Here is a 111,742-nt window from a genome sequence, read left to right on the forward strand (position 1 = left end):
CCAGAGCACCTACCCGAAGAGGTCGGGCGACAGCAGACATTGGCCATGAGCAAAGGGCGAAACGATCTGAGTGATCTCGCGCACGCACTGGAGCAGTTCGAAGGATCACGCAGCGAGCTGGCCCGTCACCTTGGCATGAGTGAGCGAACCCTCTATCGCCGCTTGAAAACGCTTGGTTTGTAGTCCGTAGACCTTTACCGGACCTTTACCTCTGCCCTTACATTAAGCGGAAAAGTTTGTGGTCTGATCAGTTAACCGCACCAGGCAGACGTTTTACCTGCCGGGCGTCAACAGTCAGAGGTTCCGCACATGAAGAAAGCCCTAACCGTACTCTGCGCCGCGCTTGTGCTCAGCACACCCTTGGCCAGTTTTGCTCAACCAGGGCCGGACCGCCATGACGGTGGTCCGTCCCATCAGAGCGACCCGTCACGTGGCCAACCCGAGCGGCATGACCGTCATGACAACGGTCGCTACCCGGCCTACCGCAACCCGAACTTCCGACCTGAAGCCGGCATGCCGATGCCGTACCAGCAATGGCATCGTGGCTATGTGGTGGAGCCGCGTTATCGCGCAGACCGCTACTGGGTGACCGATTGGCGTGCGCGCCATCTGTACGCGCCACCTCGTGATCACCGCTGGTTGTACGTGAACGGGGACTATGTGCTGGTGGCGATTGCCTCAGGCGTGGTTGTCAGCGTTCTCTCCGGCTACTGATTCTCACAGCCACAAAAAAGCCCGCATCAGCGGGCTTTCTTGTTTCTGGCGATCTACACCGGATCAGAAGTCCAGGTTCGACACCGACAGCGCATTGCTTTCGATGAAGTCACGGCGTGGCTCCACCGCATCGCCCATCAGGGTGTTGAAGATCTGGTCGGCGGCAATCGCATCTTCGATGGTGACCTTGAGCATGCGGCGGACGGTTGGGTCCATGGTGGTTTCCCACAGCTGCTCCGGGTTCATCTCGCCCAGACCTTTGTATCGCTGAATGGTATGGCGCTTGGTGCTTTCGTTCATCAGCCAGTCCAGCGCTTCCTTGAACTCGGTGATCGCCTTGCGACGTTCACCGCGCTGCACGTAAGCACCCTCGCCGAGCAGGGTAGACAGCTTGGCACCCACGGTGGCCACCGAGCGGTAGTCGTTGCTGCCGAAGAAGTCGCGGTTGAAGGTGACGTAGCTGGCCAGACCGTGGGAGGTAACTTCCACTTCCGGCAACCAGACATTGCGTTCCTTGTCTTCGCGCAGGCTGGCCTGATAGACCAGGCCCGACTTCTGGCTGCTGTTCAAGCGCTCCTGGAACTTCACCAGCCACGCTTGCATCACGGCGTGATCGGCCAGCTGCTCCAAGGTGACTTCCGGCAGGTAAATGAAGTGCTCGGTGATGTCTTCCGGGTACAGCCGCGACAGACGCTTGAGGGTCTTCATCACGGCGCGGAATTCGTTCACCAGCGTTTCCAGTTGTACGCCGGAAACGGCTGGCGCCGATTCGTCCAGGTGCAAGCTGGCATCTTCGAGGGCCGATTGGGTCATGTATTCTTCCATGGCCTCGTCGTCCTTGATGTACTGCTCCTGCTTGCCTTTCTTGACCTTGTACAGCGGCGGCTGGGCGATATAGATGTAGCCGCGCTCGACCAGCTCCGGCAACTGACGGAAGAAGAAGGTCAGCAGCAGGGTACGGATGTGCGAACCGTCGACGTCAGCATCGGTCATGATGATGATGTTGTGATAACGCAGCTTGTCGATGTTGTACTCTTCGCGGCCGATACCACAGCCCAGTGCCGTGATGAGCGTGCCCACTTCCTGGGACGAGATCATCTTGTCGAAGCGCGCTTTCTCGACGTTGAGAATCTTGCCCTTCAGCGGCAGGATTGCCTGGGTGCGACGGTTACGGCCTTGCTTGGCCGAGCCGCCTGCGGAGTCACCCTCCACCAGGTACAGTTCGGAAAGGGCAGGGTCCTTCTCCTGGCAGTCCGCCAGTTTGCCCGGCAGGCCGGCGATATCCAGCGCGCCTTTACGGCGAGTCATTTCCCGGGCTTTACGCGCCGCCTCACGGGCACGGGCAGCGTCGATCATCTTGCCGACAACGGCCTTTGCTTCGTTCGGGTTTTCCAGCAGGAAGTCGGCGAAGTATTTGTTCATCTCTTGTTCCACGGCGGTTTTCACCTCCGAGGAGACCAGCTTGTCCTTGGTCTGTGAGCTGAACTTCGGATCCGGCACTTTCACCGAAATGATCGCCGTCAGGCCTTCACGGGCGTCGTCACCGGTGGTGGCAACTTTGTTCTTCTTGGCCAGACCTTCCTGCTCGATGTAGCTGTTCAGGCTACGGGTCAGCGAGGAGCGGAAGCCGACCAGGTGCGTACCGCCGTCACGCTGCGGAATGTTGTTGGTGAAACACAGCAGGTTTTCGTTGAAGCTGTCGTTCCACTGCAGCGCAATCTCGACACCCACGCCATCGTCACGCTGGACGTTGAAGTGGAAGACCTGCGAGTTGACCGGGGTCTTGTTGGTGTTGAGGTATTCAACGAAGGCCTTCAAGCCACCTTCATACTTGAAGAACTCTTCCTTGCCCGAGCGCTCATCCTTCAACAGAATGCCAACACCCGAATTGAGGAACGACAATTCGCGGATCCGCTTGGCCAGGATGTCCCAGCTGAAGTGGATGTTCTTGAAGGTTTCAGCCGATGGCTTGAAGTGGATGTGAGTACCGGTAGTTTCGCTGTCGCCGACAACGGCCATCGGAGCCTGCGGAACCCCGTGAACGTAGGTCTGCTCCCAGATCTTGCCACTGCGGCGAACCGTCAGCACCAGCTTCTCGGACAGGGCGTTCACGACCGACACACCTACACCGTGCAGACCGCCGGATACCTTGTAGGAGTTGTCGTCGAACTTACCGCCGGCGTGCAGCACGGTCATGATGACCTCGGCTGCCGAAACGCCTTCCTCTTTATGCACGTCAACCGGAATGCCGCGACCGTTATCGCGCACGCTGATGGATTCGTCCGGGTGGATGATGACCGTGATGTCATCGCAGTGACCGGCGAGGGCTTCGTCGATCGAGTTGTCGACCACTTCGAAGACCATGTGGTGCAGGCCGCTACCATCATCGGTGTCGCCAATGTACATGCCGGGACGCTTGCGTACGGCATCCAAACCTTTCAGCACCTTGATGCTGGAGGAGTCGTACGTTTGATTTTCGCTCATGCCTTCACTCCCGATGGTCGTGGGTCTGGGTGATACGGCCATGTTCCACGTGGAACAAGGCAACTGGCGTTTCCGTTTGCCAGCCTTCCCTCAGTAATTCGTGATCTACACAGGTGATGAATACCTGGCAGCGTAATTCTTCAAGCAAGCGGCACAGTGCGCGGCGGTGCTGGTCATCCAGCTCAGACGGCAGGTCGTCAACGAGATAAATACAGAGGCCGCGACGAGCCTGACTGACGAGGTGCCCCTGTGCGATACGCAATGCGCACACAACCAGCTTTTGCTGACCACGCGACAGGATGTCGGCTGCATTATTGGCAGCCAGACGAAGACGCAGATCTGCTCGCTGCGGGCCGGCCTGGGTGTGGCCCATCTGCTGATCGCGAAGGACAGAGGAGGCGAGTACTTCTTGCAGTTCCCGGTCCTTGTCCCAGCCTCGGTAGTAGCTCAGGGTCAACCCGTCCAGCTCGACCAGTTCGCTCAGGGTTTGCTCGAAGACGGGCTTCAAGGCCTTGATGTAGTTGCGACGGTATTCATCTATTTCCGCGCTGGCCAGGCATAACTCTCTGTCCCAGGCGGCTTGCGAAGCAGCGTCAAGTGTACCATGCCGCAACCATGAGTTCCGCTGCCGCAGCGCCTTCTGCAAGCGCTGCCAGGCAGGCAGAAAACGAGGTTCCACGTGGAACACTCCCCAATCGAGAAACTGCCGACGGATTTTCGGTGCACCCTCCAGCAACCGAAAACTGTCCGGGTTGATCAATTGCAGCGGCAACAATTCAGCCAGCTGAGCGGCGCTCCTGGCATTCTGCCCGTCAATGCGGATAGTGAACTCGCCCGCCCGCTCCCGTGAAACGCCCAGGTTGCTGGAGCCACTTTCGGCCAACTGCACCTCACCAAATACCGTACAAGCGGGCTGCTCATACTGAATGACCGGGTTCAACCGAGTACTGCGAAATGACCGGGCAAGGCCAAGCAGGTGCACGGCTTCGAGCACACTGGTCTTGCCGCTGCCATTGGCGCCGTAGAGGATATTGATGCGGGGGGACGGTGAGAGGGTCACCGGGTGCAGGTTACGCACCCCGGTGACCATGAGACGTCGAAGGGACATTTCGTCTGCTACGAGTTACAGACGCATCGGCATGACAACGTAGGAGGAATCGTCATTGCCTGCTTCCTGCAGCAGGGCACTGCTGTTGGAGTCAGACAGAATCAGACGAACTTGCTCGGTAGTCATAACGCCCAGCACGTCAAGCAGGTAACTGACGTTGAAGCCGATCTCGAGCGAGCTACCTTCGTAGTCCACACCGATCTCTTCTTCTGCTTCTTCCTGCTCAGGGTTATTGGCCTGAATTTTCAGTTGGCCTGCAGCCAGCTGCAGGCGAATGCCACGGTACTTCTCGTTGGAGAGAATCGCAGTACGGCTGAACGCTTCACGCAGCGCCTGACGGTCACCCACCACCAGCTTGTCCCCCCCCTTCGGCAGTACGCGCTCATAGTCCGGGAACTTGCCGTCGACCAGTTTCGAGGTGAAGGTGAACTCACCGGTGGTCGCACGGATGTGATGCTGGCCAAGAACGATGCTGACCATGCCTTCCGGATCGGTGAGCAGGCGCGCCAGTTCAAGGATACCCTTGCGTGGAACGATGACCTGATGGCGATCATCCTGTTCAATCGGAGCACTCATCGAGCACAGCGCCAGACGGTGACCGTCGGTGGATACCGCACGCAGGGTATTGCGCGACACTTCCAGCAGCATGCCATTGAGGTAGTAACGCACGTCCTGCTGAGCCATGGCGAAGCTGGTGCGCTCGATCAGACGGCGCAGCTTGCTTTGCTCCAGGTTGCAGGTCAGCGAGCCCGGGCCCTCTTCAACGGTGGGGAAATCGTTGGCAGGCAAGGTCGACAAGGTGAAGCGGCTACGGCCGGCTTTGACCAGCAGCTTCTGCTCGTCGACCTTGATGTCGATCAGGACATCGTTGGGCAGGCTCTTGCAGATGTCCATCAGCTTGCGCGCCGGGACAGTGATCTCGCCTGGCTCTGCCGGCTCTTCCAGTTGCACGCGGCCAACCAGTTCGACTTCCAGGTCGGTACCGGTCAACGACAGCTGCTGGCCTTGCACGACCAGCAGGACGTTGGATAGCACCGGCAAGGTCTGGCGGCGCTCGACGACACCGGCGACCAGTTGCAGGGGTTTCAACAGGGCTTCGCGTTGAATGGTGAAATGCATGGTCTAGTCCCTTGCCTTCAAATAGCTGCGCTGGCGACCATCACGTCGTCAGCGTCCGCAGCAGGTTCTTGTAGTCCTCGCGGATGTCCGCGTCGGATTCCTTCAATTCGTTGATCTTGCGGCAGGCGTGCAGCACGGTGGTGTGGTCGCGGCCGCCAAACATGTCGCCGATTTCCGGCAGACTGTGGTTGGTCAGCTCCTTCGACAGTGCCATGGCAACCTGACGGGGACGCGCAACGGAGCGCGAGCGGCGTTTGGACAACAGATCGGCAATCTTGATCTTGTAGTACTCGGCCACGGTCCGCTGGATGTTATCCACACTCACCAGCTTGTCCTGCAGCGCCAGCAAGTCCTTCAGCGACTCGCGAATCAGCTCGATCGTGATGTCACGGCCCATGAAGTGCGAGTGAGCGATCACCCGCTTCAGGGCGCCCTCGAGTTCACGTACATTGGAGCGAATACGCTGAGCGATGAAGAACGCGGCATCATGCGGCAACTCGACCTTGGCCTGGTCGGCCTTCTTCATCAAGATCGCCACACGTGTTTCCAGTTCAGGCGGCTCGACGGCAACCGTCAGTCCCCAGCCGAAGCGCGACTTCAGGCGCTCTTCCAGGCCTTCGATTTCCTTCGGGTAACGGTCGCTGGTGAGAATCACCTGCTGACCACCCTCGAGCAGCGCATTGAAGGTGTGGAAAAACTCTTCCTGGGAACGCTCTTTACGGGCGAAGAACTGGATATCGTCGATCAGCAGCGCATCGACCGAACGGTAGAAACGCTTGAATTCATTGATGGCGTTCAGCTGCAGCGCCTTGACCATATCCGCGACGAAGCGCTCGGAATGCAGGTACACGACCTTGGCATTCGGGTTCTTCTTCAGCAGGTGGTTACCCACCGCATGCATCAAGTGGGTCTTACCCAGGCCCACGCCGCCATAGAGGAACAGCGGATTGTAGCCATGCTTGGGGTTGTCGGCGACCTGCCAGGCTGCGGCGCGGGCCAACTGGTTCGACTTACCTTCCACAAAGGTCTCGAAGGTGAACGTCCGGTTCAGGTAGCTGGTGTGCTTGAGCGCGCCTTCTACCTGAACAGTGCGCTGTTCGGTACGGCTGCCGGTAGCCGCTGCCGAAGGGCTGTCCCCCATGCTGTCGAAGCTGTCACTCGAAGCCGGTTCAACCACCTCGTTCGCTTGCACCGCCTCTGTGGCTGGTGCCTGCGCCGGTTCGGCAATAGCGGTAATCGCAGACGCAGTGGCCTGTTGCGTCTGGCTTTGCGCAAGCGTGGCAGCCACTGCGGCGCTGACGGGTGCATTAGGTGCAGCACGTGGAGCAGAGCTGCGACGGCTACCTATTAATAAGGAAAGGGCAGGCGCAATACCGTCGCCGTTTTCACCCAACAGTTCGAGCAGACGGCCGAGGTACTTTTCATTCACCCAGTCGAGCACGAAACGGTTCGGCGCATAGACGCGCAACTCGTCGCCTTCGGCTTCGACCTGTAGCGGACGGATCCAGGTGTTGAATTGCTGGGCAGGCAGTTCATCGCGCAGAAGCTCCACGCACTGCTGCCAAAGTTCCACTGACACGGATATCCCCTGAGTTGAAAGCCGGATGAGGCAAAAACAAACCGCCATTGTACCGGTCGAGCGATCAGTTATCCACATGTGGAAACATTCTGAGCCACGACAAAACAGCCATTTAGCGGCAAAAACGTCCCTCAGCGACTGTGAATAAGGTCTGTGGATAACCCGTCCTGAGGGCTATGCACAACCCTGGGTCGCGGGCTGTTGATAACTCAACTGTGGATAACGGTATTTTCTATCCACAGCCTTTCAGCAGGTCCAGCACAAGCGCAGCACGTGTTACCGACAAGGTTTCAGATTCCTGTAAACCGCGTAAAACCTTGGCTGCGCTGTGTTATCCACAGAAGGTTATCCACTTAAGATTTATAAGTTCTTCAGAAAAGCTTTTTATATGTCTCTTCTTTTTTTTCATTTTGTCGTCCATCTGGTTGGCTGAGCAACCCTCCCTTGGCCGAGCAGCAATCAGGACGCCTTCTATAAGGAAAGACTGGTTGGAAATTGACCTATGGGCTTGCTTTCTCTAGAATCGCCGATCTCTTAAAAAGGGGGCCATTCCGGCCCGTAGTCGACAAACCAGGTAACAACGCCATGAAACGTACTTTCCAACCAAGCACCATCAAGCGCGCTCGCACCCACGGCTTCCGTGCCCGTATGGCTACCAAGAACGGCCGCGCTGTTCTGTCGCGTCGTCGTGCCAAAGGCCGTAAGCGTCTGGCCATTTGATTTTTCGGCACAGGTGGTGAGTCAGGACTTCAGTCGGGAAAAGCGACTGCTTACACCCCGGCACTTCAAAGCGGTCTTCGACTCCCCAACCGGCAAGGTTCCAGGGAAAAACCTGCTGATTCTTGCTCGCGAGAACGGCCTTGATCACCCACGGCTTGGCCTGGTGATCGGCAAGAAGAGCGTCAAGCTCGCCGTTCAACGCAACCGCCTCAAGCGCTTGATGCGCGATTCCTTCCGGCTCAACCAGCAATCGCTGGGTGGCCTGGATATAGTGATCGTCGCGCGCAAGGGATTGGGTGAGATAGAAAACCCGGAATTGCACCAACACTTTGGCAAGCTCTGGAAACGCCTGGCACGCAGCCGGCCAACTCCAGCGGCTAACGCCGATTCCGCAGGGGTAGACAGTCAAAATGCGTAAACTGGCCCTCGTTCCGATCCAGTTTTACCGTTACGCCATCAGTCCCCTGATGGCCAATCACTGTCGTTTTTACCCCAGTTGCTCCTGTTACGCTCTTGAAGCCATTGAAAACCATGGCCTCTTGCGTGGCGGGTGGCTAGCCGTTCGTCGCCTGGGGCGTTGTCATCCGTGGAACGACGGCGGTTTCGATCCCGTTCCCCCCGCTCCTTCCTCCCGAACTTCTTCGATAGCCGAGTAATCATGGATATTAAACGCACGATCCTGATCGTCGCCCTGGCAATCGTGTCCTACGTCATGGTCCTCAAGTGGAACGAGGACTACGGCCAGGCTGCCCTGCCGACTCAGAATACTGCTGCCAGCACTGTTGCCCCGGCCTTGCCCGATGGTGTGCCGGCCGGTACCGCCAGCGCCGATGTGCCGAGCGCCAATGCCGAATCCAGCCCTGCCGAACTGGCCCCGGTTGCAGTCAGCAAGGACCTGATCCGGATCAAGACTGATGTCCTGGACCTGGCTATCGATCCGGTCGGTGGTGACATCGTCCAGCTGAACCTGCCGAAATACCCACGCCGTCAGGACCATCCGGACATTCCGTTCCAGCTGTTCGACAACGGTGGCGAGCGCGTCTACCTGGCGCAGAGCGGCCTGACCGGCGCCAACGGCCCGGATGCCCGTTCGTCGGGTCGTCCGTTGTACGCTACCGAACAGAAGAGCTACCAGCTGGCTGATGGCCAGGACCAACTGGTCGTCGACCTCAAGTTCAGCGATAACGGCGTCAACTACATCAAGCGCTTCAGCTTCAAGCGCGGTGAGTACGACCTGAATGTCAGCTACCTGATCGACAACCAGAGCGGCCAGACCTGGAACGGCAACATGTTTGCCCAGCTCAAGCGTGACGCCAGTTCCGATCCATCGTCGAGCACCGCTACCGGCACCGCGACCTACTTGGGCGCCGCCATGTGGACTGCTTCCGAGCCTTACAAAAAGGTCTCGATGAAGGACATCGATAAAGGAAGTTTGAAAGAAAATGTGTCCGGCGGCTGGGTCGCCTGGCTGCAGCACTACTTCGTAACCGCCTGGATTCCGGCCAAGTCGGACAATAATGTTGTCCAGACCCGCAAGGACAGCCAGGGCAACTACATCATCGGCTACACCGGCCCTGTGCTCAGCGTTCCGGCTGGCGGCAAGGTTGAGACCAGCGCCATGTTGTACGCCGGTCCGAAGATCCAGTCCAAGCTGAAAGAACTGTCCCCAGGTCTGGAACTGACCGTCGACTACGGCTTCCTGTGGTTCATTGCCCAGCCAATCTTCTGGTTGCTGCAACATATCCACAGCCTGCTGGGTAACTGGGGTTGGTCGATCATCGTGCTGACCATGCTCATCAAGGGCCTGTTCTTCCCGCTCTCGGCTGCCAGCTATCGCTCGATGGCGCGCATGCGTGCCGTGGCACCGAAGCTTGCTGCATTGAAGGAACGCTTCGGTGATGATCGCCAGAAGATGTCCCAGGCGATGATGGAGCTGTACAAGAAAGAGAAGATCAACCCGCTGGGCGGCTGCCTGCCGATCCTGGTGCAAATGCCGGTGTTCCTGTCGCTGTACTGGGTACTGCTGGAAAGCGTCGAGATGCGCCAGGCCCCATGGATGCTGTGGATCACCGACCTGTCGATCAAGGATCCGTTCTTCATCCTGCCGATCATCATGGGTGCCACCATGTTCATCCAGCAGCGTCTGAACCCGACGCCTCCGGATCCGATGCAGGCCAAGGTGATGAAAATGATGCCGATCATCTTCACCTTCTTCTTCCTGTGGTTCCCGGCTGGTCTGGTGCTGTACTGGGTTGTGAACAACTGCCTGTCGATCACTCAGCAGTGGTACATCACCCGCCGTATCGAAGCAGCCACCAAAAAAGCTGCTGCTTGACGGGCTACTGCGCTAGCCTGTGAATAAAAACGCCCCTTCGGGGGCGTTTTTGCTATCTGTCGTTTTGTCGTAGAGGCTTTCGAGCATGAACACTGTGCGTGAAACCATCGCTGCCATCGCCACCGCCCAAGGCCGCGGTGGCGTCGGTATCGTCAGGCTGTCCGGGCCATTGGCAAGCAAGGCGGGCCAGTTGATCACCGGCCGGACGCTGACGCCACGCTATGCCCACTACGGGCCATTCCGCGATGAGGATGGCCTGGTGCTGGATGAAGGCATTGCGTTGTATTTCCCAGGGCCTAACTCGTTTACCGGCGAGGATGTACTCGAGTTGCAGGGGCATGGCGGCCCAGTGGTACTGGATATGCTGCTGCAGCGCTGTGTACAAGTCGGCTGCCGTCTGGCGCGGCCAGGCGAATTCAGCGAGCGGGCGTTCCTCAATGACAAGCTGGATCTGGCCCAGGCGGAAGCCATCGCTGACCTGATCGAGGCGAGCTCCAGCCAGGCTGCACGCAATGCCTTGCGCTCGCTGCAGGGCGAATTCTCCAAGCGTGTGCACAGCCTGACAGAGGCACTGATTGCCCTGCGTATCTATGTCGAGGCCGCGATCGACTTCCCGGAAGAGGAAATCGATTTCCTGGCCGATGGCCATGTCTTGTCGATGCTCGATGCTGTCCGCGCCGAGTTATCCACTGTCCAGCGCGAGGCCGGGCAGGGCGCTTTGCTGCGTGACGGCATGACAGTGGTCATCGCCGGCCGGCCGAACGCCGGCAAGTCGAGCTTGTTGAACCAGTTGGCGGGGCGTGAGGCGGCCATCGTCACCGACATCGCCGGCACCACCCGGGATATTTTGCGAGAACATATCCACATCGACGGCATGCCCCTGCACGTCGTCGATACGGCCGGCCTGCGAGATACCGACGACCACGTGGAAAAGATCGGCGTGGAACGCGCACTCAAGGCTATCGGCGAGGCCGACCGGGTACTCCTGGTCGTCGATTCCACCGCACCCGAGGCCAGTGACCCGTTCGCCTTGTGGCCCGAGTTTCTTGATCAACGCCCAGATCCGGCGAAGGTCACGCTGATTCGCAACAAAGCGGACCTCAGCGGTGAGCGGGTAGGGCTGGAGTTGTGCGACGACGGCCATGTAACCATCACCCTGAGTGCCAAAGGTGACATCCAGGGGCTGCAGTTGCTGCGCGATCACCTGAAGGCCTGCATGGGTTATGAACAGACCGCCGAGAGCGGTTTCAGCGCCCGTCGGCGCCATCTGGATGCCTTGCGCCAGGCCAGTTCGCACCTGGAGCACGGCCGCGCACAACTGACCCTGGCTGGCGCGGGTGAACTGTTGGCCGAAGACTTGCGTCAGGCCCAGCAGGCCCTGGGTGAAATCACCGGCGCGTTCAGTTCCGATGACCTGCTTGGGCGGATCTTCTCCAGTTTCTGCATCGGCAAGTAGTCCACAGCTTTCCTAATCCAAGGCCGCTCCTTCGGGAGCGGCTTTTTTTTGCCTGCGATTTATCCACTCGTCGGATCTTAGACACCCAAGCTGGCCCCTGTAGGAGCGGCTTTAGCCGCGAAGAGGCCAGTACAGATCTACATAAAATTACCCACAGACACATTTTCATGTTCAGGAGCCCTGTGGAAAACCCGACTTCAGCCCTCTTGATAAGCTGGCTTTTTTTCTGAGGACTAATCCGCTTGTGGGTAAACCATCATTTAATCCACAGACTAAAGGACGTTATCCATAACCCTCATGGTGGGTAAGTCACAGGGTTCAATTTCGCTGTAAACCACACACAGAAAGGCCTACATAACCTTATCCACAGGGGAGGCTGTGCATAAGAATAAACATAAAAACAAAGCTTTTATAAAATTTTCTTCTTTGATTTCTGTTGTCTGCCATTCATCCACAGACTGGTCAAAATTTGCTCAGACGGTTCCTTTGGAGGGGGTGAAGTCCCTATACTTGTCCGCTTACCTTCTCTATTCGCAAAAACAGGCACGAGGTGCGTGGTGGATTTCCCTTCCCGTTTTGAAGTGATCGTCATCGGCGGCGGCCATGCCGGTACCGAGGCTGCGCTTGCGTCAGCACGCATGGGTGTGAAAACCCTGCTGTTGACCCATAACGTGGAAACCCTCGGTCACATGAGCTGCAACCCGGCAATTGGTGGCATCGGCAAGAGCCATCTGGTCAAGGAGATCGATGCACTCGGCGGCGCCATGGCGCTGGCCACCGACAAGAGCGGCATCCAGTTCCGCATCCTGAACAACCGCAAGGGCCCGGCCGTACGCGCCACCCGTGCGCAGGCCGACCGCGCCATCTACAAGGCAGTAGTCCGCGAGATCCTGGAAAACCAGCCGAACCTGTGGATATTCCAGCAGTCCTGTGATGACCTGATCGTCGAACAGGACCAGGTCAAAGGCGTGGTGACCCAGATGGGCCTGCGCTTCTTCGCCGAATCCGTGGTTTTGACCACCGGCACTTTCCTCGGTGGCCTTATCCACATCGGCTTGCAGAATCATTCCGGTGGTCGCGCCGGCGATCCGCCATCGATCGCCCTGGCTCACCGCATGCGCGAACTGCCGCTGCGCGTTGGCCGCCTGAAAACCGGTACTCCGCCGCGTATCGATGGCCGTTCGGTAGACTTTTCGGTCATGACCGAGCAACCAGGCGACACGCCAATCCCGGTGATGTCGTTCATGGGCAACGCCGACATGCACCCACGCCAGGTGAGCTGCTGGATTACCCACACCAACGCCCGCACCCACGAGATCATTGCCTCGAACCTTGACCGTTCGCCGATGTACTCCGGCGTGATCGAAGGTGTCGGCCCGCGCTATTGCCCGTCGATCGAAGACAAGATCCACCGCTTCGCCGACAAGGAAAGCCACCAGGTGTTCATCGAGCCGGAAGGCCTGACCACCCACGAGTTGTACCCCAACGGTATTTCCACTTCGCTGCCATTCGATGTGCAGCTGGAACTGGTGCGCTCGATCCGCGGTATGGAAAACGCCCATATCGTCCGGCCGGGTTACGCCATCGAGTACGACTACTTCGATCCCCGTGACTTGAAGTACAGCCTGGAGACCAAAGTCATCGGCGGCCTGTTCTTCGCCGGCCAGATCAACGGCACCACCGGCTACGAAGAAGCCGGCGCCCAGGGTTTGCTGGCGGGTACCAACGCCGCGCTGCGCGCGCAGGGCCGCGAAAGCTGGTGCCCGCGCCGCGACGAGGCGTACATCGGCGTACTGGTCGATGACCTGATTACCCTGGGTACCCAGGAGCCGTACCGCATGTTCACTTCGCGTGCCGAGTACCGGCTGATCCTGCGCGAAGACAACGCTGACCTGCGCCTGACCGAGAAAGGTCGCGAGCTCGGTCTGATCGATGACGAGCGTTGGGCTGCGTTCTGCGCCAAGCGTGACGGCATCGAGCGTGAAGAGCAGCGGCTGAAATCGACCTGGGTGCGTCCGAACACCGAGCAAGGCCAAGCCATTGTGGATAAGTTCGGCACCCCGCTGGCCCACGAGTACAGCCTGCTCAACCTGCTGGCGCGGCCAGAGATCGACTATGCCGGGCTGATCGAAGCGACCGGCGGTGCAGAAATCGATCCACAGGTCGCCGAGCAGGTCGAGATCAAGACCAAGTACGCCGGTTACATCGATCGCCAGCAGGACGAGATCACCCGCCTGCGAGCCAGCGAAGATACCCGCCTGCCTGTGGATATCGACTACACCACGATTTCCGGGCTGTCGAAGGAGATCCAGGGCAAGCTCGGCCAGACCCGTCCAGAGACGCTGGGCCAGGCTTCGCGTATTCCAGGCGTCACCCCGGCGGCCATTTCCCTGTTGCTGATTCATCTGAAAAAACGCGGCGCAGGCCGCGAATTGGAGCAAAGCGCTTGAGTTCCCTGGTCACCCCGCAACACGCCGAAGAGTTGTCCACAGGTGCGCGCCAGCTTGGTGTCGAGCTGAGCGACGAGCAGCACGAAAAGCTACTGGGCTACCTGGCCCTGTTGATCAAATGGAACAAGGCCTACAACCTTACTGCCGTGCGTGATCCGGACGAGATGGTTTCCCGCCATCTGCTCGACAGCCTGAGTGTCATGGCCTTTATCCACAGCGAGCGTGACAACTGGCTGGATGTCGGCAGCGGCGGTGGCATGCCCGGCATTCCTTTGGCTATCCTGCATCCGCACAAGCAGGTGACGGTGCTGGATGCCAATGGCAAGAAGACGCGCTTCCTGACCCAGGTGAAAATGGAGCTCAAACTGGACAACCTCACGGTTATCCACAGCCGGGTCGAAGCCTTCCAGCCGTCGCAACCGTTCAGCGGCATCATCTCCCGCGCCTTCAGCAGCATGGAGAACTTCACCAACTGGACCCGCCATCTGGGCGACACCGGGACGCAATGGCTTGCAATGAAGGGGCTGCATCCTGCCGATGAACTGGTAGCATTGCCCGCAGACTTCACAGTGGAAAGCGAGCAGGCCCTGACCGTTCCAGGTTGCCAGGGCCAGCGCCATCTGCTGATACTGCGCCGCAAGGCTTGATTGGGAACACACGCAACAATGGCTAAGGTATTCGCAATCGCGAACCAGAAAGGTGGTGTCGGCAAGACCACTACCTGTATCAACCTCGCAGCATCGCTGGCCGCGACCAAGCGTCGTGTGCTGCTGATCGACCTCGATCCGCAGGGCAACGCGACCATGGGTAGCGGTGTGGACAAACACGAACTCGAGCATTCGGTCTATGACCTGCTGATCGGGGAATGCGACCTTGCCCAGGCCATGCACTACTCTGAGCACGGCGGCTTCCAGCTGCTGCCGGCCAACCGCGACCTGACCGCCGCGGAAGTGGTGCTGCTGGAAATGCAGGTCAAGGAAAGCCGCCTTCGCAACTCGCTGGCGCCGATCCGCGAAAACTACGATTTCATCCTCATCGACTGCCCGCCGTCGCTGTCGATGCTGACGCTCAATGCGCTGGTGGCCTCCGATGGTGTCATCATCCCGATGCAGTGCGAGTACTACGCACTGGAAGGCCTCAGCGACCTTGTGGATAACATCAAGCGCATCGCTGCCCGGTTGAACCCGGAGCTCAAGATCGAAGGCCTGCTGCGGACCATGTATGACCCGCGGCTGAGCCTGAACAACGATGTTTCGGCGCAGCTCAAGGAGCATTTCGGCGAGCAGCTGTACGACACGGTCATTCCGCGCAACATCCGCCTGGCCGAGGCTCCGAGCTTCGGCATGCCGGCGCTGGCCTACGACAAGCAATCGCGTGGCGCTCTGGCTTATCTGGCCTTGGCCGGTGAACTGGTACGCCGTCAACGCCGTCAATCACGCACTGCACAGACAACTTAAGGAATCCGCATGGCCGTTAAGAAACGGGGTCTCGGACGTGGGTTGGATGCACTGCTCAGTGGTCCTTCCGTCAGCGCGCTCGAAGAGCAGGCTGTGAAGATCGACCAGAAAGAACTGCAACACCTGCCCGTCGAACTGATCCAGCGCGGCAAGTACCAGCCGCGCCGCGACATGGACCCCGAGGCACTGGAAGAACTCGCACACTCGATTCGCAATCATGGGGTGATGCAACCGATCGTGGTCCGCCCGATCGACGGTAGCCGCTATGAGATCATTGCCGGTGAACGCCGCTGGCGCGCCACCCAGCAAGCCGGTCTCGACACCATCCCAGCGATGGTGCGCGAAGTGCCGGATGAAGCTGCCATCGCGATGGCGCTGATCGAGAACATTCAGCGCGAGGACCTCAACCCGCTGGAAGAAGCCCTGGCCCTGCAGCGGCTGCAGCAGGAGTTCGAGCTGACCCAGCAACAGGTGGCCGATGCCGTGGGCAAGTCGCGGGTAACCGTGGCCAACCTGCTGCGCCTGATTTCGCTGCCCGAGGCAATCAAGACCATGCTCGCCCACGGCGACCTGGAGATGGGCCACGCCCGCGCGTTGCTCGGCCTCGAGGAAGAACGTCAGGAAGAGGGGGCGCGTCATGTTGTCGCACGTGGCCTGACCGTGCGCCAAACTGAGGCACTGGTCCGTCAGTGGCTCAATGGCAAGCCTGAGCCGGTCGAACCGAGCAAACCTGATCCGGACATTGCACGCCTTGAACAGCGGCTCGCAGAGCGCCTTGGCTCCGCCGTGCAGATACGCCACGGCAACAAGGGCAAAGGCCAATTGGTTATCCGCTACAACTCGCTTGACGAGTTGCAAGGCGTGCTTGCACACATCCGCTGAAACAATTCCCGTTGTAGCGCGCAGTCGGAAATCACTACCGAAGAGTTGAATAGGGGTTAATCCACCCCTATACTCTGCGCGCATTTTGTCGGCACAAATTATGCCAAGTCATAACTGACTTGTTGGTCGACTTCCGAGGAGCAGTTGTGATGGAAATCCGCACGCCAAACCGCCTGCCTTTCCATCGCTGGGCGGTTTTTCCGGTACTGCTGGCTCAATTCGTCGTACTACTGCTGGCAACCTTGGTGTTGTGGCAGTGGAAAGGGGCGGTCAGTGGATATTCAGGCCTTTGCGGAGGTTTGATTGCCTGGCTGCCCAACGTGTATTTCGCCTGGAAGGCTTTTCGCTTCAGCGGAGCTCGGGCGGCACAAGCCATCGTCAAGTCGTTTTACGCTGGCGAGGCAGGCAAGATGATTTTGACGGCAGTGCTATTTGCACTGACCTTCGCAGGAGTGAAGCCACTGGCGCCGTTAGCAGTATTCGGCGTCTTCGTGTTGACCCTTTTGGTCAGCTGGTTCGCGCCCCTGCTGATGAATAAAAGACTTTCGAGACCTTAGGGCGTTTGAGGCAACCATGGCAGCAGAAACCGCTTCGGGCTATATCCAGCACCACTTGCAGAACCTGACCTACGGTCAACTACCAGACGGCAGCTGGGGCTTTGCCCATTCGGCTGCAGAAGCCAAGGCAATGGGCTTCTGGGCGTTCCACCTGGACACCCTGGGTTGGTCCGTCGCGCTGGGTCTGATCTTCCTGTTCATCTTCCGCATGGCGGCCAAGAAGGCGACTTCTGGTCAACCAGGCGGCCTGCAGAACTTCGTGGAAGTGATGGTGGACTTCGTCCACGGCAGCGTGAAGGACTCCTTCCACGGCCGCAGCCCGGTCATCGCTCCGCTGGCGCTGACCATCTTCGTCTGGGTATTCCTGATGAACGCCATCGACCTGGTACCGGTCGACTGGATTCCTCAGCTGGCCATGCTGATCTCCGGTGATCCGCACATTCCGTTCCGTGCCGTGTCGACCACCGACCCGAACGCGACCCTGGCCATGGCCTTCTGCGTGTTCGCCCTGATCATCTTCTACAGCATCAAGGTCAAGGGCCTGGGCGGCTTCATCGGTGAGCTCACCCTGCACCCGTTCGGCAGCAAGAACATCTTCGTTCAGATCCTGCTGATCCCGGTGAACTTCCTGCTGGAATTCGTCACCCTGATCGCCAAGCCGATCTCGCTGGCACTGCGTCTTTTCGGCAACATGTATGCCGGCGAGCTGGTGTTCATCCTGATCGCCGTGATGTTCGGCGCCGGCATCCTCTGGCTGAGCGGCCTGGGTGTCGTGCTGCAGTGGGCATGGGCTGTGTTCCACATCCTGATCATCACGCTGCAAGCTTTCATCTTCATGATGCTGACCATCGTCTACCTGTCGATGGCTCATGAAGATAACCATTAAGACCGCCTGGCGTGTCTTGTAGCCTTCCCCGCTCGTTTGGGGGGAAGGCTTTAAAAGTCCGCAAGGGCAGCTGTACCAAACGATTTGTTTTACCGCTTCAACTTAAAAACCTAACCAATACGACGTAAAAGTCGGGAGGAAAGATGGAAACTGTAGTTGGTCTGACCGCTATCGCTGTTGCTCTGCTGATCGGCCTGGGTGCTCTGGGTACCGCCATTGGTTTCGGCCTGCTGGGCGGCAAATTCCTGGAAGGCGCTGCTCGTCAACCAGAAATGGTTCCGATGCTGCAGGTGAAAATGTTCATCGTTGCCGGTCTGCTCGACGCCGTAACCATGATCGGTGTTGGTATCGCTCTGTTCTTCACCTTCGCGAATCCGTTCGTTGGTCAGATCGCCGGCTAATCACTCGTAACCACGAGTTGATGGCTGTGATGAATTAAGACCGAGCGAGGTGTTGGCGTGAACATTAATGCAACCCTGATTGGCCAATCCGTTGCCTTCCTGATTTTTGTACTCTTCTGCATGAAGTACGTATGGCCTCCGGTCATCACTGCTCTGCAGGAGCGTCAAAAGAAGATTGCCGACGGCTTGGACGCTGCCAACCGCGCAGCTCGCGACCTGGAGCTGGCCCAAGAGAAAGTGGGTCAGCAACTGCGTGAAGCTAAAGCACAGGCAGCCGAAATCATTGAGCAAAGCAAGAAGCGCGCTGCTCAGCTTGTCGAGGAAGCCCGTGAACAGGCCCGCGTCGAAGCTGACCGTGTGAAGGCTCAGGCTCTGGCCGAGATCGAACAGGAACTGAACAGCGCGAAAGACGCCCTGCGTGCCCAAGTGGGCGCCCTGGCCGTCGGCGGTGCTGAAAAGATCCTTGGCGCCACAATCGATCAAAACGCGCATGCGGAGCTGGTTAACAAACTGGCCGCTGAAATTTAAGCGAGGGCGATCATGGCAGAACTGACCACGTTGGCCCGACCTTACGCTAAGGCTGCCTTTGAGCATGCCCAGGCCCATCAGCAACTGGCCAATTGGTCAGCCATGCTCGGCCTGGCTGCTGCGGTGTCTCAAGACGACACCATGCAGCGCCTGCTCAAGGCCCCGCGACTGACGAGCGCAGAAAAGGCCGCCACGTTCATTGACGTGTGCGGTGACAAGTTCAATGCACAGGCACAGAATTTCATTCGTGTTGCCGCGGAAAACGACCGTCTCCTGCTGTTGCCGGAGATTGCCGCTCTGTTCGACCTGTACAAGGCCGAGCAAGAGAAATCCGTGGACGTGGAAGTGACCAGTGCCTTCGCGTTGAACCAAGAACAGCAAGACAAACTCGCCAAGGTTCTCAGTGCACGGCTAGGCCAGGAAGTTCGCCTGCACGCGTCTGAGGATGCCAGCCTGATTGGCGGCGTCGTCATCCGCGCTGGTGACCTGGTAATCGATGGCTCTGTTCGCGGCAAGATCGCGAAACTGGCCGAAGCATTGAAATCTTGAGTTTGAAGGGGCAGCAGAGCAATGCAGCAACTCAATCCTTCCGAAATTAGTGAAATCATCAAGGGCCGCATCGACAACCTCGATGTGAGCTCCCAAGCCCGTAACGAAGGTACCGTTGTTTCGGTATCCGACGGTATCGTGCGGATCCACGGTCTGGCCGACGTCATGTACGGCGAAATGATCGAGTTCCCTGGCAGCGTATTCGGCATGGCCCTGAACCTGGAGCAAGACTCCGTAGGTGCAGTGATCCTGGGTGCCTATGACACCCTCGCCGAAGGCATGAGCGCCAAGTGCACCGGCCGCATCCTGGAAGTTCCGGTTGGTAAGGAACTGCTGGGTCGCGTCGTTGACGCACTGGGCAACCCGATCGACGGTAAAGGTCCTCTGGGCAACACCCAGACCGACGCGGTCGAGAAAGTGGCTCCAGGCGTGATCTGGCGTAAGTCGGTAGACCAGCCTGTACAGACTGGCTACAAGTCCGTCGACGCCATGATCCCTGTCGGCCGTGGCCAGCGCGAGCTGATCATCGGTGACCGCCAGATCGGCAAGACCGCCATGGCCATCGACGCCATCATCAACCAGAAAGACTCCGGTATTTTCTGTGTTTATGTTGCAGTCGGCCAGAAGCGCTCCACCGTTGCCAACATCGTTCGCAAGCTGGAAGAAGCCGGCGCCCTGGCCAACACCATCGTGGTCGTTGCCAGTGCTTCGGAATCCGCCGCACTGCAGTTCCTGGCGCCTTACGCCGGCTGCACCATGGGCGAGTTCTTCCGTGACCGCGGCGAAGACGCCCTGATCGTTTACGATGACCTGTCCAAGCAGGCCGTTGCCTACCGTCAGATCTCCCTGCTGCTGCGCCGTCCACCAGGACGTGAAGCGTACCCAGGTGACGTGTTCTATCTCCACTCCCGTCTGCTGGAGCGTGCATCGCGCGTTTCGGAAGAGTACGTCGAGAAGTTCACCAACGGCGCAGTCACTGGCAAGACCGGTTCCCTGACCGCCCTGCCGATCATCGAAACCCAGGCTGGCGACGTTTCCGCGTTCGTTCCGACCAACGTGATTTCCATCACCGACGGTCAGATCTTCCTGGAATCGGCCATGTTCAACTCGGGCATCCGCCCTGCAGTGAACGCCGGTGTTTCGGTATCCCGCGTAGGTGGTGCCGCTCAGACCAAGATCATCAAGAAGCTGTCCGGTGGTATTCGTACCGCTCTGGCTCAGTACCGTGAACTGGCTGCATTCGCCCAGTTCGCTTCCGATCTGGACGAAGCGACCCGCAAGCAGCTGGAGCATGGTCAGCGCGTAACCGAGCTGATGAAGCAGAAGCAGTACGCGCCAATGTCCATCGCGGACATGGCCCTGTCGCTGTACGCCGCTGAGCGTGGTTTCCTGACTGACGTGGAAGTCTCCAAGGTCGGTAGCTTCGAGCAAGCGCTGATCGCCTACTTCAACCGTGATCACGCCGAACTGATGGCGAAGATCAACGTGAAGGGTGACTTCAACGACGAAATCGACGCTGGCATGAAAGCCGGTATCGAGAAGTTCAAGGCCACCCAGACCTGGTAAGCCGCAGCGGGGGCTCCGGCCCCCGCTTGCTAACCTGATAGGTGATACATGGCAGGCGCAAAAGAGATTCGCAGTAAGATTGCGAGCATCAAAAGCACGCAAAAAATTACCAGCGCCATGGAGAAAGTGGCGGTCAGCAAGATGCGCAAGGCACAAATGCGCATGGCTGCTAGCCGTCCTTACGCGGAGCGTATCCGCCAGGTGATCGGTCATCTGGCCAACGCCAACCCGGAATACCGCCACCCGTTCATGATCGAGCGCCCTGTAAAGCGCGCCGGTTATATCGTGGTGAGCAGTGACCGTGGTCTGTGCGGCGGCTTGAACACCAACCTGTTCAAGGCCCTGGTCAAGGACATGAACGAAAACCGCGAACAGGGCGTTGAAATCGACCTGTGCGTGATCGGCAGCAAGGGTGCAACTTTCTTCCGCATCTTTGGCGGCAACGTGGTAGCCGCGATCAGCCACCTGGGCGAAGAGCCATCGATCAACGATCTGATCGGCTCCGTCAAAGTGATGCTGGACGCCTACCTGGACGGCCGTATCGATCGCCTTTCGGTGGTTTCGAACAAGTTCATCAACACCATGACCCAAAAACCGACGGTCGAGCAATTGGTACCGTTGGTGGCAACCCCGGATCAGGATCTCAAGCATCACTGGGATTACCTGTACGAACCCGACGCAAAAGAGCTGCTGGACGGCTTGATGGTGCGTTACGTGGAGTCGCAGGTATACCAGGCGGTGGTCGAGAACAACGCTGCTGAACAAGCAGCCCGGATGATCGCCATGAAGAACGCCACAGACAACGCCGGTGATTTGATCAAAGAGCTGCAGTTGATCTACAACAAGGCGCGTCAGGCTGCGATCACCCAGGAGATCTCGGAAATCGTCGGCGGCGCTGCCGCGGTTTAACGGTTCAAAAATTCAGAGGATCCAGCTATGAGTAGCGGACGTATCGTTCAAATCATCGGCGCCGTCATCGACGTGGAATTCCCACGTGACGTCGTACCGAGTGTTTACAACGCGCTGAAAGTTCAAGGCGCGGAAACCACCCTCGAAGTTCAGCAGCAGCTGGGCGACGGCGTGGTTCGTACCATTGCGATGGGCTCGACCGAAGGCCTGAAGCGCGGTCTGGATGTCGTCGACACCGGCGCTGCCATCTCCGTTCCAGTTGGTAAGGCCACCCTGGGCCGTATCATGGACGTACTGGGCAACCCGATCGACGAAGCCGGCCCGATCGGCGAAGAAGAGCGTCGCGGTATCCACCAGCCAGCGCCTTCGTTCGCTGACCAGGCAGGCGGCAACGACCTGCTGGAAACCGGCATTAAGGTTATCGACCTGGTCTGCCCGTTCGCCAAGGGTGGTAAGGTTGGTCTGTTCGGTGGTGCCGGCGTCGGCAAGACCGTAAACATGATGGAACTGATCCGTAACATCGCCATGGAACACAGCGGTTACTCCGTGTTCGCTGGTGTGGGTGAGCGTACTCGTGAGGGTAACGACTTCTACCACGAGATGAAGGACTCCAACGTTCTCGACAAGGTAGCGCTGGTCTACGGTCAGATGAACGAGCCACCAGGAAACCGTCTGCGCGTAGCGCTGACCGGCCTGACCATGGCTGAGAAGTTCCGTGACGAAGGTAACGACGTTCTGCTGTTCGTCGACAACATCTATCGTTACACCCTGGCCGGTACCGAAGTATCCGCACTGCTGGGCCGTATGCCTTCGGCAGTAGGTTACCAGCCGACCCTGGCCGAAGAGATGGGCGTTCTGCAAGAGCGTATCACTTCGACCAAGGAAGGTTCGATCACCTCCGTTCAGGCCGTATACGTACCTGCGGACGACCTGACCGACCCGTCGCCAGCGACCACCTTCGCCCACCTGGACGCCACCGTCGTTCTGTCCCGTGACATCGCCTCCCTGGGTATCTACCCAGCGGTCGACCCACTGGACTCGACTTCGCGTCAGCTGGACCCGAACGTGATCGGCAACGAACACTACGAGACCGCTCGTGGCGTTCAGTATGTTCTGCAGCGCTACAAAGAGCTGAAGGACATCATCGCGATTCTGGGTATGGACGAACTGTCCGAAAGCGACAAGCAACTGGTAGCCCGTGCTCGTAAGATCCAGCGCTTCCTGTCGCAGCCGTTCTTCGTGGCCGAAGTCTTCACCGGTTCGCCAGGCAAGTACGTTGCCCTGAAAGACACCATCGCTGGCTTCAGCGGCATCCTCAAAGGTGACTACGACCACCTGCCAGAACAAGCGTTCTACATGGTCGGCAGCATCGACGAAGCGATCGAGAAAGCCAAGAAACTGTAATCCCGGCGCCCCGCAAGGGGCGCTAATCAGGTTGAGGCAAGCAGATGGCTATGACAGTCCATTGCGATATCGTCAGCGCGGAAGGAGAAATCTTCTCCGGCCTGGTCGAGATGGTAGTAGCGCACGGCAACCTGGGCGATCTTGGTATCGCTCCAGGCCACGCCCCGCTGATCACCAATCTCAAGCCTGGTCCGATCACGCTGACCAAGCAAGGTGGCGATCGTGAGGTGTTCTACATCTCCGGTGGCTTCCTCGAAGTGCAGCCGAACATGGTGAAGGTTCTTGCCGACACCGTGCAGCGCGCTGCCGACCTGGACGAAGCTCAGGCTCAGGAAGCCCTCAAGGCTGCTGAGAACGCCCTGAACGCGAAAAGCTCGGACTTCGACTACGGTGCTGCTGCCGCACGTCTGGCCGAAGCTGCAGCTCAGCTGCGTACTGTCCAGCAAATGCGCAGGGGCAAGTAATCCGGCCTTGGCCGCTTACTTCCGTTGCGATTGAGTTAAAGGGTAGCCTCGGCTACCCTTTTTCTTTTTCAGAATTTCCCTCTTCGGTCATCCCTGACCGCCCAGGATTGGTAGCCAGTCAATGTCCCTCGATATCGTCATTCTCGCCGCAGGCCAAGGTACCCGCATGCGTTCGGCGCTGCCAAAGGTACTGCACCCGGTAGCCGGCAACTCGATGCTCGGTCACGTTATCCACAGCGCGCGCCAGCTCCAACCACAGGGCATTCACGTGGTCATCGGCCACGGCGCCGAGCTGGTGCGTGAGCGCCTGGCAGCCGACGACCTCAATTTCGTCATGCAAGACAAGCAGCTGGGCACGGGCCACGCCGTTGCGCAGGCCTTGCCGGCGATCACCGCCGATACGGTCCTGGTGCTTTATGGCGATGTACCGCTGATCGAAGTGGAAACCCTGCAGCGCCTGTTGGCCAAAGTCAGCGACAAGCAGTTGGGTCTGCTCACCGTCACCCTGCAAGACCCGACCGGCTATGGCCGCATCGTGCGTGATGGACAGGGCCAGGTGACCGCTATCGTCGAGCACAAGGACGCCAGCGAAGCGCAGAAGGCGATCAAGGAAGGCAACACCGGCATACTGGCCATGCCGGCCGCGCGCCTGGCCGACTGGATGGGCCGGCTGTCGAACAACAATGCTCAGGGCGAATACTACCTCACCGACGTTATCGCCATGGCGGTGGCTGATGGCCTGGTGGTCGCCACCGAACAGCCGCACGACCCGATGGAAGTGCAGGGCGCCAATGACCGTCGCCAGCTCTCGGAACTCGAGCGCCATTACCAGCTGCGCGAAGGCCGCCGCCTGATGGCCCAAGGTGTCACTTTGCGCGACCCGGCACGTTTCGATGTACGTGGCGAAGTGACTGTGGGTCGCGACGTGCTGATCGACATCAACGTGATTCTCGAAGGCAAGGTGGTCATCGAGGACGACGTGCAGGTCGGTCCGAACTGTGTGATCAAGGACAGCACCCTGCGCAAGGGCGCGATCATCAAAGCCAACACGCACCTCGACGGCGCGGTGATGGGCGAGGGCAGCGATGCCGGCCCGTTCGCCCGCCTGCGCCCGGGCAGCGTGCTGGAAGCCAAGGCCCATGTCGGCAACTTCGTCGAACTGAAAAACGCCCATTTGGGCGAAGGTGCCAAGGCTGGCCATCTGACCTACCTGGGTGACGCCGAGATCGGTGCGCGTACCAACATCGGCGCCGGTACCATCACCTGCAACTACGATGGCGCCAACAAGTTCAAGACCGTGATGGGGGAGGACGTGTTCATCGGTTCCAATAACTCGTTGGTGGCGCCAGTGGAAATCAAGGCCGGTGCGACTACTGCCGCTGGTTCGACCATTACTCAGGGCGTCGAAGCGGGTGACCTGGCGGTGGCCCGTGCGCGTCAGCGCAACATCTCGGGCTGGAAGCGGCCGGAGAAGATCAAGAAGAGCTGAGTTATACACAGCTGCAGCAATCCAAAGCCGATTTATGTGGATAAGTCGGCTTTTTTATTGGCTTAGGGTGGTGAACACCTTGACGAAATGCCCCTCATAGGTTTTGATTGCAACAATTATCTTTCGAATCGAAACTTATAAGACCATGTCGAAACGTAACACCCCACAGCGCCGTCACAACATCCTGGCCCTGCTCAGTGAGCAAGGTGAGGTAAGCGTTGATGCTTTGGCCAAGCGTTTCGAGACCTCGGAGGTCACCATCCGCAAGGATCTTGCCGCGCTGGAGGCCAATGGCCTGCTGCTGCGCCGCTATGGCGGTGCGGTGCCGGTACCGCAGGAGATGCTCGTAGAGATCGCGCAACCCGTCTCCGCCTACAAAAAGGCGATCGCTCGTGCAGCGGTGGGGCGTATTCGCGAGCATGCGCGGATCATCATCGACAGTGGCAGCACTACCGCCGCGATGATTCCGGAGTTGGGCCGCCAACCCGGTCTGGTAGTGATGACCAATTCATTGAATGTGGCCCGCGCCATCAGCGAGATCGAGCACGAGCCGGTGCTGTTGATGACCGGGGGTACCTGGGACCCGCATTCCGAGTCGTTCCAAGGTCAGGTCGCCGAGCAGGTACTACGCTCTTACGATTTCGATCAGCTGTTCATCGGTGCCGATGGCATCGACCTGCAGCGCGGCACCACCACCTTCAATGAGCTGCTTGGCCTGAGCCGAGTCATGGCCGAGGTAGCCCGCGAAGTGATCGTGATGGTCGAGTCGGACAAGGTCGGGCGCAAGATCCCCAATCTCGAGCTGCCGTGGGGCAGTGTGCATACCCTCATTACAGACGAACGCCTGCCCGCAGCGGCACGCGAACAGATTCAAGCCCGCGGCATCAACCTGATTTGCGCCGCGATCAGCCAGGAGCAATAAACATGTGTGGAATCGTTGGTGCCGTAGCCGAGCGCAATATCACTGCCATTCTCATCGAAGGTCTCAAGCGTCTTGAATATCGTGGTTATGACAGCGCTGGCCTGGCTGTCTATACCCAGCAGGGCGAACTGCAGCGTCGTCGCCGGATCGGCAAGGTGGCCGAGCTGCAGGCCGCTGTTGCCGCCGAGCCGCTAAACGGCCAGCTGGGTATCGCCCACACCCGCTGGGCCACCCACGGTGCACCAACCGAAGGTAACGCCCACCCGCATTTCTCCGGCAACGAAGTGGCGGTGGTGCACAACGGCATCATCGAAAACCACGAAGAACTGCGTGAAGAGCTGAAAGCTCTGGGATATGTGTTCAGCTCGCAGACCGACACCGAAGTCATCGTGCACCTGATCCACCACACGCTGAAGACCCTACCGGACCTGGCCGATGCGCTCAAATCGGCAGTGAAGCGTCTGCACGGTGCCTACGGCCTTGCGCTGATCAGCGTGGCACAGCCCGACCGCCTGGTAGCCGCACGCAGCGGCAGCCCGCTGGTAATCGGCCTGGGCCATGGCGAGAACTTCCTGGCTTCCGACCAACTGGCCCTGCGCCAGGTCACCGACCGTTTCATGTATCTGGAAGAGGGCGATATCGCCGAAATCCGCCGTGACCAGGTGAAGGTCTGGGACCAGGCTGGCAACCCGGTACAGCGTGAAACCGTGCAGTACCACGAAGGCGCCGAAGCCGCCGACAAGGGCGCCTACCGCCACTTCATGCTCAAGGAGATCCACGAGCAGCCGACCGTGGTCCAGCGCACCCTGGAAGGCCGCTTGGGCAAGGACCATGTACTGGTCCAGGCTTTCGGCCCGCAGGCTGCCGAGCTGTTCGCCAAAGTGCGTAACGTGCAGATCGTTGCCTGCGGTACCAGCTACCACGCCGGCATGGTCGCCCGTTACTGGCTGGAAAGCCTCGCTGGCATTCCGTGCCAGGTCGAAGTGGCCAGCGAATTCCGTTATCGCAAGGTCGTGGTGCAGCCTGATACCCTATTCGTCTCGATCTCCCAGTCTGGCGAAACCGCCGACACCCTGGCTGCCCTGCGCAACGCCAAAGAGCTGGGCTTCCTGGGTAGTCTGGCCATCTGCAACGTCGGCATCAGTTCGCTGGTGCGTGAGTCCGACCTGACCCTGCTGACCTTGGCCGGCCCGGAAATAGGCGTGGCCTCGACCAAGGCCTTCACCACCCAGCTGGTCTCGCTGATGCTGCTGACCCTGGCGCTGGGCCAGGTGCGCGGCACCCTCGAAGCGGGCGTCGAAGCCGGGTTGGTGGAAGAGCTGCGTCGCCTGCCAGCGCGCCTGGGCGAAGCCCTGGCCATGGACAGTACCGTGGAGAAGACCGCCGAGCTGTTTGCCGACAAGCATCACACCCTGTTCCTCGGCCGAGGTGCCCAGTACCCGGTGGCCATGGAGGGTGCGCTGAAGCTTAAGGAAATCTCCTACATCCACGCTGAAGCCTACCCGGCCGGTGAGCTCAAGCACGGTCCGCTGGCGCTTGTGGATAACGACATGCCAGTGGTGACCGTTGCGCCAAACAATGAACTGCTGGAAAAGCTCAAGTCCAACCTGCAGGAAGTGCGTGCCCGTGGTGGTGAGCTGGTGGTATTCGCTGATGAGAATGCCGGCATGAGCAACGGCGAAGGCACCCACGTGATCAAGGTGCCGCACATCGTCGACGAACTGGCACCGATCCTCTACACCATCCCGCTGCAACTGCTTTCGTACTACGTGGCGGTGCTCAAGGGTACGGACGTCGACCAGCCGCGTAACCTGGCCAAGTCCGTGACGGTGGAATAAGCATTTTCCGCCTGGAAAGACCAACTGGCTGTGCGGATTAAATCATGACTGAAAAGGTCAATGTTTGACTCGCGCTATCAATGCTAGGGACACGCACAAACCCCCGTAACGACGGGGGTTTTCCGTTACAGGGCCAAACCGCTGGCCACCCTGGGGCAAGCGGCAAGCGCTGCCGAAGGTCCTCGATGAGCAGCGTGTGGGCAGCCGTGTACTACATTTTGAGAGCAGTACTGATATTTGACGATTTCTATGAGGAATGCTTGGCGCTGATCGTTTGACCCAGTGGATAGCAATACGTCGCGTAAAAAGCGCTCACAAAGGCTGCGCTGGGCTGGAGGAAGCATGAGGTTTCACGAACGCAACGTCAGCGCGGAAGCCCCAGTTCCCGGCAATGCGATCAAGCTCGAAACATTCGTCCTATGGGCCAAGAGGCTCTGGCCGGTGCCAATCCTGCTACTCGCCATGCTGGCTCGAGTCTACGGCTCAACGGCCTCCGCCATATGGTGCGATGAGGGCTCTAGTTTGTTGATGAGCCAGTACTCACCCTCGCTCATCTGGATGCACAGCGCCCATGACGTACACCCACCCCTTTACTTCGTCCTTCTACATGCCTGGATAGGTGCATTCGGGGCCAGTGTCTTCTCGGTCAGGTTCATCAGCGTGCTGACAGGTGTCGGTACTGTAGCCCTGGGCATGTGGCTGGTTTGCGTGATTGCCACGCGTCGCGCAGCAGTAATGGCTGGTGTTTTGTTGGCATTGCTGCCCATTGCAGTGCGTTATAGCCAGGAAGCGCGTATGTACGCCCTCATGGGGTTCTTTCTGCTGGGAGCAACCATTGCGCTTGTATATTGGGTGAAAAACCCTGAGCGCCACCGCTACCTATTCATCTATGTGCTGTTAATGGTGGCAAGTTTCTATACACATTATTTTACGAGCCTTTGCGTACTGTCCCACTGGGCTTATCTATTGCTTGTACGAGGTGAAAAACACCGCCTGATTGGTCGGCCAGCATGGTGGGTCGCCAACGGCATGATCGTCCTGCTGTATACCCCGTGGATTCCAGGCTTGATAGACCTGTTGCAGCACCTTGATCAACTCAGGGCGGGTGGTGACATTGGCTGGATACTGCCCGTTACACTGTATTCCCTGCCATCGACAATCTGGCAGTTCATGGCCCTTTCCGATGGCCTGAATCTGACATGGCCAGTCTACCTTGCTCTGCCACTGGCGTTGGCGCTGGTAACCGGCGTTGTCTGTCGGCATGATCGAAGCCGCCATAAATTCCATGTGCTCATGGCGATATATACGTTTCTACCGTTGATCGTCGTATTCGCAATCTCATGGATAACGCCACTTCTGGTCGAGCGCTATCTGATGTTTTCGGCCTTGGGCTTACCGATCGTGCTGGCAATTGCCATTGACCGAATGAAGCGCCGTTATCGCTACGCAGCCCTCATCACCCTGATGACCCTATTGGCCGTAGAAGGGGTTGGCCTAAGCAGTTATTACCAAAAGGATGATGATCAGTTCAACAAGCTGGTCAACTTCGTCAATGAAAATTATCGTGCGAATGACCGTATCGTCGTCAGCGATCTCTTCTGGTATTTCAGCTACGTCTATTACAACAAGACCGGGTCGGTTCCACTGCTCTATACGCCACCCCTGGCCAACGGCGCTTCGGGTCGGCCAGGTAACTACGGGTTTGGCACACTGGTCAACAATGATGCCGATAAAATCTATCTCGACAGCCTTGAAAAACTGCCCGTCAGCCAGACCAGAGTCTGGCTGATAAGCAACAGCGCACCGCCCGATGATTTCGCTTCCATACCGAACAATTGGAACAAGGTAACGCTACTGAAAGTCGGCGATACCCAAGTACGCCTTTACTCCATTAGCGCACCCTATAACGCTAAAACAAATTAATTTGCAGTCCCGCGCTCGGTGCCCGAAATTCCGGTTTGCCTTCAAGCTGTCTGCAACACAGTCTTGCTTGCCCGCCGGGCTTTGATGTTAGCCAGCAGCGCATCCACGCTCAGCGCACCGCCGCCAAACGCTGCAATCTGCAACAGGCCGCCTGCGATCGATAGGTTCTTGAAGAAATTGATGAACTGCCCTTGGTCCGCCAGGTTGTTGTGGAAAGCGAAGGCTGCCATCACGGTGAACAGCGCCATGATCACTGCGACGATACGGGTCTGAAAGCCGATGATCAGCAAGGCTGCGAGACCGAGTTCGACACCCAGTGCTGCCAGGTAACTGAGTACCGGGAAGGGCAGGCCGCTTGATTCGATATATGCAATGGTGCCGTCCGGCGAGGTCAGCTTGCTGAAGCCGCTCAGCAGGAACAGCACGGCCAGCAACACGCGACCTACGACTGCAGTTGTACCTTTGAAATTGATCATTTTGTAGCTCCTGATGCTTGAGTTCGAATGGCTCACCGCGCTGTGCTCGGTGGCGTTGTCTGCGGTATGGGGCCATTCTGGAGCGGAGAACCGATCAAGACAATTGGGTTTAAAAGTGAATGATTGTTCCAAAAATCAGGACAATAGAGACGATCAAGAAAACGGTGCATCTCGCTCACTGTCTGCCCTTGAAAGTAACAGTACACGGCTGATTGATCGCGATCGCGCATCAATTAATGAAAAATGAACGATTATCTCCAGCGCCGCTTTCGACGATCATTCTCGAAATAAGCACTTACAATTATTAAGAAACGCTGGAGATCCACACCATGAGTCTGCCGTCACACTCGGTGCCCGAGGGCAAGTCCAAGGCCGGTATGGTCTTCCGGGTCACGTCCGGAAACTTCCTCGAACAGTTCGACTTCTTCCTGTTCGGCTTCTATGCCACGCATATCGCGGCGGCCTTCTTCCCCGCGTCCAATGAATTCGCCTCGTTGATGATGACCTTCGCCGTTTTTGGCGCAGGCTTCCTCATGCGCCCGCTGGGTGCGGTGATCCTGGGGGCCTACATCGATGACGTAGGCCGACGCAAGGGGCTGATCGTAACCCTGGCGATCATGGCCAGCGGGACCTTGCTGATCGTGCTGGTGCCTGGATATGAGAGCATCGGACTTCTGGCCCCGGCGCTGGTACTCATCGGGCGCTTGTTGCAAGGTTTCTCGGCCGGCGCGGAGCTCGGCGGTGTGTCTGTGTACCTGGCCGAAATGGCCACGCCGGGGCACAAGGGCTTCTATGCCAGCTGGCAGTCCGCCAGCCAGCAGGTGGCGGTCGTGGTTGCAGCGGCGCTCGGCTTTGCCCTCAACCAGTGGCTGACGCCTGACCAGCTCACCCAGTGGGGTTGGCGGGTACCGTTTGCTGTTGGCTGCATGATCATCCCGGTGATCTTCCTGCTGCGTCGCAGCCTGCAGGAAACCGAGGAGTTCGCGGCCCGCGAACATCGCCCAACGATGAAGCAGGTACTGGCGACGCTGGCCGCCAATTCCGGCATCGTGCTGTACGGCATGCTGATGGTGGCCATGACCACCACTGCCTTCTACATGATCACGGTATACGCCCCGACCTTCGGCAAGACCGTGCTGCAACTGAGTACCGGTGATGCGCTGCTGGTGACCTTGCTGACCGCAGTGTCGAACTTCATCTGGTTGCCCATCGGCGGTGCGCTCAGCGATCGCCTGGGGCGCAAGCCGCTGCTGTTGGCCATGTCGCTGATGACCTTGATCACCGCTTACCCGGCCCTGACCTATCTGGCCCAGGCGCCGACCTTCGGCCACATGCTTGAAGTGCTGCTGTGGTTCTCGTTCCTGTACGGCATGTACAACGGCGCGATGATCCCGGCGCTGACCGAAATCATGCCGGTGGAAGTCCGTGTAGCAGGTTTTTCGCTGGCTTATAGCTTGGCGACCGCCCTGTTCGGCGGGTTCACCCCGGCAATCTCGACGTGGATGATCCATGTCACCAATGACAAGGCGGCACCCGCCTACTGGATGATGTTTGCCGCGCTCTGTGCATTCGTCGCTACCTGGATGCTGTACCGTCGCTTGGCCAACCGCGCACCGGTGGCCGTATGAGGAACTCGATGAAAGCGTTACTGACCGCTGCTCTCCTGGCTGGCTGCAGCCTTGCCCAGGCTGCTGAACTGACCGTCATGACCTCGGGTGGCTTTACCGCCGCCTATAAACAACTGGGGCCCAAGTATGCCGCGCAGAGCGGCGATACACTGGTCACCGTGCTCGGGCCCTCGATGGGCAAGGCACCCGAGGCGATCCCCAATCGCCTCGCTCGCGGCGAGCACGCTGATGTGGTGATCATGGTCGGCTATGCGCTGGATGAACTCATCCGCCAGGGTAAGGTCGACCCGGCTTCGCGTGTCGAGCTTGCCGATTCGCGCATCGGTATGGTGGTCAAGCAGGGCCAGCCCAAGCCGGAGATCGGCACCCCCGATCAGCTGAAGCAGACGCTGCTGGCGGCAAAATCGGTGGCCTATTCGGATAGTGCCAGTGGCGTGTATATCAAGACGCAGCTGTACAAGAAGTTGGGTATCGAGGACCGCCTGGTCGGCAAGAGCACCATGGTCGAGCGTATACCGGTGGCCTCGCAGGTGGCTCAGGGCACCTATGAGCTTGGTTTCCAGCAGGTTGCCGAGTTGCTGCCCGTGCCGGGTGTGACTCTGGTTGGCAAGATTCCAGAAAGCCTGCAGTCGGTGACCCGCTACGCTGCCGCTATTCCAAAAGGCGCCGAGCACCCTGCCGAGGCAAAAAAGCTTCTGCAATACCTGGCCTCACCTGCCGCGCAGCCTGACGTACGTGCCACCGGCCTGGATTCAGTCGCCCGGTAATACGCCGGGCAACTCCCGGATCAACCTCACCATCTCGAGTGCCGCAGGCGTCAGTGTGCGGCCGCGGCGCTTGAGCAGGCCCATCTTGCGGCTGACCTGCGGTTCGACCAGTGCAACGCTGGCCAGGATTGGATGCGGTGATAGCGGCAGCGCGATAGACGGCACCGCAGCAATTCCCAGGCCCGCTTCGATCAGGCCCAGCAGGGTCGTCACATGCCTGGCCTCGCAAACGCTCTCCTTACTCACCTGCATGCCGGCCAGCGCCCGATCCAGGACCAGGCGGTTGCCAGACGACTTACCCAGGCTGATGTAGTCATGTTCGTAGGCTTGCGCCCAGGTCACCGTCTCCAGCTTGGCCAACGGGTGGTCCTGGCGGCAGGCGATGACATAGCGTTCCTCGAGCAAGTCGCTGAACTCGATCTCCGGTGCGAGATTACCCGTGAAGCTCAGGCCGAAGTCCGCTTCGCCAGAGGCCACGGCGGCACTCACTTCGTTGGCCGAGGCGTCGTACAGGTTGATGCGCACTTTCGGGTATTGCCCATGGAAGGCACGAATGGCATGGGGCATGAAGTAGTAGGCGGCTGACGGCACACAGGCGATGGTCAGGGTGCCGGTTCGCAGCGAGCCACCATCTCCGACGCTGAGCAGCGCCAGGTCGAGGTCGTCCAGCAGGCGTTCGACCTGAGGTAGAAAGGCGCGCCCGACATTGGTCAGCGACACCTTGCGCGTGGTGCGTTCGAGCAGTTTCACGCCCAATGCCGATTCGAGTTTCTCGATACGCCGGCTCAGCGCCGATTGGGTGATGCGAATGGTATCGGCGGCGCGGCGGAAGCTGCCTTGTTCGACCACTGCACGAAACGCCTGCAAGTCGTTCAGATCGAAATTGATGCTCACCCGGTGGCTCCGCTGGTTTGATCGAAAACGTGCATCAATGGTATTTCGAAAAAACCGGCGGAGCCAGATGGATCAGATTTGCATGGCCATACCGTGCACGTTCATCGCTGCCTGGCGAAGGGCTTCGGAGCGGGTTGGGTGCGGATGGCAGATCAGGGCGATGTCTTCAGCCGAGGCGGCGAATTCCATGGCGACGCAGAACTCGCCGATCATTTCGCTGACGCTCGGGCCGACCAGGTGCACACCGAGCACCTCATCGGTATTGGCATCGGCGATGACCTTGGCGAAGCCTTCGGTCTCGTGGTTGATCTTGGCACGGCTGTTGGCGGTGAAGGGGAACTTGCCGACCTTGTAGGCGCGGCCTTCGGCCTTCAACTGCTCTTCGGTCTTGCCCACGGTAGCCAGTTCCGGACGGGTGTAGATCACGCCCGGAATCAGGTTGTAGTTCACTTCATGCGGTTTGCCGGCGATCCGCTCGATGCACGCGACCGCTTCGTCTTCAGCCTTGTGCGCCAGCATCGGGCCGGAAGTGACGTCGCCGATCACCCATACACCTGGGACCGAGGTGCGGTGGTGCTCGTTGTTCAGCATGCCGCGCTTGTCGGTTTCCAGACCGACGCTTTCCAGGTTCAGGCCCCTGGTATAGGGACGACGGCCGATGGCGACCAACACGTAGTCGGCCTGCAGCGTTTCGGCTGCCCCGCCCGCAGCTGGCTCAAGGGTCAGGCTGACGCCTTCGGCTTCGGTCTTCGCCTGGGTGACCTTGCTACCGAGCTTGAAGGCCATGCCTTGCTTGGCCAGCGCCTTCTGCAGGGTCTTGGCTGTTTCTTCATCGGTGCCCGGGCAGATGCGGTCGAGGTACTCGATGACGGTGACCTGTGCGCCCAGGCGGCGCCATACCGAACCCAGTTCCAGGCCGATGACGCCCGCGCCGATCACCACCAGGTGCTTGGGTACCTGCGGCAGGGCCAGGGCACCGGTGGAATCGATGATCCGCTGGTTGTCGACGGTTACGCCCGGCAGGGGAGTGGGCTCCGAACCGGTAGCAATGACGATGTCCTTGGCCTGCAGTGCGGTCTCGCTGCCATCTTCAGCCTTGACGATGACCTTGCCGACGCCATCCAGGCGGCCCCAGCCTTTGATCCAGTCGACCTTGTTCTTGCGGAACAGGTATTCGATGCCCTTGGTCAGGCCGGTCACGCTCTCGTCCTTTTGTTTCATCATCTGGGCGAGGTTCAGCGTCGGTTTCACTTCGATGCCGAGGTGGGCGAACTCGTCGCCGCTGGCCGCTTCGTAAAGCTCGGAAGCGTGAAGCAACGCCTTGGACGGCATGCAACCGACGTTAAGGCAGGTGCCGCCCAGCGTCGCGCGGCCTTCCACGCAGGCGACACTCAGGCCCAGCTGGCCGGCGCGGATCGCTGCGTTGTAGCCGCCAGGGCCGCCGCCGATGATCACCACGTCATAGGATTTCATGGGTTTTGTACTCCAGATGAGGAAGCGCGAGAGGGGCATAAGGTTAAGCCGAGAAGCGTGGATTGTATACAATCTGTTGCTTCATCAGATCGGTTGGTTCTAGACCTTGGTCTCGTTTAGAGGAAACCTCCCACGAATGAACTACTCTGTTCCGGCGACGTTCGAAATGTCAGGCGTCGTAGCCTTATAGGGATAGGAGGAGTGTTCATGCTTGCTCAACTTCCACCGGCATTGCAGAGCCTGCATCTGCCGCTGCGGCTGAAACTGTGGGATGGAAACCAGTTCGATCTGGGCCCGAGCCCGCAGGTCACCATCCTGGTCAAGGAGCCACAGCTGATCAGCCAGCTGACCCACCCGAGCATGGACCAGCTGGGCACTGCATTCGTGGAGGGCAAGCTGGAGTTGGAAGGCGATATTGGCGAAGCCATCCGAGTCTGCGACGAACTCAGCGAAGCATTGCTGACCGAAGAGGACGAGGCTCCGCCGCAGCGCCTGGCCCATGACAAGAGCACGGACGCCGAGGCTATTTCATATCACTACGACGTCTCCAATGAGTTCTATCAACTCTGGCTCGATCAGGACATGGCCTATTCCTGTGCCTATTTCCGCGAGCCCGACAACACCCTGGATCAAGCCCAACAGGACAAGTTCGATCACCTGTGCCGCAAGCTGCGCCTGGATGCTGGCGACTATCTGCTCGATGTCGGCTGTGGTTGGGGCGGGTTGTCGCGTTTCGCCGCGCGAGAATATGGCGCCAAGGTATTCGGTATCACCCTGAGCAAGGAGCAGCTCAAGCTCGGCCGCGAGCGGGTCAAGGCAGAAGGCCTGGCCGACAAGGTCGACCTGCAGATTCTCGACTATCGCGACCTGCCTCAGGATGGCCGCTTCGATAAGGTAGTCAGTGTCGGCATGTTCGAGCATGTCGGGCACGCCAATCTGGCGTTGTATTGCCGGAAACTGTTCGGCGCCGTCCGCGAAGGTGGACTGGTGATGAACCATGGGATTACTGCCAAGCATGTCGATGGACGCCCGGTCGGGCGTGGCGCAGGTGAGTTCATCGACCGATATGTCTTCCCCCATGGCGAGCTGCCGCACCTGTCGATGATCAGTGCCAGCATCTGTGAGGCCGGGCTAGAGGTGGTGGACGTGGAGAGCCTGCGTCTTCACTATGCGAAGACGCTGCATCACTGGAGCGAGAACCTGGAGAACCAGTTGCACAAGGCTGCGGGGTTAGTGCCGGAGAAAACACTGCGGATCTGGCGCCTCTACCTGGCCGGGTGTGCCTATGCATTCCAGAAGGGCTGGATCAACCTGCATCAGATTCTGGCCGTGAAGCCGTATGCCGATGGGCACCATGATCTGCCGTGGACGCGGGAAGACCTTTATCGCTGAGCCTTGATCACTGACCGCAGAGGGGCCGCAAAAAAGCGGCCCCTTCTTCGTTCAGAGGATGGGTGAAATCAGGCGCGCAATGCGCATTCCCAGCTGCTGGACCCGATGGGTATCGCGGCTGTCTTCGGTGGTGATTTCACGCGCCTGTTCAAAGTCGTCCAGCAGCATCGCCTCCACCTGATCAGCGAACGGACGGTCCACCGTCAGCAAGGTGATTTCGAAGTTGAGCCGGAACGAGCGATTGTCCAGGTTGGCGCTGCCGATCGCGCTGATCTCGTCATCCACCAGCACCACCTTCTGGTGCAGGAAGCCAGGCTGATAACGGAACATTCTCACCCCTGCCCGCACTGCTTCGAACGCGAACAGGCTGGAGGCCGCATAGACGATCTTGTGATCGGGCCGAGACGGAATCAGCACGCGCACGTCCACCCCACGCAGTACCGCCAGGCGCAAGGCGGCGAACACGGCTTCGTCGGGGATGAAATAAGGGCTGGTGATCCATACCCGTTTGCTCGCCGAGTGGATGGCCTCGATGAAGAACAGCGAACAGGTTTCCTGTGGGTCTGCCGGGCCACTGGCCAACGCTTGGCACAGTACACCGTTGTCCGGGTAGGTGTCCGGCAGGATCAAGGGAGGCAGCTGGCGCGTGGCCCAGTACCAGTCCTCGGCAAACGACTCCTGCAGGCAGGCCAATACCGGGCCGCTGATCTGCACATGGGTGTCGCGCCACGGTGACAGAGGTGGATTTTTGCCAAGATATTCGTCCCCTACGTTATGCCCACCGATGAAGCCGAGCAGGCCATCGACCACGACGATCTTGCGGTGGTTGCGGAAGTTGACCTGAAAGCGGTTGAACCATCCGCGGCGGGTGGCGAAGGCATGGATCTGCACACCACCATCACGCAGCGCTTGGCTGTAACCTGCCGGCAGCGCATGGCTGCCGACACGGTCGTATAGCACGAATACCTTCACGCCCTCAGCCGCCTTGCGCAGTAGCAACTGCTGCAGTTCCTTGCCGAGACCGTCGTCATGGATGATGAAAAATTGCACCAATACCACTTCACGTGCCTGCTCGATGGCAGCAAAAATGGCCTCAAATGTGGCCTTGCCATTAATCAGCAGCTTCACTTCGTTATTAGCCAGGCAAGGCATCCGACCGAGCTTCGGCATGGCACGCAAGGCCGCATAGCTTTCCGACTCTCTGGCAGTCAGGGCTTCCTCTACCCAGGGCCGCCAGTTGAGGCTGGCCATCGCCACGTGCATTTCCTGGTTGGCTTGACGCCGGGCCTGGATGTAAGCGTAGAAGGATCGCGCACCAAAGATCAGGTAGGGAATCAGCGTGAGGTAAGGAATGAAGAACAGCGACATGGCCCAGGCAATTGCACCTTGCGCAGTGCGCACGGTGAACACTGCGTGCAACGCGGCGATCATGCCAAGCAAATGGATCAGGCCGAGCACGTAGCCGAAGAAGTAGGGGCTGTGGTAATCCATACGCATCCTGCTTGCCGAATACACAGCGGATAACAGAACACGTTCCACCTCCGCCTTGCAACCTGAAAGCGGATTTGGCGTCTAAGGCTGAGCCCGGCCCGTTGGCCGGCTTTACGAGGAGCGTCCGTACATGAAGATTCGTCTGCCACTGTTGGCCCTGGCCTTGGGCCTGAGCAGCCCACTGGTAAATGCGCAGATGTTGCAACCTGGTTTGTGGGAATTGACTACCAGCAACATGCAGGTCGATGGCAAGCCATTACCCGATATGCAGTTCATGCTCGGGCAATTGAAGAACCTGCCCCCTGAACAGCGGGCCATGATGGAAGGGGTATTGGCCAAGCAGGGCGTTACGATCGGCGGCAATGGCGTGCGCTCGTGTCTGACGCGTGAACAGGTGCAGACCAACGATATCCCCCTGCAGGACCCCAAGTCTGGATGCACTCAGAAGATCACCGACCGAACGGGTAATGTCTGGAAGTTTCAGTTCAGTTGCCCCAAGGCTCAGGGCACTGGCCAGGCGACTTTCCTGAGTGACAAGGAGTTCACAACCCAGGTCAACGGCACCTTCAATGCCTCGGGTGTTCAGCAGCAGGGCAGCATGAATACCCGCGCCGTATGGCTCGGCAACGACTGTGGAACAGTCAAACCTCGCACCTGAGCCTCACCACTGCCACTGGCTGCTGGCTACCGCATCGTGGGCATGCAGGCTTTCTGCATGTTCCACGCGCAGCTTGAAGGCGGTCGCCCACTCCAACTGCTGGAGCGACTGGTGCAGTCGCCGAGCAGCGTCTTCACAGAACATAAGGTTCTGCCCGTTGGCCAAGGCGAACGCCTGTTCGTCTGCACGCTTTACCGCAGTTTGCACAGCCGTACCCAGGCTAGCCTCAATCCGGTCTATCAATTCTGTGATGGGCAGCAACGCCAGTTTGTCTTGCAGGCGCACGCTGACCATCGCCTGGCTACGCTGGCTATGCGGTGTCGCGACGATGCCCTGACTGCTGCCCAACCATTCCAGTACCACGCTGCGCTCCACGTGTTGCCCGGCGAAGTCGGCCTCGAACTGCTGCTGAATCAGTTGCCTTGCAAGGGCTGCCGAGCAGGGGCACGTTGAGGAATAAGGCACACGAACGGATAGTTCCACGTGGAACATTTCATCTGCAATCGTCGCTTCAAGGCTGACTGCATAGCGCTTCCAGCCCGCCAGTGGGCTGACCAAGGCGGGCCTCTTCAGCATGAGCTCGAAATCCAGGCTGAGATAAGCCGCGTCGGAAAGCCCTTCGTGACTGGTGAGGAAGTCTGCGAGAAGACGGCGAATGGCCAAGGGCGTCAATGGCTGCGCTTCGAGCGATTCCAATGCCAGGTACAGGCGAGACATATGGATGCCTCGGGAATTGCCATCCACCAAGCTGACCCCCGCATCGGCCTTGGCCGACACCTGAAGACCGTCGAACTGGATAGGCACTGCGATACCGCGCATGCCGACCCAATCAAGCGGGACGGCGTGTGCCTGGGTTTGTGTGGCAATGTCCGGAAGCATCAGGCTAGTCATGGGATCTACCAAATAGGGTCAGCAAGGGCGATACGGCTATGCAGCGCCATCTCCGAGTTACCTTTGCGACGAGTATGGCTTGGCGAAATTGTATTGTTACTTTATAACATTATGCAATGCATCGTTTCGAGTGCGTCCGCCTGAAGAGGGTTAACCATGTCCAATCGCCTCCCTGTCACCGTGCTGTCTGGCTTCCTGGGTGCCGGCAAGAGCACATTGCTCAACCATGTGCTGCGTAACCGCGACAACCTTCGGGTCGCGGTCATCGTCAATGACATGAGTGAGATCAACATCGACGCCAGCGAAGTGCAGCGCAACGTCAGCCTCAACCGCGCGGAAGAAAAACTGGTTGAAATGAGCAACGGCTGCATCTGCTGCACCTTGCGTGAAGACCTGTTGGAGGAGGTAGCGCGACTGGCCGAGGAAGGCCGTTTTGACTATCTGCTGATCGAGTCCACGGGTATCTCGGAGCCGTTGCCGGTTGCCGAGACCTTCACCTTCCGTGATGAGCAAGGCCGTAGCCTGTCCGACATGGCACGCCTGGACACCATGGTCACCGTGGTCGATGGTCTGAACTTCATGCGCGATTATCAGCAAGCCGACAGCCTGGCCAGCCGCGGCGAGACGCTGGGTGAAGAAGATGAGCGCTCCATCAGCGACCTGTTGATCGAACAGGTCGAGTTCGCCGACGTGCTGTTGCTGAGCAAGATCGACCTGATCAGCCAGCACGAGCGCGAAGAACTGACCGCCATACTACGAAGCCTGAATGCCCGCGCGCAGATCGTGCCGATGGTCATGGGCCAGGTGCCGCTGGCGCGGATTCTCGATACCGGGCTGTTCGACTTCGACCTGGCGGCGCAGGCGCCAGGCTGGCTGCAGGAATTGCGCGGCGAGCACATACCGGAAACCGAGGAGTACGGCATCGCGGCGAGTACCTGGGAAGCCCGTCGTCCCCTGCATCCACAGCGCTTCTTTGACTTTATCCACAACCCCTGGAGTAACGGCCGGCTGCTGCGCTCCAAAGGGTTTTTCTGGCTAGCCAGCAAGTTCCAGGAAGCCGGTAGCTGGTCGCAGGCGGGCGGCATGATGCGTCATGGCCTGGCCGGGCGCTGGTGGCGTTTTGTGCCGCGCGAGCATTGGCCGCAGGATGAGCAGAGCACAGCGGATATTCTCAGGCACTGGCACGTTGAAACCGGTGACTGCCGTCAGGAGTTGGTCTTCATCGGGCAGAACATCGACTTTGCGCAGTTATCCACAGAGCTGGATGCCTGCCTGCTGAGCGATGAGGAAATGGCACTCGGACCGATGGCCTGGCTGCGCCTGCCAGATCCGTTCGGTCCCTGGCTGGCCGAGGAAGCAGCATGAACCTGGCGTTGCCCCCGCGGATCATCCGCCAGGCTTTCGGTGAAGCACCAAAGGTGCTCACCGATATCTTCGAGGATGGCGTTAACCTGGCCGTCTGGCAGCGCCGTTTGCCTGCGCAGGTCGAGGACTTTGCCGCCCTGGCGGTCAACCTCGGTCAGTCCTTGGCTGACCAGCGCGTGCTGGATGTGAACGAGCACGAGCCGCCGCCATTGCCTGGCTTACTGCAGGAAGCTGCCGACCTCCATGGCTACGAGGGGTTTGTTGCCGACGTGAGGTGGCTGGTATCGGCCTACACCTGCCTGGTCGGGGCGCGGCGGGTGGGGCTGCGGCTGCGGGTGCTGCAAAGTGCCATGTGCCCGCGCTTCCATGTGGATAACGTGCCTTTGCGCTTGCTCACCACCTACGTCGGCCCTGGCAGTGAATGGCTGGAAGAAGGCGCAATAGAGCGAGTCGGGCTGCATTTGGCGGCAGCACCTGTGGATAACATTCGCGTGTTGCGGGCGGGGGAGGTTGCAGTTGTCAAAGGAGAGAAATGGCTGGGCAATGAAGGCGCGGGACTTATCCACCGCTCTCCAGCCAGCGATCAGCGGCGTCTGCTGCTCAGTCTTGACTGGCTGGCCTGACGGGTCATAGTGGGGTGAAATTCCGCGTAGAAGTCCTGGCATGCTGCAGAACATCCCCACCCACGTCATCGCCGGTCCATTGGGGGCTGGCAAGACCAGCCTCATCCGCCAGTTGATGGCCCAGCGCCCGGCAAACGAACGTTGGGCCGTGCTGGTCAACGAGTTCGGCCAGGTCGGCCTCGATGCGGCCTTGCTCAGCCGCGACGAGGACGGTATTGCCATCGGCGAGGTGGCCGGCGGCTGCCTGTGCTGCGTGAACGGTACACCGTTCCAGGTCGGCTTGGGTCGCCTGCTGCGCAAAGCGCGGCCTGACCGTTTGTTTATCGAGCCTTCCGGGCTTGGTCATCCTGTGCAGTTGATGAACCAGTTACATCAGGCACCTTGGGTTGGGGTATTGGCAGTGCAGCCGTTGGTGATGGTTCTGGACGCTCAGGCACTGGCCCGTGGTGAGCCGTTGGCAAATGCCCAGCAACAGGCTTTGCAAGCGGCATCGCTGGTTGTGCTAAACAAGGCTGAGGCTGTGGATGAAAATACTAAGCTGTTGATAAACAGAGATTTTTCCCATGTCCGCCCGCTTTGGACCCAGCAGGGGTCGGTCGAACTCGAAATGCTGCCTGTTTCATCCACTCATCAAATGGGTGTCGGTTCGGTTGATGATGTGCCCGACACAACTCTATCCACAGCGCCTTCAGCCCTGTGGATAGATCCTTCTCTGCCGATTTGTTCGGCTCAGGAGGGAGAAGGAGGGTGGAGCATCGGCTGGCGCTGGCACCCCAGCCAGCGATTCGAACCACAACGGTTGCAGGCGTTTCTTTCGGCCTGGCCGTGGCGGCGAGCCAAGGGCGTTATCCACAGCGCGGACGGATGGCAGTCATTCAATGGGCTGGACGGTGAGTTGCCGCAGTGGCTGCCAAGCGAATGGCGCAAGGACTCGCGCATCGAGCTGATCTTCGAACAGGTGCAACCAGAACATCCACTAAAGCTGGCGCTGGCTGAATGCCTGGTGTGAAAGCAATCACCTACCCAGTGGGAGCGGGTTCTTGCTTTCAGTTACGCCAGCGATTGTGCTCCTGACGCCACTGCTGCATCTCGATCACATTGTCAGTCCGTGGCGGTGTCTTGATCTCGAACGGGTAGGGGGCCAGTTCGATCTGCGCGCTGTGGGCGCCGAACTGGGTCACGGTGCCAGGGTGGCGCTGTTCACCGGTCACGGTGAACTCAAAGGCATAGACGCGGGCCAGGCGCTTCTTGCCGTTTGCATCGCGGATGAACGCGATGCGTTTGAGCGCAACGGCGTCATCCAGCAGCTCCAGGTCGAGCTTTGCGCAATGCTGTTTGACCCGCTCCAGGGCCTTCTCGCGCAGCCCATGGTTGTGCCATAACCAAGCGCCTGCCGTGGCCAGCAACATCAGGACGAAGAGATTCTCCAGGGTCAACATTTACGTATGCTCCAAACAGGTCGAACCAGCTTAACTGCGTCCCTGGCCTGTCGTACAGGTGGCAATCGAGTCCATACTGCGCGCTGCACAATCCTTGAAACAGCTTTGGAATCCTCCCGCATGAAACGTACCCCGCACCTGCTCGCCATTCAGTCCCACGTGGTATTCGGCCACGCCGGCAACAGCGCTGCGGTGTTCCCCATGCAGCGTATCGGGGTCAATGTCTGGCCCCTCAATACCGTACAGTTCTCCAATCACACTCAGTATGGCCAGTGGGCGGGCGAAGTGCTCGCTCCTGCGCAAATTCCTGCGTTGGTGGAAGGTATTTCCAACATCGGCGAACTGGGCCACTGCGACGCCGTGCTGTCCGGCTATCTGGGCAGCGCCGAGCAGGGCCGGGCGATCCTGGCAGGGGTCGAACGCATCAAGGCTGTAAATCCGAAGGCGCTGTACCTGTGTGATCCAGTCATGGGCCATGCGGAGAAGGGCTGTATCGTTCCGCTAGAAGTCAGCGAATTCCTGCTCGATGAAGCCGCGGCCAAGGCGGATATCCTGTGCCCCAATCAGCTGGAACTGGACAGCTTCTGCGGCCGTCGGGCGCAATCGCTCGAGGACTGCGTGAGCATGGCGCGCAGCCTGCTCGAACGTGGCCCGCAGGTGCTGCTGGTCAAGCACCTGTCGTATCCGGGGCGGGCTGAAGATATGTTCGAGATGTTGCTGGTGACCCGCGAAGCAAGCTGGCACCTGCGTCGCCCTCTGCTGGCGTTCCCTCGGCAACCGGTTGGCGTAGGCGACCTGACCTCGGGGTTGTTCCTGGCCCGCGTGCTGTTGGGCGGCAGCTGGCAGCAGGCCTTTGAGTTCACTGCTGCGGCCGTGCACGAGGTGCTGTTGGAAACCCAGGCCTGCGCCAGCTATGAATTGCAGCTGGTGCGGGCCCAGGATCGCATCGCTCATCCGCGCGTGCGCTTCGAGGCGCAGCGCCTGGCAATCTAGATCGAGTCGGTTTTCAAGTCCTGGTAGCGCTTTTCCAGTTCCTGGCGGATCTGCCGGCGCTGCTGGCCCTGCAGGAAACGGCGCTTCTCTTCGCTGGAGTGTGGCTGGCGGGGCGGCACGGGTACCGGGCGACGGTTGTCATCGACCGCGACCATGGTGAAGAAGCAGCTGTTGGAATGACGTACCGAGCGCTCGCGGATGTTCTCGGTGACCACCTTGATCCCCACTTCCATCGACGTGTTGCCGGTGTAGTTGACCGAGGCGAGGAATGTCACCAGCTCGCCGACGTGTACCGGCTCGCGGAAGATCACCTGGTCGACCGACAGGGTCACCACATAGCTGCCGGCATAGCGACTGGCACAGGCATAGGCCACTTCGTCGAGATACTTGAGCAATGTGCCGCCGTGTACGTTGCCAGAAAAGTTGGCCATGTCCGGGGTCATCAGGACGGTCATGCTCAGCTGGGCGTTTCCAGGTTCCATAGTGTGCTCACGGTGAGGTTGCGCTGAATCGGGGCGGGTATCTGCTGACACTTCTGGTTTCCCCTCTAGAAGGTTTGCCTTCCTGACTTACGGGACGTTGCCGGACGCTCCATGGTCACGCCAATTACGTCATCAGAGGCGGCTGATCGGCCGATCTGTTTCTACATATTGCACCGCCTTTTTGCGGCAGGGTGCGATGTTAACCTGACTGCGCCCACGCAACGTGGGCGTTCTTGCATTCAATACAGTATGTACTTGCTGCTCGCCCGGCTGTGCCTTGGCAGAGGAGCGGTCTGCCCAGGTGTCCACAAAGTCGACAAGGAGTATCGCGCCATGCATGCCATCAGCTTCATCCAGGACCTGGCAGTTATCATGCTGGTCGCCGGTGTGGTGACGATTCTCTTTCATCGCCTCAAGCAGCCCGTGGTGCTGGGCTACATCGTCGCCGGCTTCATCATCGGCCCGCACACGCCGCCGTTCGGCCTGATCCACGATGAAGACACGATCAAGACCCTGGCCGAGCTGGGGGTCATTTTCCTGATGTTCTGCCTGGGCCTGGAGTTCAGCCTGCGCAAGCTCTTCAAGGTCGGCGCCACGGCCTTCATCGCGGCGTTCCTGGAAATCGTCCTGATGATCTGGATCGGTTTCGAGATCGGTCGCTGGTTCGGCTGGAACACCATGGACTCGCTGTTCCTGGGCGCGATCCTGGCGATTTCCTCGACCACCATCATCGTCAAGGCCCTCAACGACCTAAAGATGAAGAACGAGCGCTTCGCCCAGCTGATATTTGGCGTGCTGATCGTCGAGGACATCCTCGGTATCGGCATCATCGCCTTGCTGTCCGGCATTGCCGTCAGCGGCACAGTCAGCTCCGGCGAAGTGTTCTCGACGGTCGGCAAGCTGTCGTTGTTCATGATCGTCGCACTGGTCATCGGCATCCTTCTGGTGCCGCGACTACTGGCCTACGTGGCGAAGTTCGAAAGCAACGAGATGTTGCTGATCACAGTGCTTGGCCTGTGCTTTGGTTTTTGCCTGCTGGTGGTCAAGCTGGAATACAGCATGGTGCTGGGGGCCTTCCTGATCGGTGCGATCATGGCCGAGTCACGCCAGTTGCTGAAGATCGAACGCCTGATCGAGCCCGTTCGCGACCTGTTCAGCGCAATTTTCTTTGTCGCCATTGGCCTGATGATCGACCCCAAGGTGCTTGTCGACTATGCCTGGCCGATCGTGGTGATCACCCTGGCGGTGGTACTGGGCAAGATGCTGTCTTGCGGGATGGGCGCATTCATCGCCGGTAACGATGGCCGTACTTCGCTACGGGTCGGCATGGGCCTTTCGCAGATTGGCGAATTCTCCTTCATCATCGCGGCACTGGGCATGACCCTGCAGGTCACCAGCGACTTCCTGTACCCGGTGGCGGTGGCGGTTTCTGCCATCACCACGCTGCTGACGCCTTACCTGATTCGCGCCGCCGACCCGCTGTCGCTGAAGCTTGGCAAAGTCGTGCCGAGGCGCCTGGCGCGGGTCCTGTCATTGTATGGGGAATGGTTGCGCAACATTCAGCCGCAAGGTGAAAGCGCCATGCTGGCGGCGATGATCCGGCGCATTCTGCTGCAGGTGGGCGTCAACCTGGCGCTGGTGATCGCGATCTTCTTCAGCGGTGGCTATTTCGCCGGGCGCATCGGCAATTGGTTGAACGAATGGGTCACGGATGTCAGCCAACAGAAGGCGTTGATCTGGGGTGCGGCGTTACTGCTGTCGCTGCCGTTCCTGATTGCTGCGTATCGCAAGCTCAAGGCATTGTCGATGCTCTTGGCAGAGATGGGAGTGAAACCGGAAATGGCCGGGCGGCACACCCAGCGCGTGCGTCGTGTGGTTGCCGAGGTGATTCCGCTGCTGTCGCTGCTGGTGATCTTCCTGCTGCTGTCGGCGTTGTCGGCGAGCATTCTGCCGACCAGTGAGCTGTTGCTGGTGATCGCGGTGGTAGCGGCGGTGGTGGTGTCGTTGTTGTGGCGCTGGTTCATCCGCGTGCATTCGCGGATGCAGATCGCCTTGCTGGAAACGCTGGAGAACAGCCGCGATCATTCGCACTGAGGGCATGCCTGGGCAGAGGCGCCCAGGTGTCGCAAACGGGCCGCAAAGCGGCCCTGGCGTTCAGCGTCGAATCGTCAGCTCTCCAGCCATACATCCCGTGCCCAGTGCCACACCGATTCCCAGCTTTCCTCGGCAACGGCTTCTTCGTCGCCATCCCACAGCACCACGGTGCCATCTTCCTCGACGCAGTAGTAATTGTCGCCATCCTGGCACAGCGGGATCAGGTCACGCGGCACGCCGGCGTCCCAGGCGTTGGCAGCGACGTCAGGCAGGTAGGTGTGCGAATGCGGGTCGGTGCAGGTCACCGGCTCCAGCGAGCCGTACACGACGTCGCTGACCGTCAGCAGAAACTCCTTGAATACGAACGGAATGTTGATGAACAGCTGCTCCTCGATCTCGACCAATTGGTCTTCGTCGGGAAGCTCCAGCGGCACCGGCACGGGTTCATTGGCTTCACGGAGTTGTTCAATCACTTCTTCCACGGTTTACATCCTCTGACCTTGATGACAACGCTGCGCGTTATACCCTAGTAGTCCGCTCTGGCAAAAGCAAAAACCCCGGGACAGGCCCGGGGTTTTTTGTGCAACGTGCGGCGGTTAACCGTTTTGACGAATACCGGCGACCAGCCAAGGCTGGTTGTCGCCATGGGCGCGAACCATGTGCCAGCTTTCGTTGAAGGCTTCGCCCTGGTCGAAGCGCGAGGTCTTCGACACGCCACGGAAGGTCAGCGTGGCGTCGGTGCGGTCGGCGCGATCATCGACACCGTCCAGCTGCACATCGAGGTCATCGATGTAGGTGGACTGGAAGCCATCGCCCAGGTCGGCGCGCTCGCGCTTGAGGAATTCAAGCATCTGCGGGGTGACGAACTCGGCGATCTTGTCCATCTCGTTGGCATCCCAGTGCTGCTGCAGCGACTGGAAGTGGCTGCGGGCTGCGGCCAGGAAGCTCTGCTCGTTGAACCAGGCCGGTGCGTTGATCACCGGAGCGGCTGCGGCGGCAGGGGCGGCCGAACCCCCGAAGATCGACGGTTGGGCAGGTTGCTGGCCGTGGGCTTCACGCTGGAACGGCGCGTGGCCCGGAGCGGCCATGTGCGGCTGCTGCTGGCGACGGCGTGCGGCAATGAAGCGGAACACCAGGAAGGCGATCAGGCCCATGATCAGGAAGTCCATGATCTGCAGGCCCTGGAAGCCGTCACCCATGAACATGGACGCCAGCAGGCCACCGGCGGCGAGGCCGGCAAGTGGGCCCAGCCAGCGCGAAGCACCGCTGGCGGCGGCCGGGGCGCGGCCTGGCGCGGTCGGCGCGGCAGCAGGCGTGGTTGGCGTAGCCTGGCGGGTCTGGTGGATAGGTGCGGCGCCCGAGCTCTTGCCGCCGCCAAAACGCTTGGCGTTGGCGTCCAGGCTCAGCGTCAGGCCGACGCAAAGCGCCAGTACGATGCTAAGAAAACGTTGCATAAATGGGATTTCCCCTGTTGTGGATTGCACGCGCGTCATGGTGCACAGGTTCCTGTGCACATGACCAGCGACAAGATGTTTCCAGCTTTTGCCTGGAGTGTTACGAGGCGTTTAGATGGCCTCGAGCTTGGCGTACCCCAGCATGAGCCATTTGCTGCCTTCGGCAAAGTTTACCTGCACGCGCGCCTGGGCACCGGAACCCTCGAAATTGAGGATCACCCCTTCGCCAAACACCGAGTGCTGCACGCGCTGGCCCAGGCTGAAGGCGGTCTGTGGAATGGCCGCATTGGCGAAAAGGCTGCTGCTGGTGCTCGTCGAGCCGCCGAACGGCCTGCTGACGCTGTTGGAAAGGCGAACTTCCTGAACGAGGCCGCTCGGAATCTCGCGTACGAAACGAGACACCTTGTTGTAGGTTTCGCTGCCATAAAGACGGCGAGTCTCGGCATAGGTCATGATCAGCTGGCGCATGGCGCGGGTAATGCCCACGTAGGCCAGGCGGCGTTCCTCTTCCAGGCGGCCGGGTTCCTCCAGGCTCATCTTGTGAGGGAACAGGCCTTCTTCCATGCCCACCAGGAACACGTACGGGAACTCCAGGCCCTTGGCACTATGCAGCGTCATCAACTGGATGCTGTCTTCGTGCTCGTCCGCCTGGGCATCGCCGGCCTCCAGTGAGGCATGGCCAAGGAAGGCCGACAGCGGCGACAGGTCGGCGTCGTCTTCGCTGGGTTCGAAGTTACGCGCGGCGCTGACCAATTCTTCAAGGTTTTCTACCCGTGCCTGGCCCTTTTCACCCTTTTCTTCCTGGTGATAGATGATCAGGCCGGATTGCTCGATGGCCGTCTGGGTCATGGTGTGCAGCGGCATGTCCGCGACCCTGCTGGCCAGGCCCTCGATCAGCTCGATAAAGGCTCCCAGCGCAGAAGCGGCGCGGCCTTTCAGCGCCTTGGCGGCCAACAGCTGGCACATGGCTTCCCACATGGACAGCTGGCTGTGGCGGGCATGTTCGCGGATGGCTTCGACGGTTTTCTCGCCAATGCCACGGGGCGGCACGTTGATCACCCGCTCCAGTGCCGCATCGTTGCCGCGGCCTTCGATCAGGCGCAGGTAGGCCATCGCATTCTTGATTTCGGCACGTTCGAAGAAGCGTTGGCCACCGTAGATGCGGTAGGGGATGCGTTCGCGCAGCAGGGCTTCTTCCAGCACCCGCGACTGGGCGTTGGAGCGATACAGGATGGCGATATCGCTGCGCGCGTTGCCTTGCTTGATCAGGCTCTCGATGGTCTCGACCACATAGCGCGCTTCATCGTGTTCGTTGTAGGCGGCGTAGAGCGTCAGCGGCTCGCCTTCGCCCATGTCGGTCCACAGCTCCTTGCCCAGGCGCCCGCTGTTGTTGGCGATCAGCGCGTTGGCAGCCTTGAGGATGCCGCCAGTGGAGCGGTAGTTCTGCTCCAGACGGATCATCTCGGCGTCAGGAAAGTCGGCGGTGTACTGGTGAATGTTCTCGATCTTGGCGCCGCGCCAGCCATAGATCGACTGGTCGTCGTCGCCCACCGCCATCAGGCTGCCACCGTTCTTGCCTGCCAGCAGGCGCAGCCAGGCGTACTGCACGGCGTTGGTGTCCTGGAATTCGTCCACCAGCAGGTGGCGGAAGCGCCGCTGGTAATGCTCCAGCAAGCCTGGGTGGTCGCGCCACAGGTCGAGGGCGCGCAGCAGCAATTCGGAGAAGTCGATGACCCCGGCGCGCTCACAGGCCTGTTCGTAGGCACTGTATACATCCCGCATGGTCTGCAGGAACAAGTCGCCGCTGGCCTGGATATGCTGTGGGCGCAGGCCCTCGTCCTTCTGCCCATTGATGAACCACTGGGCCTGGCGGGCCGGCCATTTTTGCTCGTCCAGGCCGAGTTCACGCATGACGCGCTTGATCAGCCGCTGCTGATCATCGCTGTCGAGGATCTGGAAGTTCTGCACCAGGCGTGCTTCCTGCCAGTGCGCCCGCAGCAAGCGGTGCGCCAGGCCGTGGAAGGTGCCCACCCACATGCCGGCCGGGTTGATACCCAGCAATTGCTCGATCCGCTGGCGCATTTCGGCGGCAGCCTTGTTGGTGAAGGTCACCGACAGGATCGAGTGCGGCGAGGCCTGCTCGACCTGGATCAGCCAGGCGATGCGGTGCACCAGCACGCGGGTTTTACCGGAACCGGCGCCAGCAAGCACCAGCTGACGCCCAAGCGTGGCGGCGACGGCCTGGCGCTGGGCATCGTTGAGGGAGTTCAGCAGGAGGGAGAGGTCATCTGTGTGCATCCGGCCATTCTAGGGGCAGGCCGGTAAAGGGGCAAACGTCTACTGTATAAATATTCACCTCTCGCCCTGTCGCTCATCGGGTTCTGCATCCACTACATTTCAGCCAGGCCAGTGCTTGCCCGGTACGACCTTGTGAATGATGCCACGGAGCAGTTTGGCCAGATCTGCCGTTTGTGTAAGATCGCAGCTCGTTCAACGCCAACCATAACAAGAACAGTACAAGAACCCGCGCTATGACTCAGGACTGCACGGCGATTGGAGTATCGCTGGAGATGACAAGGAACGTGCGCAGGCAGTTCGCCACTCAGCTGTCCGTTGAGCGAACTCGCCTGTTGTATCAGGGCTCACTGTTGCCCACGTTGTTCATGCTGCTGACCGGTTTGCTGTGCGCCTGGCTGGTGTGGAGCCCTGGGCGCTATCTGCTGGTGGGCGTCTGGCTGGTATGGCTGCTGGCGCTGGTGGCCCTTCGAGTGATCCAGGTTGCGGCATTCGATGCAGCCACGGCGCAACGCCAGGCCAACCCCGGCTGGCGGCGCATGTTCTTGCTCGGCTCGGCGTTCAGTGGCTTGACCCTGGCGTGTGCCGCGATAGCGCTGGTGCCGGACCACAACTTCGTGCAGCAGGCCTGGGTGTTCGGGCTGCTGGGGATGGCCACCTTGAGTGCGAGCATTGCCTATGCAGTGAGCTTGCCGGCCTTTCTCAGCTTTGCCTTGCCCTGCCTGTTGCCGCCCATCCTGTTCCTGTTCTGTTTCGGCGCCGGACAGCAGCGTGGTTGGGGCTGGTTCGGGCTGATCCTGCTCGCGGCGCTGCTGGTGGTAGCCTGGCAGGTCAACCGCCTGCTCGACCGAAGCTTGCTGCGGCGGTTTCAGAATCAGGCGTTGAACCAGGACCTGCAACGGGTCTCGGCACAGAAGGTGCTCGAAGAGCAGCAGCGCCTTGCCGCCACGGTGTTTGAAGCCTGCAACGAGGGCGTGGCGATTCTCAGTGCCGATTTCGTGGTGCTGGCAGTGAATCAGGCTTACTCCCAGATGACCGGTTACCACCGCTCCGAGCTACTGGCGCGCGAGCTGTTCGACCTGCCATGCCACAGCGATGCGCGCCGGCACAGCCAGGCCATCGAGTCGGCGCTGGCGCAGCAAGGCGGCTGGGAGGGTGAACTGGTAGAGGCGCGCAAGCACGGCGAGCTGCACCCGCAACGCTTGCAGCTGACGGCGGTGCGCGACCCACAGGGCCACTTGAGCCAGGTGGTCGGCTTCTTTACCGACCTGTCGGCGCGTCGGGCATCCGAAGAGCGCCTGCGCTATCTGGCGCACTACGATGAACTGAGCGGGCTGGCCAACCGCTCATTGTTCCGGCTGCGCCTGCAGGAAGCCGCGCAACGGGTACGCAGCAACGGCCGCAGCCTTGCCCTGCTGCATATCGATCTGGATCGTTTCAAGCTGCTCAACGAAAGCCTGGGGCATGAACTGGCCGATCAGCTGATTCACAAGATTGCCCGGCGCATTGTCAGCACCGTTCCCGAGGCGGATACCGTGGCGCGGCTGTCTGGCGATGAGTTTGCCGTGCTGTTCGATGGTTACAGCAACCTGTCGAGCCTGGTGCGAGTAACCACGCGGTTGCTGAACAAGTTGCGCAAGCCGCAGCGGCTCGATGGGCATGAGGTCGTGGTCAGCGCTTCGGTGGGTATCAGTGTACTGTCCGATGCCACGCTCGATGCTGATTCGCTGATCAGCCAGGCAGACATGGCCAAGCAGCATGCCAAGCATCTGGGCGGCGACAACTTCCAGTTCTATACCGAGAGCCTGCGTGCCAGTACCCTCGAGCGCCTGCAACTGGAGACCCAATTGCGCAAGGCCATCGATGAAGAACAACTGATGGTCTATTACCAGCCCAAACTTTGCCTGCGTAGCGGCCGCCTGCATGCTGCCGAGGCACTGGTGCGCTGGCCGCATCCGCAGCGGGGCATGGTGCCGCCAGCTGAATTCATCGGCTTGGCGGAAGAAACCGGTCTGATTGCTCCGATCGGAGAACTCGTGCTCCGCCATGCCTGCAGGCAAGCTCGCGAGTGGCTTGGGGAGGGGCTGGAGGTGCGGGTTTCGGTCAACCTGTCGGTCTATCAGCTGCGTCAGGGCAAGCTTGTCAGTCTGGTGCGTCAAGTGCTTGAAGAAACCGGGCTGGCGCCGCATCAGCTGGAGCTGGAGCTTACCGAAAGCCAGCTGCTGGACAGCGTCGAGCATATCATCTCGACCTTCGGGCAACTGCGTGCACTGGGCGTGAAGCTGGCCATCGACGATTTTGGCACCGGCTATTCATCACTGAGTTACCTCAAGCGCCTGCCGGTGGACTACGTGAAGATCGACCAGGCATTCATCCGTGGCCTGTCCGAGGGCAGCCAGGATGCCGCCATAACCCGAGCGATCATCACCCTGTCCAGAAGCCTGGGCCTGAAGGTCGTGGCAGAAGGGGTGGAAACGGCGGAACAGTTGGCTTTCCTGCGTGAGCAGGGGTGTGATGAGGCCCAGGGCTACCTGATCAGCAGGCCCATCCCGGAGCCTGAGTTCAGGGAGATGATTGCCCGTCCCTGGGGGCACTGAGCGCACCATCAGCCATGCCAGTGCCTGCCATGCCTGGCCAGCAGGCTGTTGGCCTGTTCCGGCCCATTGCTGCCGGCAGCATAATGGCGAGGCGCCTGGAAGTGCTCTTCCCAACCTTTGATGATCGGGTCGATCCAGGCCCAGGCGGCCTCCACTTCGTCGCGGCGCATGAACAAGGTCGAATCGCCCTCCAGGATGTCCAGCAACAACCGTTCGTAGGCGTCCCAACGGCGCGTCTGGCCAAATATCTGGGCCAGGTTCAGGTCCAGGTCGACCGGTTCCAGGCGCATGCCCTTGCCGGGGCTTTTGGTCATCATCCGCAGGCTGATGCGTTCCTCCGGCTGCAGCTGGATCAGCAGCTGATTGACCTGGCCACCAATGAACAGCTCGTGGGGCACCGGTTTGAACTGAATGACGATCTGCGACGAACGCCGCGCCATGCGCTTGCCGGTCCGCAGGTAGAAGGGCACGCCAGCCCAGCGCCAGTTGTCGATGTGTGCGTGCACGGCGACGAAGGTCTCGGTGTCGGTGTCATTGTCGACGTCTTTCTCGAAATAGTAGGCCGGTACTTCCTGGCCGCCGATATGACCGGCACCGTACTGGCCGCGCACGGTCTTGTCCTGCACGTCCTGGCCGGTGATGGGCTTGAGCGCGCGCAGGATCTTCACTTTCTCGTCGCGGACGGCTTCGGCCTCGAACTGCGCCGGCGGCTCCATGGCCACCAGGCACAGCAGCTGCAGCAGGTGATTCTGCAGCATGTCGCGGGTCGCCCCGGCGCGGTCGTAGTAACCGCCGCGGTTTTCCACACCGAGGGTTTCGCAGACGCTGATCTGCACATGGTCGACCTGGCCGTTGCGCCACACCGGCTCCAGCAAGGCATTGGCGAAGCGCAGGGCCATCAGGTTCTGCACGGTTTCCTTGCCCAGGTAGTGGTCGATGCGAAACACCTGCGATTCATCGAATACCGCGCCGATCGCTTCGTTGATGGCGGTGGCCGAGGCCAGTGAGTGGCCGATCGGTTTCTCCAGCACGATGCGCGCTTCGCTGTCGGCCAGCCCGGCAACCCGCAGGTGGTTCGCGATGGGGACGAACAGGTTGGGTGCAGTGGCCAGGTAGTAGATGCGGGTCAGCCCTCCAGGCTCGCCGAGGTAGCGGGCCAGGCGGCCGAAATCAGCGCTTTGCGCCGCATCCATGGGGAAGTAGTCGAGGCGGGCGGAGAAGCGTTGCCACACATCCTCGTCGAAATCGTGGCGGGCGATTTGCGCCCGGCAATGGCGTTCAGCGAGCTTGAGGTACTCATTACGGGTTATGTGGCGGCGGGCGAGGGCGATGATGCGCACCGCGTTGTTCAGCCGTGCCTCGCGATACAGGTGATATAGCGCCGGCAGCAGTTTGTGCAGGGCCAGGTCACCGGTGCCACCGAACACCAGAATGTCGCAAGGAATAGTCAAACCACCACTCTCCACGTTCGTTTAACTGGGCGGGTTGGCCTCCATGTAGTATAACTACAAGAAAGCTACATCCCGGCCAGCCGATCATAACCGAGTCCAGCCCGTGAATCTGTTGCAACATATCGCCCAATCGCGCCACCTGCTGCGCAAATCGGAACTCAAAGTGGCCGACCACGTGCTGCTCGACCCGGCTGCCGTAATGCACAGCTCCATGGCCGACCTGGCGCACAGCGTGGGTATCAGCGAGCCGACCATCGTGCGCTTCTGCCGGGCGATCGGTTGTTCGGGCTTTCAGGATCTCAAGCTCAAGCTGGCGCAGAGCCTGGCGGCGGGCGCCAGTTTCGGCCAGTTCGCGATTCATGAAGACGACTCGGTTGCCGATTACAGCCTGAAGATCTTCGACACCACCCTGCACACGCTGATGGAAGTACGCGAGCACCTGGACCCACAGGCCTTGCAGCAGGCAGTGAGTGCCATGGCTCAGGCGCAACGCGTGGAGTTCTATGGCTTTGGTGCGTCCGGCGCAGTAGCCGCCGACGCCCAGCACAAGTTCTTCCGCCTGCTGCTCAGCGCCGCGGCCTACTCCGACCCGCACATGCAGGCCATGTCGGCGGTGACGTTGAAACCGGGTGACGTGGCGGTGTGCATTTCCCAGTCGGGGCGTTCCAAGGACCTGCTGATCACCGCCAATCTGGTGCGGGAAAGTGGTGCCAACCTGATCACGTTGTGCCCAAGCGCGACGCCCCTGGCGGAGCTGTCGACGGTCAACCTGGCGATCGATGTTCATGAAGATACCGAAATCTATACCCCGCTGACCTCGCGTATCGCTCACCTGGTGGTGATCGACGTGCTGGCCATGGGCGTGGCGATGGCCCGTGGGCCAAGCTTGGTCAATCATCTCAAGAGCGTGAAGCGCAGCTTGCGCAGCCTGCGGTTGTCGCCCAAGTCGATCAAGGCTACCGACGACTGATCGCTGGCCTCTTCGCGGGTAAACCCGCGAAGAGGCCAGTACAGACAAAGCAGATTTCACGGTTTTGTCACCGTTTCACAGCCAAACCGTAAAGCCCCAAAGCCAGTCTGAAACTCCCGCATCCTAACTGGGAGACAGGCAATGGCTCGTGACTTCGACGGTACCTACCAACCCAGCGCCAAGGCTCGCAAGCAGCAGGAAAAGGATCAGCGCCGCATGGAATACCGCCGCGCGATCGAGAGCTATTGCGACCAACGTCAACTGCTACGCGATCTCGCCGACTACCCCGAGCTGCAAGCGCTCACGGTGTGGCAGGCTTCGGCGGCAACTTTCCCGAAAAACGCTCAACCAGTGCGCTGATCAGTGCACGTTCGCTACGGATGAACGCCAGAAACGCCAAGGCCACCGGCGACTGTCGCTTGGCCTTGGCCTGCACCACGCACCAGCTGCGGTACAGCGGCAACTCCTCCACCGGCAGCTCCCTGAGTACCCCCGTAGCCAGCTCCAGGTTGACGGCATGGCGGGTCAACAGGGCAATGCCCAGGCCGGCGATTACGCATTCGCGCTGGGCATCGGCCGAGGCGACTTCCAGCGTCTGGGTGAAGTGCACGCGCTTGTCCTTGAAGTACTCCTCGCAAGCCTTGCGGGTCCCCGAACCCTGTTCGCGGACCAGCAGCGTATGAGGCTCCAGGTCTTGCAGGCGCAGGTGTTCGAGTTTGCACAACGGGTGTTCCGGCGGGGCCACGGCAATGATCGGGTTATTGAGAAACGGCAGAAACTCCAGCCCCATGTCCTGCGGCACCATCGACATGATGATTAGATCGTCGCGGTTGTCGGAAAGGCGACGGATCGCCTGGGCACGGTTGACCACCGTGAGGGTGAGGTTGACCTCCGGGTGACGCTGCTTGAAGGCGGCGAACAGGTGTGGCACGAAGTACTTGGCACTGGACTCGATCGCCAGTTTCAGCTGCCCCTGCAGTGAGCCCTGCATGTCCGATAGCTGCATGTCGAGGCTTTCCAGGCGCCCGAAGATATCGCGGCTGGCCCGCTGCAAAGCTTCGGCGGCTTCAGTCAGGTAGAGCTTCTTGCCGACGTACTCGAACAAGGGTTGGCCGATCAGCTCTTCGAGTTGCCGGATCTGTAGACTAACGGCTGGTTGCGTCAGGGCCATCTCTTCTGCCGCACGGCTGTACGAGCGTAAATCGCACACCTCGTTGAAGATCTGCAGTTGGCGCAATGTCATACGCATCAAGGACTTACGCATTTTTATAAGCTCTTCGGCAATACCTTGTTACCGAACTATAAGCTTTTGCTAATACAGCCCCTAACAAATATTGATTTTTGTTTATCAACCTTCGGCGCTAGGGTGAATGTGCGACTGGCCAGCAACCTATGGTCACGCGCCGACCGGTACAACCGGATCGTCTGTTCCTACGGCTTTGGGAAGACTCCAGTGATAAAAAAAATCCTGATCGCCAACCGGGGTGAAATCGCAGTTCGGATCGTGCGTGCCTGCGCCGAGATGGGCATTCGCTCTGTCGCGATCTATTCCGACGCCGACCGCCACGCCTTGCACGTCAAGCGCGCCGACGAGGCCTACAGCATCGGTGCCGAGCCACTGGCCGGCTACCTGAACCCGCGCAAGCTGGTCAACCTTGCTGTGGAAACCGGCTGTGATGCCCTGCACCCGGGTTACGGTTTCCTTTCGGAAAACGCCGAACTGGCAGAGATCTGCGCCGAGCGCGGGATCAAGTTCATCGGCCCGGCCGCCGACGTCATCCGCCGCATGGGCGACAAGACCGAAGCGCGTCGCACCATGATCCAGGCCGGTGTGCCGGTCACCCCCGGCACCGAAGGCAATGTCGCCGATATTCATGAAGCCCTGAGCGAAGGAGACCGTATCGGTTACCCGGTGATGCTCAAGGCCACGTCCGGTGGTGGCGGCCGTGGTATCCGCCGCTGCAACAGCCGTGAAGAGCTGGAACAGAATTTCCCACGGGTGATTTCCGAAGCCACCAAGGCCTTTGGCTCGGCTGAAGTGTTCCTGGAAAAGTGCATCGTCAACCCCAAGCACATCGAGGCGCAGATCCTCGGCGACAGCTTCGGCAACGTCGTGCACCTGTTCGAGCGTGACTGCTCGATCCAGCGCCGCAACCAGAAGCTCATCGAAATCGCCCCGAGCCCACAGCTCACCCCTGAGCAGCGCGCGTACATCGGCGACCTGGCGGTGCGTGCGGCCAAGGCGGTGAACTACGAGAACGCCGGTACCGTGGAGTTCCTGCTCGCCGATGGCGAGGTGTACTTCATGGAGATGAACACCCGGGTGCAGGTGGAGCACACCATCACCGAGGAAATCACCGGTATCGACATTGTCCGCGAGCAGATCCGCATCGCTTCGGGCCTGCCGCTGTCGGTGAAACAGGAAGACATCCAGCACCGTGGCTACGCGTTGCAGTTCCGCATCAACGCCGAAGACCCGAAGAACAACTTCCTGCCCAGCTTCGGCAAGATCACCCGTTACTACGCCCCCGGCGGCCCGGGCGTGCGCACCGACACGGCGATCTACACCGGCTATACCATTCCGCCGTTCTACGACTCCATGTGCCTGAAGCTGGTGGTCTGGGCGTTGACCTGGGAAGAAGCCATGGACCGCGGCCTGCGGGCCCTGGATGACATGCGCGTGCAGGGGGTGAAGACCACTGCCGCGTATTACCAGGAAATCCTGCGCAATCCGGAATTCCGTAGCGGCCAGTTCAATACCAGCTTCGTTGAAAGCCACCCGGAACTGACCAACTACTCGATCAAGCGCAAACCCGAAGAGCTGGCCCTGGCCATCGCCGCCGCCATCGCCGCCCACGCAGGCCTGTGAGGAATCCCCATAATGTCCAAGAAAATTCACGTAACCGACACGATCCTGCGCGACGCCCACCAGTCTCTGCTGGCTACCCGTATGCGTACCGAAGACATGCTGCCGATCTGTGACAAGCTCGACAAGGTCGGCTACTGGTCGCTGGAAGTCTGGGGTGGCGCCACCTTCGACGCCTGCGTGCGCTTCCTCAAGGAAGACCCGTGGGAGCGCCTGCGCAAACTGCGTGCGGCCCTGCCCAACACTCGCCTGCAAATGCTCCTGCGCGGCCAGAACCTGCTGGGCTACCGCCACTACAGCGACGATGTGGTCAAGGCCTTCGTCGCCAAGGCTGCGGTCAACGGCATCGACGTATTCCGCATCTTCGACGCCATGAACGACGTGCGTAACCTGCGCGTAGCCATCGAAGCGGTGAAGGCTGCCGGCAAGCACGCCCAGGGCACCATCGCCTACACCGTCAGCCCTGTGCACACCATCGACGCCTTCGTCACCCAGGCCAAGCAGATGGAAGCCATGGGTTGCGACTCGGTTGCGATCAAGGACATGGCCGGCCTGCTGACACCGTTCGCCACCGGTGAACTGGTCAGGGCGCTGAAGGCCGAGCAGTCGCTGCCGGTGTTCATCCATTCCCACGACACCGCCGGCCTGGCCGCCATGTGCCAGCTCAAGGCCGTGGAAAACGGTGCCGATCACATCGATACCGCGATCTCCAGCTTTGCCTGGGGCACCAGCCACCCAGGCACCGAGTCGATGGTCGCCGCGCTCAAGGGCAGCGAGTTCGACACCGGCCTGGACCTGGAGCTGTTGCAGGAAATCGGCCTGTACTTCTACGCCGTGCGCAAGAAATACCATCAGTTCGAGAGCGAGTTCACCGCCGTGGATACCCGCGTGCAGGTCAACCAGGTGCCGGGCGGGATGATTTCCAACCTGGCCAACCAGCTCAAGGAGCAGGGCGCGCTCAGCCGCATGAACGAAGTGCTGGCAGAGATCCCGCGTGTACGGGAAGACCTTGGCTACCCGCCTCTGGTAACGCCGACCTCGCAGATCGTCGGTACCCAGGCGTTCTTCAACGTGCTGGCCGGTGAGCGCTACAAGACCATCACCAACGAGGTGAAGTTGTACCTGCAAGGCGGTTATGGCAAGGCACCGGGCGTGATCAACGAGCAACTGCGCCGTCAGGCCATCGGTAACGAAGAAATCATCGATGTGCGCCCGGCCGACCTGCTCAAGCCAGAGATGGCCAAGCTGCGCAGCGATATCGGTGCCTTGGCCCGTTGCGAAGAAGACGTGCTGACCTACGCCATGTTCCCGGACATTGGTCGCAAGTTCCTGGAAGAACGTGAAGCCGGCACCCTGACCCCCGAAGCCCTGCTGCCGATTCCTGAGGCCGGTGCCGTGGCGTCCCATGGCGGTGAAGGGGTCCCGACCGAGTTCGTCATCGACGTCCACGGTGAAACCTACCGCGTCGACATCACCGGCGTGGGCGTCAAGGCAGAAGGCAAGCGTCACTTCTACCTGTCGATCGACGGCATGCCGGAAGAAGTGGTGTTCGAACCCCTCAACGAGTTTGTCGGCGGCGGCAGCAGCAAACGCAAGCAGGCCAGCGCACCGGGCCACGTCAGCACCACCATGCCGGGCAACATCGTCGATGTGCTGGTCAAGGAAGGTGACGTGGTCAAGGCCGGCCAGGCCGTGCTGATCACCGAAGCGATGAAGATGGAGACCGAAGTGCAGGCGGCCATTGCCGGCAAGGTCGTGGCCATCCACGTGGCCAAGGGCGATCGCGTGACGCCGGGTGAGATCCTGATCGAGATCGAAGGCTGAGATAAGCCTTCATCTACAAGCGGTTAACCTCTGGGGGGCGGATGCTCCCCTTTTTTTGTGGATCATTGTGCATCTTAATGCAGATTCTAGGTGATTGAGCCACCTGAAACTGCATTAAAATGCAGAATAAGAATGGATTATGGATGATATCTGCACTATGCTGCAGATAAGAAGCCTGAATCGTTCGACAGCATGCAATAAAATGCAGGTGAACCATGTACAGACTCACGCTCCAACTCCATGACCAAGGTCAGTGGCATGATGCTGTTGCCATCGCTTTTGCCGATCCTGAAAAGAGCTTCTCCAGTCCTTGTGAATTCGGGTACACGTCCGAGTACGTCAAAACCAATCTGGATGCTTACGACAGCCTGTTCTGCCAGGCCGCAAGCGCCAGGCTGCCGGTGGACTTCGGCTCCCATCGTCTGCAGCACGCTCCGGCATTCCTTTACGACATCGCGCCCGCAGGGGCTGCGAAGCGTTTTCTGCTCAGGCATATCGGCCGAGAAAAACCGCAAGGCATGGGTGAGGATCTGTTTTTGCTCGGGCGCTCCACCCCGGCCCCCATTGGCAACCTGCGCATCAAGGAGTCGGTCGAGCAACTGGACCTTGTGGACCCAATCGGGTTTTCCCGGCAAGACGTCATCTCTCGCGATCAACGTTTTCTCGAGTACGCCTATGAGCAAGGCGCGGCCATTGGTGGCGCGACTGGCGCCGGGGGGGAAGCACCAAAACTGTTGATGACCGAAGCCCAGAGCGGCCAACTGTATCCGGACGCAGTGCTTGCGGATGACCTATCCCGTCGGCACTGGTTCATCAAGTTCGCACGTAACCAGGCCTTGGCCGATGATCAGGACATCCTGCGGGCCGAGTACCTCTACTACAAGGCGTTGCAGCAGCTTGGTATCGAGACGGTGGCCAGCGGGCACATGGCACTGGAAGAGGGTAGAAAGCCCAGCCTGTGGATGGAACGCTTTGATCGTCAGGTTTGCGCTCAGGGTGTACAGCGCTTTGCCGTGGAGTCGGTGTATTCACTGTGTGGGGTAACCGAGCCCGGAAGCCGGATGGGGCACCTTGAGGTAATCGAGGCGCTCGCCGGATTGTGGAAGATGGCTGGCCAAGGCAAAGAGGTGCCTGACCTGATTGCGGATTACCTGCGACGCGACCTGATCAACAAGATCTTGGGCAACGCCGATAACCACGGACGCAACACGTCTATCCTTCGAACCCGCGACACGGTACGTCTAGCCCCCATCTACGACCTTGCGCCGATGGTGCTGGATCAGGAAGGGATAACCCGAACCACCAAGTGGCCTGCCTCGATCGAGAGAGCAGGCGAAATCGACTGGGAGGCGGCCTGCGTTGCGCTGGCTGAGTTCGTCGATCCGGGCGAGGCTTACCTGCGACTACGGCAGGATGCCCGGCATCTATTGGCATTGCCGGATATCTTGTCCAGTCTTGGGCTTCCCGATGCAGTGATGAATCACCCGGCGATTGCGCTGGGCAAGCTTGAACGCCGACTGGCGGAGTGGGGGTTGGCATGACGGTTTCCATCGATACCCGCGGGCTGATGATCGATGGCGTGCGCGAAGGTATTGCCGACGGTAGCCTTGAACTAGGGGCTGCCGTGCGACGGCTGCGAGTAGAGGTGGCTAAGATGCAGCAGACTCAGTTTGCGCGGATGTGCAAGATCTCTGTGCGTACGCTCATTCAGATCGAGCAGGGAGACGGCAATCCCACGCTCAAGTCGTTGAACGCTGTATTCAAACCATTTGGTCTGCAAATGGGTGTAGTCAGGCGCGCGAGTCAGATCAGGTAAACCCCTTGGATCGATCACAGGCCCGCCGGCCCGTGATCGGTCATTGACGATTCAGCTCCGGCGGCAGTCCTCAAGTGTTCGAGCCTGGCCCTCTGGCCACTGATTTTCTGCACTCAACCACCGCTCGAACCCCGCCGCGATCTGCGGCCACTCATCATCGGTAATCGAATACCACGCCGTATCGCGATTGTGGTCCTTGACCACCAGGTGCTTGCGGAACACGCCCTCAAACGTGAAGCCGAACCGCTCCGCCGCACGCTTGGAGCGGGCGTTGGCGTTGTTGCACTTCCACTCCAGCCTCCGGTTGCCCAGCTCGAAGCTCAATTTGCCCAACAGGTAGACGGCCTCGGTGCTCTTGGGCGTGCGCTGCATGGGGGCGCCGAAGGCGATGTGGCCGATCTCGATTCGGCCGTGGTCGGGCACGATCGACATCAGGGTGAGCACGCCTTGGGCCTGGCCGCTGGCGCGGTCTATCACGGTGTAATACAGCGGGTCGTGGCCGGCGGCATTGCCTTGTAGCCAACGGTCGAAGGCAGCGCGCTCGGTGAAGGGGCCGTAGGGCAGGTAGTCCCACAGCACCGGGTCGGAATCGGGCCCTTGCAGGGCGGCCCAGAGGTCGTCGCCGTGACGCGCCGGGTCGAGTTTCTCCAGGCGGATGAAGCGGCCGTCGATGGGCTCGGCCTTGGGCGCTGCGGCAGGTTTCCAGTTCAGTGCGTCAGTCATGTGGCCTACAACCCTTTGCGGAATTGGATGAAGCCCGGGCGCTCGGCAACCTGTTGGTACAGGCTGATGGCGGTGGCATTGGTTTCGTGGGTCAGCCAGTGCACCTTGATGCAGCCGGCGTCCTTGGCCGTGGCGTAGACGTGCTCGATCAGCCGGCGGCCGATACCGAGGCCGCGCTGGCTGCCGTCAACGTAGAGGTCCTGCAGGTAGCAGGAATTCTCGATGCTCCAGTTGGAACGATGGTAGATGAAGTTGACCATGCCCACTGCCTTGCCATCGACCCAGGCCAGGGTGGAATGGGTCGGTTCGTTCGGGTCGAGCAGGCGTTGCCAGGTGCTGAGGCTTACTTCTTCTGCCAGTTCGGTCTGGTAGAAGCGCAGGTAGGCTTGCCACAGTTCGAGCCAGGCGGCGTGGTCTTGAGCGCTGACGGGGCGCAGGGTAACGCTGGGCATGGGCTTTTCCTTCAGAGTTGGCGCATGTGCGCCGCAAGTTGGTTGTCCAGGTAATCCGGGCTCGCAGCCAGGCCATCGCGCACGCCGGCGATATCCTCGGCCGAGCGGTTCTGGCTGAGCTTGCGTGCGCCTTGCAGGCGGGCAATCGGCAGACGAATGCCGACAATGGCGCGGAGCATGCCGTCGAGGTAGTCGGTGGGGGCGTCGGCGACTTTCCAGGGTGTATTGCGGCCCTGTTCGTGAAGATCGGTCAGGCGGGTGACAATCTGCAGCAACGGTGCGGCTTCGTGGATCACTTGCGCAGTGCCGTAAGCATGCACCGCAAGGTAGTTCCAGGTCGGCACCACCTTGGGGTTTTCGGCCTTGCTCGGGTAATAGCTGGGGCTTACGTAGGCGTCGGCACCTGGGAACACCAGAAGTGCTTCGGCGCCTTGCGCCAGGTCCTGCCATTGGCGGTTAGCCCGCGCCAGGTGGGCATAAACGCAGCCGAATTCGCCCTCGTCGATGTCGAGCAACACCGGCAGGTGCGTGGCCAGCAAGCCCTGTTCACCGTGGCTGACCAGCACGGCCAGGCGGGTGTTGCGCATGTGCTGGTGCAAGCGCTCAAGGTCATGTTCCTGATGGGGTTTGCTGTTGTACATGCGCAGGGTCCTTGTTGAATGGCTCCATCCTAGGCAGGCTATTGGCTCCGGGTAAGAGCCATTAATGACTATTTTGATAGGTCCAATGCCATGAGCGAGCGTCCCCTCCTACTGCCTTTCGATCCTGCCGGGATCGTGCTCGATCGTCGTCGCGGGCTCAGTCAGCAGCTCTACGAGGCCTTGCGTGCACGGGTGCTGGATGGTCGCCTGAGCAGTGGTGCCCGGTTGCCGGCCACGCGTGACCTGGCCAGCGTGCTGGCGCTGTCGCGCAACAGCGTGGTGCGTGCCTATGACCAGTTGTATGCCGAGGGCTACATTGAAAGCCGGGTAGGGGATGGCACGTATGTGAGCCGCCTGCCAAAACTATCCACACAACTGTCCACAGGCTTATCCCAAGCCTTATCAACAGACTTATCCACATTTTGCCTAAATGATACTGAGGATTTATCCAGCAGCCAGCATTCCAGCGAGCCGTTGGAACGTGTGAAAAAACACCATCTACCGCCGCCCAAAAGCGGCGCGCCAAGGGCATTTCGCGTCGGGATTCCGGCATTCGATTTGTTCCCGTTTGACGTGTGGGCCAAGCTGCAGGCGGGTTTCTGGCGTAATCCGTCGCATGCGAAGTTGGGTTATGGTGACCCCGCAGGTGAACCGGTACTTCGCGAGCTGATAGCCGCCTATTTGCGCCGTTCGCGCGGCCTCTCCTGCGCGGCTGAACAAATTGTGATCACCAGTGGTGCGCAACAGGCCATCAGCCTTTGTGCACAGTTGTTGTTGCAGTCGGGCGACCGCGTGGCTGTGGAAAACCCGGGTTATCGAGCCGCCGGGCATGCTTTTGCCGTGGCCGGCGCCAAGGTGACCGGAGTGCCGGTGGACGAGGATGGCCTGGATTGCCAGCGCCTGGAGCAGTTGGCGGGTTGTCGGCTGGCCTATGTGACTCCGGCGCACCAGTACCCGACCGGCGTGACCATGAGCCTGCCCCGGCGCCTGGCCTTGCTGGCCTGGGCCGAGCGCAACGATGGCTGGATCATCGAGGATGACTACGACGGCGAGTACCGCTACAGCGGCGCACCGTTGACCCCGCTGGCAGCGCTCGACCGCCAGGGGCGAGTGCTGTACGTCGGTACCTTCGGCAAGATCGCCTTTCCGGCTCTGCGCCTGGGGTATCTGGTGCTGCCGCCAGCGCTGGTGCAGGCGTTCAGCCAGGCTCGGGCGCTGGCAGTGCGACATTCCGAAGTGGGTACCCAGTGCGTGATGGCCGAATTCATGGCTCAAGGGCACTTCCAGCGCCATATCCGGCGCATGCGCAAGGCGGCGCTGAGCCGGCGCAATGTGCTCAAGGCAGGGTGGCCTGCCGGTGTGCCTGGGCTCGGTGCGATGCCTGAGGTGGCGGCGGGGCTGCATGTGAAGGTGGATGTGGATAACGTTGCGCGGGAGCAGGAGTTGGTGGCCAGGGCTGAGGCAGTGGGGGTGGAGGTGAATCCACTGAGCAGTTACTGGCTTGAGGACAGCGAGGTACCTGTGGATAAGCGGGCAGGGCTGGTGTTGGGGTTTGCGGCGGTGCCGGAAGGGCAGATTGCCGAGGCGCTGATGAGATTGCGCAAGGTTTGGAGGCCTCTTCGCGGGTGAATCGGACCGCCGCACCGCCGCTCCTACAGGTCTAGCGAGTTACCTGTGGGAGCGGCGGTGCGGCGGTCCGATTTACCCGCGAAGAAGGCGACTCAGGTACCGGACTTGATCCGCGTCCAGGCGCGTGTCCGCGCCCGTTCAGCCTCACGCGTCAACGGTTTGAGGGTATACAGCTTGGCCATCGCCTCCGCCGTCGGGTACAGGTTCGGGTTGTTGCGGATCGCCGGGCTGACTTTGTCGGTGGCATCCTTGTTCGGGTTCGGGTAGCCGACAAAATCGCTGATCGGCGCGATCACCTCAGGCCGCAGCAGGTAGTTGATGAACGCATGGGCGTCCTCCGGATTCGCCGCATTCTTGGGGATTGCCAGCATGTCGAACCAGATAGGTGCACCTTCCTTGGGCAGGCGCATGTCCACCACCACACCATTCTTAGCATCCTTCGCGCGGTTGGCAGCTTGCGAGAAGCTGCCGCTGTAGCCTACCGCCACGCAGATATCGCCGTTGGCGATGTCGGCCATGTACTTCGAGGAATGGAAGTAGGTGATGTAAGGGCGGATTTTCAGCAACAAGGCTTCGGCCTTCTTGTAGTCGTCCGGCTTGTCGCTGTTGGGTGGCAGGCCCAGGTGCTGCAAGGCCAGCGGCAGGATCTCCGATGGCGAGTCGAGCAGTGCGACGCCGCACTGTTTCAGCTTGGCGATGTTTTCTTCCTTGAAGATCAGGTCCCAGCTGTCGACCGGGGCCTGGTCACCGAGCACAGCCTTGACCTTATCCGGGTTGAAGCCGATCAGGATGGTGCCGTACATGTAGGGCACGGCGAACTTGTTGCCCGGGTCGTTGGCTTCGATCAGCTTCATCAGCGCCGGGTCCAGGTGCTGCCAGTTCGGCAGCTTGCTGCGGTCCAGCGGCTGGAACACCCCGGCTTCGATCTGCTTGGCGAGGAACACGTTGGACGGCACCACCACGTCGTAGCCGGAGTTGCCGGTGAGCAGCTTGGCCTCGAGCGCTTCGTTGGTGTCGAAGATGTCGTAGATCAGCTTGACGCCACTGTCCTTCTGGAAGTCGCTCAAGGTCTGCGGGGTGATGTAATCGAACCAGTTAAACACACGCAGGGTACGCTGCTCGGCTTGAGCGTGCAGGGCACCGGTGAACAGGGTGGCAGCGATGAACGGGGCGAGCAGACGCTTGAGTCGAACCATGATCAGGCTCCTGGCTGGGCGCGCTGGAAGCCTTCCAGCACATTGACTGCGTTGATACCGATTTCTTCCACAGCGTAGCCACCCTCCATCACGAACAGGGTGGGCTTGCCGAGCTGGGCGATGCGCTTGCCCATTTCCAGGTAGTCCGGGCTGTCCAGCTTGAACTGCGAGATCGGGTCGTCCTTGAAGGTGTCCACGCCCAGGGAGACCACGAGCACATCGGCGTCATAGGTGGCGATGCGTTGGCAGGCGTCTTCCAGCGCGGCGCTCCAGGCTGCCCAGTCACTGCCGGCGGGCAGCGGGTAGTTGATGTTGCAGCCAACGCCTGCGCCTTCACCGGTTTCGTCGGCATAGCCGAGGAAGAACGGGAATTCATCTTGCGGGTCGCCGTGGATCGAGGCGAAGAAGACGTCGTTGCGCTGATAGAAGATGTCCTGGGTGCCGTTGCCGTGGTGGTAGTCGACGTCAAGGATGGCCACCTTGGCGCGGCCCTGGTCAAGGAAGGCCTGGGCGGCAATCGCGGCATTGTTCAGGTAGCAGTAGCCACCCATGACTTCAGCAGCGGCGTGGTGCCCCGGTGGGCGGCACAAAGCGAAGGCCGAGTGGGCACCTTGCTCGATGGCAGCTTGGGCGGTCAGGGCAACCTGCGCGGCGCTGTAGGCGGCTTGCCACGTACCTGCGGTGATCGGCGCGCCGGCGTCGAAGCTGTAATAGCCCAGTTCGCCATGCAGGCCGGTTGGCTTGACCTGGCGCAGGGTGCGTGCCGGCCAGGTGAAGGGCAGCAGGTCGCCGTCGTGGCCGAGCGCGGCCCAGCGCGCCCAGGCGCCCTGGAAGAAGTCGAGGTAGTCGGCGCTGTGGATGCGTTGCAACGGTGCACGGCCGAAGTCGGTCGGGCCCTGGACATCGCCGAGATTGCGCTTTTTGACTTGCTCAAGGACGTGGTCGGCGCGAGAGGGCATTTCGAAGCAAGGCATCAGCTTGCCGTCGATCAGCTCGCAGCGGCCGTGGTGCAGGCGGTGATCATCGGAATAGATCGTCAGCATTTGTTGTTCTCCGGGTACTGGCGTGGGCCTATTTTCACGGGCGGCCCGGTGGCGGAAAACGACGCAAACGGCCAAAAGGGGATCGATGTGGCCAAGCTCGTTGGCCTGCACCGGCCTCTTCGCGTCGAACCGCCGCGAAGAGGCCGGAACAGGTCAACCGCGGAAATGGCTGGGCGCAACGCCGCTCCAACGCTGGAAAGCATGGCGGAAACTTGCGGTCTCGCTGAACCCCAGGGTTTCGGCAATCCGGTAGATCGGCATCTGCTCATCGGCCAGCAACTGCTTGGCACGATCGAAGCGCAGTTCATCGAGCAGTTGTTGATAACTGCAGCCCAGTGCCTGCAGGTGCCGGCGCAAGGTGCGCGAGGAACAGTTCATCTGACGTGCCAGGCCCTCCAGGCCCGGCGCCGCATCCAGTTGCTGCAGCAAAAGCTGGCGGATGCGCCCAAGCCAGGCCTGGCGCCCGGTGAATTCCAGGTTCAAGCGCCGGCAGCGCTCACTCATCGCCTTGTGGGTAATCGGGTCGGCCAGCGGCAGTGGCATGTCCAGCCAGCGCCGTTCGAAGGCAAAGGCGTTGTCCTCGGCATCGAACGCCAATGGGCACTGGAAAGCCCCTGTATACAAGCTGTGGTAGCCGGGACGTGCGTGCTCGAAGCGGGCGCCGAGTAGCGGCAATGTGCGGCCAAGCAGGTCATCACAGATCACTTTCAGCGACACCAGGCAGAACTCGGCATTGAAGGCGGCGAGGGCCGGACTGTCGTGGTATTCGCTGGCGCTGAACCAGACGCGCTGGCCATCGTCGACCAGGCGCAGCTTGAAGACTGTTCCCAGCAGTGCCGGGTAATGCAGGGCCAGGCGCAGGGCGTCACCCAAAGTGGCACTGGAGAGCAGGGCGTAACCGAGCATCCCGTAGCACGACACATGCATGCGCCGACCCAGTTCCAGGCCGATCTCCTCACGCCGGGCCACGGCATTGGCGCACACCTGCAGCTCTTGCTGGGTGGTGATGCGTGCGTCGCTATGGCCCAGGTCGGCGGGGCCTATGCCGCTGCCGGCGAGCAACGTCGTCGCCTCGCACCCTTGCTCCTGGAACAGGTTGAGGATCAGCGAAACCGCGTTGAGGGTGGTCAGGTGGCTGTGCAGCATGCTCGGTCATCCCGTGGGCCTGGGAGGCATTATGGAGCAAGTAGCGTGCCGATACCGGCGCTGCAACGCTGGCGCCGCATTCATGGAGCAAAAAAAAAGGCCCGGAGCGTGTGCTCGGGCCTTTGAAAGGTTGAGAGGTGTCTAGTCCCTCGACCTGGTGAGACTGTATGCAGCGGCCTGGGTTACGCCTTCAGCGGAACCAGACGTGGAGCGATCATGTTTTCCGGACGCAGGATGTCGTCGAGCATCGCGTCGTCCAGCAGCTTCTCTTCACGCACCAGTTCCAGTACGCCGCGGCCGGTTTCCAGGGCAACGCGGGCGATACGGGTGGCGTTTTCGTAGCCGATGTACGGGTTCAGGGCGGTGACCAGGCCGATCGAGTGCTCGACCAGTTCACGGCAGCGCTGTTCGTTGGCGGTGATGCCGACGATGCAGTGCTCGCGCAGCATGTCCATGGCGCGCTGGAGCAGGCGGATCGAGTCGAAGATCTTGTAGGCGATCAGCGGCTCCATCACGTTCAGCTGCAGCTGGCCACCTTCGGCGGCGACGGTCAGGGCCAGGTCGTTGCCCATGATGGCGAAAGCCACTTGGTTGACGGCTTCCGGAATGACCGGGTTGACCTTGCCTGGCATGATCGAGCTGCCTGGCTGACGCGCTGGCAGGTTGATCTCGTTGATGCCGGTGCGCGGGCCGCTGGACAGCAGGCGCAGGTCGTTGCAGATCTTCGAAAGCTTGACCGCGGTACGCTTGAGCATGCCGGAGAACAGCACGAAAGCACCCATGTCGGAAGTGGCTTCGATCAGGTCGGCAGCCGGTACCAGCGGCTGGCCGCTGATAGTGGCCAGGCGCTGTACGGCCAGGGCCTGGTAGCCCGGGTCGGCGTTGATGCCGGTACCGATGGCAGTACCGCCCAAGTTGATTTCGGTCAGCAGTTCCGGCGCCAGCGAGCGCAGGCGCTGCAGGTCTTCGGTCATGGTGGTGGCGAAGGCGCGGAATTCCTGGCCCAGGGTCATCGGCACGGCATCCTGCAGCTGGGTGCGGCCCATCTTCAGTACGTGGTCGAATTCCTTGCCTTTGGCAGCGAATGCCTGGATCAGGCTGTCGAGGCTGGCCAGCAGGGCGTCGTGGCCCAGCAGCAGGCCCAGGCGGATGGCAGTCGGGTAGGCGTCGTTGGTCGACTGCGCCATGTTCACGTCGTTGTTCGGGTGCAGGTACTGGTATTCACCCTTCTGGTGGCCCATGGCCTCCAGCGCGACGTTGGCGATGACTTCGTTCGCGTTCATGTTGGTGGAAGTACCGGCACCACCCTGGATCATGTCCACCACGAACTGGTCGTGGTAATCGCCTTTGATCAGGCGGGCGCAGGCGGCACTGATGGCCGCGTGCTTGGCATCGCTCAGGTGACCCAGCTCACGGTTGGCGTCGGCAGCAGCCTGCTTGACCATGGCCAGGGCCACGACCAGCTTCGGGTAGTGCGACAGCGGAACACCGGAGAGGTGGAAGTTGTTGGCAGCGCGCAGGGTCTGGATGCCGTAGTAGGCATCGGCAGGGACTTCAAGGGTACCAAGCAGATCTTTTTCGACGCGGAACGATGCAGCGGAGGACATGATGGATATCATCTCGATTTTGACCCGGCACCTGCCGGAATGGCGGCAATCCTAGGCCCGAACGGGATTTTGCGGCCAATGCTGTTGCACGCTAACCTATGCACAAACGGCATAGTGTTTCATGTGACGCCAATTGACATTCGAGCGTGTTCCATTTTGGTGCACGCCGGGAGATCTGCTTCATGAACCTCGAAAGCAAGTGGCTGGAGGACTTCAGTGCCCTGGCCTCCACCCGCAGTTTTTCCCAGGCGGCCGAGCGACGTTTCGTCACCCAGCCCGCCTTCAGCCGGCGTATACGCAGCCTGGAAGCGGCGTTGGGCCTGACCTTGGTGAATCGTTCCCGCACACCGATTGAGCTGACTGAGGCTGGCCAGCTTTTTCTCGTCACCGCCCGCACCGTTGTCGACCAGTTGAGCGAAGTTCTGCGCCACTTGCATCACCTTGAGGGTGGCCAGGGCGAGGTCATCCAGGTAGCCGCAGCGCACTCTCTGGCCTCGGGCTTTTTCCCGCGCTGGGTGGCCCAATTACGCAATGAAGGCCTGAACATAGCGACCCGCCTGGTTGCGACTAACGTCGGAGACGCAGTACATGCATTAAGGGAAGGGGGATGTGACCTGATGCTGGCGTTCTATGACCCTGATGCCGCCCTGCAGATGGATGCCGAGATCTTCCCGTCATTGCACATGGGTGACACTGAAATGCTCCCGGTATGTGCCGTGGATGGCGACGGCAGGCCACTGTTCGACCTCGAAGGCGATGCCAGCGTGCCGCTGCTGGCCTACAGCGCCGGTGCCTTCCTTGGCCGTTCGGTGAACCTGCTCTTGCGCCAGCGCAACCTGCGCTACACCACCGTTTATGAAACCGCGATGGCCGACAGCCTGAAGAGCATGGCGCTCGAAGGCATGGGCATTGCGTGGGTGCCACGCCTGTCGATGCGCGGTGAACTGGAGCGTGGCGAACTGGCGATCTGCGGCGGCGCCCAGTGGCATGTGCCGCTTGAGATCCGCCTGTATCGCTGCGCCCTGGTGCGCAAGGCCAATGTCAGGCTGCTATGGCGCAAGCTTGAGTCGGCTGGCAGTCAGAGCGAGGCTTGACGGTCACTGCTGATGGCTGCGCAGGTGGTCAACAATGTTCTGACGATTGTCATCGCTGTAGCGGTAGCAGTGCGAGCGGTCCCAGGCGCGTTCCGGGTAGACATACGTTTCGCATTTGTACAGCAGCGGCGTCCTGATGGTTTCTGCATGCTCATGTGTGGCCCCGAGCATGTGGCCGATTTCGTGCCCCAGGCTGGCGTAACTGGTGCGAGAGGCAATGGCGCTGTTGCCTTGGAACTGTGCCAGGCCCTGCACCGTGCTGCCGTTGTCGAGTAGCTCATATACGTTCTCGGTCACCAGGATCGACTTGTTGATGCCGCTTGGATAATGCTGGAACCTGAGTTCGGCCACGGCGTCCTGAAAGGCCTGAAGTGTCGAGCGGGCATTGTTCCTTGCGGCGTATTCGATATCGGTGATGCCCGGAATGTCGCGATGGTAGACCACCTCGATCGGCTGCGAGGTGAATGCGTGCATCTCGTCTTCCCAGTGTTTCAAATAATCGCGGTACAGCGATTGTTCACTCACCGATGCAAGTTCATCGTGCAGGTAAACGTGGATGATCAGGGTTTCGCTGGCTTTGGCTACGGGTAAACGCAGCGCGAACGCTAGCACCATTAACATGGCAAGGGGCTTGATGCGGAGCATGGTGGAACCTCCATTGTGGGGAAGCGTCGAGGTTCCGACATCGCTGGCGTAAGATGCACCGGGAAGACTTGGCGCAGGGCTGGCGGACCGCTAAAAAGTTGTCCCGCGAGACAGCTTGCCCTTTGATCCGACATGTGCTTGTGGGGGTGGGCGGCCCGCCCGGAAATACGCTACAATCCCGCGCCTTCGGCCGACCCGGTCGATTCAGAATCCGTATGACAAGCCACGCTGGCCCACCTGCGTGGCTTGTTGCTTTTAGCGCGCCTGAAGGCGCTTGCAGGAGAGGCTCGACGATGAGTGCACTGGTTGGCGTGATCATGGGCTCCAAGTCCGATTGGTCCACCCTTAGCCACACCGCCGATATGCTGGAAAAACTCGGCATTCCCTACGAAGTGAAGGTGGTTTCCGCGCACCGCACCCCGGACTTGCTGTTCCAGTACGCCGAAGAGGCCGAAGGGCGTGGTATCGAGGTGATCATTGCCGGTGCCGGTGGCGCTGCCCACTTGCCAGGCATGTGTGCTGCCAAGACCCACCTGCCGGTGCTGGGCGTGCCCGTCCAGTCGTCGATGCTGTCGGGCGTCGACTCGCTGCTGTCGATCGTGCAGATGCCTGCCGGTGTGCCGGTGGCCACCCTGGCCATCGGCCGCGCTGGCGCCGTCAACGCTGCGCTGCTGTCGGCGAGCATCCTCGGCGCCAAGTACCCGCAGTACCACGCGGCGCTCAAGCAGTTCCGCACCGAGCAGACCGACACGGTGCTGGACAATCCAGACCCGCGCCAGGCTTGAGGCTGAACCCATGAAGATCGGTGTAATCGGTGGCGGCCAACTGGGCCGCATGCTGGCCCTGGCGGGCACTCCGCTGGGCATGAACTTCGCCTTCCTCGACCCGGCGCCCGACGCCTGTGCCGCCGCGCTGGGCGAGCACCTGCGTGGCGACTATGGCGACCAGGCTCACCTGCGCCAACTGGCCGACGAAGTCGACCTGGTGACCTTCGAGTTCGAAAGCGTCCCGGCCGAGACCGTGGCTTTCCTGTCGCAGTTCGTGCCGGTCTACCCGAGCGCCGAAGCCCTGCGCATCGCCCGTGACCGCCTGTTCGAGAAGAGCATGTTCCGCGACCTGGGGATCCCGACCCCGGCCTTCGCCGACATCCTCTCGCAGGCAGACCTCGACGCGGCAGTTGCCAGCATCGGCCTGCCGGCAGTACTGAAGACCCGCACCCTGGGCTACGACGGCAAGGGCCAGAAGGTGCTGCGCACACCTGAAGACGTGGTTGGCACCTTTGCCGAACTGGGCAGCGTGCCTTGCCTGCTGGAAGGCTTCGTGCCGTTCACTGGCGAAGTATCGCTGGTAGCCGTGCGGGCCCGCGATGGCGAAACCCGCTTCTACCCGTTGGTGCACAACACCCATGAGAGCGGCATCCTGAAACTGTCGGTGGCCAGCGAAGCGCACCCGTTGCAGGGCCTGGCCGAAGACTATGTCGGCCGTGTGCTCAAGCAACTGGATTATGTCGGCGTGATGGCCTTCGAGTTCTTCGAAGTCGACGGTGGCCTGAAGGCCAACGAAATCGCCCCGCGTGTGCACAACTCCGGGCACTGGACCATCGAAGGTGCCGAGTGCAGCCAGTTCGAGAACCACTTGCGCGCCGTGGCCGGCCTGCCGCTGGGCTCGACTGCCAAGGTCGGTGAGAGCGCCATGCTGAACTTCATCGGTGAAGTGCCTGCGGTGGAAAAGGTCGTGGCCATCGACGGCTGCCACCTGCACCACTACGGCAAGGCCTTCAAGGTCGGGCGCAAGGTCGGCCATGCCACCCTGCGCTGCCAGGACATGGCCAGCCTGAAGGCCAGGATTGCCGAAGTAGAAGCGCTGATCAGCAACTGATCGAACTTCTGCCCAAGGTCTGCCCTCTGAAAATGGCAACTAGCCAAAGCGCTGTCTAGGCTTTGGCTTGTTCCATCTTCACTTCAGAGGGATTGCCATGGGCATCATTGGAACCATCTTCATCGGCCTCATCGTTGGCCTGCTGGCCCGCTTCCTCAAGCCGGGCGACGACAGCATGGGCTGGATCATGACCATTCTGCTGGGTATCGCCGGCTCTCTGCTCGCCACCTATGGCGGCCAGGCACTGGGGATCTACCAGGCGGGCCAGGCCGCAGGATTCGTCGGCGCGCTGGTGGGTGCGATCATCCTTCTGGTGATCTACGGATTCATCAAGAAACGTTGAATACTGGTTAGAATGCCCGGCAATTCATCCCGAGTTGCCGAGCATTTCCATGCGTGCTTTTTTCCTCATCCCGTTGCTTCTGGCCAGCACCCTGGCCCATGCCGAACTGCCCGAGACCGACTGGCTGGAGCTGATGCCCAAGTCTGACCAGAAAGCCCTCGAAGCGATGCCCGAGATCGACCACAACTCACCGGAAGCCAGTGGTACCTTCACTGCCAAGGGTGGCCTCAAGCAGAGCAAGGGCTTGCCGGCAGTCATGTATTCGACCAAGACCGTGGCTGCCATGAACGGCAAGGACATCCGCCTGGGCGGCTACCCGGTGCCACTGGAAAGCGATGCCAAGGGCAACAGTACCGTGTTCTTCCTTGTGCCTTACCCAGGCGCGTGCATCCACGTGCCGCCACCGCCGCCCAACCAGCTGGTGCTGGTGCGGTATCCGAAAGGCTTGAAGATCGATGACATCTACACGCCACTCTGGGTCAGCGGCAAGCTCAAGGTAGAGAAGGTCAGCAATGACCTGGCCGATGCGGCCTATGCGCTGGATGCGGGGAAGGTGAGGGTGGTGGAAGACGCCGACCTCTGATTGCCTTTACTGGCCTCTTCGCGGGTAAACCCGCGAAGAGGCCGGGCCTGCCGAAGCAGGAGTCAGAGCGCTCCGCTACCGATCCGGACCTGCAGCGACCGGCTGGCCCCCGGCTTGAGCTCCACCACATCGTCCCAGACGTTCGCCGTCTCGATGCACAGCATCCGCTGCCAGCCGTCATCGGCCATGTCCGCCAGTTCCTTGGCCCGTTCGGTCCACGGGTTCCAGATCACCGCCGAGCGTGAACCGTTGCAGGTCAAGCTAATCCGCCGCGCCCAGTGCGGGTCGACGATGCTCAGCTGCTGCGGCGTATCCAGGTAGATCCGGTCGGTTTCTCCGGCAAAACCCAGCACACCCTGCTGCTGGCGCTGTTCCCAGTCGGCCAGGGTTTCGATGTATTGCAGCCCCTCGACCCCTTCGACCCGCGCCTGGCGCACGTCGCTGACGGCGAAGTAGCTGTGCAGGGCCTGGCTGATGGTCACGGGGCTATTGCCCATGTTGCGGCTGTTCAGGGACACGGTGAGATCGTCGCCGAGCACGATGTGCAGCTTCAGTTCGACATCATGCGGCCAGTCCGGCAGTTCGCCCTGGGCCTCTGGCAGCTCGAACTCGATGTGCAGGTCAGCGCCTTTTTCTTCGACGCCCAGCAATTGCCAGTCACGCGTGCGCGCCAAGCCATGGGCGGGAGCCTGCTCGCCACGGTACATGGCCTGCACGGATGCGGGGTTGCGCTGCAAGTTGCCAAACCACGGCCAGCACACCGGCACACCGGCGCGCACCGATTTGCCCTGGCGGAAGATGGCCTGGTCGCTCAGCCATAGCAGCGGTGGCTCGCCAACACGCTGGTAGCTGAGGATCTGCGCGCCCTGCTGGGCGATCAGTAGTTCGGCGCGATCGCTGCTGATGCGCCAGCAGTTGAGTTCGCCGTGTTGCTCGGATTCGACCTTGAAGGTAGCCATTGCGCTTGTCTCATTGATTGCCTGTGGGCCTTGGACCCGGTGACGTGCAATGAGTTTACCGCTCGCAAGGCTCAGCGACGAGGCACCGAGCGGGTGCGGCCACTGCCATCGATGGCGACGAATACGAACGTCGCTTCAGTGACCTTGCGCCATTCGCTGGACAGCGGGTCGTCACTCCACACCTCGACCATCATGCGGATCGAGCTGCGGCCGATTTCCAAGGTCTGGGTATAGAACGACAGTTGCGCGCCCACAGCCACCGGCACCAGAAATGCCATGCGGTCGATGGATACGGTGGCCACTCGGCCGCCCGCGACGCGGCTGGCCATGGCGGTACCGGCGAGGTCCATCTGCGCGACCAACCAGCCGCCGAAGATGTCGCCGAAGCCATTGGTTTCGCGCGGCAATGCAGTGATCTGCAAGGCCAGGTCACCTTGTGGGATAGGATCTTCTTGTTCGAGCTCAATCATGCGATGGGGCCTCTGACCCGTGACGCTTCGTTGGTGTGGCGCAAGGCCGGGAAAACGATTCAGCTGACAACATACTACGCTGATTCCGCTTCGCTGGGCGCCCATAGGGAAACTCTGCGAAACCGTCTGACATCAAGCCCGGCGTTTTCGCACAACTTCCCACGGTTAAAGCAACCTTTTCCTACGAGCGGCCAGTATATATAGCCAATCGCCAGGCGACGACCGCACATTCACGAATAACTGTATGGTTTTTGTATCGCTTTCAGCGCAGCTCGGCAATTTGCTATCTTCGCTCCTCGCCCCCCGCCAGAAGCCGCGTGCCAAGCGGCCTGCATGACCTACAAGAGAACAACGAGCGATGACCTCCGTGCCGAGCAGTATCGAGCAGCCTTCGCGGCCGCTGACCCGCAGTGACTACAAGACCCTCTCACTGTCCGCCCTGGGTGGAGCCCTGGAGTTCTACGACTTCATCATCTTCGTGTTCTTCGCCACGGTGGTCGGCAAGCTGTTCTTCCCGCCTGACATGCCCGAATGGCTGCGCCTGATGCAGACCTTTGGCATCTTCGCCGCCGGTTACCTGGCACGGCCGCTGGGTGGCATCGTCATGGCCCATTTCGGCGACCTTCTCGGGCGCAAGAAGATGTTCACCCTGAGCATTTTCATGATGGCCCTGCCGACCCTGATCATGGGCCTGCTGCCGACTTATGCACAGATCGGCCTTTGGGCGCCGGTCCTCCTGTTGCTGATGCGTGTGATCCAGGGCGCGGCCATCGGTGGTGAAGTACCGGGCGCCTGGGTGTTCGTCTCCGAACACGTGCCGGCACGCAACACCGGCTACGCCTGTGGCACCCTGACCGCCGGCCTGACGGCAGGGATCCTGCTCGGTTCGCTGGTGGCGACCCTGATCAACACCCTCTACAGCGCCGAAGAAGTGGCCGACTATGCCTGGCGTATCCCGTTCCTGCTTGGCGGTGTGTTCGGCCTGTTCTCGGTGTACCTGCGCCGCTGGCTGCACGAAACCCCGGTGTTCGCCGAGATGCAGCAGCGCAAGGCATTGGCCGAAGAACTGCCGCTGCGCGCGGTGCTGCGTGATCACCGTGGCCCGATCATCCTGTCGATGCTGCTGACCTGGGTGTTGTCTGCCGGCATCGTGGTAGTGATCCTGATGACCCCGGCGTTGCTGCAGAGCATCTATCACGTCAGCCCCACCGACTCGCTCAAGGCCAACAGCCTGGCGATCGTGCTGCTCAGCTTCGGCTGCATCGGTGCCGGCAGCCTGGCCGACCGCTTCGGTGCGGGCCGGGTGTTCGTAATCGGCAGCCTGCTGCTGCTGGCCAGCTCCTGGACCTTCTACCACAGCCTGCCGACCCATCCTGAGCTGCTGTTCCCGCTGTATGCGCTGACCGGCCTGTGCGTGGGGGTGATCGGGGCAGTGCCGTATGTGATGGTCAAGGCGTTCCCGGCGGTGGTGCGCTTCAGCGGGCTGTCGTTCTCCTACAATGTCGCCTACGCCATCTTCGGCGGCCTGACGCCAATGGTGGTGACGGCGTTGCTCAAGGTCAGCCCGATGGCACCTGCCTATTACGTTGCCGGCCTGTGCGCCGTCGGTCTGGCGGTGGGCCTCTACCTGCTCGCCAACAAGCGCTGATCTGCACCAAAGCTACTGGCCTCTTCGCGGCTAAAGCCGCTCCCACAGGTATGGTGCAGGCCTTGAGGGTCTGTGCCACTGTCTGTAGGAGCGGCTTTAGCCGCGAAGGGGCCAGACCTGTTTTCAGTGATGGCCTTTCATCCATTTGTCACATTTGAGTCATATCGTATTCATGCGGCCTGCAGATACTGGGCCCCGTTCCATCCAACACCCCCATATTCCTGCTAGGAGCAAGGCATGAAACTGAAGCGTTTGATGGCGGCCCTCACCTTTGCCGCCGCTGGCGTTGCCACCGCCAACGCGGTAGCCGCTGTCGACCCTGCGATCCCGACCTACACCAAGACCACCGGTGTTTCGGGCAACCTCTCCAGCGTCGGTTCCGACACCCTCGCGAACCTGATGACTCTGTGGGCCGAGGCCTACAAGAAGGAATATCCAAACGTAAACATCCAGATTCAGGCTGCCGGCTCTTCTACAGCGCCACCCGCGCTGACCGAAGGTACCGCCAACCTCGGCCCCATGAGCCGCAAGATGAAGGACGTCGAGCTGCAGGCCTTCGAGCAGAAGTACGGCTACAAGCCGACCGCCATCCCGGTCGCCGTCGACGCCCTGGCCGTATTCGTGCACAAGGACAACCCGATCAAGGGCCTGACCATGGAGCAGGTCGATGCGATCTTCTCGTCTACCCGCCTGTGTGGCGCCAAAGCCGACGTAAAGACCTGGGGCGACCTGGGCGTGACCGGCGACCTGGCCAACAAGCCGGTGCAGCTGTTCGGCCGCAACTCGGTGTCGGGTACCTATGGCTACTTCAAGGAAGAAGCCCTGTGTAAAGGCGACTTCAAGCCTAATGTCAACGAACAGCCTGGCTCGGCGTCGGTCGTACAGGCGATCAGCTCCTCGCTGAACGGCATCGGTTACTCGGGCATCGGCTACAAGACTGCCAGCGTCAAGACCGTGCCACTGGCCAAGAAAGGCAGCACCGAGTTCATTGAAGACAACGAAACCAATGCCCTGAACGGCAAATATCCGCTGTCGCGCTTCCTCTACGTCTACGTCAACAAGGCGCCGAACAAGCCTCTGGCCCCGCTGGAAGCCGAGTTCGTCAAGCTGGTCCTGTCGCAAGCTGGCCAGCAGGTCGTGGTGAAGGACGGTTACATCCCGCTGCCGGCCAAAGTGGTCGACAAGACCTTGGCTGACCTGGGCCTGTCCCACTCGGACAACGTTGCAAAGAAGTAACTGACTGAGGATGAGGCCGGTGCTGATGGCCGGCCTCTTCCACGACTTTCCAGTCCGGTGCCAGGGCTCCTGTGCAGCGGGCTTTTTTGCGTCATCTCACTGTCATGTTTTTGTCATACGGGACCGCTAGGGTGTGCGCATGAATGATCTGGCCAATTCCACAATGACCCCAAACTCCCCGCCCGTGCGGATTGACTTCAATACGCCCGAGTTGCAACGCAAGCGCCGCATGCGCGCCCTCAAGGATCGCCTGACCCGTTGGTATGTGCTGGTCGGCGGGCTTGCCGTGCTGGCAGCCATCACGCTGATCTTCTTCTATCTGGCTTATGTGGTGCTGCCATTGTTCCAGGGCGCCGAGCTGACCAGCAAGAAGGCCCTGGAGCCTGCCTGGCTGCAGCAGGACGCCGGCAAGCCACTGATGATTGCCCTAGAAGAGCAGAACCTGGTCGGCATGCGCGTTTCGGACAAGGGTCAGGCCATTTTCTTCGACACCAAGAGCGGTAACCCGCTCAGCCGCATCGACCTGCCGTTGCCGGCAGGTACCCAGGTCAGTTCCATCAGTGCGGACCAGCCTGGCAGTCCGCTGGTGGTGCTCGGTCTGTCCAATGGCCAGGCACTGGTGTTCCACCACACCTACAAGGTCACCTACCCGGACAACAAGAAAACCATCACTCCAGGCATCGATTATCCATACGGCCAGGCACCGTTCGTGCTCGACGAGCAGGGCCGCGCGCTGGAACACGTGAGTGTCAACGTCAACGGCGACACCCTGCTGCTGGCTGGATCCACGGGTGCGCACCTGCAGGTGGTCGAGCTGTCGCGCAGCGAAAACATGCTGACCGGCGAGACCAGCACCGAGCAGAGCCGTATCGAATTGCCGCAGATGACCGAAGTGGTGAAGAACATCTTCATCGACCCGCGTCAGCAGTGGTTGTACGTGATCAACGGTCGCGCCACCGCCGATGTCTTCAGCCTGCGCGACAAGAGCCTCAATGGCCGCTACAAGCTGGCGGAAAGCGCCGACACCGAAATCACCGCCACCGCCCAGCTGGTGGGTGGCATCTCGTTGATCATCGGCGATTCCAAGGGCGGCCTGGCCCAGTGGTTCATGGCCCGCGACCCGGATGGCGAGCAGCGCTTCAAGCAGATCCGTACCTTCAAGATGGGTGAGGCAGCGATCGCCCAGATCGATGCCGAAGAACGTCGCAAGGGCTTCATCGCCCTGGATGCCGACGGCAAGCTTGGCGTGTTCCACAGCACGGCGCACCGCACCTTGCTGGTCGAACAGGCCGCCGAGGGGCCTGGCATCCTGGCCCTGTCGCCGCGTGCCAACCGCATCATCATTGAAGAAGGTGGCAAGCTGCTGCCGCTGAGCCTGCGCAACCCGCACCCGGAAATCTCCTTCAGCGCCTTGTGGGGCAAGGTCTGGTACGAGAACTACGACGAGCCCAAGTACGTCTGGCAGTCGACTGCCTCGAACACCGACTTCGAACCCAAGCTGAGCCTCTCGCCGCTAACCTTCGGTACCCTCAAGGCCGCGTTCTACGCGATGATCCTGGCGGCTCCGCTGGCCATTGCCGCCGCCATCTACACCGCCTACTTCATGGCCCCGGGCATGCGCCGCAAGGTCAAGCCGGTAATCGAGCTGATGGAAGCGATGCCGACGGTGATCCTCGGCTTCTTCGCCGGCCTGTTCCTCGCACCTTACCTGGAAGGCCACCTGCCTGGCGTATTCAGCCTGTTCCTGATCATGCCGCTCGGCATTCTGTTGACCGGCTTCACCTGGAGCCGCCTGCCGGAGTCTGTCCGCCTGCGCGTCCCGGATGGTTGGGAAGCGGCAATCCTGATTCCGGTGATCCTGGCGATCGGCTGGTTTGCCCTGGCGGTCAGCCCGTATCTCGAGAGCTGGTTCTTCGGTGGCGACATGCGCCTTTGGATCGAGCACACGCTTGGCCTGCGCTACGACCAGCGCAACGCCCTGGTGGTCGGTATCGCCATGGGCTTCGCGGTCATCCCGAACATCTACTCGATCGCCGAAGACGCCGTGTTCAGCGTGCCGCGCAGCCTGACTCTGGGTTCCCTGGCCCTGGGTGCGACGCCGTGGCAGACCCTGACCCGCGTGGTCATCCTCACCGCCAGCCCGGGCATCTTCTCGGCACTGATGATCGGCATGGGCCGTGCGGTGGGCGAGACCATGATCGTGCTGATGGCCACCGGCAACACCCCGGTGATGGAACTGAACCTGTTCGAAGGCATGCGCACGCTGGCCGCCAACGTGGCGGTCGAAATGCCTGAATCGGAAGTTGGCGGCAGCCACTATCGCGTGCTGTTCCTCGCCGCCCTCGTGCTGCTGATGTTCACCTTCGTCATGAACACCTTGGCCGAGCTGATTCGCCAGCGTCTGCGCAAGAAATACTCGTCGCTTTGATAGAAAGGTAGCGATCCGTGAAAAAGGATTCCCTCAAAGGCTGGTTCAAGAGCGGCGCCCCAGGCGTCTGGATCAGCGGTGGCGCGGTAGCCATGGCGGTGATCATGACCGTTGGCCTGCTGGCGGTGATCGCCGTGCGCGGCCTGGGCCACTTCTGGCCAGCCGACTTGATCCAGGCCACTTACCAGGTGCCGGGCCAGGCCGACCATGTTGTCATCGGCGAAGTGGTGCAGAAGGAAGAAGTCCCGCGTGCCCGCCTCAAGGGCGCCGGCTTGCCGGTGCCGGACGATGGCCCTGAGTTCATGACCCGCGAGCTGGTCAAGGTGGGTAACCGCGACCTCAATGGCAGCGACTTCACCTGGGTGGTCGGCGAATGGCTGGTGGACGAGCAGCGCCCGGCCGACCTGATCGCCCTGGAGCGCCGCGAGTGGGGCAACTTCTACGGCTACCTGGTCAGCGTCAAGGAAGACGGCCGCGTGGTAGCCCAAGGCCCGGCGGCCTGGAACGAGCTGCAAGCCCGTCTGAAGCGTGCCAACCAGCTCAACAGCGAACTGCAAACCCTCGAGAAGAAAGACATCGGGACTATCAACCATGGCCTCGAGCGCCTGCGCCTGCACGGCCGCAAACTGGAGCTGGAGGGCAAGCTGGACGCCACCGCCCAGGCCGACATGGACGCCGAACGCGCCGAGCTGAACAGCCGCTACAAGGCCGTCGAGGACCGCCTGCTGGGCCTGCACCAGGCCTTCGCCCGTGACAGCCTGGTGGCCCGCGACGGCAACGGCCGCGAAGTGGAAATCAACCTGAGCAAAGTGGTGCATGCCATCCAGCCGAATGCCATGTCCGGCTTCAGCAAGATGGGTACCTATTTCGCCAAGGTCTGGGAATTCCTCAGCGACGACCCGCGTGAAGCCAACACCGAGGGCGGCATCTTCCCGGCCATCTTCGGCACCGTGATGATGACCCTGATCATGGCGGTAATCGTCACGCCGTTCGGCGTGCTGGCCGCGGTCTACCTGCGTGAATACGCCAGGCAAGGCCCGGTGACCCGCCTGATCCGCATCGCAGTGAACAACCTGGCCGGGGTGCCGGCGATCGTCTACGGCGTGTTTGGCCTGGGCTTCTTCGTCTATGTACTGGGCGGCTCGATCGACCGCCTGTTCTTCCCCGAAGCGCTGCCCGCGCCGACCCTGGGTACCCCGGGCTTGCTGTGGGCTTCGCTGACCCTGGCGCTGCTGGCCGTGCCGGTGGTGATCGTAGCCACCGAGGAAGGCCTGGCGCGGATTCCACGGACCGTGCGCGAAGGCTCCCTGGCACTGGGGGCGACCAAGGCCGAAACCCTGTGGAAGATCGTCCTGCCTATGGCCAGCCCGGCGATGATGACCGGCATGATCCTCGCCGTGGCCCGTGCCGCCGGTGAAGTGGCGCCGCTGATGCTGGTGGGTGTGGTGAAGCTGGCGCCATCGCTGCCGCTGGACGGCAACTACCCGTACCTGCACCTGGACCAGAAGATCATGCACCTGGGCTTCCACATCTACGACGTCGGTTTCCAGAGCCCTAACGTCGAAGCGGCGCGACCGCTGGTATACGCGACCGCGCTGCTGCTGGTGCTGGTGATCGCCACCCTCAACCTGTCGGCGGTGTGGATCCGCAACCACCTGCGCGAGAAGTACAAGGCGCTCGACAGCTGAGCCTGAACTGCAAGCGTGCCGCCTGCCAATCGGCGGCCCTTTGAAACGTATTGATAGCGTATGGAGTTGACCATGCAGCATGATTCCCATACCCACGGCATCGACATGTCTGCCCTGGGTCGCGACAAGCAGGGCCTGCGCCTGGCTGAAGAAACCGTGGCCATCGAAGTGCCGGGCCTGAGCCTGTTCTACGGCGACAAACAAGCCCTGTTCGACGTGCAGATGAACATCCCCAAGCAACGCGTGACTGCCTTCATTGGCCCGTCCGGCTGCGGCAAGTCGACCCTGCTGCGCACCTTCAATCGCATGAATGACCTGGTCGACGGTTGCCGCGTGGAAGGTGCCATCAACCTTTACGGCAACAACATCTACCGCAAGGGCGAAGACGTGGCCGAGCTGCGTCGCCGGGTCGGCATGGTGTTCCAGAAGCCCAACCCGTTCCCCAAGACCATTTACGAGAACGTGGTCTATGGCCTGCGTATCCAGGGCATCAACAAGAAACGCGTGCTGGATGAAGCCGTGGAATGGGCACTGCGGGGCGCCGCCTTGTGGGACGAGGTCAAAGACCGCCTGCACGAGTCCGCCCTGGGCCTGTCCGGCGGCCAGCAGCAGCGTCTGGTGATCGCCCGTACCATCGCCGTGGAGCCTGAGGTGCTGCTGCTCGACGAACCGTGCTCGGCGCTGGACCCGATCTCGACGCTGAAGGTCGAAGAGCTGATCTACGAACTGAAATCCAAGTACACCATCGTCATCGTGACCCACAACATGCAACAGGCGGCACGTGTTTCGGACTACACCGCCTTCATGTACATGGGCAAACTGGTTGAATTCGGCGATACCGACACCCTGTTCACCAACCCGGCAAAAAAGCAGACCGAAGACTACATCACCGGTCGTTACGGCTAAGCGCCGCTCGTGATAAGCACCAGGCCCCTGTAGGAGCGGGTTTACCCGCGAAGCAGGCGGCTCGGTTTCTGGCACCGGCTTCGCCGGTGTTCGCGGGTAAACCCGCTCCTACAGGGCCGCGCTACCAAAGGAAAACACGATGATCAACAAAGAAAGCCTGACGCACCATATTTCCCAGCAGTTCAACGCCGAACTCGAAGAGGTGCGCAGCCATTTGCTGGCCATGGGTGGCCTGGTCGAAAAGCAGGTGAACGATGCCGTCACCGCGCTGATCGAGGCCGACTCGGGCCTGGCCCAGCAGGTGCGTGAAGTCGATGAACAGATCAACCAGATGGAGCGCAACATCGACGAGGAATGCCTGCGCATTCTCGCCCGCCGCCAGCCGGCGGCCTCCGACCTGCGCCTGATCATCAGTATCTCCAAGTCGGTGATCGATCTGGAGCGCATTGGTGACGAATCGACGAAGATCGCTCGCCGCGCCATCCAGCTGTGCGAAGAAGGCGAGTCGCCGCGCGGCTACGTCGAGGTGCGCCACATCGGCGACCAGGTGCGCAACATGGTGCGCGATGCCCTCGATGCCTTCGCTCGCTTCGATGCCGACCTGGCACTGTCGGTGGCCCAGTACGACAAGACCATCGACCGCGAGTACAAGACCGCCCTGCGTGAACTGGTCACCTACATGATGGAAGACCCGCGCTCGATCTCGCGGGTGCTCAGCGTGATCTGGGTGTTGCGTTCGCTGGAGCGGATCGGCGACCACGCGCGAAACATCTCGGAGCTGGTGATCTACCTGGTGCGCGGCACCGATGTCCGTCACATGGGCCTCAAGCGCATGAAGGCTGAAGTCGAAGGCACTGCGGGGGACGCGGCCGAAAGCGCTAATGTTCCGGGCAAACCTGACGATAAATAAGATTGCTCCCGAGCATCGACGCCCGGCCCGTGCCGGGCGTTTGCGTGTGTGGCAGAGCAATCAGCAGGCACCCGCGAACGATGCGAAGAAGTCCCGGCGTGACCCTAGAGTTGGCAAGTGGCCACCCTTGCGCGGTAGGCTAGTCGGGTTCAAGAGGAGTATCGATGAGTAAAGTCAATGTGCTGGTCGTGGATGACGCGCCGTTCATTCGTGACCTGGTCAGGAAGTGCCTGCGCAATGCCTTCCCGGGCATGGTCATCGAAGACGCGGTCAATGGTCGCAAGGCCATGGCCATGCTGGCCAAGGAGCCGTTCGACCTGGTGCTGTGCGACTGGGAGATGCCGGAGATGTCTGGCCTTGAGTTGCTGACCTGGTGCCGTCAGCAGCCCGAGATGAAGGACCTGCAGTTCATCATGGTGACCAGCCGTGGTGACAAGGAGAACGTGATCCAGGCCATCCAGGCTGGCGTCTCCGACTTCGTCGGCAAGCCGTTCACCAACGAGCAGCTGCTGACCAAGGTGAAGAAAGCCCTGAGCAAGATCGGCAAGCTGGAGAGTCTGATGGCCGGTGCACCGGCACGGGTGAATTCGGCCTTCGCCAACGACTCGTTGAGCGCACTGACCGGTGGCAAGCCTGAAGCGGCCAAGGTGGCGGCACCTGCTGCTGCCGCCGCGGCCAAGCCTTTGCTCAATGCGCCGAAGCCTCAGACGGCTGCGGCTGCGGCGGCCCAGGTCGGGCGGGGGCAGGGTCAGCTGCGCCTGGCCAGCGGTACCCAGCCCTGCGTGATCAAGGCGCTGAGCCTCAAGGAAGCGTTGTTGGTGGTGCGCCGCTGTGCAGCGCTGCCACAGGTGCTGGAGGGCGCTGTGCTCGACCTGGAGCAGGGTGAGAACGCCGAAGTGGCGCGTCTGAACGGCTACCTGCACGCCATCGCGGCGCTGGAACCCAAGCCAGAAAGTGACTGGCTGCAGCTGACCTTCAAGTTCGTCGACCAGGATGCGCAGAAACTCGACTACCTGTCGCGCCTGATTGCCCGCGGGACCCAGCAGAAGCACTTCACCCCCGGCGCCTAGTTCGGTCGTAGATCGATCCCTGTGGGAGCGGGTAAACCCGCTCCCACAGGTGCGTATATGCCTCCCGACCAACTGTCATACCCATCGCCAACCCCGCTGCTAGTCTTCGACAGACCATACCTGTCAAAAAGCCACCATCATGCCAGCCGCCGCCCGCTTGTTGCTTTTCTGTGCCTTGCTTTCGGCCTCGGCGTCGAGCATGGGCATGACGATCTACAAGACCGTCGACAACACCGGCGTGGTCTCGTACTCCGATCGCTACAGCCCGGGGGCGAAAGCCTTCGAGCTAAGCGAGCCGATCCTCGATCGCATTGATGGCAAGGTGCGCCTGCAGGCCGAAACCTTCCCGGGCGGTGTGCGCTTCATGGTGCACAACGACCTGTACGTGCCGATGCAGGTCGAGCTGCGGATCGACAAGCTGAGCAACGCCTTCGGTGGCAACCAGCCGCGCAACATACGCGCCGTGGTGGGGCCGCGTTCGAGCAAGGTGCTGAGTTCAGTGCTGGCGGCACCCGGTGGCAAATTGCAGTACGCCACAAGCTTTCAGTACGCCATGGGCGATCCTGGCCAGCGCTCTCTCGCCTACCGCTACCCGTTCCCCTGGAAGGGCGGGCCATTCCGCCTGACCCAAGGGCCGAACGGCCGCTTCAGCCACTTCGGCCCCAGGAGCCGCTATGCGATGGACATCGCCATGCCGGAGGGCACGCCGATCATTGCGGCCCGCGGCGGTATGGTGGTGAAGGTCGAGAATGGCCAGAGTGGCCGAGGCAGCAACCCGGCAGGCAATTTCGTGCGGATTCTGCACCCCGACGGCACCATGGGCGTTTACCTGCACCTGATGCAGGGTTCGGTGGTGGTTCGCGAAGGGCAGCAGGTGGTCGTGGGGCAGGCCCTGGCGAAGTCGGGCAATACCGGTAACAGCACCGGGCCCCACCTGCATTTCGTGGTGCAGCGCAATGTCGGGCTGGCGCTGGAGTCGATACCCTTCCAGTTCGACCGTCCGCTGGGCGGGTTGCCAGACTTCACTGCTGGCAACCCCTAGGGTCAGTCGAGCTTGAGCACCTTGGCCAGGACGATCTTCGGGCCTTTCATCTTCTTGATGATGATGCGCAGGCCTTCGACTTCCAGCACTTCCTCCTCCTCAGGCACGCGCTTGAGGGTTTCGTAGACCAGGCCGGCGAGGGTTTCTGCCTCGATGTGGTCGAGGTCGACACCGAGCAGGCGCTCGACCTTGAACAGCGGCGTATCGCCACGTACCAGCAGCTTGCCGGGCTGGTAGGCGAGGATGCCGCGTTCGGTCTTGCGGTGTTCGTCCTGGATGTCACCTACCAGCACTTCCAGCACGTCTTCCATGGTCAGGTAGCCGATCACCTTGCCGTCGGCTTCCTCCACCAGCACGAAGTGCGCGCCGCCCTTGCGGAACTGCTCCAGCAGCTGCGCCAGTGGCATGTGCCGCGACACGCGCTCCAAGGGGCGAGCCAGGTCGTCCAGGTCGATGGTTTCGGGCAGGTGCTCGAGTTCGGCAAGCTCCAGCAGCAAGTCCTTGATGTGCAGCAGGCCGGTGAACTCCTCGCGCTCGGCGTCGTACACCGGATAGCGGCTGAACTTGTGCCGGCGTACCAGGGCGAGGATCTCCTTGAGCGGGGCATGGGCGTCGATGCTGACCATGTCCTCACGTGAGTTGGCCCAGTCCACCACTTCCAACTCGCCCATTTCCACGGCCGAGGCGAGTACGCGCATGCCTTGGTCGCTCGGGTCCTGGCCACGGCTGGAGTGCAGGATCAGCTTGAGTTCTTCACGGCTGTAGTGGTGTTCGTGGTGCGGGCCGGGTTCACCCTGGCCGGCAATGCGCAGGATGGTGTTGGCGCTGGCGTTGAGCAGGTAGATGGCCGGGTACATGGTCCAGTAGAACAGGTACAGCGGCACGGCGGTCCACAGCGACAGCAGCTCGGGCTTGCGGATCGCCCACGACTTGGGCGCCAGTTCGCCGACCACGATGTGCAGGTACGAAATGACGAAGAAGGCAACAAAGAACGACACCGCCTTGACCACTTCGGCGCTGTCCACGCCCAGGTAAGCCAGCAGCGGTTCGAGCAAGTGGGCGAAAGCCGGTTCACCGACCCAGCCCAGGCCGAGCGAGGCGAGGGTGATGCCCAGCTGGCAGGCCGACAGGTAGGCGTCGAGCTGGTTGTGTACCTTGCGCAGGATGCTGCCGCGCCAGCCATGCAGTTCGGCAATGGACTCGACGCGGGTGGCGCGCAGCTTGACCATGGCGAACTCGGCGGCAACGAAGAAGCCGTTGAGCAGCACCAGCAGGAAGGCAAAGATGATCATGCCGAAATCGGCGAATAACGAGGCGAGGCTGATACCAGGGGAAGGGTCCATGATGGGGTTTTTACGGGGTCCGTCTTCGAGAAAGAGAAAAAAAGTGCCAGCTCTTGCTGGCACAGGGGATCCAATGTAGCGGCTGGGGCAGCAAAAGCAAAGGGCTGCAAGGCAGCCCTCGATACCTCAGGCTTTGCCGTTGGCCAATTGCGCCGGCCCGAAATGACAGGTGAAGGTGCTGCCATGCCCCGGCACGCTGCTGATTTCCAGCTTGCCACGATGGCGCATCAGCACGTGCTTGACGATCGCCAGCCCCAGGCCCGTGCCGCCAGTATTCGACGCACGGCTGGAGTCGACCCGGTAGAAGCGTTCGGTCAGCCGCGGCAGGTGCTTGGCGTCGATACCCACCCCGGAATCCTGCACCGACAGGTGCGCGCCGTGCTCGTCACCCCACCAGCGGATGCGGATGGTGCCTTCATCCTGGGTGTACTTCACGGCATTGAACACCAGGTTGGAGAAGGCGCTGCGCAGTTCCGATTCACTGCCCTTCAGGCGCAGCCCTGGCGCGGCTTCCAGGGTGATTTTCTGGTTACGTGGCCCGGACAGTGCCTGGGCATCCTGCTTGATCGCGATGAGCAAGGCATCGACCGCCACCGGCTGGTTATCCGACGGGTAGTCAGTGGCTTCCAGCTTGGCCAGCAACAGCAGGTCGTTGAGCAGGGTCTGCATGCGCGAGCCTTGCTGGTTCATCTGCTGCAGCGCCCGGGCCCAGCGCGGGTTGACGTCCTCGACGTTGTCCAGCAGGGTTTCCAGGTAGCCGGTGATCACCGTCAGCGGCGTGCGTAGCTCGTGGGAGACGTTGGCAACGAAATCCTTGCGCATCTGCTCCAGCTGGTGGATGCGGGTGACATCGCGCACCAGCATCAGGTGTTCATTGTTGCCGTAACGGGTGATGTGCAACTGCACGCGCAGGCGGTCGTTGATCGGTGAGGGGATTTCCAGTGGTTCGACGTAGTTCTGCGCCTCGAAGTATTCCTTGAAGCGCGGGTGGCGTACCAGGTTGGTGACCGGCTGGCCGCCGTCCTGGGGGGTCTTGAAGCCCAGCAACGTCTCTGCGGCACGGTTCCACCACTCCAGGTTGCCATCGCTGTCGAGCATGATCACCGCGTCGCGCAGTGCCGCAGTAGACTCCTGCACCCGGTCGATCACCGCCTGCAGGCGCCCGCGCACGCGCTGGTCGCGGCGTTGCAGATGGTAGATGCTGTCGAACACCTCGCCCCACAGGCCGTAGCCATCGGGCGGTGCTTCGTCGGGCTGGTGGTTGCGCAGCCAGTCATGCAGGCGCAACAGCTGCTTGAGTGTCCAGCCCAGATAGAGCGCCAGGCCGATGGCCAGGCTCCAGCCGTAATAGCCGCTGACCAGGCCGCCGATCAGGCAGACAGTGATCAGCAGCAACAGGTGGCGAATCAGGGTCGCGTGCCAGTTCTGGTTCAATTGACGGTCCTTGTACAACGACGTGCAGCTTGGCGCTTGTCGGCTCGATCAGCTCTTGGTCGAGAAGCGGTAGCCAGTGCCCCGGACGGTTTGTACCAGATTTTCGTAGGCCTCACCCAGTGCCTTGCGCAGGCGACGGATGTGCACGTCGACGGTGCGCTCCTCGACATACACATTGCCGCCCCACACCTGGTCGAGCAGCTGGCCACGGGTATAGGCGCGTTCCTGGTGAGTCATGAAGAACTGCAGCAGGCGGTATTCGGTAGGGCCCATCTCGGCCGGCTTGCCGTCGATGGTCACGCGGTGGCTGATCGGATCGAGCAGCAGGCCGCCGACTTCGATTGGCGCTTCGCTGTCGCTCGGGCCGGTGCGGCGCAGTACCGCCTTGAGCCGGGCTACCAGCTCACGGGGCGAGAACGGCTTGGTGATGTAGTCGTCGGCGCCGACTTCCAGGCCCTGGATCTTGTTGTCCTCTTCGCCCTTGGCAGTGAGCATGATGATCGGGATGTCGCCGGTCAGTTCGTCGCGTTTGAGGCGGCGTGCCAGCTCGATGCCGGAGGTGCCCGGCAGCATCCAGTCGAGCAGGATCAGGTCTGGTTTGCGGTCGACGATGATCGCGTGGGCTTGCTGGGAGTTTTCGGCTTCCAGGCAGTCATAGCCGGCCATTTCCAAGGCAACGGCGATCATCTCGCGAATCGGTGCTTCGTCGTCGACGATCAGAATGTTTCTGCCAACCATGCTCAAAACCTCTCCCGGGAATCGTGTCTTGGCCCGCATTAGATAACGGAATTATTGCAGCTGTGTGACAGGGTGTTGGCCGTTCTGGCGACATTCCATGACTGGGCTAGGCTTCACAGGGCCGCCGTGGCGGCAAACAACACGCAATCCACCCCCGAATTCATGGTGATTCCAATGACACGACATACGCTGAGCTGGATGGCCCTTTTCGCTGCACTGGCGCTGCCGGGGGTGGCGTCCGCCCACCATGCCATGGAGAAAGACGGCATGTGGGTCGACCACAATGGCATGACGCTGTACACGTTCGACAAGGATGCCGGCGGCAAGTCGATGTGCAATGGTGAGTGTGCAAAGAATTGGCCACCGTTGATGGTCAAGAAAGAGGATGAAGCCCCGAAAGACAAGTGGACCCATGTCACGCGCGACGACGGCTCGATGCAGTGGGCCTATGACGGCAAGCCGCTGTACACCTTCGTCAAGGACAAGAAAGCCGGTGACATGACCGGTGACGGCATGAAGGACGTCTGGCACGTCGCCAAGCCTTGAGATAGCTGGGGCCGCTTCCACAAGGTCCTGCATAAGCCGGTCGATGTGGGAGCGGCCTTGTGCCGCGAATGGGCTGCAAAGCAGCCCCGGTGGCTCAGCGCAATGCGTAATCCAGCACCACCCCGATGAACACCAGCAACCCCGCCCAGTGATTGTGCAGAAACGCCTTGAAGCACGATTCGCGGTCCAGCTTGCGTGTCGACCAGTATTCCCAGGCAAAGCACGCCGCCGCTCCCAGCAGCCCCAGGTGGAACCAGCCACCCAGCTCGAAGCGGCTGCCCGCCAGCAGCAGGCAGCCCAGTGACAGTAGCTGCAAGGTCAGGATGATCGCCCGGTCCGCCTCGCCGAACAGGATCGCGGTCGATTTCACCCCGATCTTCAGGTCGTCATCGCGATCGACCATGGCGTAGTAGGTGTCGTAACCCACTGTCCACAACAGGTTGGCGATGTACAGCAGCCATGCACTGGCGGGCAACTCGTCACCGGCCGCGGTAAAGGCCATGGGAATGCCCCAGGAATACGCGGCGCCCAGCACCACCTGCGGGTAATAGGTGTAGCGCTTCATGAATGGGTAGCAGAACGCCAGCGCCACTGCGCCGAACGATAGCCAAACGGTCCGGCTGTTGGTGCACAGCACCAGCAGGAAGCTCACCCCGACGAGGATGGCGAACAATGCCAGCGCCTCGCGCGACGTGACCCGGCCGCTGGCCAGCGGCCGGTCGGCGGTGCGTTTGACATGCCCATCGACCTTGCGGTCGGCGAAGTCGTTGATGCAGCAACCCGCAGCGCGCATCAGCACCACGCCAAGGCCGAAGATCAGCACGTTGGCCAGGGTGGGCGAGCCGTGCCCGGCGATCCATACCGCTGACAGGGTCGGCCACAGCAGCAGATAGATGCCGATCGGCCGATCCATGCGGCTGAGCTGGACAAAGTCCCAGGCTCGGGGGTGCAGGCGGTTGAGCGACTTGAGCAGTTGCAGGTACATCAGCGGTTTTCCTCCTTGGCCGCTTGCCACAGTGCAGGCAGGAAAACTTCGGCCACCAGCAGGTCGAGGCCGTTACGGGCGAAGCGCGAGCGGCGCCCCCAGAGCCCAGCTTGCGAGGCATCGGCTGGCAACCAGCCTTGTGGATAACGGCACACCTCGATCGGGTGGCGGATGAATGCCTGGTCGCAGAACAGCAATTCGCCCAGCGAACGGCTACCCAGGGTTTCCAGGTCCAGCCCGCCGCGTTCCAGGGCGCTGCGGCTGGCCACGCTGCGGGCAAACACCCAAGGCTCGCCATGCCCGCGCAGGAACACTTCGCGCACCCAGCCTTCTGCACCTGGCGCAAGGTTCAGGGCCCCGCATTCGTCATCGCGCAGCGGTTGCCAGCCTTCGAACAGGGGGGTGACGCTGAAGTGGCCCTGGGACAGCTGGGTGAGGCGCCGAGTCAGGGAGCCTTCGTCGAACAGCCAGTCCAGGGTTGGCTGGTCGGTTCCAGTGGCCAGCTGTGAATACGGCAGCCACGCGACAGCGGCTGCTTGCGGGGATTCGTACGACACGTCGGTATGCTTGATTACAGCCAGAGAGGCGGCGAGCTTAGCATGATTGCCTTGAGTGCTTGCATAATGCCGGGCTACAACAAAGCCTGATCGACACCGAGGAAAATGACCTGATGAAAAAGTGGCAGTGTATTGTCTGTGGCCTGATCTATGACGAAGCCGAAGGCTGGCCGGATGACGGCATCCCGCCTGGTACCCGCTGGGAAGACGTACCGGCAGACTGGCTGTGCCCTGACTGCGGTGTGGGCAAGAGCGACTTCGAAATGATCGCCATCGGCTAAAAAAGGAAGGCAGCGCATGACGTCCCCCGTGGTAATTATCGGTACCGGCCTGGCCGGCTATAACCTGGCACGTGAATTTCGCAAGCTCGATGGTGACACGCCGCTGCTGCTGATTACCGCCGATGATGGCCGGTCCTACTCCAAGCCCATGCTCTCCACGGGCTTTGCCAAGCAGAAGGACGCCGATGGCCTGTGCATGGCCGAACCTGGCGCGATGGCCGAGCAGCTCAAGGCCGAGGTTCGCACCCATACCCGCATCAGTGGCATCGATCCGGGCCACAAGCGCCTGTGGGTTGGCGAAGAGGCAATCGAATATCGCGACCTGGTACTGGCCTGGGGGGCGCAGACCGTGCAGGTGCCAGTCGAAGGTGATGGTGCCGGGCGGATTTTCCCGATCAACGACCTTGAAGACTATGCGCGCTTCCGTGCTGCGGCGGCGGGCAAGCAGCGGGTGCTGATTCTCGGCGCCGGCCTGATCGGGTGCGAGTTTGCCAACGACATGCGTCTGGGCGGCTTCGAGGTCGATGTGGTGGCGCCTTGCGAGCAGGTGATGCCGACCTTGTTGCACCCGGCTGCCGCCGCTGCCGTGCAAGCCGGCCTGCAAGGGCTGGGCGTACGCTTCCACCTCGGCCCGGTGCTGGCTCGCCTGCAGCAGGCAGGAGAGGGGCTTGAGGCGCACCTGTCCGATGGACAAGTGATCATCTGCGACCTGGTGGTCTCGGCCATCGGCCTGCGCCCGCGTACCGACCTTGCCGCTGCTGCCGGCTTGCAGACCAACCGCGGCGTGGTAGTGGATCGTCAGCTGCGCACTTCGCACAGCAACATCTTCGCCCTTGGCGACTGTGCCGAAGTCGACGGCATCAACCTGCTGTACGTGATGCCGTTGATGGCCTGCGCTCGTGCCTTGGCGCAGACCCTGGCCGGCAACCCGACCCAAGTCAGCTACGGGCCGATGCCGATTACCGTGAAGACCCCGGCTTGCCCACTGGTGGTATCACCGCCGCCACCGGGCCGTGAAGGCAATTGGCAGGTCGAAGGGCAGGGTAGCGACCTGAAATTGCTCTGCCATGCCGCCGACGGCCAGTTGCTCGGCTATGCCCTGACTGGCAGCGCCGTCATGTCAAAACTTGCGCTGAATCGGCAGTTGCCCGCTCTCATGGCGTAAATAGCTGGCGTTCTGTCGGATTTATCCTGTTGTTGCCTGCACAATGGCCGCCCAGATACTGGCGCGGCCTTGGTGGGCGTGCCATTCTCAGTTCCGTCTGCCGCAGATTAGAGCCTGCGGTGCCTTGAACGCTGCTTCAATGGCAGCACGGCATAACAACAAGAAATCCCGTCAAAGAGGCTTCACTATGCGTAAACCAGAACTCGCCGCTGTCATTGCCGAAAAGGCTGACCTGACCAAGGAAAAAGCCAACCAGGTGCTGAACGCCATTCTCGACAGCATCACCGGTGCCCTGGACAAGGACACGGTTACCCTGGTCGGTTTCGGTACCTTCGAAAAACGTCATCGTGGTGCCCGCACTGGCAAGAACCCGCAAACCGGTCAACCGGTGAAGATCAAAGCCAGCAACACCGTTGCCTTCAAGCCTGGCAAGAACCTGCGCGACAGTGTTAACACCCCCGCCAAGCCAGCCAAGAAAAAGTGATCCACTGCTGACCTCCAGAGTCATCCAAACGGGCGCCTCAGGGCGCCCGTTATGCATTCTGGAGACTAAATGTCGCGAACTTGCGTAATTAGTTCAGGAAAAGGATAAACTCCGTACTTCAGTCATTTTTTACTCGAGGCGCGTTGATGAAGTTTCGCTTTCTTCTTTGGGCCATGGGGCTGCTGATGGCCAGGGCCAGCCGCAACAACCCGGCGTTTCAGCAGCAACTCAAGGACAAAGACCTGGTGTTCCAGATGCAGACGCTGGACGGCAAGGTAGCGCGGCACTTCATCGTCAGCGGTGAGCGCATCAGCAGCAAGGGTGGCAGCCATCCGCAGCCGGCCTTCGCCATCGCCTTCAAGGACGCCGCCTACGGCTTTGCCACGATGCAGGCGAGCAACAAGCAGCTGGCGTTCATGCAGGGCATTCAGGACAAGAACATCCAGATCAAGGGCAATCCGGCGCTGGTGATGTGGTTCCAGGGGCTGATGAAGTACCTGAAACCCAAGAAGAAAGGCTGAAGAACGACTGACTCGTCCGCCGTGGGAGCGGGCTTGCCCCGCGAACACCGGCGAAGCCGGTGCCATACACCGAGGCGCCTGCTTCGCGGGTCAAGCCCGCTCCCACAAGGGTCTCAGTCAGCTTTAATGGGGGGCGTTGAGCTGCGACGCCAGGTCACGCAGCAAAGCCTCGGCTTCGAGTACCTTGTTCACCACATCCTCCGCCTTGTCCCGGGTGATCCCCACACGCTCCAGCAGGTCCTCGGGAATCTGCTCCTGAGGCCCCGAGCCGATGCCCCGCGAGCGCAGCAGTCGGGTCGCCAGGCACACCAGGTTCGGGTAGGCCGAAAACTCGCCTTCATACGTCGGATCATGCTGGAAACGCAGCGCGGTCGACAGCTCTTCCGGCATGTCCCACAGCTTCATCAGCCAAGCGCCGATCTGCTCGCGGCTGATGCCCAGCAGGTGTTGTTCCACGTAGGTGTGGCACAGGTGCGGGTTGACCTCGAGGTGGCGGCAGATCAACGAGAAATGTGGCGGGAATACGTGCGCCAGCAACAGGTAGCCGAAGTTGTGCAGCAGCCCCGCCAGGTAGGTCAGGCCAGCCTCCGGACGCTCGGCACGTGGCATGGCGCGGGTCAGGCCTTCGATGATGGCCGCAGTGTAGATCGACTGCTGCCAGTACGGCGTGGCCTGCTGCGGGTGGTCCTTGGGCAGGCTCAGGGTTTTGCCCAGCGCCAGGCCGAGTGCCAGGTTGATGACCAGGTCGAAGCCCAGGACGCGGACGATGGCGTCTTCCACCGAACGGATCTTGCCGGGTGAGGCGTAGTAGGGCGAAGCGGCCCAGCTGACCACCTGCGCGGCCAGGGCCGGGTCGGTTTCGACCACGCCGGTGATGTCATCGATGCTGGCGTTGGGGTCGACCCGCAGCTTGATGATCTTTTGCGCCGTATCGGCCAGTGGCGGGATCTCGATGGTTTCTTCCAGGCGCTTCTGGATGCGCCGGGCCGTGAAGGCCTGGACCGCCAGGGTGATTTCCCTGGAATCGTCATCCGGGCGATCGAGGTTGGGGCGGATGTCGCGCACGGGCTGGCCGAAACTGCCGGCGCTGGCCTTGGCGAGCATGCGCTTGAAGTCATTACGGTGAATCTTGAGCAGCAGGCCGGCTTCACCAGACTGGATGAACAGGTGTTCGGCGTCGAGCAGTTTGCCTTCGTACAGGCAAGGCGAGCTGGTCAGGGCCGGAATGGCCGGCAGGGCCTTGAGCTTGTGCTTGTCGAGCATCTGCCTGAGGCGTGGCAACGGCACGGCCTTGAGCTTGCGACCGGTCAGCTCTTCGAGGCGGTTGAGGTCCAGGAGCTTGCTCTGCGGGAACAGTACCAGCAGGGCGCCAATCTCGTCATCGAGCAGGATCGCCTGCACCCGGGACGCGGCCGGTAGCGCTGGATGTTCCGCCACCTCTTCAAAGGCAACGTGCAGTTTTTCGAGCAACAGCCGGATTACAGACGGTGCGTGCGGGGTTGCAGTGTCCAGGGCAACTTCAGTCATGGTCTGTATCCACTCGTTCTTTTAAACGCGAAGTATAACCAGCCTGTTGGCAAAGCTGGATCCATTCTGGGACGGGCGTCACACCTGCCCATATTGTTGACCGTGGCGCAGCCAGCGGTCGAGCAGCGGGCTGACGTGGTCGGGCCAGCGCGCCAGCAACGCCTGGGCCGCATCACGCACCGCCGGCAGCAAGTCGGCGTCGCGCATGAGGTCGGCGACCTTGAACTGCAGCAGGCCGGTCTGCCGTGTGCCGAGCATTTCGCCGGGCCCGCGCAGTTCCAGGTCTTTCTCGGCAATGATGAAGCCATCATTGGTTTCCCGCATGATCCCCAGGCGTTCGCGGCCAATCTGCGACAGCGGCGGGTGATACAGCAGCACGCAGTGGCTCACCGCGCTGCCCCGGCCAACCCGGCCACGCAGCTGGTGCAACTGGGCCAAGCCCAGGCGCTCGGGGTTTTCGATGATCATCAGGCTGGCGTTGGGCACGTCTACGCCGACCTCGATCACCGTGGTGGCGACCAGCAGTTGCAGGTTGCCTTGCTTGAACTCAGCCATGACCTCGGCCTTTTCTGCCGGTTTCATGCGGCCATGGATCAGGCCTACGCGCAATTCGCCCAGCGCACTGCCAAGCTCTTCGAAAGTGCTTTCGGCCGCCTGGCAGGTCAGCTCTTCGGATTCCTCGATCAGCGTGCACACCCAGTAGGCCTGGCGCCCCTCGGCGCAGGCGGCGCGGACCCGCTCGACCACTTCGAAGCGGCGGCTGTCGACGACCAGCACGGTATTCACCGGCGTGCGCCCTGGTGGCAATTCATCGAGTACCGAGGTATCGAGGTCGGCATAGGCGCTCATGGCCAAGGTACGCGGGATCGGCGTGGCGGTCATGATCAGCTGGTGCGGGCAGAGCTCGCCGGCGACGCCTTTCTTGCGCAGGGCCAGACGTTGCTGCACGCCGAAGCGGTGCTGTTCGTCGATGATCGCCAAGGCCAGGTGCTTGAAGCGAACCTCTTCCTGGAACAGCGCGTGGGTACCGACCACCATGGGCGCGCCGCCGGCGATCTGTTCAAGGGCGCTGGCGCGGGCCTTGCCCTTGAGCTTGCCGGCCAGCCAGGCGACTTCGATACCCAGAGGCTCGAGCCAGCGCTTGAAGGTGATGTAGTGCTGCTCGGCAAGGATCTCGGTAGGCGCCATCAGCGCCACCTGGTAGCCAGCTTCCAGGGCTTGCAGAGCGGCAAGGGCGGCGACCACCGTCTTGCCGGCGCCGACGTCGCCCTGCACCAGGCGCATCATGGGTTCGTGCTGGCTGAGGTCATAGGCGATTTCGTTGGCTACCCGTTGCTGTGCCCCGGTCGGCTGGAAACCGAGATTGGCCAGGTATTGCGCCTGCAGGCGCCTGGCCTTGGGCAGTACCGGCGCACGCAAGCTGCGCAGGCTCTCGCGCAGGCGCTGTTGCGACAGCTGGTGGGTCAGCAGCTCTTCGAAGGCCAGGCGGTGCTGGGCCCAGTGCTGGCCTTCGGCGAGCTCGTCGAGGTCGGCGTCGGCTGGCGGGTTGTGCAGGTAGCGGATGGCATCGTCCAGCGGTGCCAGGTGGTAGTCGCGAGCCAGCTCGTCGGGCAGCCAGTCGGGCAGGCTGCGCGGCCCGAGCATGCCCAGGCTCTGTTGGCAGAGCGCGCGCAGGCGCTGTTGGGTAAGGCCTTCGGTGGACGGGTAGATCGGCGTCAGGGTCTGTTCGACCGGTGGCGGCGGCTCGTCGCCATTCAGTGCACGGTACTCGGGGTGGTAGATCTCCAGGCCCGAGGCGCCGGGGCGGGCTTCGCCGTAGCAGCGCAGGTGAGTGCCGCGCTTGAGGCCTTCCTTCTGCGCATTGCTGAAGTGGTAGAAGCGCAGGCTCAACACGCCCGTGCCGTCACCCAGGCGCACCACCAGGCTGCGGCGCTTGCCCATGGTTACGTCGGCACCGCTGACCACACCCTCGATCACCGCATCCTGGCCCGGGCGCAACTGGCCGATCGGCACCACGCGGGTACGGTCCTGATAGCGCAGGGGCAGGTGGAACAGCACATCCTGCAGGTTCTCCAGGCCGACCTTGGCGAGCTTCTCCGCCATGGCATCGCCTACGCCCTTGAGCGCGGTGACCGAAACCTTCGACAGCTCAGTCATGGATCAGGCCGGTTGTTCCACAGGCGGCTTGGCCACCGAGCAGAGGCGGATCGAGTCGGCAAGGATCTCGATTGCCTTCGGCCGCGGGAAGCTGGCGCGCCAGGCGATGGCGACGGTACGGAATGGCGCAGGCGGGGTGAGTGGGCGTACTTCGATGACCCCGGGGGCATAATGATGGCTATGCACGGCCGACAGCGGCAGGATCGACACCCCCAGGCCGGAAGCGACCATGTGGCGGATGGTTTCCAGCGAACTGGACTCGACCGTGGTGTGCTTGGAGCCTTCGCCCCCTTTGTTCAGTGTCGGGCAGGCTTCCAGCACCTGGTCGCGGAAGCAGTGGCCCTCGCCGAGCAACAGCAGGCTCTTGTCGTTGAGCATCGCAGTATCGATGGTCTTTTTCGCCGTCCAAGGGTGGTCGGCGGGCATCAAGGCACAGAACGGCTCGTCGTACAGTGGCAGGGTCAACACGTCAGCTTCGTTGAACGGCAGGGCAATGATCACCGCGTCCAGTTCGCCGTTGCGCAGCTTCTCTCGCAGCACATGGGTGAAGTTTTCTTCGATGTACAGCGGCATCTGCGGCGCAACCCGGTGCAGCTGTGGAATCAGGTGCGGGAAGAGGTACGGGCCAACGGTATAGATGGCGCCGACCTTGAGCGGGGCGGTCAGCTGGTTCTTGCCGGCCTGGGCCAGCTCGCGAATGCCCTGGGCCTGCTCCAGTACCTTCTGCGCCTGGGCCACGATGCTTTCGCCGACCGGGGTCAGGCGCACCGCGCTTTTGCTGCGCTCGAAGATCAGCACGCCAAGCTCGTCCTCAAGCTTCTTCACGCCGACCGACAGGGTCGGCTGGCTGACGTGGCAGCGCTCGGCAGCATGGCCGAAGTGCTGCTCCTGGGCGAGCGTGACGATGTAGCGTAATTCTGTGAGGGTCATAACGTGCGTCCATGAAGTTGCGGCCCCAGCATAGCGGCTGCAATCGATAGACGCACGTTATCAGACTTGCCGATTTGTGACAGAAACAAAAGTATCAGCGACGGTCCAGCGAGTAGACGAACGGTGCCACGACTTCGATCGTGCCATTGGTCAGCAGCTCGGCTGGCGGCTTGGGTACCGTACCGGCGCGGCGGATCATTTCCAGGGTCGCCCGGTCCAGGGCCGCGCTGCCGGAGCCGCCTGCCATGGAGTAGGAGACCACCTTGCCTTCGGCGTCGACCACGAAGCGCAGGCGGTTGATGCCCTGCAGGCCTCGGCGGCGAGCGTCCTCCGGGTAGCGCTTGTACTTCGCCAGGTGGCGCAGCAGGTCGCTCTGCCAGGTTGGCAGTGCCTGGCTGTTGGAGGCGATGCTTGGCGCCGGTGCCGCCGACTTTTGCGGTGGCGTGTTGCTTGGCGGTGTATCAGCTACCTGTTCCTTGGCCGGTGGTTCATCTTTCGGCGGCTCAGGCTTCTTCTCAGGCTTCGGTGGCTGAGGCTTGGGCTTCGGCTTGGGCGGCTTGGCGATGGCGATCTTCGGTTTCGGCGCCTCGACCAACTTTGGCAACGGCGGTTCTTCGACCGGTGCTGGCGGCTGTGGGGCGGCTTTCGGTGGTGGCGGCGGCGCGGGTTCGGGCAGCGGTGCCAGCTCGACCATCATGGCTGCCGGCGGCAGCTCGATAGCCTGGGGCACCGACCAGTTCAGCGTCAGCAGCACGGCGACCACGTGCACGCCCAGCACGATCGCCAGGCTGCCACCGTAGCGCGCCACGGTTGAGCGCGTTTTCGTCATTTCTTGGCTGCCGTCTCGAGACCTACCAGACCGACCTTGAGGTAGCCGGCCGCGCGCATGTTGTTCATCACCTCCATCAGGTCACCGTAATCCACGCCCTTGTCGGCCTGGAAGAAGATGGTGGTTTCCTTGTCGCCCTTGGTCTTGGCGTCGAGCATCGGGCCAAGCTGTTCGGGGGCAGGGACCTGATCGTCGCCGACATACAGCTTCTGGTCGGCCTTGACGCTGACGAACACTGGTTTTTCAGGCCTCGGTGCCGGCTTGGCGGTCGAGGCCGGCAGGTCGACCTTGATGTCGACCGTGGCCAACGGGGCTGCGACCATGAAGATGATCAGCAGCACCAGCATCACGTCGATGAACGGCGTAACGTTGATTTCGTGGTTTTCGGCGAGGTCGTCGCCACCTTCGTTGAGATGCAGGCCCATGGTTTACCCCACTTTCACCATGTGCGGGGCGGCGCGGTCGCTGCCCTGATGATCCAGATCACGGCTGACCAGCAGCAGTACCTGGGCGGAGGCGTCGGACACCTGCGCCTTGTAGCCGGCGATGGAGCGGGCGAAGACGTTGTAGATGACCACGGCCGGGATCGCTGCAACCAGGCCCAGTGCGGTAGCCAGGAGGGCCTCGGCGATGCCTGGGGCGACGACGGCCAGATTGGTGGTCTGGGTCTTGGCGATGCCGATGAAGCTGTTCATGATGCCCCACACGGTACCGAACAGGCCAACGAACGGGGCGGTCGAGCCGATGGTGGCGAGCACGCCGGTGCCGCTGCTCATGGTGCGGCCACTGGCAGCTACCAGGCGCTCCAGGCGGAAGCTGACGCGTTCCTTGATGCCTTCTTTCTCGCGGGCGTTGGCCGACAGGCGCATCTCTTCGAGGGCATCGTGGACCAGGGTATGGGCCAGGGTGCCTTCAGTATTGGCGACAGTGCTGGCTTCTTTCAGGCTCACCGACTTCTTCAATGCGGCGATTTCGCCACGCAGGCGGCGCTTGGCGCCCATCAACTCGAAGCCCTTGGCGATCCAGATCGTCCAGGTGATGATCGAAGCGATGGCCAAGCCGATCATGACGGCTTTGACGACGATATCCGCGTTCTTGTACATGCCCCATGGGGACAAGTCATGGGCCATGCCCAGCGAGGTGTCTTCAACCAGTTCCTGCACGGCCGGGTCGGCGGAAGCAGGTGCTGCGACCGGGGTAGCGGCCTGGCCTTCTGCAGCAGCGGGCGCCGGGGTGGCTGGCGCGGTGGCAGCGGCCGGGGCGGCGGCGTTGGCGGCAGGCTCATCGGCCATGGCTACCGGGGCCAGCACCAGGCTGAACAGCAGCGCGGCGATGGCGCGCCAGGCGCGCGACGGGGTTGGCGAAGCGGAAAGTTGAATACGTGTCATGCTGGCCGGACCTGATGAAGAAGAAAGTGAGCGTTCTCCAGGGCCTCGATGTAGGCCGAGAACAGATAGGGGTGCCATTATTGCAAGTAATTCTTGTTAACAAAAGTAATCTTGTTGCTTTTTTCACCCGCGGTCTAGCCGCCTATCGTGTAATACGGCTAGCCTGATCCTTTGGTCTAGGGAGTTTTGCGATGTCAGACCTTTCCGCAGTTATCGTGGGATGTGGTGATGTAGGCGGCCGGTTGGCCCGCCAGCTGCTGGCCAGAGGCTGGCAAGTCAGTGGATTGCGCCGCTCGGTCGCGCAGTTGCCGGAGGGCGTTGCGGCCATTGCTGCCGACCTGTCCGACCCTGCCATTCCACAGGCATGGCCACAGCGCTCACCGGACTACCTGGTGTACTGCGTCGCCGCCAGCCAGCATGACGAGGCAGGTTACCAGAGCGCCTACGTCGATGGTTTGCGCCATGTGCTTGCGTGGCTGGCCGAGCGCGGCCAGCGCCCGCGGCGTTTGCTGTTCGTCTCCAGCAGCAGCGTGTTTGCGCAAAAGGACGGTGAATGGATCGACGAAACCGCGCCGACAGAACCTGAAGGTTATTCCGGGAAAGTCATGCTGGAGGCCGAACGGTTGGCGCTGGCAAGCGGCATTCCTGCCAGCGTGATTCGTCTGACTGGCATCTATGGCCCGGGTCGCGAGTGGCTGCTGAGCCAGGTGCGCCAGGGCTATCGGGTGGCCGAGGAGCCGCCGCTGTATGGCAACCGGATTCATGCCGAGGATGCTGCGAGCCTGATGGCCTTCTTGCTACAGGCCGACGCCGATGGCGTGGCGCTGGAGGAGTGCTACATCGGCGTCGACGACGACCCGGCGCCGCTGGCCGATGTGGTGGCCTGGCTGCGGGAGTACATGGGGGTTACCGAGTGGTCCGATGATCAGCGCGTTCGCCGCACCGGCAGCAAGCGTTGCAGCAACGCCCGGGTGCGGGCGTTGGGCTGGGCGCCTGAGTATCCGAGCTACAAGGAAGGCTATGCCGCCATCCTCGCAGGCGAGGGCTGATCCATCAGCCTGCGCATTGCTTTCTTTGTGGGAGCGGGTTTACCCGCGAACACGGGCGAAGCCCGTGCCATCCATCGCGGGGGCCCTTTCGCGGGTAAACCCGCTCCCACAGGGGATGGCACCCGATTTGAAGGAGTGCCTCAGTCCCGCTCCAGCACCCACTGCTGAGTACCGGCCGCCAATTGCGGAATCTCGTCCGCCTGGGCCGTGTTCACCGCCTGGAAGATCGCCAGCTTGTCGCCATCACGCTTGAAGATGAACGGTGCGCCGCGCTGGTTGCGCTCCAGCCACAGGCTGTCGTTGTTGCCACCCATGCTGGCGCAGTCGCCGGCCAGGCACAGGGCGAAACGGTCCGGGCCTGGCAGGCCGGTGACGTTGCCAGTGTCGCTGAAGCGGACGGTGGCGCCTTTGCCCTGGCCTTCGATGATCTTCCAGTCGCCACCGAGGTAAGCCTGGTACAGCGCCTTCTCGAAGCTGCCGCCCAGAGGCGCATTGCCGGGCTGCTTGGCGCGCACGAAGGTCTGCTCGGCGCCGCTCTGTGTGGTGGCTTTCAGTTCATCGCCATCCAGTTCGAGCTGTTCGGTCTGGCCGCCCTGGAAGCTGGCCTGCCATTGCTTCTGGTTGGCGATCAGCTGGCCGTCGGCGGCCTCGAAACCATTGCTGTAGCTGGCCCGCTGGTTCGCGACATCGAGCTTCCACTCGAACACCGGGCCGTGCTCGTTCAGCGCCTGGCGCAGGCTGCCGCCTTTGCTGGCGGCCTTGATGGCGGCCTGGTTGATCCAGGTGCCGTTGAAATCTTCGGGTTTGTGGCTGGCGCAGCCGCCCAGAAGCAGGGCTACCAGCGCGAGGGGAAGTGCGTGACGCATGACGGGATAACCTTGCTGAGGAGGGGTGACGGGCAGGGTGCCCGTCACCAAGGGCATCATTCGATGACCAGGATGGCGTCCATTTCGACCTGGGCGCCTTTTGGCAGTGCAGCAACGCCGATGGCAGCGCGGGCTGGGTATGGCTGCTCGAAGTAGCGGCCCATCACCTCGTTGACCTTGGCAAAGTGGCTCAGGTCGGTCAGGAAGATGTTCAGTTTGACGATGTCCTTGAACGAACCGCCTGCCGCTTCGGCCACGGCCTTGAGGTTCTCGAACACCTGTACTGTCTGGGCTTCGAAGCCTTCGACCAGTTCCATGGTCTTAGGGTCCAGCGGGATCTGGCCCGACATGTAGACGGTGTTGCCGGCCTTGATCGCCTGGGAGTAGGTGCCGATAGCGGCAGGGGCCTTGTCGCTGTTGATGACGGTCTTGCTCATGATGACTCCTTGCGGTTGGCGGACTACGTACGCATGCGGGTGATGCGGACCACGCCGGTCAAGGTACGCAGCTTCTTGATCACACGTGCCAGGTGCACACGGTCGTGCACGCTGACCACCAGTTGGACCACGCTGATACGGCCGTCGCGTTCGTCCATGCTGATCTTCTCGATATTGCCGTCGGCAGCGTTGACGCTGCTGGCCAGCAGGGCGATCAGGCCGCGCTGGTGTTCAAGCTCGACACGCAGCTCGACGTTGAACTCGCCTGCGATGTCCTTGGCCCACGAGAGCTGTACGCACTTCTCGGGGTTGTGGCGAATTTCGCTGATGTTGCGGCAGTTTTCCAGGTGCACGACCATGCCTTTGCCCGCCGACAAGTGGCCAACGATCGGGTCCCCCGGGATTGGCGTGCAGCACTTGGCGTAGCTCAGCACCAGGCCTTCGGTACCGCGGATCGCCAGCGGGCCTTCCGGCGCCGGCAGCGGTTCGCCTTCGGCCGACAGCAGGCGGCGGGCGACCACGTAGGCCATGCGGTTGCCGAGGCCGATGTCTTCGAGCAGGTCTTCGATCAGTTCCAGGCGGTACTCGGCAAGGATCGCCTGGATACGCTCCTGGGGGATCTTCTCGAGGCTGCTGTCGAAGCCGGTCAGCACCTTGTTCAGCAGGCGCTCACCGAGGCTGATCGACTCGGAGCGACGCTGTTGCTTGAGGGCGTGGCGAATGTGCGTGCGCGCCTTGCCGGTGACAACGAAATTGAGCCAGGCCGGGTTTGGCCGTGCGCCCGGGGCGCTGACGATTTCCACCGTCGAGCCGCTCTGCAGCGGTTCGGACAGCGGTGCCAGGCGCCGGTTGATGCGGCAGGCGATGCAGCTGTTGCCGACGTCGGTGTGCACCGCGTAGGCGAAATCGACGGCTGTGGAGCCTTTGGGCAGCTCCATGATCCGGCCTTTGGGCGTGAACACGTAGACCTCGTCCGGGAACAGGTCGATCTTCACGCTCTCGATGAATTCCAGCGAGTTGCCAGCACGCTGCTGCAGCTCCAGGATGCCCTTGACCCATTGGCGCGCCCGGGCGTGGCTGCCCTTGGGCTGCTCGTCTTCGTTGGACTTGTACAGCCAGTGCGCGGCGATACCGTTGTTGGCCATCTCTTCCATCTCGCGGGTACGGATCTGGATTTCGATGGGCACGCCGTGCATGCCAAACAGCGTAGTGTGCAACGACTGGTAGCCGTTGGCCTTGGGGATTGCGATGTAATCCTTGAAGCGACCGGGTAGCGGCTTGTACAGGTTATGCACGGCGCCGAGCACGCGGTAGCAGGTGTCGACCTTGTCGACGATGATGCGGAAGGCGTATACGTCCATGATCTCGTTGAAGGCGCGGCGCTTGCCACGCATCTTCTTGTAGATGCCATAGAGGTGCTTCTGCCGTCCGCTGACTTCGCCTTCGATACCATCGGCGGCCAGGCAATTGGCCAGCGATTGCTCGATCTTGGCGACAATCTCTTTACGGTTGCCGCGTGCGCTCTTCACCGCCCGGTGGATCAGCGACGAACGCATCGGGTGCATGGCCTTGAAGCCTAGGTCCTCGAACTCCACGCGCACCGTGTGCATGCCCAGTCGGTTGGCGATGGGGGCGTAGATCTCGAGGGTTTCCTTGGCGATGCGCCGGCGTTTTTCACCGGACAGCACTTCCAGGGTGCGCATGTTGTGCAGGCGGTCGGCCAGCTTGACCAGGATCACGCGGATATCGCGGGCCATGGCCATGGCCATCTTCTGGAAGTTTTCGGCCTGCGCCTCGGCCTTGGTTTCGAAGTTCATCTGGGTCAGCTTGCTGACCCCGTCGACCAGTTCGGCCACGGTCTCGCCAAACTGCTGGCAGAGGGCTTCCTTGGCGATGCCGGTGTCTTCGATCACGTCGTGCAGCATGGCCGCCATCAGGCTCTGATGGTCCATGTGCATGTCGGCGAGGATGCTGGCCACTGCCAGCGGATGGGTCACGTAGGGCTCGCCGCTGCGGCGGCGCTGCCCGTCGTGTGCCTGTTCGGCGTAAAAATAGGCGCGCCGAACCAGGTTGACCTGTTCGGGCCCCAGATAGGTCGACAGCCGTTCGGCTAAGGCTTCTATGCCCGGCATGGTTTCACCTCTTGCCGAGGAAGAGGGCCTTGTGCCGCGCGACGTCGACAGGGCATCGATCAGACAGCCTCGTTGGACTCGTCCTCGAACGCGGCGAAGACCGGATCCTCGGTAACGATCTCTTCGGCGGCGATGAACTCAGGGGTCACGATACCTTCGGCGATTTCGCGCAGGGCGACCACGGTCGGTTTGTCGTTTTCCCACGCTACGCGGGGCTCTTTGCCGCCGGTAGCCAGCTGACGGGCGCGCTTGGTCGAGAGCATGACCAGCTCAAAACGGTTATCCACGTGTTCCAGGCAGTCTTCAACAGTTACGCGGGCCATGGTCTTCCTCAGTAGCAAATGCGGTAGGCGTGCAGCCCAATTCGGGCAGGCGGACTCGATAGTTTAAAAAATCACCAGCCAATAGGGAAGCGCTGTTTTGTCGGGTGATCACCTTCGAGGCCGGTGTCTGCTTCTTCGCGGGCAAGTCCCACAGGAATGATGTATTTCTCACCAGCGCCGCGCACCCTGCGGGAGCGGGCTTACCCGCGAAAGGGCCGGAACAAACACCCTCGATACATGATCCCGACGATAACCTCAGAGCATTGCATCCCGCAACCGCGGCGTCAGTTCCTCGAACAAGGTCTGCACCGAGCGCAACGCCCGGCAATCCGGCCGGGTCAACAGCCACAGCTGGGTATCGCAGCCCGGCAGCGGCCCACTCAACGCGTCGACCCCTGGAAGCGCATCGACCATATAGTCCGGCAATGCCGCCACGCCCAGCCCGGTGCTCACCAACTGGGCGATGGTCGACATGCCGCTGCACTGGTAGCGCGGGCTCAGCCCCGGGTACTGCTGGTTGCGCCAGACCACGGTAGGGTGGTCCTGCATCGAGTCGTCCGGGGCGATCCACGGCACGCTGCTGGCCGACTCGTTCAGGCGCTCGCGCCACTGCGGCTGACCACAGATCACATAAGAGGTGGAGCCCAGGCAGCGACCGACCAGGTGCTCCGGTGGGGTGTTGGTCAGGCGCAAGGCGATGTCGGCATCGCGGCGGCTTAGGTTGGCGAAGGTGTTTGAGGTACCCATCTCCAGCGACAACGCCGGGTAGTTCGGCATGAACGCCGCCAGCGCTGGCAGCAGCAGGCTGTGCATCACCGCCTCGGTGCAGGTCAGGCGCACGGTGCCGCTGACCACTTGCTCGCCGCTGGTCATGGCGATGCGTGCGGCATCCAGCGCCTGCTCGGCGCGCTCTGCCTGCTCGGCCAGGGCCTGGGCCGTGTCGGTCGGCAGGTAGCCTTTTCGGCTTTTCACGAACAGCGCGGTGCCCAGCGCCGACTCCAGCCGGCGAATCGAGCGGAATACGGTCGAAACGTCGACCTTGAGCAGTTCGGCGGCCTTGGCCAGTGAGCGCCCGCGTTCCAGTGCCAGGACCAGAGAAAGGTCGGCGTGGGTAATCTGATATTGCATTGGTGCACGCTCTGCTTGCCGAATTGCCAATGTCTGTTGCATGAGGGCCATTTTATAGTGAAACGGCCCCCGGGAATCAATGCGCCCGGTCGGGTAACCAATCCCCACGATGGGAAAGTGAAAAGAACAACAGCTGCAACCATCGTCGCCCGTGAGGCGCCAGCCGTATCCCCACATCGCCGCAGCAAATCATAGGATGTAAGCCATGACGTCGGTCACCCCGTGCGCCAGTACTTCCAGCGAGATGAATGACTTCCTTCAGGCCCATCCGGATACGCAGTACGTCGATCTGCTGATTTCCGACATGAACGGCGTGGTACGCGGCAAGCGCATCGAGCGCGCCAGCCTGCACAAGGTGTACGAGAAGGGTATCAACCTGCCGGCCTCATTGTTCGCCCTTGATATCAATGGCTCGACCGTAGAAAGCACCGGCCTGGGCCTCGATATCGGCGACGCCGACCGCATCTGTTACCCGATTGCCGGTACGCTCTGTAACGAGCCATGGCAAAAGCGCCCGACCGCGCAGCTGCTGATGACCATGCACGAACTGGAAGGCGAACCGTTCTTCGCCGACCCGCGCGAGGTGCTGCGTCAGGTGGTGAGCAAGTTCGACGCCATGGGCCTGGATATCTGCGCCGCGTTCGAGCTGGAGTTCTACCTGATCGACCAGGACAACCTCAACGGTCGCCCGCAACCGCCACGCTCGCCGATTTCGGGCAAGCGCCCACAGTCGACCCAGGTGTACCTGATCGACGACCTCGACGAATACGCCGATTGCCTGCAGGACATGCTCGAAGCGGCCAAGGAGCAAGGCCTGCCAGCCGATGCCATCGTCAAGGAGAGCGCCCCGGCGCAGTTCGAAGTCAACCTGCACCACGTCGCCGACCCGATGAAGGCCTGCGACTACGCAATCCTGCTCAAGCGCCTGATCAAGAACGTCGCCTACGACCATGAAATGGACACCACTTTCATGGCCAAGCCCTACCCGGGCCAGGCGGGCAACGGCCTGCACGTGCACATCTCGCTGCTGGACAAGAAAACCGGCAAGAACATCTTTGCCCATGAAGACCCGCTGCAAAGCGACGCCCTGCGCCACGCCATCGGGGGTGTGCTGGAGACCATGCCGGCGTCGATGGCCTTCCTCTGCCCGAACATCAACTCCTATCGCCGCTTCGGTGCGCAGTTCTATGTACCGAACGCGCCGAGCTGGGGCCTGGACAACCGCACCGTGGCCGTACGCGTACCGACCGACAGCAGCGAGAACGTCCGTATCGAGCACCGCGTCGCCGGTGCCGATGCCAACCCTTACCTGATGCTGGCGGCCATCCTGGCCGGTATTCACCACGGTTTGACCAGCAAGATCGAGCCGGGTGCACCGATCGAAGGCAACTCTTACGAACAGCTGGAGCAGAGCCTGCCGAACAATCTGCGTGACGCCCTGCGTGCGCTGGATGACAGCGAAGTCCTCAACCAATACATCAGCCCGGACTACATCGATATCTTCGTGGCCTGCAAGGAAAGTGAGCTGGCCGAATTCGAAGTTTCGATTTCCGACCTCGAGTACAACTGGTACCTGCACACGGTGTAAGCCCATGAGCGCAATTGCGGTCCCCTTGATCGGTATCAGCGCCTGCCGCCAGCAGGTCGGGAAGAACTCGTCGCACACGGTGGGCGACAAGTACGTGGAGGCCGCCGGCTTCGCCGGATTGCCACTGATTCTGCCGGCGCGCGACGGCGGCAGTGACACGCAGGCGCTGCTGGCCCAGCTCGACGGCATTGTTTTTACGGGCTCGCCTTCAAATATCGAGCCGCATCATTACAATGGCGCCCCCAGCGCCGAAGGGACCCGGCACGACCTTGCCCGTGACCGGCTGACCCTGCCCTTGCTGCAGGCGGCGATTGCCGCTGGCGTGCCGGTGTTCTGCATCTGCCGTGGCTTTCAGGAACTGAACGTGGCTCTGGGCGGCAGCCTGCATCAGCGCGTGCAGGCGTTGCCTGGCTACATGGATCATCGTGAACCCGAGGATGCACCCCTTGAAGTCCAATATGGCCCTCGTCATCCCGTCAGCATTGCGCCTGGCGGGTTGTTCGAGCGCCTGGGCCTGGCTGCGCAGTTCGAGGTCAACTCGTTGCACAGCCAGGGTATCGACCGCCTGGCCCCAGGCCTGCGGGTCGAGGCACGGGCCCCCGATGGCCTGATCGAAGCGGTGTCGATGCCTGACGCGCCCGGCTTTGTGCTTGGTGTGCAGTGGCACCCGGAATGGCGTTTCGCCGAAAACCCGGTCTCCCGGAGCCTTTTCCAGGCGTTCCGCGAGGCCTGCATTGCCCATGCTGCACGGGAGGCCTGACAGCCAGTCAGCCAAAAGTCCGGGATGACTCACCCCCGCCAGCGCGCTTTCAATGAGTGGAAGCAGGCCCTGGGAACAAGGCTTGTGAAAACAATTCCAATAGTTACGGCAAAAACTCATGAGCAATTACACAGAAGCCGGCCGCCCACCCGATGTGGCCGACTCGGGCAGCACCCAGCGCAGCAAAGGCCTGGCCAAGGGCCGACTTGGCCTGCTGGCCAGCGTGGTGCTGGGCATTTCCACCATTGCCCCGGTCTACACCCTGACCGGCGCCCTTGGCCCGACCGTACGTGAGGTCGGTGCTCATCTTCCCGCCGTGTTCATCGTCGGCTTCTTGCCAATGCTGCTGGTTGCCCTGGGCTACCGCGAGCTGAATTCGGCCGAGCCGGACAGCGGCACTTCGTTCACCTGGTCGGCCCGCGCCTTTGGCCCGATGATCGGCTGGATCGGCGGCTGGGGGCTGGTGGTTGCCACAACCATCGTGCTGTCCAACCTGGCGGGCGTTGCCGTGGACTTCTTCTATCTGTTCCTCAGCCAGATCACTGGCCAGCATGAGCTGGCGGCGCTGGCCGACAACCTGTTGATCAACGTCACCACCTGTTGCGTGTTCATCGCCATGGCCGTGTGGATCTGTTGCCGCGGCATGGCCACCACCATGACCGTGCAGTACGGGTTGGTGGCACTGCAGCTGATGGTACTGCTTGGCTTTGCCTTTGCGGCCTTTGGCGGCACCACCGCACCGCCGCCGCTGGAGTTCGATTTCGCCTGGTTCAACCCGTTCGGTGTCGAGTCGTTCTCGGCCTTTGCGGCGGGGCTTTCGCTGTCGATCTTCATTTTCTGGGGCTGGGACGTCTGTCTTACCGTCAGCGAAGAGTCGATCGGCAGCGACGAGGTGCCGGGCAAGGCTGCCACCTGGACCGTGTTGCTGATCCTTGGCCTGTACCTGGTCACCGCCATTGCCACCCTTCAGTTCGCCGGCATCAGCGAGCATGGCCTGGGCCTGAACAACCCGCGCATCCAGGAAAACGTGTTTGCCCACCTAGCCGGCCCGGTGATGGGGCCGCTGGCGATCCTGATGTCGATCGCCGTGCTGGCGAGCACCGCAGCGTCGCTGCAATCGACCTTCGTGTCGCCGGCGCGCACGCTGTTGGCCATGGGCTATTACGGCGCGGTGCCGCAGAAATTCGCCAGCGTCTGCCCCCGTTCGCAAACCCCGCGTTACGCGACCATCTGCGCCGGCGTGGCGGCAGGGCTGTTCTACGTGACCATGCGTACCCTGAGCGAGAACGTGCTGGCTGACACCATCACGGCGCTGGGGATGATGATCTGCTTCTACTATTCGCTGACCGCGTTCGCCTGCGTCTGGTACTTCCGCGACAGCTTGTTCGGCAGCCTGCGCCACTTCTTCATGCGTGGCCTGTGCCCGCTGGTGGGTGGGGTGATCCTGTCGGTGATCTTCGTGCGCACGGCCATCGACAGCGCCTCGCCGGACTTCGGCAGTGGCTCGCATGTGGCGGGGCTGGGGTTGGTGTTCGTGATTGCGGCGATCATTTCGGCA

At 61.2% G+C, this 111,742-nt stretch carries 106 protein-coding genes (2 of these 106 only partly in view); 64 read left to right on the top strand and 42 right to left on the bottom strand.

Translation table 11 applies throughout. The features are described 5' to 3' along the window. A protein-coding gene (locus ACQKPS_RS04715; RefSeq protein ID WP_427602988.1) for a sigma-54 interaction domain-containing protein crosses the window boundary here: on the top strand, positions 1–183 show its 3' end. Its footprint begins 1,107 nt before the window's first position; only the last 183 of its 1,290 coding nucleotides appear in the window; its start codon lies off the left edge, out of view; its stop codon occupies positions 181–183. A gap of 126 nt (positions 184–309) precedes the next feature. Then, complete coding sequence (locus ACQKPS_RS04720; RefSeq protein ID WP_427602990.1) at positions 310–714, top strand: RcnB family protein; 405 nt, start codon at positions 310–312, stop codon at positions 712–714. A 63-nt stretch (positions 715–777) separates the two neighbouring features. Here ACQKPS_RS04720 and gyrB read toward each other — a convergent pair whose 3' ends face one another. The 4 genes from gyrB to dnaA are packed head-to-tail and all read right to left on the bottom strand — an operon-like array spanning position 778 to position 7,004. Continuing rightward, on the bottom strand, positions 778–3,198 hold the full coding sequence (gyrB, locus tag ACQKPS_RS04725; protein WP_427602992.1) for a DNA topoisomerase (ATP-hydrolyzing) subunit B: 2,421 nt from the start codon (positions 3,196–3,198) through the stop codon (positions 778–780). Positions 3,199–3,202: 4 nt separating this feature from the next. Continuing rightward, a complete protein-coding gene (gene recF / locus ACQKPS_RS04730) occupies positions 3,203–4,306 on the bottom strand; it encodes a DNA replication/repair protein RecF (RefSeq protein ID WP_254482382.1) in 1,104 nt (367 codons plus the stop codon). 15 nt (positions 4,307–4,321) lie between these two features. After that, complete coding sequence (dnaN, locus tag ACQKPS_RS04735) at positions 4,322–5,425, bottom strand: DNA polymerase III subunit beta (protein ID WP_054884436.1); 1,104 nt, start codon at positions 5,423–5,425, stop codon at positions 4,322–4,324. 40 nt (positions 5,426–5,465) lie between these two features. Continuing rightward, positions 5,466–7,004 (bottom strand): chromosomal replication initiator protein DnaA, encoded by a 1,539-nt coding sequence (dnaA, locus tag ACQKPS_RS04740; protein ID WP_254482381.1) that lies wholly within the window; start codon positions 7,002–7,004, stop codon positions 5,466–5,468. Between the two features lie 585 nt (positions 7,005–7,589). Here dnaA and rpmH point away from each other — a divergent pair. The 22 genes from rpmH (at position 7,590) to ACQKPS_RS04850 (ending at position 29,740) form a co-directional block, all read left to right on the top strand. Continuing rightward, a complete protein-coding gene (rpmH, locus tag ACQKPS_RS04745; RefSeq protein WP_003253163.1) occupies positions 7,590–7,724 on the top strand; it encodes a 50S ribosomal protein L34 in 135 nt (44 codons plus the stop codon). Positions 7,725–7,737: 13 nt separating this feature from the next. Next, a complete protein-coding gene (gene rnpA / locus ACQKPS_RS04750) occupies positions 7,738–8,142 on the top strand; it encodes a ribonuclease P protein component (protein ID WP_254485638.1) in 405 nt (134 codons plus the stop codon). Then, positions 8,135–8,380, top strand: coding sequence for a membrane protein insertion efficiency factor YidD (gene yidD, locus ACQKPS_RS04755; RefSeq protein WP_079230263.1), 246 nt, complete (start codon positions 8,135–8,137; stop codon positions 8,378–8,380). The genes rnpA and yidD overlap by 8 nt, the downstream gene beginning before the upstream one ends. Positions 8,381–8,382: 2 nt before the next feature. Beyond that, entirely contained in the window at positions 8,383–10,059 is a 1,677-nt protein-coding gene (gene yidC / locus ACQKPS_RS04760; protein ID WP_254482380.1) for a membrane protein insertase YidC, read from the top strand. Between the two features lie 85 nt (positions 10,060–10,144). After that, positions 10,145–11,515, top strand: a complete 1,371-nt coding sequence (gene mnmE / locus ACQKPS_RS04765; protein WP_427602995.1) for a tRNA uridine-5-carboxymethylaminomethyl(34) synthesis GTPase MnmE — start codon at positions 10,145–10,147, stop codon at positions 11,513–11,515. 557 nt (positions 11,516–12,072) lie between these two features. Beyond that, positions 12,073–13,965, top strand: a complete 1,893-nt coding sequence (gene mnmG / locus ACQKPS_RS04770) for a tRNA uridine-5-carboxymethylaminomethyl(34) synthesis enzyme MnmG (protein ID WP_427602997.1) — start codon at positions 12,073–12,075, stop codon at positions 13,963–13,965. Beyond that, complete coding sequence (rsmG, locus tag ACQKPS_RS04775) at positions 13,962–14,612, top strand: 16S rRNA (guanine(527)-N(7))-methyltransferase RsmG (RefSeq protein ID WP_254482377.1); 651 nt, start codon at positions 13,962–13,964, stop codon at positions 14,610–14,612. The genes mnmG and rsmG overlap by 4 nt, the downstream gene beginning before the upstream one ends. Positions 14,613–14,630: 18 nt before the next feature. After that, positions 14,631–15,422: a ParA family protein gene (locus ACQKPS_RS04780; RefSeq protein WP_427602999.1), complete on the top strand. Its 792-nt coding sequence runs from the start codon at positions 14,631–14,633 to the stop codon at positions 15,420–15,422. Between the two features lie 9 nt (positions 15,423–15,431). Continuing rightward, positions 15,432–16,304: a ParB/RepB/Spo0J family partition protein gene (locus tag ACQKPS_RS04785; protein WP_254482376.1), complete on the top strand. Its 873-nt coding sequence runs from the start codon at positions 15,432–15,434 to the stop codon at positions 16,302–16,304. Positions 16,305–16,453: 149 nt separating this feature from the next. After that, positions 16,454–16,861 carry a F0F1 ATP synthase subunit I gene (locus ACQKPS_RS04790; protein ID WP_008092225.1) on the top strand — a complete coding sequence of 136 codons (408 nt, stop codon included), beginning with the start codon at positions 16,454–16,456 and terminating at the stop codon, positions 16,859–16,861. 16 nt (positions 16,862–16,877) lie between these two features. Further along, positions 16,878–17,747 (top strand): F0F1 ATP synthase subunit A, encoded by an 870-nt coding sequence (gene atpB, locus ACQKPS_RS04795; RefSeq protein WP_054884842.1) that lies wholly within the window; start codon positions 16,878–16,880, stop codon positions 17,745–17,747. Positions 17,748–17,890: 143 nt separating this feature from the next. Next, positions 17,891–18,148 carry a F0F1 ATP synthase subunit C gene (gene atpE, locus ACQKPS_RS04800; protein ID WP_003097235.1) on the top strand — a complete coding sequence of 86 codons (258 nt, stop codon included), beginning with the start codon at positions 17,891–17,893 and terminating at the stop codon, positions 18,146–18,148. A 57-nt stretch (positions 18,149–18,205) separates the two neighbouring features. Next, positions 18,206–18,676, top strand: coding sequence for a F0F1 ATP synthase subunit B (locus tag ACQKPS_RS04805; protein ID WP_254482375.1), 471 nt, complete (start codon positions 18,206–18,208; stop codon positions 18,674–18,676). A 12-nt stretch (positions 18,677–18,688) separates the two neighbouring features. Beyond that, entirely contained in the window at positions 18,689–19,225 is a 537-nt protein-coding gene (locus ACQKPS_RS04810) for a F0F1 ATP synthase subunit delta (protein WP_039605254.1), read from the top strand. A 21-nt stretch (positions 19,226–19,246) separates the two neighbouring features. Beyond that, entirely contained in the window at positions 19,247–20,791 is a 1,545-nt protein-coding gene (gene atpA / locus ACQKPS_RS04815; protein WP_085676550.1) for a F0F1 ATP synthase subunit alpha, read from the top strand. 48 nt (positions 20,792–20,839) lie between these two features. Beyond that, positions 20,840–21,700: a F0F1 ATP synthase subunit gamma gene (gene atpG, locus ACQKPS_RS04820; RefSeq protein WP_013974905.1), complete on the top strand. Its 861-nt coding sequence runs from the start codon at positions 20,840–20,842 to the stop codon at positions 21,698–21,700. Positions 21,701–21,727: 27 nt separating this feature from the next. Next, positions 21,728–23,104, top strand: a complete 1,377-nt coding sequence (atpD, locus tag ACQKPS_RS04825) for a F0F1 ATP synthase subunit beta (RefSeq protein ID WP_254482374.1) — start codon at positions 21,728–21,730, stop codon at positions 23,102–23,104. A 44-nt stretch (positions 23,105–23,148) separates the two neighbouring features. Further along, positions 23,149–23,568, top strand: a complete 420-nt coding sequence (locus ACQKPS_RS04830; RefSeq protein ID WP_060507758.1) for a F0F1 ATP synthase subunit epsilon — start codon at positions 23,149–23,151, stop codon at positions 23,566–23,568. Between the two features lie 121 nt (positions 23,569–23,689). Next, positions 23,690–25,057, top strand: coding sequence for a bifunctional UDP-N-acetylglucosamine diphosphorylase/glucosamine-1-phosphate N-acetyltransferase GlmU (gene glmU, locus ACQKPS_RS04835; protein WP_427603004.1), 1,368 nt, complete (start codon positions 23,690–23,692; stop codon positions 25,055–25,057). Between the two features lie 145 nt (positions 25,058–25,202). Further along, positions 25,203–25,979, top strand: a complete 777-nt coding sequence (locus ACQKPS_RS04840) for a DeoR/GlpR family DNA-binding transcription regulator (RefSeq protein ID WP_254482372.1) — start codon at positions 25,203–25,205, stop codon at positions 25,977–25,979. Positions 25,980–25,981: 2 nt separating this feature from the next. After that, positions 25,982–27,817, top strand: a complete 1,836-nt coding sequence (gene glmS, locus ACQKPS_RS04845; RefSeq protein ID WP_254482371.1) for a glutamine--fructose-6-phosphate transaminase (isomerizing) — start codon at positions 25,982–25,984, stop codon at positions 27,815–27,817. Positions 27,818–28,159: 342 nt separating this feature from the next. Further along, positions 28,160–29,740, top strand: coding sequence for a glycosyltransferase family 39 protein (locus tag ACQKPS_RS04850; RefSeq protein WP_254482369.1), 1,581 nt, complete (start codon positions 28,160–28,162; stop codon positions 29,738–29,740). A 41-nt stretch (positions 29,741–29,781) separates the two neighbouring features. Here the strand turns inward: ACQKPS_RS04850 and ACQKPS_RS04855 are convergent, their stop codons facing one another. Beyond that, positions 29,782–30,216 carry a DoxX family protein gene (locus ACQKPS_RS04855; protein WP_427603007.1) on the bottom strand — a complete coding sequence of 145 codons (435 nt, stop codon included), beginning with the start codon at positions 30,214–30,216 and terminating at the stop codon, positions 29,782–29,784. Positions 30,217–30,229: 13 nt separating this feature from the next. Here ACQKPS_RS04855 and ACQKPS_RS04860 point away from each other — a divergent pair, with 13 nt between their 5' ends. From ACQKPS_RS04860 to ACQKPS_RS04870, 3 genes are all read left to right on the top strand, one after another. Beyond that, complete coding sequence (locus ACQKPS_RS04860) at positions 30,230–30,463, top strand: hypothetical protein (RefSeq protein ID WP_427603009.1); 234 nt, start codon at positions 30,230–30,232, stop codon at positions 30,461–30,463. Between the two features lie 82 nt (positions 30,464–30,545). Continuing rightward, positions 30,546–31,844, top strand: a complete 1,299-nt coding sequence (locus tag ACQKPS_RS04865) for an MFS transporter (protein WP_254482368.1) — start codon at positions 30,546–30,548, stop codon at positions 31,842–31,844. Further along, positions 31,841–32,611, top strand: a complete 771-nt coding sequence (locus ACQKPS_RS04870) for a substrate-binding domain-containing protein (RefSeq protein ID WP_313202738.1) — start codon at positions 31,841–31,843, stop codon at positions 32,609–32,611. Before ACQKPS_RS04865 ends, ACQKPS_RS04870 begins: the two co-directional genes overlap by 4 nt. On the opposite strand, the gene ACQKPS_RS04875 is transcribed toward ACQKPS_RS04870, so the two are convergent. After that, positions 32,597–33,505: a LysR family transcriptional regulator gene (locus tag ACQKPS_RS04875; protein ID WP_254482366.1), complete on the bottom strand. Its 909-nt coding sequence runs from the start codon at positions 33,503–33,505 to the stop codon at positions 32,597–32,599. The two genes, ACQKPS_RS04870 and ACQKPS_RS04875, sit on opposite strands and share 15 nt — an antisense overlap. Before the next feature lie 72 nt (positions 33,506–33,577). Then, positions 33,578–34,978 (bottom strand): dihydrolipoyl dehydrogenase, encoded by a 1,401-nt coding sequence (lpdA, locus tag ACQKPS_RS04880; protein ID WP_254482365.1) that lies wholly within the window; start codon positions 34,976–34,978, stop codon positions 33,578–33,580. A gap of 207 nt (positions 34,979–35,185) precedes the next feature. Here lpdA and cfaB point away from each other — a divergent pair, with 207 nt between their 5' ends. Beyond that, positions 35,186–36,370 (top strand): C17 cyclopropane fatty acid synthase CfaB, encoded by a 1,185-nt coding sequence (gene cfaB, locus ACQKPS_RS04885; RefSeq protein WP_313202740.1) that lies wholly within the window; start codon positions 35,186–35,188, stop codon positions 36,368–36,370. A gap of 51 nt (positions 36,371–36,421) precedes the next feature. Here cfaB and cls read toward each other — a convergent pair whose 3' ends face one another. Then, the gene (cls, locus tag ACQKPS_RS04890) at positions 36,422–37,861 is read right to left on the bottom strand and encodes a cardiolipin synthase (protein WP_254482363.1); all 1,440 of its coding nucleotides are present in this window, start codon (positions 37,859–37,861) and stop codon (positions 36,422–36,424) included. A 130-nt stretch (positions 37,862–37,991) separates the two neighbouring features. Between cls and ACQKPS_RS04895 the strand changes: the two genes are divergently transcribed. Beyond that, positions 37,992–38,519 carry a DUF3617 domain-containing protein gene (locus ACQKPS_RS04895; protein ID WP_099814980.1) on the top strand — a complete coding sequence of 176 codons (528 nt, stop codon included), beginning with the start codon at positions 37,992–37,994 and terminating at the stop codon, positions 38,517–38,519. Positions 38,520–38,522: 3 nt separating this feature from the next. On the opposite strand, the gene folE2 is transcribed toward ACQKPS_RS04895, so the two are convergent. After that, complete coding sequence (folE2, locus tag ACQKPS_RS04900) at positions 38,523–39,410, bottom strand: GTP cyclohydrolase FolE2 (RefSeq protein WP_427603013.1); 888 nt, start codon at positions 39,408–39,410, stop codon at positions 38,523–38,525. A gap of 156 nt (positions 39,411–39,566) precedes the next feature. Between folE2 and zigA the strand changes: the two genes are divergently transcribed. From zigA to ACQKPS_RS04915, 3 genes are read left to right on the top strand one after another with little or no spacing between them, the layout of a single operon-like run. Then, positions 39,567–40,775 carry a zinc metallochaperone GTPase ZigA gene (gene zigA, locus ACQKPS_RS04905; protein WP_254482361.1) on the top strand — a complete coding sequence of 403 codons (1,209 nt, stop codon included), beginning with the start codon at positions 39,567–39,569 and terminating at the stop codon, positions 40,773–40,775. Then, positions 40,772–41,398 carry a DUF1826 domain-containing protein gene (locus ACQKPS_RS04910; protein WP_283723430.1) on the top strand — a complete coding sequence of 209 codons (627 nt, stop codon included), beginning with the start codon at positions 40,772–40,774 and terminating at the stop codon, positions 41,396–41,398. The genes zigA and ACQKPS_RS04910 overlap by 4 nt, the downstream gene beginning before the upstream one ends. Before the next feature lie 40 nt (positions 41,399–41,438). Continuing rightward, on the top strand, positions 41,439–42,407 hold the full coding sequence (locus tag ACQKPS_RS04915) for a CobW family GTP-binding protein (protein WP_427603016.1): 969 nt from the start codon (positions 41,439–41,441) through the stop codon (positions 42,405–42,407). A 37-nt stretch (positions 42,408–42,444) separates the two neighbouring features. Here ACQKPS_RS04915 and ACQKPS_RS04920 read toward each other — a convergent pair whose 3' ends face one another. Further along, positions 42,445–42,837, bottom strand: coding sequence for a DUF3301 domain-containing protein (locus ACQKPS_RS04920; protein ID WP_254482358.1), 393 nt, complete (start codon positions 42,835–42,837; stop codon positions 42,445–42,447). A 120-nt stretch (positions 42,838–42,957) separates the two neighbouring features. On the opposite strand from ACQKPS_RS04920, the gene pdxY reads away from it, so the two are divergent. After that, entirely contained in the window at positions 42,958–43,830 is an 873-nt protein-coding gene (gene pdxY / locus ACQKPS_RS04925) for a pyridoxal kinase PdxY (protein WP_427603018.1), read from the top strand. Here pdxY and ACQKPS_RS04930 read toward each other — a convergent pair. Then, positions 43,827–44,312 (bottom strand): acyl-CoA thioesterase, encoded by a 486-nt coding sequence (locus ACQKPS_RS04930; protein WP_016394349.1) that lies wholly within the window; start codon positions 44,310–44,312, stop codon positions 43,827–43,829. The genes pdxY and ACQKPS_RS04930 overlap by 4 nt on opposite strands. Positions 44,313–44,645: 333 nt before the next feature. Between ACQKPS_RS04930 and ACQKPS_RS04935 the strand changes: the two genes are divergently transcribed. Continuing rightward, positions 44,646–46,406 carry a cation:proton antiporter gene (locus ACQKPS_RS04935; RefSeq protein ID WP_254482356.1) on the top strand — a complete coding sequence of 587 codons (1,761 nt, stop codon included), beginning with the start codon at positions 44,646–44,648 and terminating at the stop codon, positions 46,404–46,406. A 74-nt stretch (positions 46,407–46,480) separates the two neighbouring features. Here ACQKPS_RS04935 and ACQKPS_RS04940 read toward each other — a convergent pair whose 3' ends face one another. The 3 genes from ACQKPS_RS04940 to uvrD form a co-directional block, all read right to left on the bottom strand. Next, positions 46,481–46,888: an SMI1/KNR4 family protein gene (locus ACQKPS_RS04940; protein WP_254482355.1), complete on the bottom strand. Its 408-nt coding sequence runs from the start codon at positions 46,886–46,888 to the stop codon at positions 46,481–46,483. A 114-nt stretch (positions 46,889–47,002) separates the two neighbouring features. Beyond that, complete coding sequence (locus tag ACQKPS_RS04945) at positions 47,003–47,860, bottom strand: Tim44 domain-containing protein (RefSeq protein WP_427603021.1); 858 nt, start codon at positions 47,858–47,860, stop codon at positions 47,003–47,005. A gap of 111 nt (positions 47,861–47,971) precedes the next feature. Continuing rightward, positions 47,972–50,158, bottom strand: a complete 2,187-nt coding sequence (gene uvrD / locus ACQKPS_RS04950) for a DNA helicase II (RefSeq protein ID WP_427603022.1) — start codon at positions 50,156–50,158, stop codon at positions 47,972–47,974. 233 nt (positions 50,159–50,391) lie between these two features. Here uvrD and ACQKPS_RS04955 point away from each other — a divergent pair, with 233 nt between their 5' ends. Then, the gene (locus ACQKPS_RS04955; RefSeq protein ID WP_254482352.1) at positions 50,392–52,752 is read left to right on the top strand and encodes a putative bifunctional diguanylate cyclase/phosphodiesterase; all 2,361 of its coding nucleotides are present in this window, start codon (positions 50,392–50,394) and stop codon (positions 52,750–52,752) included. An 8-nt stretch (positions 52,753–52,760) separates the two neighbouring features. Here the strand turns inward: ACQKPS_RS04955 and zwf are convergent, their stop codons facing one another. Then, positions 52,761–54,203: a glucose-6-phosphate dehydrogenase gene (zwf, locus tag ACQKPS_RS04960; RefSeq protein ID WP_254482351.1), complete on the bottom strand. Its 1,443-nt coding sequence runs from the start codon at positions 54,201–54,203 to the stop codon at positions 52,761–52,763. A gap of 103 nt (positions 54,204–54,306) precedes the next feature. On the opposite strand from zwf, the gene hexR reads away from it, so the two are divergent. Continuing rightward, positions 54,307–55,173 (top strand): transcriptional regulator HexR, encoded by an 867-nt coding sequence (gene hexR, locus ACQKPS_RS04965; protein ID WP_027917078.1) that lies wholly within the window; start codon positions 54,307–54,309, stop codon positions 55,171–55,173. Between the two features lie 141 nt (positions 55,174–55,314). Beyond that, entirely contained in the window at positions 55,315–55,533 is a 219-nt protein-coding gene (locus ACQKPS_RS04970; RefSeq protein WP_254482350.1) for a PA3496 family putative envelope integrity protein, read from the top strand. On the opposite strand, the gene ACQKPS_RS04975 is transcribed toward ACQKPS_RS04970, so the two are convergent. After that, entirely contained in the window at positions 55,475–56,422 is a 948-nt protein-coding gene (locus ACQKPS_RS04975) for a LysR family transcriptional regulator (RefSeq protein WP_254485636.1), read from the bottom strand. The genes ACQKPS_RS04970 and ACQKPS_RS04975 overlap by 59 nt on opposite strands. A 204-nt stretch (positions 56,423–56,626) precedes the next feature. Here ACQKPS_RS04975 and ACQKPS_RS04980 point away from each other — a divergent pair, with 204 nt between their 5' ends. From ACQKPS_RS04980 to ACQKPS_RS04995, 4 genes are all read left to right on the top strand, one after another. After that, positions 56,627–58,042 (top strand): acetyl-CoA carboxylase biotin carboxylase subunit, encoded by a 1,416-nt coding sequence (locus ACQKPS_RS04980; RefSeq protein ID WP_054884776.1) that lies wholly within the window; start codon positions 56,627–56,629, stop codon positions 58,040–58,042. Positions 58,043–58,054: 12 nt separating this feature from the next. After that, a complete protein-coding gene (gene oadA / locus ACQKPS_RS04985; RefSeq protein ID WP_254482348.1) occupies positions 58,055–59,863 on the top strand; it encodes a sodium-extruding oxaloacetate decarboxylase subunit alpha in 1,809 nt (602 codons plus the stop codon). A 215-nt stretch (positions 59,864–60,078) separates the two neighbouring features. Next, positions 60,079–61,404 carry a type II toxin-antitoxin system HipA family toxin gene (locus ACQKPS_RS04990; RefSeq protein ID WP_427603026.1) on the top strand — a complete coding sequence of 442 codons (1,326 nt, stop codon included), beginning with the start codon at positions 60,079–60,081 and terminating at the stop codon, positions 61,402–61,404. Then, positions 61,401–61,679 carry a helix-turn-helix domain-containing protein gene (locus ACQKPS_RS04995; RefSeq protein WP_254482346.1) on the top strand — a complete coding sequence of 93 codons (279 nt, stop codon included), beginning with the start codon at positions 61,401–61,403 and terminating at the stop codon, positions 61,677–61,679. The genes ACQKPS_RS04990 and ACQKPS_RS04995 overlap by 4 nt, the downstream gene beginning before the upstream one ends. 51 nt (positions 61,680–61,730) lie before the next feature. On the opposite strand, the gene ACQKPS_RS05000 is transcribed toward ACQKPS_RS04995, so the two are convergent. Genes ACQKPS_RS05000 through ACQKPS_RS05010 form a run of 3 tightly spaced genes read right to left on the bottom strand, consistent with a single transcriptional unit; the run spans position 61,731 to position 63,495 of the window. Further along, positions 61,731–62,402, bottom strand: a complete 672-nt coding sequence (locus tag ACQKPS_RS05000) for a GNAT family N-acetyltransferase (RefSeq protein ID WP_254482345.1) — start codon at positions 62,400–62,402, stop codon at positions 61,731–61,733. A 5-nt stretch (positions 62,403–62,407) separates the two neighbouring features. Further along, the gene (locus ACQKPS_RS05005) at positions 62,408–62,854 is read right to left on the bottom strand and encodes a GNAT family N-acetyltransferase (protein WP_254482344.1); all 447 of its coding nucleotides are present in this window, start codon (positions 62,852–62,854) and stop codon (positions 62,408–62,410) included. An 11-nt stretch (positions 62,855–62,865) separates the two neighbouring features. Further along, entirely contained in the window at positions 62,866–63,495 is a 630-nt protein-coding gene (locus ACQKPS_RS05010; RefSeq protein ID WP_427603029.1) for an FMN-binding negative transcriptional regulator, read from the bottom strand. Positions 63,496–63,585: 90 nt separating this feature from the next. Between ACQKPS_RS05010 and ACQKPS_RS05015 the strand changes: the two genes are divergently transcribed. Next, positions 63,586–65,124 (top strand): PLP-dependent aminotransferase family protein, encoded by a 1,539-nt coding sequence (locus ACQKPS_RS05015; protein ID WP_427603031.1) that lies wholly within the window; start codon positions 63,586–63,588, stop codon positions 65,122–65,124. 92 nt (positions 65,125–65,216) lie between these two features. Here the strand turns inward: ACQKPS_RS05015 and ACQKPS_RS05020 are convergent, their stop codons facing one another. The 4 genes from ACQKPS_RS05020 to aspA all read right to left on the bottom strand — a co-directional run bounded on the left by ACQKPS_RS05020 (position 65,217) and on the right by aspA (position 70,116). Beyond that, positions 65,217–66,320 carry a polyamine ABC transporter substrate-binding protein gene (locus tag ACQKPS_RS05020; protein ID WP_283723410.1) on the bottom strand — a complete coding sequence of 368 codons (1,104 nt, stop codon included), beginning with the start codon at positions 66,318–66,320 and terminating at the stop codon, positions 65,217–65,219. Positions 66,321–66,322: 2 nt separating this feature from the next. Continuing rightward, complete coding sequence (locus tag ACQKPS_RS05025) at positions 66,323–67,363, bottom strand: histone deacetylase family protein (RefSeq protein WP_254482340.1); 1,041 nt, start codon at positions 67,361–67,363, stop codon at positions 66,323–66,325. A 153-nt stretch (positions 67,364–67,516) separates the two neighbouring features. Next, a complete protein-coding gene (locus tag ACQKPS_RS05030; protein WP_427603033.1) occupies positions 67,517–68,509 on the bottom strand; it encodes an AraC family transcriptional regulator in 993 nt (330 codons plus the stop codon). 182 nt (positions 68,510–68,691) lie between these two features. Then, on the bottom strand, positions 68,692–70,116 hold the full coding sequence (gene aspA / locus ACQKPS_RS05035) for an aspartate ammonia-lyase (RefSeq protein WP_027917067.1): 1,425 nt from the start codon (positions 70,114–70,116) through the stop codon (positions 68,692–68,694). A gap of 182 nt (positions 70,117–70,298) precedes the next feature. On the opposite strand from aspA, the gene ACQKPS_RS05040 reads away from it, so the two are divergent. Beyond that, positions 70,299–71,210, top strand: coding sequence for a LysR substrate-binding domain-containing protein (locus ACQKPS_RS05040; protein ID WP_254482338.1), 912 nt, complete (start codon positions 70,299–70,301; stop codon positions 71,208–71,210). Between the two features lie 3 nt (positions 71,211–71,213). Here the strand turns inward: ACQKPS_RS05040 and ACQKPS_RS05045 are convergent, their stop codons facing one another. Then, complete coding sequence (locus tag ACQKPS_RS05045) at positions 71,214–71,855, bottom strand: reprolysin-like metallopeptidase (RefSeq protein WP_427603036.1); 642 nt, start codon at positions 71,853–71,855, stop codon at positions 71,214–71,216. A 293-nt stretch (positions 71,856–72,148) separates the two neighbouring features. Here ACQKPS_RS05045 and purE point away from each other — a divergent pair, with 293 nt between their 5' ends. From purE to ACQKPS_RS05065, 4 genes are all read left to right on the top strand, one after another. Then, complete coding sequence (gene purE, locus ACQKPS_RS05050) at positions 72,149–72,640, top strand: 5-(carboxyamino)imidazole ribonucleotide mutase (protein ID WP_003253304.1); 492 nt, start codon at positions 72,149–72,151, stop codon at positions 72,638–72,640. 10 nt (positions 72,641–72,650) lie between these two features. Next, positions 72,651–73,733, top strand: a complete 1,083-nt coding sequence (locus ACQKPS_RS05055; RefSeq protein WP_254482336.1) for a 5-(carboxyamino)imidazole ribonucleotide synthase — start codon at positions 72,651–72,653, stop codon at positions 73,731–73,733. Between the two features lie 97 nt (positions 73,734–73,830). Further along, positions 73,831–74,076 (top strand): GlsB/YeaQ/YmgE family stress response membrane protein, encoded by a 246-nt coding sequence (locus ACQKPS_RS05060; RefSeq protein WP_054884765.1) that lies wholly within the window; start codon positions 73,831–73,833, stop codon positions 74,074–74,076. Positions 74,077–74,125: 49 nt separating this feature from the next. Beyond that, positions 74,126–74,659, top strand: a complete 534-nt coding sequence (locus ACQKPS_RS05065; RefSeq protein ID WP_254482335.1) for a DUF3299 domain-containing protein — start codon at positions 74,126–74,128, stop codon at positions 74,657–74,659. 62 nt (positions 74,660–74,721) lie between these two features. On the opposite strand, the gene ACQKPS_RS05070 is transcribed toward ACQKPS_RS05065, so the two are convergent. Beyond that, positions 74,722–75,618: a D-hexose-6-phosphate mutarotase gene (locus ACQKPS_RS05070; RefSeq protein ID WP_254482334.1), complete on the bottom strand. Its 897-nt coding sequence runs from the start codon at positions 75,616–75,618 to the stop codon at positions 74,722–74,724. A 71-nt stretch (positions 75,619–75,689) separates the two neighbouring features. Beyond that, positions 75,690–76,088 carry an acyl-CoA thioesterase gene (locus tag ACQKPS_RS05075; RefSeq protein WP_027917060.1) on the bottom strand — a complete coding sequence of 133 codons (399 nt, stop codon included), beginning with the start codon at positions 76,086–76,088 and terminating at the stop codon, positions 75,690–75,692. Positions 76,089–76,446: 358 nt separating this feature from the next. Between ACQKPS_RS05075 and ACQKPS_RS05080 the strand changes: the two genes are divergently transcribed. The 8 genes from ACQKPS_RS05080 to ACQKPS_RS05115 all read left to right on the top strand — a co-directional run bounded on the left by ACQKPS_RS05080 (position 76,447) and on the right by ACQKPS_RS05115 (position 87,016). Beyond that, the gene (locus ACQKPS_RS05080) at positions 76,447–77,736 is read left to right on the top strand and encodes an MFS transporter (RefSeq protein ID WP_254482333.1); all 1,290 of its coding nucleotides are present in this window, start codon (positions 76,447–76,449) and stop codon (positions 77,734–77,736) included. A gap of 237 nt (positions 77,737–77,973) precedes the next feature. Beyond that, on the top strand, positions 77,974–78,972 hold the full coding sequence (locus ACQKPS_RS05085; RefSeq protein WP_186601497.1) for a phosphate ABC transporter substrate-binding protein PstS: 999 nt from the start codon (positions 77,974–77,976) through the stop codon (positions 78,970–78,972). 139 nt (positions 78,973–79,111) lie between these two features. Beyond that, positions 79,112–81,400 carry an ABC transporter permease subunit gene (locus ACQKPS_RS05090; protein ID WP_254482332.1) on the top strand — a complete coding sequence of 763 codons (2,289 nt, stop codon included), beginning with the start codon at positions 79,112–79,114 and terminating at the stop codon, positions 81,398–81,400. 17 nt (positions 81,401–81,417) lie between these two features. Further along, positions 81,418–83,088 carry a phosphate ABC transporter permease PstA gene (gene pstA, locus ACQKPS_RS05095; protein WP_254482331.1) on the top strand — a complete coding sequence of 557 codons (1,671 nt, stop codon included), beginning with the start codon at positions 81,418–81,420 and terminating at the stop codon, positions 83,086–83,088. A gap of 72 nt (positions 83,089–83,160) precedes the next feature. Next, positions 83,161–83,994 carry a phosphate ABC transporter ATP-binding protein PstB gene (gene pstB, locus ACQKPS_RS05100; protein ID WP_254482330.1) on the top strand — a complete coding sequence of 278 codons (834 nt, stop codon included), beginning with the start codon at positions 83,161–83,163 and terminating at the stop codon, positions 83,992–83,994. 139 nt (positions 83,995–84,133) lie between these two features. After that, entirely contained in the window at positions 84,134–84,904 is a 771-nt protein-coding gene (phoU, locus tag ACQKPS_RS05105) for a phosphate signaling complex protein PhoU (protein WP_176508514.1), read from the top strand. A 164-nt stretch (positions 84,905–85,068) separates the two neighbouring features. After that, a complete protein-coding gene (locus tag ACQKPS_RS05110; RefSeq protein WP_427603043.1) occupies positions 85,069–85,974 on the top strand; it encodes a response regulator in 906 nt (301 codons plus the stop codon). A gap of 139 nt (positions 85,975–86,113) precedes the next feature. Next, a complete protein-coding gene (locus ACQKPS_RS05115; protein WP_427603044.1) occupies positions 86,114–87,016 on the top strand; it encodes a peptidoglycan DD-metalloendopeptidase family protein in 903 nt (300 codons plus the stop codon). A gap of 2 nt (positions 87,017–87,018) precedes the next feature. Here the strand turns inward: ACQKPS_RS05115 and ACQKPS_RS05120 are convergent, their stop codons facing one another. The 3 genes from ACQKPS_RS05120 to phoB all read right to left on the bottom strand — a co-directional run bounded on the left by ACQKPS_RS05120 (position 87,019) and on the right by phoB (position 90,531). Further along, positions 87,019–88,359: a hemolysin family protein gene (locus ACQKPS_RS05120; RefSeq protein ID WP_054884754.1), complete on the bottom strand. Its 1,341-nt coding sequence runs from the start codon at positions 88,357–88,359 to the stop codon at positions 87,019–87,021. Positions 88,360–88,485: 126 nt separating this feature from the next. Continuing rightward, entirely contained in the window at positions 88,486–89,793 is a 1,308-nt protein-coding gene (gene phoR / locus ACQKPS_RS05125; RefSeq protein WP_283723400.1) for a phosphate regulon sensor histidine kinase PhoR, read from the bottom strand. A 48-nt stretch (positions 89,794–89,841) separates the two neighbouring features. After that, positions 89,842–90,531 (bottom strand): phosphate regulon transcriptional regulator PhoB, encoded by a 690-nt coding sequence (phoB, locus tag ACQKPS_RS05130; protein ID WP_003253341.1) that lies wholly within the window; start codon positions 90,529–90,531, stop codon positions 89,842–89,844. A gap of 174 nt (positions 90,532–90,705) precedes the next feature. Here phoB and ACQKPS_RS05135 point away from each other — a divergent pair, with 174 nt between their 5' ends. Continuing rightward, entirely contained in the window at positions 90,706–91,077 is a 372-nt protein-coding gene (locus tag ACQKPS_RS05135) for a COG4315 family predicted lipoprotein (RefSeq protein ID WP_254482325.1), read from the top strand. 94 nt (positions 91,078–91,171) lie between these two features. Here ACQKPS_RS05135 and ubiA read toward each other — a convergent pair whose 3' ends face one another. Together ubiA and ACQKPS_RS05145 are read right to left on the bottom strand one after the other, a co-directional pair. Beyond that, complete coding sequence (ubiA, locus tag ACQKPS_RS05140) at positions 91,172–92,062, bottom strand: 4-hydroxybenzoate octaprenyltransferase (RefSeq protein WP_254482324.1); 891 nt, start codon at positions 92,060–92,062, stop codon at positions 91,172–91,174. Beyond that, positions 92,062–92,619, bottom strand: coding sequence for a chorismate--pyruvate lyase family protein (locus tag ACQKPS_RS05145; protein ID WP_254482323.1), 558 nt, complete (start codon positions 92,617–92,619; stop codon positions 92,062–92,064). The genes ubiA and ACQKPS_RS05145 overlap by 1 nt, the downstream gene beginning before the upstream one ends. A gap of 113 nt (positions 92,620–92,732) precedes the next feature. On the opposite strand from ACQKPS_RS05145, the gene ACQKPS_RS05150 reads away from it, so the two are divergent. The 4 genes from ACQKPS_RS05150 (at position 92,733) to ACQKPS_RS05165 (ending at position 95,070) form a co-directional block, all read left to right on the top strand. Beyond that, a complete protein-coding gene (locus ACQKPS_RS05150) occupies positions 92,733–92,900 on the top strand; it encodes a rubredoxin (protein ID WP_054884848.1) in 168 nt (55 codons plus the stop codon). Between the two features lie 16 nt (positions 92,901–92,916). Then, on the top strand, positions 92,917–94,065 hold the full coding sequence (locus ACQKPS_RS05155; protein WP_427603048.1) for an NAD(P)/FAD-dependent oxidoreductase: 1,149 nt from the start codon (positions 92,917–92,919) through the stop codon (positions 94,063–94,065). A 187-nt stretch (positions 94,066–94,252) separates the two neighbouring features. Then, on the top strand, positions 94,253–94,549 hold the full coding sequence (locus ACQKPS_RS05160) for an HU family DNA-binding protein (protein ID WP_054884748.1): 297 nt from the start codon (positions 94,253–94,255) through the stop codon (positions 94,547–94,549). Between the two features lie 146 nt (positions 94,550–94,695). Next, complete coding sequence (locus ACQKPS_RS05165) at positions 94,696–95,070, top strand: helicase (RefSeq protein ID WP_103448459.1); 375 nt, start codon at positions 94,696–94,698, stop codon at positions 95,068–95,070. A gap of 123 nt (positions 95,071–95,193) precedes the next feature. On the opposite strand, the gene ACQKPS_RS05170 is transcribed toward ACQKPS_RS05165, so the two are convergent. From ACQKPS_RS05170 to exbB, 6 genes are all read right to left on the bottom strand, one after another. Continuing rightward, on the bottom strand, positions 95,194–96,597 hold the full coding sequence (locus tag ACQKPS_RS05170) for an aminoacyl-tRNA deacylase and HDOD domain-containing protein (protein ID WP_254482321.1): 1,404 nt from the start codon (positions 96,595–96,597) through the stop codon (positions 95,194–95,196). Positions 96,598–96,675: 78 nt separating this feature from the next. After that, positions 96,676–98,754, bottom strand: a complete 2,079-nt coding sequence (recG, locus tag ACQKPS_RS05175) for an ATP-dependent DNA helicase RecG (RefSeq protein ID WP_254482320.1) — start codon at positions 98,752–98,754, stop codon at positions 96,676–96,678. Positions 98,755–98,757: 3 nt separating this feature from the next. Beyond that, positions 98,758–99,684 (bottom strand): hydrogen peroxide-inducible genes activator, encoded by a 927-nt coding sequence (locus tag ACQKPS_RS05180; RefSeq protein ID WP_054884745.1) that lies wholly within the window; start codon positions 99,682–99,684, stop codon positions 98,758–98,760. Between the two features lie 94 nt (positions 99,685–99,778). Beyond that, entirely contained in the window at positions 99,779–100,513 is a 735-nt protein-coding gene (locus ACQKPS_RS05185; protein ID WP_427603052.1) for an energy transducer TonB, read from the bottom strand. Next, on the bottom strand, positions 100,510–100,938 hold the full coding sequence (exbD, locus tag ACQKPS_RS05190) for a TonB system transport protein ExbD (RefSeq protein WP_054884743.1): 429 nt from the start codon (positions 100,936–100,938) through the stop codon (positions 100,510–100,512). The genes ACQKPS_RS05185 and exbD overlap by 4 nt, the downstream gene beginning before the upstream one ends. Positions 100,939–100,941: 3 nt before the next feature. Then, positions 100,942–101,901 (bottom strand): tonB-system energizer ExbB, encoded by a 960-nt coding sequence (gene exbB, locus ACQKPS_RS05195; RefSeq protein WP_254482318.1) that lies wholly within the window; start codon positions 101,899–101,901, stop codon positions 100,942–100,944. 191 nt (positions 101,902–102,092) lie between these two features. Between exbB and ACQKPS_RS05200 the strand changes: the two genes are divergently transcribed. Next, positions 102,093–102,950 (top strand): SDR family oxidoreductase, encoded by an 858-nt coding sequence (locus tag ACQKPS_RS05200; protein ID WP_427603055.1) that lies wholly within the window; start codon positions 102,093–102,095, stop codon positions 102,948–102,950. Between the two features lie 140 nt (positions 102,951–103,090). Here the strand turns inward: ACQKPS_RS05200 and ACQKPS_RS05205 are convergent, their stop codons facing one another. The 5 genes from ACQKPS_RS05205 to ACQKPS_RS05225 all read right to left on the bottom strand — a co-directional run bounded on the left by ACQKPS_RS05205 (position 103,091) and on the right by ACQKPS_RS05225 (position 107,836). Beyond that, entirely contained in the window at positions 103,091–103,816 is a 726-nt protein-coding gene (locus tag ACQKPS_RS05205; protein WP_427603057.1) for a hypothetical protein, read from the bottom strand. 56 nt (positions 103,817–103,872) lie between these two features. Next, positions 103,873–104,253, bottom strand: coding sequence for a RidA family protein (locus ACQKPS_RS05210; RefSeq protein ID WP_009684531.1), 381 nt, complete (start codon positions 104,251–104,253; stop codon positions 103,873–103,875). 23 nt (positions 104,254–104,276) lie between these two features. Next, positions 104,277–106,385, bottom strand: a complete 2,109-nt coding sequence (gene spoT, locus ACQKPS_RS05215; protein ID WP_283723391.1) for a bifunctional GTP diphosphokinase/guanosine-3',5'-bis pyrophosphate 3'-pyrophosphohydrolase — start codon at positions 106,383–106,385, stop codon at positions 104,277–104,279. A gap of 59 nt (positions 106,386–106,444) precedes the next feature. Beyond that, a complete protein-coding gene (gene rpoZ / locus ACQKPS_RS05220; RefSeq protein WP_016394025.1) occupies positions 106,445–106,708 on the bottom strand; it encodes a DNA-directed RNA polymerase subunit omega in 264 nt (87 codons plus the stop codon). A 255-nt stretch (positions 106,709–106,963) separates the two neighbouring features. Continuing rightward, a complete protein-coding gene (locus ACQKPS_RS05225; RefSeq protein ID WP_176508497.1) occupies positions 106,964–107,836 on the bottom strand; it encodes a LysR family transcriptional regulator in 873 nt (290 codons plus the stop codon). A 205-nt stretch (positions 107,837–108,041) separates the two neighbouring features. Here ACQKPS_RS05225 and ACQKPS_RS05230 point away from each other — a divergent pair, with 205 nt between their 5' ends. The 3 genes from ACQKPS_RS05230 to ACQKPS_RS05240 form a co-directional block, all read left to right on the top strand. Continuing rightward, the gene (locus ACQKPS_RS05230) at positions 108,042–109,424 is read left to right on the top strand and encodes a glutamine synthetase family protein (protein ID WP_254482314.1); all 1,383 of its coding nucleotides are present in this window, start codon (positions 108,042–108,044) and stop codon (positions 109,422–109,424) included. Positions 109,425–109,428: 4 nt separating this feature from the next. Next, positions 109,429–110,184, top strand: a complete 756-nt coding sequence (locus ACQKPS_RS05235; protein ID WP_283723390.1) for a gamma-glutamyl-gamma-aminobutyrate hydrolase family protein — start codon at positions 109,429–109,431, stop codon at positions 110,182–110,184. 118 nt (positions 110,185–110,302) lie between these two features. Then, on the top strand, positions 110,303–111,742 hold the 5' portion of the coding sequence (locus ACQKPS_RS05240; protein WP_054884736.1) for an APC family permease. 99 nt of this gene lie beyond the right edge of the window; 1,440 of the gene's 1,539 nt are visible here — the first part of the coding sequence; its start codon is at positions 110,303–110,305; its stop codon lies beyond the right edge, outside the window.

The sequence above is a fragment of the Pseudomonas sp. NPDC086566 genome (genome assembly GCF_050280885.1).
Lineage (GTDB): Bacteria > Pseudomonadota > Gammaproteobacteria > Pseudomonadales > Pseudomonadaceae > Aquipseudomonas > Aquipseudomonas vlassakiae.

What these genes read in the sequence shown, in the direction of transcription:
- ACQKPS_RS04720 (WP_427602990.1), top strand. Translation starts at nt 310, where the DNA reads ATGAAGAAAGCCCTAACCGTACTCTGCGCCGCGCTTGTGCTCAGCACA.
- gyrB (WP_427602992.1), bottom strand. Translation starts at nt 3,198, where the DNA reads ATGAGCGAAAATCAAACGTACGACTCCTCCAGCATCAAGGTGCTGAAA.
- recF (WP_254482382.1), bottom strand. Translation starts at nt 4,306, where the DNA reads ATGTCCCTTCGACGTCTCATGGTCACCGGGGTGCGTAACCTGCACCCG.
- dnaN (WP_054884436.1), bottom strand. Translation starts at nt 5,425, where the DNA reads ATGCATTTCACCATTCAACGCGAAGCCCTGTTGAAACCCCTGCAACTG.
- rpmH (WP_003253163.1), top strand. Translation starts at nt 7,590, where the DNA reads ATGAAACGTACTTTCCAACCAAGCACCATCAAGCGCGCTCGCACCCAC.
- yidD (WP_079230263.1), top strand. Translation starts at nt 8,135, where the DNA reads ATGCGTAAACTGGCCCTCGTTCCGATCCAGTTTTACCGTTACGCCATC.
- yidC (WP_254482380.1), top strand. Translation starts at nt 8,383, where the DNA reads ATGGATATTAAACGCACGATCCTGATCGTCGCCCTGGCAATCGTGTCC.
- mnmE (WP_427602995.1), top strand. Translation starts at nt 10,145, where the DNA reads ATGAACACTGTGCGTGAAACCATCGCTGCCATCGCCACCGCCCAAGGC.
- ACQKPS_RS04780 (WP_427602999.1), top strand. Translation starts at nt 14,631, where the DNA reads ATGGCTAAGGTATTCGCAATCGCGAACCAGAAAGGTGGTGTCGGCAAG.
- ACQKPS_RS04785 (WP_254482376.1), top strand. Translation starts at nt 15,432, where the DNA reads ATGGCCGTTAAGAAACGGGGTCTCGGACGTGGGTTGGATGCACTGCTC.
- ACQKPS_RS04790 (WP_008092225.1), top strand. Translation starts at nt 16,454, where the DNA reads ATGGAAATCCGCACGCCAAACCGCCTGCCTTTCCATCGCTGGGCGGTT.
- atpB (WP_054884842.1), top strand. Translation starts at nt 16,878, where the DNA reads ATGGCAGCAGAAACCGCTTCGGGCTATATCCAGCACCACTTGCAGAAC.
- atpE (WP_003097235.1), top strand. Translation starts at nt 17,891, where the DNA reads ATGGAAACTGTAGTTGGTCTGACCGCTATCGCTGTTGCTCTGCTGATC.
- ACQKPS_RS04810 (WP_039605254.1), top strand. Translation starts at nt 18,689, where the DNA reads ATGGCAGAACTGACCACGTTGGCCCGACCTTACGCTAAGGCTGCCTTT.
- atpA (WP_085676550.1), top strand. Translation starts at nt 19,247, where the DNA reads ATGCAGCAACTCAATCCTTCCGAAATTAGTGAAATCATCAAGGGCCGC.
- atpG (WP_013974905.1), top strand. Translation starts at nt 20,840, where the DNA reads ATGGCAGGCGCAAAAGAGATTCGCAGTAAGATTGCGAGCATCAAAAGC.
- atpD (WP_254482374.1), top strand. Translation starts at nt 21,728, where the DNA reads ATGAGTAGCGGACGTATCGTTCAAATCATCGGCGCCGTCATCGACGTG.
- ACQKPS_RS04830 (WP_060507758.1), top strand. Translation starts at nt 23,149, where the DNA reads ATGGCTATGACAGTCCATTGCGATATCGTCAGCGCGGAAGGAGAAATC.
- glmU (WP_427603004.1), top strand. Translation starts at nt 23,690, where the DNA reads ATGTCCCTCGATATCGTCATTCTCGCCGCAGGCCAAGGTACCCGCATG.
- ACQKPS_RS04840 (WP_254482372.1), top strand. Translation starts at nt 25,203, where the DNA reads ATGTCGAAACGTAACACCCCACAGCGCCGTCACAACATCCTGGCCCTG.
- glmS (WP_254482371.1), top strand. Translation starts at nt 25,982, where the DNA reads ATGTGTGGAATCGTTGGTGCCGTAGCCGAGCGCAATATCACTGCCATT.
- ACQKPS_RS04850 (WP_254482369.1), top strand. Translation starts at nt 28,160, where the DNA reads ATGAGGTTTCACGAACGCAACGTCAGCGCGGAAGCCCCAGTTCCCGGC.
- ACQKPS_RS04855 (WP_427603007.1), bottom strand. Translation starts at nt 30,216, where the DNA reads ATGATCAATTTCAAAGGTACAACTGCAGTCGTAGGTCGCGTGTTGCTG.
- ACQKPS_RS04860 (WP_427603009.1), top strand. Translation starts at nt 30,230, where the DNA reads ATGCTTGAGTTCGAATGGCTCACCGCGCTGTGCTCGGTGGCGTTGTCT.
- ACQKPS_RS04865 (WP_254482368.1), top strand. Translation starts at nt 30,546, where the DNA reads ATGAGTCTGCCGTCACACTCGGTGCCCGAGGGCAAGTCCAAGGCCGGT.
- ACQKPS_RS04870 (WP_313202738.1), top strand. Translation starts at nt 31,841, where the DNA reads ATGAGGAACTCGATGAAAGCGTTACTGACCGCTGCTCTCCTGGCTGGC.
- lpdA (WP_254482365.1), bottom strand. Translation starts at nt 34,978, where the DNA reads ATGAAATCCTATGACGTGGTGATCATCGGCGGCGGCCCTGGCGGCTAC.
- cfaB (WP_313202740.1), top strand. Translation starts at nt 35,186, where the DNA reads ATGCTTGCTCAACTTCCACCGGCATTGCAGAGCCTGCATCTGCCGCTG.
- cls (WP_254482363.1), bottom strand. Translation starts at nt 37,861, where the DNA reads ATGGATTACCACAGCCCCTACTTCTTCGGCTACGTGCTCGGCCTGATC.
- ACQKPS_RS04895 (WP_099814980.1), top strand. Translation starts at nt 37,992, where the DNA reads ATGAAGATTCGTCTGCCACTGTTGGCCCTGGCCTTGGGCCTGAGCAGC.
- folE2 (WP_427603013.1), bottom strand. Translation starts at nt 39,410, where the DNA reads ATGACTAGCCTGATGCTTCCGGACATTGCCACACAAACCCAGGCACAC.
- zigA (WP_254482361.1), top strand. Translation starts at nt 39,567, where the DNA reads ATGTCCAATCGCCTCCCTGTCACCGTGCTGTCTGGCTTCCTGGGTGCC.
- ACQKPS_RS04910 (WP_283723430.1), top strand. Translation starts at nt 40,772, where the DNA reads ATGAACCTGGCGTTGCCCCCGCGGATCATCCGCCAGGCTTTCGGTGAA.
- ACQKPS_RS04915 (WP_427603016.1), top strand. Translation starts at nt 41,439, where the DNA reads ATGCTGCAGAACATCCCCACCCACGTCATCGCCGGTCCATTGGGGGCT.
- ACQKPS_RS04920 (WP_254482358.1), bottom strand. Translation starts at nt 42,837, where the DNA reads ATGTTGACCCTGGAGAATCTCTTCGTCCTGATGTTGCTGGCCACGGCA.
- pdxY (WP_427603018.1), top strand. Translation starts at nt 42,958, where the DNA reads ATGAAACGTACCCCGCACCTGCTCGCCATTCAGTCCCACGTGGTATTC.
- ACQKPS_RS04930 (WP_016394349.1), bottom strand. Translation starts at nt 44,312, where the DNA reads ATGGAACCTGGAAACGCCCAGCTGAGCATGACCGTCCTGATGACCCCG.
- ACQKPS_RS04935 (WP_254482356.1), top strand. Translation starts at nt 44,646, where the DNA reads ATGCATGCCATCAGCTTCATCCAGGACCTGGCAGTTATCATGCTGGTC.
- ACQKPS_RS04945 (WP_427603021.1), bottom strand. Translation starts at nt 47,860, where the DNA reads ATGCAACGTTTTCTTAGCATCGTACTGGCGCTTTGCGTCGGCCTGACG.
- uvrD (WP_427603022.1), bottom strand. Translation starts at nt 50,158, where the DNA reads ATGCACACAGATGACCTCTCCCTCCTGCTGAACTCCCTCAACGATGCC.
- ACQKPS_RS04955 (WP_254482352.1), top strand. Translation starts at nt 50,392, where the DNA reads ATGACTCAGGACTGCACGGCGATTGGAGTATCGCTGGAGATGACAAGG.
- ACQKPS_RS04970 (WP_254482350.1), top strand. Translation starts at nt 55,315, where the DNA reads ATGGCTCGTGACTTCGACGGTACCTACCAACCCAGCGCCAAGGCTCGC.
- ACQKPS_RS04975 (WP_254485636.1), bottom strand. Translation starts at nt 56,422, where the DNA reads ATGCGTATGACATTGCGCCAACTGCAGATCTTCAACGAGGTGTGCGAT.
- oadA (WP_254482348.1), top strand. Translation starts at nt 58,055, where the DNA reads ATGTCCAAGAAAATTCACGTAACCGACACGATCCTGCGCGACGCCCAC.
- ACQKPS_RS04990 (WP_427603026.1), top strand. Translation starts at nt 60,079, where the DNA reads ATGTACAGACTCACGCTCCAACTCCATGACCAAGGTCAGTGGCATGAT.
- ACQKPS_RS04995 (WP_254482346.1), top strand. Translation starts at nt 61,401, where the DNA reads ATGACGGTTTCCATCGATACCCGCGGGCTGATGATCGATGGCGTGCGC.
- ACQKPS_RS05000 (WP_254482345.1), bottom strand. Translation starts at nt 62,402, where the DNA reads ATGACTGACGCACTGAACTGGAAACCTGCCGCAGCGCCCAAGGCCGAG.
- ACQKPS_RS05005 (WP_254482344.1), bottom strand. Translation starts at nt 62,854, where the DNA reads ATGCCCAGCGTTACCCTGCGCCCCGTCAGCGCTCAAGACCACGCCGCC.
- ACQKPS_RS05010 (WP_427603029.1), bottom strand. Translation starts at nt 63,495, where the DNA reads ATGTACAACAGCAAACCCCATCAGGAACATGACCTTGAGCGCTTGCAC.
- ACQKPS_RS05015 (WP_427603031.1), top strand. Translation starts at nt 63,586, where the DNA reads ATGAGCGAGCGTCCCCTCCTACTGCCTTTCGATCCTGCCGGGATCGTG.
- ACQKPS_RS05020 (WP_283723410.1), bottom strand. Translation starts at nt 66,320, where the DNA reads ATGGTTCGACTCAAGCGTCTGCTCGCCCCGTTCATCGCTGCCACCCTG.
- ACQKPS_RS05025 (WP_254482340.1), bottom strand. Translation starts at nt 67,363, where the DNA reads ATGCTGACGATCTATTCCGATGATCACCGCCTGCACCACGGCCGCTGC.
- ACQKPS_RS05030 (WP_427603033.1), bottom strand. Translation starts at nt 68,509, where the DNA reads ATGCTGCACAGCCACCTGACCACCCTCAACGCGGTTTCGCTGATCCTC.
- aspA (WP_027917067.1), bottom strand. Translation starts at nt 70,116, where the DNA reads ATGTCCTCCGCTGCATCGTTCCGCGTCGAAAAAGATCTGCTTGGTACC.
- ACQKPS_RS05040 (WP_254482338.1), top strand. Translation starts at nt 70,299, where the DNA reads ATGAACCTCGAAAGCAAGTGGCTGGAGGACTTCAGTGCCCTGGCCTCC.
- ACQKPS_RS05045 (WP_427603036.1), bottom strand. Translation starts at nt 71,855, where the DNA reads ATGCTCCGCATCAAGCCCCTTGCCATGTTAATGGTGCTAGCGTTCGCG.
- purE (WP_003253304.1), top strand. Translation starts at nt 72,149, where the DNA reads ATGAGTGCACTGGTTGGCGTGATCATGGGCTCCAAGTCCGATTGGTCC.
- ACQKPS_RS05055 (WP_254482336.1), top strand. Translation starts at nt 72,651, where the DNA reads ATGAAGATCGGTGTAATCGGTGGCGGCCAACTGGGCCGCATGCTGGCC.
- ACQKPS_RS05060 (WP_054884765.1), top strand. Translation starts at nt 73,831, where the DNA reads ATGGGCATCATTGGAACCATCTTCATCGGCCTCATCGTTGGCCTGCTG.
- ACQKPS_RS05065 (WP_254482335.1), top strand. Translation starts at nt 74,126, where the DNA reads ATGCGTGCTTTTTTCCTCATCCCGTTGCTTCTGGCCAGCACCCTGGCC.
- ACQKPS_RS05070 (WP_254482334.1), bottom strand. Translation starts at nt 75,618, where the DNA reads ATGGCTACCTTCAAGGTCGAATCCGAGCAACACGGCGAACTCAACTGC.
- ACQKPS_RS05075 (WP_027917060.1), bottom strand. Translation starts at nt 76,088, where the DNA reads ATGATTGAGCTCGAACAAGAAGATCCTATCCCACAAGGTGACCTGGCC.
- ACQKPS_RS05080 (WP_254482333.1), top strand. Translation starts at nt 76,447, where the DNA reads ATGACCTCCGTGCCGAGCAGTATCGAGCAGCCTTCGCGGCCGCTGACC.
- ACQKPS_RS05085 (WP_186601497.1), top strand. Translation starts at nt 77,974, where the DNA reads ATGAAACTGAAGCGTTTGATGGCGGCCCTCACCTTTGCCGCCGCTGGC.
- ACQKPS_RS05090 (WP_254482332.1), top strand. Translation starts at nt 79,112, where the DNA reads ATGAATGATCTGGCCAATTCCACAATGACCCCAAACTCCCCGCCCGTG.
- pstB (WP_254482330.1), top strand. Translation starts at nt 83,161, where the DNA reads ATGCAGCATGATTCCCATACCCACGGCATCGACATGTCTGCCCTGGGT.
- phoU (WP_176508514.1), top strand. Translation starts at nt 84,134, where the DNA reads ATGATCAACAAAGAAAGCCTGACGCACCATATTTCCCAGCAGTTCAAC.
- ACQKPS_RS05110 (WP_427603043.1), top strand. Translation starts at nt 85,069, where the DNA reads ATGAGTAAAGTCAATGTGCTGGTCGTGGATGACGCGCCGTTCATTCGT.
- ACQKPS_RS05115 (WP_427603044.1), top strand. Translation starts at nt 86,114, where the DNA reads ATGCCAGCCGCCGCCCGCTTGTTGCTTTTCTGTGCCTTGCTTTCGGCC.
- ACQKPS_RS05120 (WP_054884754.1), bottom strand. Translation starts at nt 88,359, where the DNA reads ATGGACCCTTCCCCTGGTATCAGCCTCGCCTCGTTATTCGCCGATTTC.
- phoB (WP_003253341.1), bottom strand. Translation starts at nt 90,531, where the DNA reads ATGGTTGGCAGAAACATTCTGATCGTCGACGACGAAGCACCGATTCGC.
- ACQKPS_RS05135 (WP_254482325.1), top strand. Translation starts at nt 90,706, where the DNA reads ATGACACGACATACGCTGAGCTGGATGGCCCTTTTCGCTGCACTGGCG.
- ubiA (WP_254482324.1), bottom strand. Translation starts at nt 92,062, where the DNA reads ATGTACCTGCAACTGCTCAAGTCGCTCAACCGCCTGCACCCCCGAGCC.
- ACQKPS_RS05150 (WP_054884848.1), top strand. Translation starts at nt 92,733, where the DNA reads ATGAAAAAGTGGCAGTGTATTGTCTGTGGCCTGATCTATGACGAAGCC.
- ACQKPS_RS05155 (WP_427603048.1), top strand. Translation starts at nt 92,917, where the DNA reads ATGACGTCCCCCGTGGTAATTATCGGTACCGGCCTGGCCGGCTATAAC.
- ACQKPS_RS05160 (WP_054884748.1), top strand. Translation starts at nt 94,253, where the DNA reads ATGCGTAAACCAGAACTCGCCGCTGTCATTGCCGAAAAGGCTGACCTG.
- ACQKPS_RS05165 (WP_103448459.1), top strand. Translation starts at nt 94,696, where the DNA reads ATGAAGTTTCGCTTTCTTCTTTGGGCCATGGGGCTGCTGATGGCCAGG.
- ACQKPS_RS05170 (WP_254482321.1), bottom strand. Translation starts at nt 96,597, where the DNA reads ATGACTGAAGTTGCCCTGGACACTGCAACCCCGCACGCACCGTCTGTA.
- recG (WP_254482320.1), bottom strand. Translation starts at nt 98,754, where the DNA reads ATGACTGAGCTGTCGAAGGTTTCGGTCACCGCGCTCAAGGGCGTAGGC.
- ACQKPS_RS05180 (WP_054884745.1), bottom strand. Translation starts at nt 99,684, where the DNA reads ATGACCCTCACAGAATTACGCTACATCGTCACGCTCGCCCAGGAGCAG.
- ACQKPS_RS05185 (WP_427603052.1), bottom strand. Translation starts at nt 100,513, where the DNA reads ATGACGAAAACGCGCTCAACCGTGGCGCGCTACGGTGGCAGCCTGGCG.
- exbD (WP_054884743.1), bottom strand. Translation starts at nt 100,938, where the DNA reads ATGGGCCTGCATCTCAACGAAGGTGGCGACGACCTCGCCGAAAACCAC.
- exbB (WP_254482318.1), bottom strand. Translation starts at nt 101,901, where the DNA reads ATGACACGTATTCAACTTTCCGCTTCGCCAACCCCGTCGCGCGCCTGG.
- ACQKPS_RS05200 (WP_427603055.1), top strand. Translation starts at nt 102,093, where the DNA reads ATGTCAGACCTTTCCGCAGTTATCGTGGGATGTGGTGATGTAGGCGGC.
- ACQKPS_RS05205 (WP_427603057.1), bottom strand. Translation starts at nt 103,816, where the DNA reads ATGCGTCACGCACTTCCCCTCGCGCTGGTAGCCCTGCTTCTGGGCGGC.
- ACQKPS_RS05210 (WP_009684531.1), bottom strand. Translation starts at nt 104,253, where the DNA reads ATGAGCAAGACCGTCATCAACAGCGACAAGGCCCCTGCCGCTATCGGC.
- spoT (WP_283723391.1), bottom strand. Translation starts at nt 106,385, where the DNA reads ATGCCGGGCATAGAAGCCTTAGCCGAACGGCTGTCGACCTATCTGGGG.
- rpoZ (WP_016394025.1), bottom strand. Translation starts at nt 106,708, where the DNA reads ATGGCCCGCGTAACTGTTGAAGACTGCCTGGAACACGTGGATAACCGT.
- ACQKPS_RS05225 (WP_176508497.1), bottom strand. Translation starts at nt 107,836, where the DNA reads ATGCAATATCAGATTACCCACGCCGACCTTTCTCTGGTCCTGGCACTG.
- ACQKPS_RS05230 (WP_254482314.1), top strand. Translation starts at nt 108,042, where the DNA reads ATGACGTCGGTCACCCCGTGCGCCAGTACTTCCAGCGAGATGAATGAC.
- ACQKPS_RS05235 (WP_283723390.1), top strand. Translation starts at nt 109,429, where the DNA reads ATGAGCGCAATTGCGGTCCCCTTGATCGGTATCAGCGCCTGCCGCCAG.